This window comes from Mycobacterium sp. BK086 (genome assembly GCA_004362315.1).
Lineage (GTDB): Bacteria > Actinomycetota > Actinomycetes > Mycobacteriales > Mycobacteriaceae > Mycobacterium.
This window is the reverse complement of the sequence record SNWL01000009.1, coordinates 285,796-399,953: the sequence shown is the minus strand read 5'-3', so window position 1 is coordinate 399,953 and position 114,158 is coordinate 285,796. Positions and strand designations below refer to the sequence as shown.

106 protein-coding genes, 4 tRNA genes and 4 pseudogenes (2 of these 114 only partly in view) are annotated in these 114,158 nt (G+C 65.9%); 43 read left to right on the top strand and 71 right to left on the bottom strand.

Features of this window, described 5'->3' with window-relative positions; genetic code table 11:
* The 4 genes in view from EV580_RS31150 to EV580_RS31135 are tightly spaced (at most 45 nt apart) and all read left to right on the top strand, a layout consistent with a single transcriptional unit that may run on beyond the window.
* A protein-coding gene (locus tag EV580_RS31150) for a Gfo/Idh/MocA family protein (RefSeq protein WP_133696578.1) crosses the window boundary here: on the top strand, positions 1–730 show its 3' portion. The gene continues 290 nt to the left of window position 1, outside the view; the window shows 730 of its 1,020 coding nt (coding positions 291–1,020); the start codon falls outside the window, past its left edge; the stop codon is at positions 728–730.
* Between the two features lies 1 nt (position 731).
* Positions 732–1,607, top strand: a complete 876-nt coding sequence (locus tag EV580_RS31145; protein WP_133696576.1) for a sugar phosphate isomerase/epimerase family protein — start codon at positions 732–734, stop codon at positions 1,605–1,607.
* 8 nt (positions 1,608–1,615) lie between these two features.
* Positions 1,616–3,106 carry a CoA-acylating methylmalonate-semialdehyde dehydrogenase gene (locus EV580_RS31140; RefSeq protein WP_133696574.1) on the top strand — a complete coding sequence of 497 codons (1,491 nt, stop codon included), beginning with the start codon at positions 1,616–1,618 and terminating at the stop codon, positions 3,104–3,106.
* A gap of 45 nt (positions 3,107–3,151) precedes the next feature.
* The gene (locus EV580_RS31135; RefSeq protein WP_133696572.1) at positions 3,152–3,871 is read left to right on the top strand and encodes a dienelactone hydrolase family protein; all 720 of its coding nucleotides are present in this window, start codon (positions 3,152–3,154) and stop codon (positions 3,869–3,871) included.
* Here EV580_RS31135 and EV580_RS31130 read toward each other — a convergent pair.
* From EV580_RS31130 to EV580_RS31100, 7 genes are all read right to left on the bottom strand, one after another.
* Positions 3,843–4,421 carry a dihydrofolate reductase family protein gene (locus EV580_RS31130; RefSeq protein WP_133696571.1) on the bottom strand — a complete coding sequence of 193 codons (579 nt, stop codon included), beginning with the start codon at positions 4,419–4,421 and terminating at the stop codon, positions 3,843–3,845. The two genes, EV580_RS31135 and EV580_RS31130, sit on opposite strands and share 29 nt — an antisense overlap.
* 30 nt (positions 4,422–4,451) lie before the next feature.
* Entirely contained in the window at positions 4,452–5,231 is a 780-nt protein-coding gene (locus tag EV580_RS31125; RefSeq protein WP_133696569.1) for a sulfite exporter TauE/SafE family protein, read from the bottom strand.
* A 48-nt stretch (positions 5,232–5,279) separates the two neighbouring features.
* The gene (gene trxA, locus EV580_RS31120) at positions 5,280–5,639 is read right to left on the bottom strand and encodes a thioredoxin (protein WP_133696568.1); all 360 of its coding nucleotides are present in this window, start codon (positions 5,637–5,639) and stop codon (positions 5,280–5,282) included.
* A 35-nt stretch (positions 5,640–5,674) separates the two neighbouring features.
* Positions 5,675–6,877, bottom strand: coding sequence for an NAD(P)/FAD-dependent oxidoreductase (locus EV580_RS31115; RefSeq protein WP_133696566.1), 1,203 nt, complete (start codon positions 6,875–6,877; stop codon positions 5,675–5,677).
* A 22-nt stretch (positions 6,878–6,899) separates the two neighbouring features.
* The gene (locus EV580_RS31110) at positions 6,900–8,279 is read right to left on the bottom strand and encodes an MBL fold metallo-hydrolase (RefSeq protein WP_133696564.1); all 1,380 of its coding nucleotides are present in this window, start codon (positions 8,277–8,279) and stop codon (positions 6,900–6,902) included.
* Positions 8,280–8,466: 187 nt separating this feature from the next.
* The gene (locus EV580_RS34400; RefSeq protein WP_133696562.1) at positions 8,467–8,655 is read right to left on the bottom strand and encodes a DUF8730 family Cys-rich protein; all 189 of its coding nucleotides are present in this window, start codon (positions 8,653–8,655) and stop codon (positions 8,467–8,469) included.
* Between the two features lie 29 nt (positions 8,656–8,684).
* A complete protein-coding gene (locus tag EV580_RS31100) occupies positions 8,685–8,996 on the bottom strand; it encodes a metal-sensitive transcriptional regulator (protein WP_133696561.1) in 312 nt (103 codons plus the stop codon).
* Between the two features lie 115 nt (positions 8,997–9,111).
* Here EV580_RS31100 and EV580_RS31095 point away from each other — a divergent pair, with 115 nt between their 5' ends.
* From EV580_RS31095 to EV580_RS31085, 3 genes are read left to right on the top strand one after another with little or no spacing between them, the layout of a single operon-like run.
* Positions 9,112–9,561: an MmpS family transport accessory protein gene (locus tag EV580_RS31095; RefSeq protein WP_286171939.1), complete on the top strand. Its 450-nt coding sequence runs from the start codon at positions 9,112–9,114 to the stop codon at positions 9,559–9,561.
* On the top strand, positions 9,558–12,479 hold the full coding sequence (locus tag EV580_RS31090; RefSeq protein ID WP_133696559.1) for an MMPL/RND family transporter: 2,922 nt from the start codon (positions 9,558–9,560) through the stop codon (positions 12,477–12,479). Before EV580_RS31095 ends, EV580_RS31090 begins: the two co-directional genes overlap by 4 nt.
* Entirely contained in the window at positions 12,479–12,811 is a 333-nt protein-coding gene (locus EV580_RS31085) for a rhodanese-like domain-containing protein (protein ID WP_133696557.1), read from the top strand. The genes EV580_RS31090 and EV580_RS31085 overlap by 1 nt, the downstream gene beginning before the upstream one ends.
* Positions 12,812–12,815: 4 nt before the next feature.
* Here EV580_RS31085 and EV580_RS31080 read toward each other — a convergent pair whose 3' ends face one another.
* From EV580_RS31080 to EV580_RS31070, 3 genes are all read right to left on the bottom strand, one after another.
* A complete protein-coding gene (locus EV580_RS31080; RefSeq protein ID WP_286171938.1) occupies positions 12,816–13,454 on the bottom strand; it encodes a DsbA family oxidoreductase in 639 nt (212 codons plus the stop codon).
* Positions 13,451–13,819 (bottom strand): carboxymuconolactone decarboxylase family protein, encoded by a 369-nt coding sequence (locus EV580_RS31075; protein WP_133696556.1) that lies wholly within the window; start codon positions 13,817–13,819, stop codon positions 13,451–13,453. Before EV580_RS31075 ends, EV580_RS31080 begins: the two co-directional genes overlap by 4 nt.
* A gap of 147 nt (positions 13,820–13,966) precedes the next feature.
* Positions 13,967–16,141 carry a glutamine synthetase III family protein gene (locus EV580_RS31070; RefSeq protein WP_133696554.1) on the bottom strand — a complete coding sequence of 725 codons (2,175 nt, stop codon included), beginning with the start codon at positions 16,139–16,141 and terminating at the stop codon, positions 13,967–13,969.
* A gap of 302 nt (positions 16,142–16,443) precedes the next feature.
* Here EV580_RS31070 and EV580_RS31065 point away from each other — a divergent pair, with 302 nt between their 5' ends.
* A complete protein-coding gene (locus EV580_RS31065) occupies positions 16,444–17,400 on the top strand; it encodes a hypothetical protein (protein ID WP_133696552.1) in 957 nt (318 codons plus the stop codon).
* 19 nt (positions 17,401–17,419) lie between these two features.
* On the opposite strand, the gene EV580_RS31060 is transcribed toward EV580_RS31065, so the two are convergent.
* On the bottom strand, positions 17,420–18,358 hold the full coding sequence (locus tag EV580_RS31060; protein WP_133696551.1) for a LysR family transcriptional regulator: 939 nt from the start codon (positions 18,356–18,358) through the stop codon (positions 17,420–17,422).
* 97 nt (positions 18,359–18,455) lie between these two features.
* Here EV580_RS31060 and EV580_RS31055 point away from each other — a divergent pair, with 97 nt between their 5' ends.
* On the top strand, positions 18,456–20,774 hold the full coding sequence (locus tag EV580_RS31055; protein ID WP_133696549.1) for an FdhF/YdeP family oxidoreductase: 2,319 nt from the start codon (positions 18,456–18,458) through the stop codon (positions 20,772–20,774).
* A 2-nt stretch (positions 20,775–20,776) separates the two neighbouring features.
* Complete coding sequence (gene fdhD, locus EV580_RS31050; RefSeq protein WP_133696548.1) at positions 20,777–21,604, top strand: formate dehydrogenase accessory sulfurtransferase FdhD; 828 nt, start codon at positions 20,777–20,779, stop codon at positions 21,602–21,604.
* Position 21,605: 1 nt separating this feature from the next.
* On the opposite strand, the gene EV580_RS31045 is transcribed toward fdhD, so the two are convergent.
* Positions 21,606–21,869: a hypothetical protein gene (locus EV580_RS31045; RefSeq protein WP_133696546.1), complete on the bottom strand. Its 264-nt coding sequence runs from the start codon at positions 21,867–21,869 to the stop codon at positions 21,606–21,608.
* Positions 21,870–22,015: 146 nt separating this feature from the next.
* On the opposite strand from EV580_RS31045, the gene EV580_RS31040 reads away from it, so the two are divergent.
* Positions 22,016–23,320, top strand: coding sequence for a glycosyltransferase (locus EV580_RS31040; protein ID WP_133696545.1), 1,305 nt, complete (start codon positions 22,016–22,018; stop codon positions 23,318–23,320).
* On the opposite strand, the gene clpX is transcribed toward EV580_RS31040, so the two are convergent.
* Positions 23,317–24,597 carry an ATP-dependent Clp protease ATP-binding subunit ClpX gene (clpX, locus tag EV580_RS31035; RefSeq protein ID WP_133696543.1) on the bottom strand — a complete coding sequence of 427 codons (1,281 nt, stop codon included), beginning with the start codon at positions 24,595–24,597 and terminating at the stop codon, positions 23,317–23,319. The two genes, EV580_RS31040 and clpX, sit on opposite strands and share 4 nt — an antisense overlap.
* A gap of 288 nt (positions 24,598–24,885) precedes the next feature.
* Here clpX and mmuM point away from each other — a divergent pair, with 288 nt between their 5' ends.
* Entirely contained in the window at positions 24,886–25,770 is an 885-nt protein-coding gene (mmuM, locus tag EV580_RS31030; protein WP_133696849.1) for a homocysteine S-methyltransferase, read from the top strand.
* Here mmuM and EV580_RS31025 read toward each other — a convergent pair.
* From EV580_RS31025 to EV580_RS31010, 4 genes are all read right to left on the bottom strand, one after another.
* Positions 25,721–26,368, bottom strand: a complete 648-nt coding sequence (locus EV580_RS31025; protein ID WP_133696541.1) for an ATP-dependent Clp protease proteolytic subunit — start codon at positions 26,366–26,368, stop codon at positions 25,721–25,723. The two genes, mmuM and EV580_RS31025, sit on opposite strands and share 50 nt — an antisense overlap.
* Positions 26,361–26,948, bottom strand: a complete 588-nt coding sequence (locus tag EV580_RS31020; protein WP_133696847.1) for an ATP-dependent Clp protease proteolytic subunit — start codon at positions 26,946–26,948, stop codon at positions 26,361–26,363. The genes EV580_RS31025 and EV580_RS31020 overlap by 8 nt, the downstream gene beginning before the upstream one ends.
* A gap of 105 nt (positions 26,949–27,053) precedes the next feature.
* A complete protein-coding gene (gene tig, locus EV580_RS31015; RefSeq protein ID WP_133696540.1) occupies positions 27,054–28,472 on the bottom strand; it encodes a trigger factor in 1,419 nt (472 codons plus the stop codon).
* Positions 28,473–28,525: 53 nt separating this feature from the next.
* Positions 28,526–28,599: transfer RNA gene (locus tag EV580_RS31010), tRNA-Pro, on the bottom strand.
* A 134-nt stretch (positions 28,600–28,733) separates the two neighbouring features.
* Here EV580_RS31010 and EV580_RS31005 point away from each other — a divergent pair.
* Positions 28,734–28,807, top strand: a tRNA-Gly gene (locus EV580_RS31005).
* A gap of 133 nt (positions 28,808–28,940) precedes the next feature.
* Positions 28,941–29,627, top strand: coding sequence for a hypothetical protein (locus EV580_RS31000; RefSeq protein ID WP_133696538.1), 687 nt, complete (start codon positions 28,941–28,943; stop codon positions 29,625–29,627).
* Between the two features lie 3 nt (positions 29,628–29,630).
* Here EV580_RS31000 and EV580_RS30995 read toward each other — a convergent pair whose 3' ends face one another.
* On the bottom strand, positions 29,631–30,347 hold the full coding sequence (locus tag EV580_RS30995) for a hypothetical protein (RefSeq protein ID WP_133696537.1): 717 nt from the start codon (positions 30,345–30,347) through the stop codon (positions 29,631–29,633).
* A gap of 150 nt (positions 30,348–30,497) precedes the next feature.
* Between EV580_RS30995 and EV580_RS33970 the strand changes: the two genes are divergently transcribed.
* Positions 30,498–30,639, top strand: a tRNA-OTHER gene (locus EV580_RS33970).
* Between the two features lie 60 nt (positions 30,640–30,699).
* Complete coding sequence (locus tag EV580_RS30990; RefSeq protein ID WP_133696535.1) at positions 30,700–32,346, top strand: TROVE domain-containing protein; 1,647 nt, start codon at positions 30,700–30,702, stop codon at positions 32,344–32,346.
* Positions 32,347–32,392: 46 nt separating this feature from the next.
* Here EV580_RS30990 and EV580_RS30985 read toward each other — a convergent pair whose 3' ends face one another.
* From EV580_RS30985 to EV580_RS30970, 4 genes are all read right to left on the bottom strand, one after another.
* Positions 32,393–32,914 (bottom strand): MBOE_33420 family protein, encoded by a 522-nt coding sequence (locus EV580_RS30985; RefSeq protein ID WP_133696533.1) that lies wholly within the window; start codon positions 32,912–32,914, stop codon positions 32,393–32,395.
* A 39-nt stretch (positions 32,915–32,953) separates the two neighbouring features.
* Entirely contained in the window at positions 32,954–34,264 is a 1,311-nt protein-coding gene (locus EV580_RS33965; protein WP_166654963.1) for a PGRS repeat-containing protein, read from the bottom strand.
* A 110-nt stretch (positions 34,265–34,374) separates the two neighbouring features.
* Entirely contained in the window at positions 34,375–34,722 is a 348-nt protein-coding gene (locus EV580_RS30975) for a hypothetical protein (protein WP_133696532.1), read from the bottom strand.
* The gene (locus EV580_RS30970; protein WP_133696530.1) at positions 34,722–36,185 is read right to left on the bottom strand and encodes a hypothetical protein; all 1,464 of its coding nucleotides are present in this window, start codon (positions 36,183–36,185) and stop codon (positions 34,722–34,724) included. The genes EV580_RS30975 and EV580_RS30970 overlap by 1 nt, the downstream gene beginning before the upstream one ends.
* 86 nt (positions 36,186–36,271) lie before the next feature.
* Between EV580_RS30970 and EV580_RS30965 the strand changes: the two genes are divergently transcribed.
* The gene (locus tag EV580_RS30965; protein WP_133696528.1) at positions 36,272–37,636 is read left to right on the top strand and encodes a flavin monoamine oxidase family protein; all 1,365 of its coding nucleotides are present in this window, start codon (positions 36,272–36,274) and stop codon (positions 37,634–37,636) included.
* Positions 37,637–37,639: 3 nt separating this feature from the next.
* Here EV580_RS30965 and EV580_RS30960 read toward each other — a convergent pair whose 3' ends face one another.
* From EV580_RS30960 to EV580_RS30945, 4 genes are read right to left on the bottom strand one after another with little or no spacing between them, the layout of a single operon-like run.
* Entirely contained in the window at positions 37,640–38,377 is a 738-nt protein-coding gene (locus tag EV580_RS30960) for a hypothetical protein (protein WP_286171936.1), read from the bottom strand.
* Positions 38,374–39,558 (bottom strand): zinc ribbon domain-containing protein, encoded by a 1,185-nt coding sequence (locus EV580_RS30955; protein ID WP_133696526.1) that lies wholly within the window; start codon positions 39,556–39,558, stop codon positions 38,374–38,376. Before EV580_RS30955 ends, EV580_RS30960 begins: the two co-directional genes overlap by 4 nt.
* Positions 39,555–41,138, bottom strand: a complete 1,584-nt coding sequence (locus EV580_RS30950) for a S53 family peptidase (RefSeq protein WP_133696525.1) — start codon at positions 41,136–41,138, stop codon at positions 39,555–39,557. The genes EV580_RS30955 and EV580_RS30950 overlap by 4 nt, the downstream gene beginning before the upstream one ends.
* A 56-nt stretch (positions 41,139–41,194) precedes the next feature.
* The gene (locus EV580_RS30945; protein WP_208114683.1) at positions 41,195–42,823 is read right to left on the bottom strand and encodes a metallophosphoesterase; all 1,629 of its coding nucleotides are present in this window, start codon (positions 42,821–42,823) and stop codon (positions 41,195–41,197) included.
* Positions 42,824–43,072: 249 nt separating this feature from the next.
* Between EV580_RS30945 and EV580_RS30940 the strand changes: the two genes are divergently transcribed.
* Positions 43,073–44,236 carry a serine hydrolase domain-containing protein gene (locus EV580_RS30940; protein WP_133696844.1) on the top strand — a complete coding sequence of 388 codons (1,164 nt, stop codon included), beginning with the start codon at positions 43,073–43,075 and terminating at the stop codon, positions 44,234–44,236.
* Between the two features lie 54 nt (positions 44,237–44,290).
* On the top strand, positions 44,291–45,133 hold the full coding sequence (locus EV580_RS30935) for a DUF1542 domain-containing protein (RefSeq protein WP_133696522.1): 843 nt from the start codon (positions 44,291–44,293) through the stop codon (positions 45,131–45,133).
* Between the two features lie 64 nt (positions 45,134–45,197).
* Here the strand turns inward: EV580_RS30935 and EV580_RS30930 are convergent, their stop codons facing one another.
* From EV580_RS30930 to EV580_RS30900, 7 genes are read right to left on the bottom strand one after another with little or no spacing between them, the layout of a single operon-like run.
* Positions 45,198–46,889 (bottom strand): cation:proton antiporter, encoded by a 1,692-nt coding sequence (locus EV580_RS30930; RefSeq protein WP_133696520.1) that lies wholly within the window; start codon positions 46,887–46,889, stop codon positions 45,198–45,200.
* 39 nt (positions 46,890–46,928) lie between these two features.
* The gene (locus EV580_RS30925; protein WP_133696519.1) at positions 46,929–47,720 is read right to left on the bottom strand and encodes an Fpg/Nei family DNA glycosylase; all 792 of its coding nucleotides are present in this window, start codon (positions 47,718–47,720) and stop codon (positions 46,929–46,931) included.
* A gap of 3 nt (positions 47,721–47,723) precedes the next feature.
* Positions 47,724–48,203: a ribose-5-phosphate isomerase gene (locus EV580_RS30920; RefSeq protein ID WP_133696517.1), complete on the bottom strand. Its 480-nt coding sequence runs from the start codon at positions 48,201–48,203 to the stop codon at positions 47,724–47,726.
* A 26-nt stretch (positions 48,204–48,229) separates the two neighbouring features.
* Complete coding sequence (locus tag EV580_RS30915; protein WP_133696515.1) at positions 48,230–49,183, bottom strand: isopenicillin N synthase family dioxygenase; 954 nt, start codon at positions 49,181–49,183, stop codon at positions 48,230–48,232.
* Positions 49,180–49,626, bottom strand: a complete 447-nt coding sequence (locus EV580_RS30910) for a nucleoside deaminase (RefSeq protein WP_133696513.1) — start codon at positions 49,624–49,626, stop codon at positions 49,180–49,182. The genes EV580_RS30915 and EV580_RS30910 overlap by 4 nt, the downstream gene beginning before the upstream one ends.
* Complete coding sequence (locus tag EV580_RS30905; protein WP_133696512.1) at positions 49,623–51,032, bottom strand: purine-cytosine permease family protein; 1,410 nt, start codon at positions 51,030–51,032, stop codon at positions 49,623–49,625. Before EV580_RS30905 ends, EV580_RS30910 begins: the two co-directional genes overlap by 4 nt.
* Before the next feature lie 49 nt (positions 51,033–51,081).
* On the bottom strand, positions 51,082–51,690 hold the full coding sequence (locus EV580_RS30900) for a mycothiol-dependent nitroreductase Rv2466c family protein (RefSeq protein WP_133696510.1): 609 nt from the start codon (positions 51,688–51,690) through the stop codon (positions 51,082–51,084).
* A 199-nt stretch (positions 51,691–51,889) separates the two neighbouring features.
* Between EV580_RS30900 and EV580_RS30895 the strand changes: the two genes are divergently transcribed.
* The 3 genes and pseudogenes from EV580_RS30895 to EV580_RS30885 all read left to right on the top strand — a co-directional run.
* Positions 51,890–52,225 carry a DUF732 domain-containing protein gene (locus EV580_RS30895; RefSeq protein ID WP_286171935.1) on the top strand — a complete coding sequence of 112 codons (336 nt, stop codon included), beginning with the start codon at positions 51,890–51,892 and terminating at the stop codon, positions 52,223–52,225.
* Positions 52,226–52,250: 25 nt separating this feature from the next.
* Entirely contained in the window at positions 52,251–54,809 is a 2,559-nt protein-coding gene (gene pepN, locus EV580_RS30890) for an aminopeptidase N (RefSeq protein WP_133696507.1), read from the top strand.
* Positions 54,810–54,832: 23 nt separating this feature from the next.
* A pseudogene (locus EV580_RS30885) lies at positions 54,833–55,162 on the top strand (HNH endonuclease); the annotation flags it as partial.
* Between the two features lie 2 nt (positions 55,163–55,164).
* On the opposite strand, the gene EV580_RS30880 reads toward EV580_RS30885, so the two are convergent.
* Genes EV580_RS30880 through EV580_RS30870 form a run of 3 tightly spaced genes read right to left on the bottom strand, consistent with a single transcriptional unit; the run spans position 55,165 to position 56,519 of the window.
* Positions 55,165–55,641, bottom strand: a complete 477-nt coding sequence (locus EV580_RS30880; RefSeq protein ID WP_133696505.1) for a DUF5130 domain-containing protein — start codon at positions 55,639–55,641, stop codon at positions 55,165–55,167.
* Entirely contained in the window at positions 55,628–55,867 is a 240-nt protein-coding gene (ctaJ, locus tag EV580_RS30875) for an aa3-type cytochrome oxidase subunit CtaJ (RefSeq protein WP_133696503.1), read from the bottom strand. The genes EV580_RS30880 and ctaJ overlap by 14 nt, the downstream gene beginning before the upstream one ends.
* 19 nt (positions 55,868–55,886) lie before the next feature.
* Positions 55,887–56,519, bottom strand: coding sequence for an HNH endonuclease (locus tag EV580_RS30870; protein ID WP_133696502.1), 633 nt, complete (start codon positions 56,517–56,519; stop codon positions 55,887–55,889).
* Between the two features lie 130 nt (positions 56,520–56,649).
* Between EV580_RS30870 and EV580_RS30865 the strand changes: the two genes are divergently transcribed.
* Both EV580_RS30865 and EV580_RS30860 read left to right on the top strand, forming a co-directional pair.
* Positions 56,650–57,060, top strand: a complete 411-nt coding sequence (locus EV580_RS30865) for a globin (protein ID WP_133696500.1) — start codon at positions 56,650–56,652, stop codon at positions 57,058–57,060.
* Positions 57,061–57,068: 8 nt separating this feature from the next.
* Positions 57,069–58,631, top strand: a complete 1,563-nt coding sequence (locus EV580_RS30860) for a glycoside hydrolase family 13 protein (RefSeq protein ID WP_133696499.1) — start codon at positions 57,069–57,071, stop codon at positions 58,629–58,631.
* On the opposite strand, the gene EV580_RS30855 is transcribed toward EV580_RS30860, so the two are convergent.
* From EV580_RS30855 to EV580_RS30795, 14 genes and pseudogenes are all read right to left on the bottom strand, one after another.
* A complete protein-coding gene (locus tag EV580_RS30855; RefSeq protein WP_133696497.1) occupies positions 58,628–59,272 on the bottom strand; it encodes a DUF1345 domain-containing protein in 645 nt (214 codons plus the stop codon). The genes EV580_RS30860 and EV580_RS30855 overlap by 4 nt on opposite strands.
* A complete protein-coding gene (locus EV580_RS30850) occupies positions 59,265–59,918 on the bottom strand; it encodes a DUF8185 domain-containing protein (protein WP_133696842.1) in 654 nt (217 codons plus the stop codon). Before EV580_RS30850 ends, EV580_RS30855 begins: the two co-directional genes overlap by 8 nt.
* The gene (locus tag EV580_RS30845) at positions 59,915–60,328 is read right to left on the bottom strand and encodes an acyl-CoA thioesterase (protein ID WP_133696840.1); all 414 of its coding nucleotides are present in this window, start codon (positions 60,326–60,328) and stop codon (positions 59,915–59,917) included. The genes EV580_RS30850 and EV580_RS30845 overlap by 4 nt, the downstream gene beginning before the upstream one ends.
* The gene (locus EV580_RS30840) at positions 60,321–65,129 is read right to left on the bottom strand and encodes an NAD-glutamate dehydrogenase (RefSeq protein WP_133696495.1); all 4,809 of its coding nucleotides are present in this window, start codon (positions 65,127–65,129) and stop codon (positions 60,321–60,323) included. The genes EV580_RS30845 and EV580_RS30840 overlap by 8 nt, the downstream gene beginning before the upstream one ends.
* A gap of 51 nt (positions 65,130–65,180) precedes the next feature.
* A complete protein-coding gene (ettA, locus tag EV580_RS30835; protein ID WP_133696493.1) occupies positions 65,181–66,854 on the bottom strand; it encodes an energy-dependent translational throttle protein EttA in 1,674 nt (557 codons plus the stop codon).
* Between the two features lie 113 nt (positions 66,855–66,967).
* Positions 66,968–67,420 (bottom strand): single-stranded DNA-binding protein, encoded by a 453-nt coding sequence (locus EV580_RS30830; RefSeq protein ID WP_133696492.1) that lies wholly within the window; start codon positions 67,418–67,420, stop codon positions 66,968–66,970.
* 125 nt (positions 67,421–67,545) lie between these two features.
* Positions 67,546–70,029: a cadherin-like domain-containing protein gene (locus EV580_RS30825; RefSeq protein WP_255496962.1), complete on the bottom strand. Its 2,484-nt coding sequence runs from the start codon at positions 70,027–70,029 to the stop codon at positions 67,546–67,548.
* A 381-nt stretch (positions 70,030–70,410) separates the two neighbouring features.
* On the bottom strand, positions 70,411–71,052 hold the full coding sequence (locus EV580_RS30820) for a TetR/AcrR family transcriptional regulator (RefSeq protein ID WP_133696490.1): 642 nt from the start codon (positions 71,050–71,052) through the stop codon (positions 70,411–70,413).
* 46 nt (positions 71,053–71,098) lie between these two features.
* Positions 71,099–73,102 (bottom strand): bifunctional copper resistance protein CopD/cytochrome c oxidase assembly protein, encoded by a 2,004-nt coding sequence (locus EV580_RS30815; RefSeq protein ID WP_133696488.1) that lies wholly within the window; start codon positions 73,100–73,102, stop codon positions 71,099–71,101.
* A complete protein-coding gene (locus tag EV580_RS30810) occupies positions 73,099–74,382 on the bottom strand; it encodes a sensor domain-containing phosphodiesterase (RefSeq protein ID WP_133696487.1) in 1,284 nt (427 codons plus the stop codon). The genes EV580_RS30815 and EV580_RS30810 overlap by 4 nt, the downstream gene beginning before the upstream one ends.
* A gap of 72 nt (positions 74,383–74,454) precedes the next feature.
* Complete coding sequence (locus EV580_RS30805; RefSeq protein WP_133696485.1) at positions 74,455–76,794, bottom strand: glycerol-3-phosphate 1-O-acyltransferase; 2,340 nt, start codon at positions 76,792–76,794, stop codon at positions 74,455–74,457.
* Positions 76,795–76,817: 23 nt separating this feature from the next.
* Positions 76,818–76,964 (bottom strand): annotated as a pseudogene (locus EV580_RS34690) (hypothetical protein); the annotation flags it as partial.
* A 204-nt stretch (positions 76,965–77,168) separates the two neighbouring features.
* Positions 77,169–78,335 (bottom strand): annotated as a pseudogene (locus EV580_RS30800) (HAD-IB family hydrolase/lysophospholipid acyltransferase family protein); the annotation flags it as partial.
* A gap of 44 nt (positions 78,336–78,379) precedes the next feature.
* Entirely contained in the window at positions 78,380–79,864 is a 1,485-nt protein-coding gene (locus EV580_RS30795) for a wax ester/triacylglycerol synthase family O-acyltransferase (protein ID WP_133696481.1), read from the bottom strand.
* Between the two features lie 224 nt (positions 79,865–80,088).
* Between EV580_RS30795 and EV580_RS30790 the strand changes: the two genes are divergently transcribed.
* Positions 80,089–82,872 (top strand): aminotransferase class I/II-fold pyridoxal phosphate-dependent enzyme, encoded by a 2,784-nt coding sequence (locus EV580_RS30790; RefSeq protein WP_133696480.1) that lies wholly within the window; start codon positions 80,089–80,091, stop codon positions 82,870–82,872.
* Between the two features lie 7 nt (positions 82,873–82,879).
* Here EV580_RS30790 and EV580_RS30785 read toward each other — a convergent pair whose 3' ends face one another.
* The gene (locus EV580_RS30785; protein WP_133696478.1) at positions 82,880–83,140 is read right to left on the bottom strand and encodes a hypothetical protein; all 261 of its coding nucleotides are present in this window, start codon (positions 83,138–83,140) and stop codon (positions 82,880–82,882) included.
* 102 nt (positions 83,141–83,242) lie between these two features.
* Between EV580_RS30785 and EV580_RS30780 the strand changes: the two genes are divergently transcribed.
* Both EV580_RS30780 and EV580_RS30775 read left to right on the top strand, forming a co-directional pair.
* Positions 83,243–83,473, top strand: coding sequence for a hypothetical protein (locus EV580_RS30780; protein WP_370581593.1), 231 nt, complete (start codon positions 83,243–83,245; stop codon positions 83,471–83,473).
* On the top strand, positions 83,470–83,772 hold the full coding sequence (locus EV580_RS30775; protein ID WP_133696476.1) for a hypothetical protein: 303 nt from the start codon (positions 83,470–83,472) through the stop codon (positions 83,770–83,772). Before EV580_RS30780 ends, EV580_RS30775 begins: the two co-directional genes overlap by 4 nt.
* Positions 83,773–83,778: 6 nt before the next feature.
* Here the strand turns inward: EV580_RS30775 and EV580_RS30770 are convergent, their stop codons facing one another.
* Positions 83,779–84,384, bottom strand: a complete 606-nt coding sequence (locus tag EV580_RS30770; RefSeq protein WP_133696475.1) for a TetR/AcrR family transcriptional regulator — start codon at positions 84,382–84,384, stop codon at positions 83,779–83,781.
* A 154-nt stretch (positions 84,385–84,538) separates the two neighbouring features.
* On the opposite strand from EV580_RS30770, the gene EV580_RS30765 reads away from it, so the two are divergent.
* Positions 84,539–85,756: a cytochrome P450 gene (locus EV580_RS30765; protein WP_133696473.1), complete on the top strand. Its 1,218-nt coding sequence runs from the start codon at positions 84,539–84,541 to the stop codon at positions 85,754–85,756.
* 132 nt (positions 85,757–85,888) lie between these two features.
* Positions 85,889–86,533, top strand: a complete 645-nt coding sequence (locus tag EV580_RS30760) for an SDR family oxidoreductase (RefSeq protein ID WP_133696472.1) — start codon at positions 85,889–85,891, stop codon at positions 86,531–86,533.
* A gap of 3 nt (positions 86,534–86,536) precedes the next feature.
* Here the strand turns inward: EV580_RS30760 and EV580_RS30755 are convergent, their stop codons facing one another.
* On the bottom strand, positions 86,537–87,745 hold the full coding sequence (locus EV580_RS30755; protein WP_133696470.1) for an alpha/beta hydrolase: 1,209 nt from the start codon (positions 87,743–87,745) through the stop codon (positions 86,537–86,539).
* A 232-nt stretch (positions 87,746–87,977) separates the two neighbouring features.
* On the opposite strand from EV580_RS30755, the gene EV580_RS30750 reads away from it, so the two are divergent.
* The 4 genes from EV580_RS30750 to EV580_RS30735 all read left to right on the top strand — a co-directional run bounded on the left by EV580_RS30750 (position 87,978) and on the right by EV580_RS30735 (position 89,242).
* Entirely contained in the window at positions 87,978–88,388 is a 411-nt protein-coding gene (locus EV580_RS30750; RefSeq protein WP_133696468.1) for a hypothetical protein, read from the top strand.
* Positions 88,389–88,483: 95 nt separating this feature from the next.
* Positions 88,484–88,557 (top strand) — tRNA-Arg (locus tag EV580_RS30745).
* A 125-nt stretch (positions 88,558–88,682) separates the two neighbouring features.
* Positions 88,683–88,967 carry a type II toxin-antitoxin system Phd/YefM family antitoxin gene (locus tag EV580_RS30740; protein ID WP_166654961.1) on the top strand — a complete coding sequence of 95 codons (285 nt, stop codon included), beginning with the start codon at positions 88,683–88,685 and terminating at the stop codon, positions 88,965–88,967.
* Positions 88,964–89,242 carry a type II toxin-antitoxin system RelE family toxin gene (locus EV580_RS30735; protein ID WP_133696464.1) on the top strand — a complete coding sequence of 93 codons (279 nt, stop codon included), beginning with the start codon at positions 88,964–88,966 and terminating at the stop codon, positions 89,240–89,242. The genes EV580_RS30740 and EV580_RS30735 overlap by 4 nt, the downstream gene beginning before the upstream one ends.
* Before the next feature lie 165 nt (positions 89,243–89,407).
* Here EV580_RS30735 and EV580_RS30730 read toward each other — a convergent pair whose 3' ends face one another.
* The 3 genes from EV580_RS30730 to EV580_RS34545 all read right to left on the bottom strand — a co-directional run bounded on the left by EV580_RS30730 (position 89,408) and on the right by EV580_RS34545 (position 91,442).
* Complete coding sequence (locus EV580_RS30730) at positions 89,408–90,586, bottom strand: FAD-binding domain (protein ID WP_133696462.1); 1,179 nt, start codon at positions 90,584–90,586, stop codon at positions 89,408–89,410.
* 77 nt (positions 90,587–90,663) lie between these two features.
* On the bottom strand, positions 90,664–91,140 hold the full coding sequence (locus EV580_RS30725; protein WP_133696461.1) for a hypothetical protein: 477 nt from the start codon (positions 91,138–91,140) through the stop codon (positions 90,664–90,666).
* Positions 91,131–91,442 carry a DUF3040 domain-containing protein gene (locus EV580_RS34545; protein ID WP_166654960.1) on the bottom strand — a complete coding sequence of 104 codons (312 nt, stop codon included), beginning with the start codon at positions 91,440–91,442 and terminating at the stop codon, positions 91,131–91,133. Before EV580_RS34545 ends, EV580_RS30725 begins: the two co-directional genes overlap by 10 nt.
* Before the next feature lie 125 nt (positions 91,443–91,567).
* Here EV580_RS34545 and EV580_RS30715 point away from each other — a divergent pair, with 125 nt between their 5' ends.
* Positions 91,568–92,650 (top strand): hypothetical protein, encoded by a 1,083-nt coding sequence (locus EV580_RS30715; RefSeq protein ID WP_133696458.1) that lies wholly within the window; start codon positions 91,568–91,570, stop codon positions 92,648–92,650.
* 14 nt (positions 92,651–92,664) lie between these two features.
* On the opposite strand, the gene EV580_RS30710 is transcribed toward EV580_RS30715, so the two are convergent.
* The gene (locus tag EV580_RS30710) at positions 92,665–93,144 is read right to left on the bottom strand and encodes a nitroreductase family deazaflavin-dependent oxidoreductase (RefSeq protein ID WP_133696456.1); all 480 of its coding nucleotides are present in this window, start codon (positions 93,142–93,144) and stop codon (positions 92,665–92,667) included.
* A gap of 90 nt (positions 93,145–93,234) precedes the next feature.
* Between EV580_RS30710 and EV580_RS30705 the strand changes: the two genes are divergently transcribed.
* The 4 genes and pseudogenes from EV580_RS30705 to EV580_RS30695 all read left to right on the top strand — a co-directional run bounded on the left by EV580_RS30705 (position 93,235) and on the right by EV580_RS30695 (position 95,678).
* Positions 93,235–93,711, top strand: coding sequence for a MarR family winged helix-turn-helix transcriptional regulator (locus tag EV580_RS30705; RefSeq protein WP_133696454.1), 477 nt, complete (start codon positions 93,235–93,237; stop codon positions 93,709–93,711).
* A 560-nt stretch (positions 93,712–94,271) separates the two neighbouring features.
* Positions 94,272–95,162 (top strand): SigB/SigF/SigG family RNA polymerase sigma factor, encoded by an 891-nt coding sequence (locus tag EV580_RS30700; protein WP_286171934.1) that lies wholly within the window; start codon positions 94,272–94,274, stop codon positions 95,160–95,162.
* A gap of 46 nt (positions 95,163–95,208) precedes the next feature.
* A pseudogene (locus tag EV580_RS34540) lies at positions 95,209–95,410 on the top strand (glutathione-dependent formaldehyde dehydrogenase); the annotation flags it as partial.
* 109 nt (positions 95,411–95,519) lie between these two features.
* Positions 95,520–95,678, top strand: a complete 159-nt coding sequence (locus EV580_RS30695) for a hypothetical protein (RefSeq protein WP_166654946.1) — start codon at positions 95,520–95,522, stop codon at positions 95,676–95,678.
* Between the two features lie 129 nt (positions 95,679–95,807).
* Here EV580_RS30695 and EV580_RS34395 read toward each other — a convergent pair whose 3' ends face one another.
* Positions 95,808–95,933, bottom strand: coding sequence for a hypothetical protein (locus tag EV580_RS34395; protein WP_255496961.1), 126 nt, complete (start codon positions 95,931–95,933; stop codon positions 95,808–95,810).
* 140 nt (positions 95,934–96,073) lie between these two features.
* Between EV580_RS34395 and EV580_RS30690 the strand changes: the two genes are divergently transcribed.
* Positions 96,074–97,210, top strand: coding sequence for an NAD(P)/FAD-dependent oxidoreductase (locus EV580_RS30690; RefSeq protein WP_286171933.1), 1,137 nt, complete (start codon positions 96,074–96,076; stop codon positions 97,208–97,210).
* Between the two features lie 3 nt (positions 97,211–97,213).
* On the opposite strand, the gene EV580_RS30685 is transcribed toward EV580_RS30690, so the two are convergent.
* Complete coding sequence (locus EV580_RS30685; RefSeq protein ID WP_221220357.1) at positions 97,214–97,441, bottom strand: hypothetical protein; 228 nt, start codon at positions 97,439–97,441, stop codon at positions 97,214–97,216.
* Between the two features lie 94 nt (positions 97,442–97,535).
* Here EV580_RS30685 and EV580_RS30680 point away from each other — a divergent pair, with 94 nt between their 5' ends.
* The gene (locus EV580_RS30680; RefSeq protein ID WP_133696831.1) at positions 97,536–98,384 is read left to right on the top strand and encodes a sigma-70 family RNA polymerase sigma factor; all 849 of its coding nucleotides are present in this window, start codon (positions 97,536–97,538) and stop codon (positions 98,382–98,384) included.
* Positions 98,385–98,388: 4 nt separating this feature from the next.
* On the opposite strand, the gene EV580_RS30675 is transcribed toward EV580_RS30680, so the two are convergent.
* The 5 genes from EV580_RS30675 to EV580_RS30655 form a co-directional block, all read right to left on the bottom strand.
* Entirely contained in the window at positions 98,389–99,486 is a 1,098-nt protein-coding gene (locus tag EV580_RS30675; protein WP_133696449.1) for a GGDEF domain-containing protein, read from the bottom strand.
* Positions 99,487–99,564: 78 nt separating this feature from the next.
* The gene (locus tag EV580_RS30670) at positions 99,565–100,929 is read right to left on the bottom strand and encodes a carbamate kinase (protein WP_133696447.1); all 1,365 of its coding nucleotides are present in this window, start codon (positions 100,927–100,929) and stop codon (positions 99,565–99,567) included.
* Positions 100,926–102,338: a YlbE family protein gene (locus tag EV580_RS30665; protein WP_133696446.1), complete on the bottom strand. Its 1,413-nt coding sequence runs from the start codon at positions 102,336–102,338 to the stop codon at positions 100,926–100,928. The genes EV580_RS30670 and EV580_RS30665 overlap by 4 nt, the downstream gene beginning before the upstream one ends.
* A complete protein-coding gene (gene fdrA / locus EV580_RS30660) occupies positions 102,335–103,879 on the bottom strand; it encodes an acyl-CoA synthetase FdrA (protein ID WP_133696444.1) in 1,545 nt (514 codons plus the stop codon). Before fdrA ends, EV580_RS30665 begins: the two co-directional genes overlap by 4 nt.
* A 3-nt stretch (positions 103,880–103,882) precedes the next feature.
* A complete protein-coding gene (locus tag EV580_RS30655) occupies positions 103,883–104,542 on the bottom strand; it encodes a cysteine hydrolase family protein (protein WP_133696442.1) in 660 nt (219 codons plus the stop codon).
* A 108-nt stretch (positions 104,543–104,650) separates the two neighbouring features.
* Here EV580_RS30655 and EV580_RS30650 point away from each other — a divergent pair, with 108 nt between their 5' ends.
* The 3 genes from EV580_RS30650 to EV580_RS30640 are packed head-to-tail and all read left to right on the top strand — an operon-like array spanning position 104,651 to position 108,379.
* Positions 104,651–105,403 carry an enoyl-CoA hydratase gene (locus EV580_RS30650; protein WP_208114680.1) on the top strand — a complete coding sequence of 251 codons (753 nt, stop codon included), beginning with the start codon at positions 104,651–104,653 and terminating at the stop codon, positions 105,401–105,403.
* Between the two features lie 38 nt (positions 105,404–105,441).
* Positions 105,442–106,257, top strand: a complete 816-nt coding sequence (locus EV580_RS30645; protein ID WP_166654959.1) for an ArsR/SmtB family transcription factor — start codon at positions 105,442–105,444, stop codon at positions 106,255–106,257.
* Between the two features lie 43 nt (positions 106,258–106,300).
* On the top strand, positions 106,301–108,379 hold the full coding sequence (locus EV580_RS30640) for an Ig-like domain-containing protein (protein WP_286171931.1): 2,079 nt from the start codon (positions 106,301–106,303) through the stop codon (positions 108,377–108,379).
* Here EV580_RS30640 and EV580_RS30635 read toward each other — a convergent pair.
* The 7 genes in view from EV580_RS30635 to EV580_RS30605 are tightly spaced (at most 59 nt apart) and all read right to left on the bottom strand, a layout consistent with a single transcriptional unit that may run on beyond the window.
* A complete protein-coding gene (locus EV580_RS30635; protein WP_133696436.1) occupies positions 108,376–109,476 on the bottom strand; it encodes a dihydrolipoamide acetyltransferase family protein in 1,101 nt (366 codons plus the stop codon). The genes EV580_RS30640 and EV580_RS30635 overlap by 4 nt on opposite strands.
* Entirely contained in the window at positions 109,473–110,525 is a 1,053-nt protein-coding gene (locus EV580_RS30630; RefSeq protein ID WP_133696434.1) for an alpha-ketoacid dehydrogenase subunit beta, read from the bottom strand. The genes EV580_RS30635 and EV580_RS30630 overlap by 4 nt, the downstream gene beginning before the upstream one ends.
* A gap of 10 nt (positions 110,526–110,535) precedes the next feature.
* Positions 110,536–111,585 (bottom strand): pyruvate dehydrogenase (acetyl-transferring) E1 component subunit alpha, encoded by a 1,050-nt coding sequence (gene pdhA / locus EV580_RS30625; protein WP_133696432.1) that lies wholly within the window; start codon positions 111,583–111,585, stop codon positions 110,536–110,538.
* A 59-nt stretch (positions 111,586–111,644) separates the two neighbouring features.
* Entirely contained in the window at positions 111,645–112,463 is an 819-nt protein-coding gene (locus tag EV580_RS30620) for an HpcH/HpaI aldolase/citrate lyase family protein (protein WP_133696431.1), read from the bottom strand.
* Positions 112,463–112,951, bottom strand: a complete 489-nt coding sequence (locus EV580_RS30615) for a MaoC family dehydratase (RefSeq protein WP_133696429.1) — start codon at positions 112,949–112,951, stop codon at positions 112,463–112,465. The genes EV580_RS30620 and EV580_RS30615 overlap by 1 nt, the downstream gene beginning before the upstream one ends.
* Positions 112,952–114,112: an acyl-CoA dehydrogenase family protein gene (locus tag EV580_RS30610; protein WP_133696428.1), complete on the bottom strand. Its 1,161-nt coding sequence runs from the start codon at positions 114,110–114,112 to the stop codon at positions 112,952–112,954.
* 13 nt (positions 114,113–114,125) lie between these two features.
* Positions 114,126–114,158: the end of an acetyl/propionyl/methylcrotonyl-CoA carboxylase subunit alpha gene (locus tag EV580_RS30605; RefSeq protein ID WP_133696426.1), read on the bottom strand. It continues 1,944 nt past the right edge of the window; the window shows 33 of its 1,977 coding nt (coding positions 1,945–1,977); the start codon falls outside the window, past its right edge; it ends in the stop codon at positions 114,126–114,128.

Sequence of the window (114,158 nt, the reverse complement as noted above, 5' to 3'; positions counted from 1 at the left end):
GCCGCTGACCACCGATGTGGAGACCTCGCTCGAAGTCGTGAAGCGCGAAGCCGAGCTGGGCCGCAAGCTGATTCAGGTCGGCTTCATGCGCCGTTTCGACGACGAGTACGCCGCGCTGAAGGCGATGGTCGCCGGCGGCGAACTCGGCGCCCCGCTGGTAATGCACTGCGCACACCGCAACCCCGCCGTGCCCAACGGCTTCGACAGCGCGATGGTGGTGCGCGACAGCCTCGTTCACGAGGTCGATGTCACCCGGTTCATGTTCGACGAGGAGATCACCTCGATTCAGATCGTGAAGCCGTCGGCGAATCCGGCCGCCCCCGAGGGTCTGGCCGATCCGCAGATCGCGATCCTGCGCACAGCATCAGGCAAACACGTCGACGTCGAGCTGTTCGTCACGACCGGCGTCGCCTACGAAGTGCGCACCGAGGTCGTCGGCGAAAAGGGCAGCGCCATGATCGGATTGGACGTCAACGTCGTGCGCAAGTCCGCGCCGGGCACCTGGGGCGGGCAGATCACACCCGGCTTCCGCGAGCGGTTCGGGCAGGCCTATGACACCGAGTTCCAGCGCTGGGTCGATGCGGTCCGTAGCGGTGTGAATGTCGACGGGCCTGGCGCGTGGGACGGCTACGCAGCCGCAGCGGTGTGTGAAGCCGGTGTGGAATCCCTCACCAGCGGCCTGCCGGTCGCGGTCACGATGGTCGACCGCGCATCCATTGCGGGGGCGTGACGTGAAGATCGCCCTGGACCCCACCCCGTTCCACCACGACTACGACCTACTCGAATTCCCCCGCCTGGTAGCCGATCTGGGCTACGAGTATCTGCAGCTGACCCCGCACCGCGATTTCATCCCGTTCTTCAACCACCCGCGGGCCGACGACGACCTGGTGGCCACGTTCCGTAAGGCCTGCGCCGACGCGGGGGTCGGGATCGCCTCCGTGCTGCCGGTGCTGCGCTGGTCGGCCCCGGACGAGGATGCCCGCGAGGCGGCGGTGCGCAACTGGAAGCGCGTCATCCAGATCACCGTCGATCTAGGCGTGAACGTGATCAACACCGAGTTCTCAGGCCGCCCCGAGAAAGCGGAAGAATCCGAGCGATCGTTCTTCCGGTCCATGGAGGAGCTGCTGCCGATCATCGAGCGCGAGGGCCTGGACGTCCGGATCGACCCGCACCCCGACGATTTCGTCGAGGACGGGATGGAGGCGCTGCGCATCATCCGTGGCGTCAACTCACCCAACATCGGCATGGTGTTCGTGGCCTGCCACAGCTTTCATATGGGCGGCAACATGATTGACATCATACGCGCGGCCGGCAACAAGCTGCGGCTGGTGCACGTCGCCGACACCATGGACCACCACCGCAGCCACGGCCTGCGCTACATCACCAACCCGCCAGGCAATCCGGTCCGCGTGCACCAGCACCTCAAGATCGGCGACGGCGACATCAACTGGGACGAGTTCTTCTCCGGCCTCGCCGAGATCGGCTTCTACGACCGGCCCGACACCGTCATGGTGTCGTCGGTGTTCGCCGAAGACGAGAACGCCCATGAGGTTTCGCGCTACCAGCTGTCGACGATGACGGACTACGTCAAGAAATACACGAAGTGAGAGAACGCATGACCAACACCATCACCCATTGGCTCAACAACGAAGCTTTCGCGGGCAGCAGCGGTGCCACCGCACCTGTCACCAACCCGGCCACCGGCACGGTGACCGGTGAGGTCGCCCTGGCCAACATCGCCGACGCGCAGAAGGTGATCGACGCCGCCGCCGCGGCGTTCCCGGAGTGGCGCGACACCTCGCTGGCCAAACGGACTCAAATCCTGTTCAAATTCCGGGAGCTGCTCAACGAGCGCAAGGGCGAACTGGCCGAGATCATCACCAGCGAGCACGGCAAGGTCGTCTCCGACGCGCTCGGCGAGGTAAGCCGCGGCCAGGAGGTCGTCGAATTCGCCTGCGGTATACCGCATCTGCTCAAGGGCGGGTTCACCGAGAATGCCTCGACCAAAGTCGACGTCTATTCGATTCGCCAGCCGCTGGGCGTTGTCGGCATCATCAGCCCGTTCAACTTCCCGGCCATGGTGCCGATGTGGTTCTTCCCCATCGCCATCGCCACGGGCAACACCGTCGTGCTCAAGCCGTCGGAGAAAGACCCGACCGCCTCACTGTGGCTGGCCGAACTGTGGAAGGAAGCCGGCCTGCCCGCGGGTGTCTTCAATGTGCTGCAGGGCGACAAGACCGCCGTCGACGAACTGCTGACCAACCCGAAGGTCGCCTCGGTCAGCTTCGTCGGGTCCACCCCGATCGCCAAGTACGTCTACGCCACCGGCACCGCACACGACAAGCGGGTGCAGGCATTGGGAGGTGCCAAGAACCACGCGGTGATCCTGCCCGACGCCGACCTGGACCTGGCCGCCGACGCCATGGTCAACGCCGGCTTCGGCTCGGCGGGCGAACGCTGCATGGCGATCAGTGCCGCGGTGGCGGTCGGCCCGATCGCCGACGACCTCGTCGCCAAGATCGCCGAGCGGGCGGCCGACATCAAAACCGGTGACGGGACCAAGGATTCGGATATGGGCCCGCTGGTCACCAAGGCGCACCGCGACAAGGTGGCGTCCTACATCGACGCCGGCGAGGCCGACGGTGCCAAGGTCGTGGTGGACGGCCGCCAGGTCTCACCGAACGGCGAAGCAGACGGCTTCTGGCTCGGCCCGACCCTGCTGGACAACGTCACCCCGGAGATGAGCGTCTACACCGACGAGATCTTCGGCCCGGTATTGGCGGTCGTCCGCGTGGAGACGTACGACGACGCACTCGCGCTGATCAACAGCAACCCGTACGGCAACGGAACGGCGATCTTCACCAACGACGGCGGCGCGGCCCGGCGGTTCCAGAACGAGGTGCAGGTCGGCATGGTCGGCATCAACGTGCCGATCCCGGTCCCGATGGCCTACTACAGCTTCGGTGGCTGGAAGGCCTCGCTGTTCGGTGACAGCCACGCCCACGGGATGGACGGCGTGCAGTTCTTCACCCGGCAGAAAGCCATCACCAGCCGCTGGCTCGATCCCAGCCACGGTGGCATCAACCTCGGCTTCCCCACCAACTAGTTGCGTCTATAGGAGATGTGGCCGGCGGGATGCCAAGATGCCTGAATGGAGACCAGCTTCCCCGCCCCCGCAGGTCCGCTCCCGGCCTATCAGGCCAGGCCGACCGGTGCAGGACCGTGGCCCGGCGTCGTCGTCGTGCACGACGCGATGGGTATGACGAAGGACGCCAAACGCATCACCGAGCGATTCGCCGACAACGGCTATCTCGCGATCACCCCGGCGCTCTATCACCGCGGCAACCGGCTGCTCTGCGTCGTACGGACATTGCAGGCATTCCGCAACGGTGCGGGGACGGCCGTCGACGACCTGCTCGCCGCGCGCGACCACCTGGCCGCCGATCCGGATTGCACGGGAAAGATCGGCATCATCGGCTTTTGCATGGGCGGCGGATTCTGCCTGGTGCTCGGACCCAGCGGAGCGTTCGACGCCTCGGCACCCAACTACGGCGAATGGCCCAAGGACATATCGCAGATCGCGAACTCGTGTCCGACCGTGGCCAGCTACGGCGCCAAGGACCCGATGCTCAAAGGTGCGGCCGCCAAGCTCGAGGACATCCTCGCCGGGGGCGGCGTCGTGCGCGACGTCAAGGAATACCCGAACGTCGGGCATTCCTTCATGAACCAATTCCCCACACCGGGACCGCTGAAGGTCATCGAGCGTGTGGCCGGATTGGCGTATTCAGAGCCCGAGGCCGAAGACGCCTGGCAGCGCATCCTGACGTTTTTCGGCCAGCACCTCATGAATGCAGACTCGGCCGGTAGCTGAGCTCCTGGATGTTGCCGTCGAGCGTTCGGGCTTCGATCAGTTCGAGGTCGAAGTCGGCGGCACCCGCGAAGAGCGGATCGTCGCCGGTCTGCCCGGTGATCACCGGAAAGACCGTCACCTGCAGCACATCCACCAGGCCGGCGGCCATCAGCGCCCGGTTCATCGACAGGCTGCCGTGCGACCGCAGCGGCACGTCGGATTCCTCCTTGAGTCGGGTGACGACGTCGACGGCGTCACCGCCGACGACGGTGGCATCCGGCCAGTCCAAGGGCGCGACCAGCGTCGTCGACACGACCGTCGCCGGCAGGTGGCGCATCCGAGTCACCCACAAGTCGTTCACCGACGCCTCCTCGCTCAGGTCGAGTAGCTGGGTGAACGCCCGATAGGTGTTGGCACCGAACACCATTCGCTGCTCGTTGTCATACAGCGCGAGGCGGCGGTCGAGGAGCTCGGGGCCTTGCTTACCCCAGTAGCCGCCCCAGTCACCGCCGTTGACGCCGCCGAAGCCGTCGAGGCTGGAAAAGACGTCAAAGGTGTAGGTGGTTGTCATAGAGGTACAGACTGGCACCCTCGGAAAAACTCATCGCGATATTCCGAGGGCGGTGTCGACGAGGATGTATACCGCGACCGCGAAGACCAGATAGGCGAACCACCGCTGCAATCGGCGGGTATCCATTTTGGTCCCGAGTTGGCCGGCCACCAGCGAGCCCACGATCGCGGTGCCAACGAACGCCGCAGTGATCGACCAATCGACTCCACCCACGCTGACATGCGAGGCAACCCCGGCTGCCGAGTTGACGACGATGATCAACAGCGACGTTCCGATCGCTATCGGCATCTCGACTCCGAGCAACAGCACCAGCGCCGGAATGATGAGAAATCCGCCGCCGACGCCGAACAGTCCGGTCAGCAGACCGACGAGAAATCCCGCAGGGATGGATCGTGGAGCGCAGCGACGCCAGTTGATGCCGCCGTCGCCGACGCGGCAGGCAGTGCCGGTGTCGCCATTGTCTTGCAGCAGTCGGATCCCCGCGACCACCATGACCACGGCGAAGCCGATCAGCAGAACCGATTGAGGTAGGTGTCGTCCGATGGCGGTGCCAAGGAAGGTTGCCGGGATGCCGGCCGCCGCGAAGATCGCGGCGAGCCGCCACTGCACGTGGCGGGCCCGAATCTTGGGCAATGCACCCACCGCCGACGCGGTGCCGACCACGATCAGCGACATCGGAATCGCCTGTTCAATTCCCAGCCCGAGCACGTAGACCAGCCCGGGAACCGCGAGGATGGACCCGCCACCGCCGAGCAGTCCCAACAGGACGCCGATGACGGCGCCAAGGGCCAAGGCAATTCCGATGCTCATCGAATGTCGCTCTCCGTGTGTTGCCCTCTGAGCCGGTTACGACCCAGATCAGGAACTGGCGGCGATCTTGGCGCGCACGTCAGCCATGTCGAGAGCCTTGACCCTGGTGACGAGGTCCTCGAGACCCGCGGCCGGCAGGGCACCGGGCTGGCGGTAGACCAGGATTCCGTCGCGAAATGCCATGATCGTCGGGATAGCCCGAATCTCCAGTGCCGCAGCGAGTTCCTGCTCGGCCTCGGTGTCGACCTTGGCGTGCAGGACGTCTGGGTGCAACTCGGACGAGCGGTCGAAGACCGGGGCGAAGGCACGGCACGGACCGCACCACGACGCCCAGAAGTCGATGAGCACGATGGAGTTTTCGGTGATCGTCGTCTTGAAGTCAGCGGCGGTCATCTTGGTGATGGTCATTGCGATGTCCTTGGGTTGTAAAGATATTCGGATTGCTACGCCAGGCCCTTGAGCATGAGGTTCCAGTACATGGCGGGGAGCCCGTATTTCTTCAGGTACCAGTACGCCCGGTGCGGGACCGTCGGGTTCAGGAAGGGGAAGGTGGGCTCCAACTTCAGGTCGTAATCGAACTCGGCAAGCAGCATCGCGTGCGACGAGGTGATGATCGGGCATGACGAGTAACCGTCGTACGACGCGCGCAGTGGCTGCTTCTTCAGGAACGCGTCGATGTTGTCGACGACCACCGGGGCCTGTTTGCGAATCGCGGCGCCGGTCTTGGAGTTCGGCGACGAGCCCGCGTCACCCAGGCTGAACACGTTCGGGTATCGCACATGCTGCATGGTGTGCTTGTCGATGTCGACGTAACCGGCCGCGTCTCCGGTCGACAACGGGCTGGACTTGATCCAGTCCGGAGCAGACTGGCGCGGTACCGCATGCAACACGTCGTAGGGGAGCATCGTGTCAGTCCCCCCTTCGATGATGCTCGAGACGGCGACCTTGCGCGACTCGGCGTCCACTGCAGAGACTTCCGCGTTGTAATGCACGGTGATGCCGTAGTCGGCGATGACCTTGTCCAAGCTGTCTGCGATCGCCGGAATGCCGAACGGCCGCGCCCCCGGCATGACCAGATGCACATCGATGTCTTTCAGGACGCCCTGCCTGCGCCAATAGTCCGATGCCAGATAGGCGATCTTCTGCGGGGCGCCCGCACACTTGATCGCGCCGGAGGGGACTGTGAAAACCGCGGTGCCCGAACGCAAGTCACGAATGAAATCCCACGTTCGCGGCGCGAGGTCGAACCGGTAGTTCGACGAGACCCCGTCCCGACCCAAGGCATCTTCCAGGCCCTCGGTGCGGTTCCAGTCGAGCTGGATGCCAGGGCTCACGACGAGCACATCGTAGGCGTAGGTCGAGCCGTCGAGACAGGTCACCGTGTTCCCGTCCGGATCAAAGGCACTGGCAGCCTTCTTGATCCAGGTAGCGCCCTTGGGCATGACCGAAGATTCGTCGCGCTCGGTTGCCGAAGCCTGCGCCTGTCCCCCGCCGACGAGTGTCCACAGCGGTTGGTAGTAGTGCTTGCTCGACGGCTCGATGACCGCGACGTCCGTGTAGCCCCTACGGAGCATCCGCGCCGCGACCGTGATGCCGGCGGTTCCGCCGCCGACGATCAGGATCTGGTGTTTGGCATTGATGGTCATGATGTCAGTCCTCCTCGGACGATCAGGCGTTCTGGTGTGCGTCGTCCCAGGCGCCGAATCCGCCCAGGATGTCGCTCACGTCGGCGAAACCGTTCTGACGCAACAGACTTGCAGCGACCGAGGACCGGTAGCCGCCTGCGCAGTACACGACGGTCGGCTTGGTGGAATCCAGTTCGCCGAGCCGGGCGGGCAACTGGCCGACCGGGATCGGAATCGCATTCGGGACGGTGCCTGCCGCGACCTCACCGGGGTTGCGCACGTCGACGATCTGCAGGTTCGCCATCCTCGACACCCGCTCATCGAAGGCCGTGGCCGTCAACCGAGACGCCACCTGGACATCGTCCTGGTGGGCGAACATCACCTCGTACGGCTCGGCCAGGTAGCCGATCACTCGGTCGAAGCCGATCCGTGCCAATCGATTCTTGCCCTCGAGCTCCTGACCGGGCTCGGTCAACAGCACGATGTCGCGGTCGGACGAAAGCACCGAACCGGCGAACTCGGCATAACGCCCCTCGAGTCCGATGTTGATCGCGCGGCGCAGATGGCCCTGGGCGAACTCCTCGGGAGTGCGCCCGTCCACCAGGACAGCCCCGGCGTCGAGCGCGGCATTGACTTGTTCGTAGGTCATGGCGGACGGCATCTTGGTCTCGTCCAGCAGTCCGCGGTCCTTGCGGTTCAGGATGGCGTCGTAGACGAAGTATCCGGGCGCCGGGGGCTGCCCCTCGGTGACCAGGTTCATGAACGTCGCTTTGTCGGGTGCCCGCAGGGCATAGTTCGTCGCCTTCTGGTCACCCATGGTCGACCACAGATCCGTCGACAAGTTCTTGCCGCACGCTGAACCCGCACCGTGCGCGGGGTACACCCGGGTCGCGTCGGGCAGCGTCATCAGCTTGTCGTGCAGCGAGTCGTACAGCTTGTCGGCGAGCTCCTCGCGGGTGAATCCGATCGAGGCGAGCAGATCGGGTCGGCCAACGTCACCGATGAACAGGGTGTCCCCGGTCATCACGCCGTAGGGAATGGTATCGCCGGCATGCTCGTAGATCACCACGCTCATCGACTCGGGCGTGTGCCCGGGAGTGTGACGAAATTCCAGCGTCACGTCACCGAGCGAATAACGTTCGCCGTCGGCGACGCCCATCGACTCGAACTCGGTCTCGGCGACCGAGGAGTAGACGATCTTGGCGCCGGTGGCCTTGGCCAGCTCGAGGTGCCCGGACAGAAAGTCCGCGTGGAAGTGGGTCTCGATCACCAACTCGATGGTCAACCCCTGCTCCTCTGCGTCGGCCACGTACTCGGCGACGTCGCGCTGGGGGTCGACAACGACTGCACGGCCAGTGGTTTCGTCACCGACTAGGTACGAGGCATGGGACAGACAGTCCAGGTAGTACTGCTGCAGGATCATCGCGGTCTTCTTTCTCCCGACTCTGTGGTATCGCTGGTTCCGATACCCCTATGGGTATATCTACCCGCCTAGACGGGATTGTATTCCCGGGCGGCCTATACCCGTGGGGGTATTGATTCACGATGTCGAATATACCCCTAGTGGTATGTCTGGCCAAGAGACTTTGGTCACGGCCGACCACACCCGGCTAGGAGTCGCGACGTGCGCCTTTGAGCTTCCCGAACCATGTCCGCCGTGCCCGAGAAGCGGTCTCGCCGCTCGAATGGCCGGCACACCACTGGTCTGCGGGCACGCCGCGCCGGACGGCGTCGATGTGCATTCCGCAACCCGACCAGGTGGTCTTACCGCAAACGCGGCATCGAACGGCACGACACATGGGAACTCCCCTTCGGTACGAACCCAGCTTCAGGCCAGGCTCAGGAACAGCTTTTCCAGCTCTTGGATGGTCAATGCCTCACCTCGACCACCTTCGCCATCGAGGCAGTTACGCAGCCCGGAAGCGATGATCGTGAAGCCGGCACGGTCCAGCGCCTTTGACACTGCAGCAAGTTGGATGACGACTTCCTTGCAGCCGCGACCCTGCTCGATCATTGCGATCACTCCACCGAGTTGACCCTGCACACGGCGGAGTCGGTTGAGGGTGGCCGCCAGGTCGGCGTCGCACCGTGATTGGGGGTCGCTCGCGTTCACAGCGCCCTGCTCGACCGAAGTGCTCATGGCATCACATTACCATACCCCCTATGGTATTTTCTGATACCCCTTGGGGTATAGTCCGTCGACGGGCCCCTGAGCACGCCAACGGCTCGGCCGACATTTCTGAGAATGGGAACGCATGATGACGAAGCCGCCGATATTCGGTTGGTTGAAACGGTTCTGGGTGATCGTGGTGGTTCTGGTCGCGCTCGTCGTCGCCGGAGCCGTGGTAGGCCGACTACGAACCTTCTTCGACACCGATCAGCCCCTTGCGCCCGCAGCCGGACACGCTGACGCCATCGTCCCGTTCAACACCAAGCGGGTGACCTACCAAATCGTCGGACCCCCGATGGCGACCGGCCGGATCAGCTATCTGGATGTCAACGGCAGAACACTAGAGGCAGGCTTCACCAGCCTGCCCTGGTCGATCACCGTTACCACCACTGATCCTGGGATGTTGGCCAACGTGGTGGCACAGGGCGATACCGACGGACTCGGTTGCCGAATCCTGGTCAACGACAACGTTGTCGACGAGAATCACGCTGCGGGCCGTGACGCCCAGGCCTTTTGTCTGGAGAAAGCGGCATGAGCGATCACGCCACGCGTCCATTCATCCCCCGCACGATCCGGCTGGCCGCAGTCCCGATCATCCTGATCTGGGTGGCGATCACCGCCGCGCTCAATCTCCTTCTGCCGCAGGTCGAAACGGTCGGTAAACACAACGCCGTATCGATGTCGCCCCAGGACGCACCCTCGGTGATCGCGGCCAAGAGGATGGGCGCCCAGTTCCAGGAATCCACCTCGGACAGCATTGCGATGGTCGTGCTGGTGGGCAACGAGAAATTGGGCGAACCGGCACACCAGTACTACGACAACCTGATCGCAAAGTTCGAACGGGACACCCAACACGTCCAGCACGTCCACGATTTCTGGGGTGACCTGATCACCGCTGCCGGTGTCCAGAGCAGCGACGGCAAGGCCGCCTACGTCCAACTCAATCTCGCCGGCGATCAGGGCAGCACCCAGGGCAACGAATCGGTGGAGGCAGTCCGCGACATCGTCCATGACACGCCACCACCGCCCGGCCTGCAGGTTTACGTCACCGGGCCCGCACCGCTGACGACGGACACACTCGAAAGCGGCGACAAGAGCATGATCAAGATGACGGTGGTCACCATGATCGTCATCACGATCATGCTGCTGCTGGTCTACCGCTCGATCAGCACCGTGCTGCTGATCCTGGCCGTTGTCGGCATCGAGATGGGATCCGCGCGCGGCGCGGTGGCACTGCTCGGGCACTTCCGACTGATCGACTTCTCGACATTCTCAGTGCCGTTGCTGACGGCACTGGCGATCGCGGCAGGCACGGATTACGCGATCTTCCTCATCGGCCGCTACCAAGAGGCGCGCCAGAACGGCGAAGACCAGGAATCGGCGTACTACACCGCATTCCACGGCGTCGGTCACGTGATCCTCGGTTCGGGATTGACCATTGCCGGCGCCGTGCTGTGCCTGCGGTTGACGCGGCTGGCGTACTTCAAATCGTTGGCATATCCGTCGGCGATCGGGTTGATCGTCGTCGTCGCCGCGGCGCTCACCGTGGTACCGGCGATCATGGTGGTGGCAACTCGATTCGGCCTCTGGGAGCCGAAGCGAGCGATGAAGACCAAGGGCTGGCGGCGGATCGGCACCGCCGCGGTCCGCTGGCCCAAGCCGATCCTGGCGGCGTCGACTGCCGTCATCATGCTCGGCATCCTCGCGATGATCGGCTACAAGACGAGCTATAACGATCGCTTCTACGTGCCCGCCGACGTTCCGGCGAACGTCGGCTACGCAGCGGCCGAAAAGCACTTCAGCCCAGCACGATTGAATCCCGACATCATGATGATCGAATCCGATCACGACATGCGGAACCCCACCGACATGATCGTGCTGGATCGGATTGCCAAGGCACTGTTCCGAATCCGCGGGCTTGCCATGGTGCAGAGCATCACCCGCCCCTTGGGGTCGCCGATCGCGCACAGTTCCATCCCCTATCAGGTCAGTATGCAGTCGGTACCGATCACCCAGAACCTGCAGTTCCTGAAAGAGCGGGTGGGCGACATCAGCACGATGTCGGACGATCTCGGCGCCATGATCGCGTCCATGACCGAGATGCAGAACCTGATGAGCCGGTTCTCCGATGCGATGAACCGCACGGTCGACGATGCTCACGGCACCGTCGACACCGCCCACCGAACGGTCGATGACCTGAACACCATGAAGGCCTCGGTCGACCAGATGCGCGATCACCTGGCCGATTTCGACGACGCGGTGCGGCCGTTCCGCAACTACTTCTATTGGGAACAGCACTGTTTCAACATCACGGCGTGCTGGGGGATCCGGTCGGCATTCGACGCTGTCGACGGCGTCGACGCCCTCAGCGGCAACATGGCCACGGTGGTCGGTGATATGGACGCCATGGTGCGGGGCATGGACGGTGTAGTCAACGGCATGGACGAGATGAATGCGCTGGCCCCGCAGCTGGTCGCTCAGTTCGGGCCCATCATCGCGACGGCCACCACGATGCAGCAGACGCTGCAGACCATCCACAGCAGCTTCGGTGGCCTCATCAACCAGATGCAGCAGATGACCGACACCGCGACCGCGATGGGCGAGGCCTTCGACGCCTCCAAGAGCGACGACTACTTCTACCTGCCGCCCGAAGTGTTCGCCAACCCCGACTTCCAAAAAGGTTTGGAGCTGTTCCTGTCACCCGATGGCAAGGCGGCGCGCCTGATCATCACCCACGACGTCGATCCAGCGACCGAGGAAGGCATCTCGACCGTCGACGAAGAGGTCATCGCGGCACACGAGGCGGTCAAGGGGACCTCCCTGGCCACCGCGAAGGTGTACCTCACCGGCACCGCGGCAACCTACCGGGACATCCAGTCAGGCGCGAGATACGACACCATGATCGCGGCGTTCGCCGCCCTCACCCTGATCTTCCTGGTCATGCTCGTGATCACCCGGGCCTTCATTGCGTCCCTGGTGATCGTCGGCACCATCGTGTTGTCGCTGGGTGCCGCGTTCGGTATCTCGGTGCTCGTCTTCGAACGGATCGCAGGCATCGAACTCAACTGGATCGTGCTCGCCTTCGCGGTGATCATCCTGATGGCCGTCGGCAGCGATTACAACCTGCTCCTCGTCTCCCGCTTCAAGGAGGAGATCGGTGCCGGCATCAACACCGGGATCATCCGCTCGATGGGAAGCACCGGCAGCGTCGTGACCGCGGCCGGCCTCGTGTTCGCCTTCACCATGGGATCCATGATCTCCGGCGACCTGCTCAACGTCGGCCAGGGTGGCGCCACCATCGGTATCGGGTTGCTCGTCGACACGCTGATCGTGCGGTCGTTGATGACCCCGTCCATCGCGGCCCTTCTCGGTCCATGGTTCTGGTGGCCATTGAGGGTGCGGTCCCGGCCCGTGTATCAGGATTCCGCAATTCGAGTGAAAGGTGATGTGTGATGGATGTATTGGAGGTCGACCCAATGGGTGCGACGACACTTGTCGAGAAGTCGGGCGCCGTCCTGCTCGACGTCCGGGAGGATGACGAATGGACCGCCGGACATGCTCCGGGCGCCCTTCACGTGCGACTCGGCGATCTGGACGAGCGAGCCTTCGAGACGACCGTGCCGATCGTGGCGGTGTGCCGGTCGGGAGGACGATCCGGCTCGGCGGCAACAAGACTCGCGGCAGCCGGGCTGACCGTCTACAACCTGGCCGGTGGTATGGGAGCGTGGCAACGGAGCGGGCAACCGGTGATTCGTAACGACGGCACGGCCGGTACCGTCATCTGATCGATCAGGCGAAGATGCGTTCGACGAACGCCTCCGTACCCTGTTTCCAGGCAACGACGAAGTTGCCGACATCGTCGCGGCTGATGGCGAGATTGGGACAAAACCAGTCCCCGCCGTCATCGCTGAAGAAATGCGGTGAGCCGATTACGCCGCGACCGCGGCCTTCCTCCCAATCAGACTGGACTGCACCGGATGTGGTCTCCGCGTCCAAGGGCGCGAGGCCGAAGCGAGCGGCTATCGACTCGATGACGTCGGGCCGGCCGATATCAAGCCCCTCTTCGAAAAGTGCGGTGCGCAGCGCTAAGCCGACCTCTTCGACCAGCACGGGATCGCCGGCGCGGTCCGCGGCGGCGGTCAGCGCGTACGCGGTCATCGACGTGTTCGGGAAAGTATCGACAGAGAAGCCCTCGAAAAGGTCGGGCCGAACCGACGCGCGAAGTGCCGAAATCTCGGCGCCGACGTGATGGCGGTCAAGGGGGCTGCCGTTGATCAGCTCGAGCGGCCAGGCCCGGATGCGCAGGCGTGGTTCGGACAGCCCGCGCTCAGCGCGCCGGTCGATCAGTGTCCGCAGCCCGACGTGGGTGAATGGACACAGGATGTCAGCGAAGACCTCGACAGTGCGCACCTCGCCATTTCCGGTCACGACGGTTGGCCCCCGGCGGCATCGGCGAACTCGCAGAACGCTGTGTAGGCACGCGCACCGTAGATCGTCGCGGGGCCGCCGTGCATCATGATGCTGACACCGATGACCTCGGCCGCCTCCTGCCTGGTGGCACCCGCGCGGACCGCGGCGCGCGCATGCGAGGCAATGCAGCCATCGCAACCCTGGACGACTCCGATGACCATCGCGATCAGTTCCTTGATCTTGGCCGCGACCGCGCCTTCGCCCATCGCCGCCCGGCTCAGCGCACCAAAGCCGTCATATACCTCGGGAATCATCTGCCGCAAGGCCCGATGCTGCGGGTTCAGCTCGGCGAGCACGTCGGAATGGCGATCATGTTCTGTCATGGCCGAAACATATGCCGCGAGAAGACCATGCAGCAGAGACTTTCGGCCTCTGGTGTGGTCGATATGGACGTCTCTATTCGGGGACCACAAGACGATGCCGGCGCCCCAGATGTCTGAGGCGCCGGCACCGGCAAGACAACAGCGGAATCAGAGGATGTAGAGCATCTCCTGGTAGGTCGGCAGCGGCCACAGATCATCGGCGACAACGCTCTCCAGCGCATCCGCCGCCGCACGCACCGCATCCATCAGGGGCAGCAGGCTCGCCGCGTGCTCGGCCTCTTCCTTGCCGGAATCGCCGCCGTGCACACCCAGCGCCGACTTGAGCGCCGCCAGCGCCCCGGTCAGCTCCGAGATCGGCGTCGACACGGTCGTGAGCAGCGTGGTGTCCGCATCCACCCCAGCCGCCTTCAGCGCCGCGACATTCTGCGCCAGCTCGGTCTGGTACCGAACGGCCGCCGGCAGGATGACCGTCGACCCGATCTCCAGGGTCAGCTTCGCCTCGACACCGATGGTCAGGGCATAGGTTTCGTAACGCACCTCTTCGCGGCTGTGCAGCTCGCGCGAGTTGAAGACGCCGTACTTCTCGAAGACCTCGATCGCCTCCGGCGTCACCAGCTGCGGGATCGCATCCAGCGTCGTCTTGAGGTTCGGCAGCCCGCGCTCGGCCGCCTCGGTCTGCCAGTTATCCGAGTAGCCGTCGCCGTTGAACACCACGGCGCCGTGCTCGGTGATGATCTCGGTGAGCAGCGTCTGGACGGCACCGTCGAAGTCCTCACCGTCCCCGACAGCCTTCTCCAGCGCGGTCGCCATGTAGTCGAGCGAGTCGGCCATGATCGTGTTCAGGATGATCATCGGCACGTTGATCGTCTGGCCCGAACCCGGCGCGCGGAACTCGAACCGGTTGCCGGTGAACGCGAATGGGCTGGTGCGATTGCGGTCGCCCGGATCTGTCGGCAGTTCAGGCAGCGTGTCGACACCGATGATCATGGTGCCCTTTCCCTTTGACGACGTCGCCGCACCCTTGGCGATCTGGTCGAACACGTCGGCCAGCTGCTCACCGAGGAAGATCGAGATGATGGCCGGCGGTGCCTCGTTGGCGCCGAGGCGGTGGTCGTTGGTGGCCGACGCCACCGAAACCCGAAGCAGGCCACCGTACTTGTGCACGGCCCGGATCACGGCCGCGCAGAACACCAGGAACTGGGCGTTCTCGTGCGGGGTGTCGCCCGGCACCAGGAGGCTGCCGAACTGCGCGTTACCCATGGAGAAGTTCACGTGCTTGCCGGAACCGTTGACGCCGGCGAACGGCTTCTCGTGGAACAGGCACTCCATCCCGTGCTTCTTGGCGATGTTGCGGAAGGTGGTCATCAGCAGCTGCTGATGGTCGGCGGCGATATTGGCCCGCTCGAACATCGGCGCGATCTCGAACTGGCCCGGCGCGACCTCGTTGTGGCGGGTCTTAGCCGGGATGCCGAGCTTGAACAGCTCCCGCTCGGTGTCCATCATGAAGGCCAGCACCCGGTCCGGGATGGCACCGAAGTAGTGGTCGTCGAATTCCTGGCCCTTGGGCGGCTTGGCACCGAACAGCGTGCGGCCGGAGTTGATCAGGTCGGGGCGAGCCAGGAAGAAGTGCCGGTCGACCAGGAAGTACTCCTGCTCCGGCCCGCAGAACGACACGATGTGGTCGAAATCTTTGTGGCCGAACAACTTCAGGATGCGCTCAGCCTGGGCACCCATCGCCTGTTGGCTGCGCAGCAGCGGGGTCTTGTAGTCCAGCGCCTCACCGGTCATCGACACGAACACCGTTGGGATGCACAGCGTGTTGCCGTTCGGGTTCTCCAGGATGTAGGCCGGGCTGGTGACATCCCAGCCGGTGTAGCCGCGGGCCTCAAAGGTGCTGCGCAGACCACCGGAGGGGAAGCTGGAGGCGTCGGGCTCACCCTGGATCAGCGTCTTGCCCGCGAACTCGGCGAGCGTGGTTCCGTCGCCAACCGGATCCAGGAAGCTGTCGTGCTTTTCGGCGGTCAGCCCGGTCATCGGGTAGAAGACGTGGGCGTAGTGAGTCGCGCCCTTCGACAACGCCCAGTCCTTCATCACCGAGGCGACGGCGTCGGCGACGGCCGGGTCGAGTTTGGCGCCCTTCTCGATCGTCGCGACGACGGACTTGTAGACCGACTTCGGCAACCGCAACCGCATCTCTGCCAGCGTGAACACGTTCGATCCGAAGATCTCGCCCGGGGCCTCGCCTGGATCGAAGCTGATGGGGGGAGGCTCGTAGGCCTCGACATTGATGATGGCCTGGAGACGGGCTGCGTTACCGCTCAACTGACTTCCTCTTCCAACCGAGATGCCCACGGCTGATGTGCGGGCATGTGACCGGCCCACGTTAGGTCGCGTTCATGCCGAACTCGTTACGCCTGCGTCAACGTCAGAATGCGGCACTGATCGGGAACAAGTTCCCGCGAATTCAAATCGGGCAAACAAATACGAATTACTAACAGCATCTCTGCATGTAAATACATCAAAATGAAAAAATAATTTAATGCGTCGTTTCTACCCAGCACGGGCCCGGGAGTCGTATAACCGAAGTTACGGAGGGTTTTGGATTCAACTTTTTGGGGGCATTCATGTTCGGTTCATCTGTTTTTGCACCCGTTGCCATTTGTACCGTCATCGCGGCGGCGGCTCCGGCTCTCAATCCTGCTCATTCGCCGGTTTTCTCGCCGGCGGCAACACGGACGAGCGCGTTCCAACTCACAAGCACGGACAGTGCCTACTGGGATAAATCCCCACTGAGCTCGGCAAATGCCGCGGCCAGTGCTTCGCTGCCATTCGGCCTGCCACAGGTTCTGGCGATCATGACCGCGCTGGCCGCGTTCAACCCAGACGCCGCGGCGACGATGCAATATATAAACACGGAATTACTCGACCAACTCGCTCAAGGCACTCCACTGGGCGTGGCTATGGTCAACATCAGCCTGCAGCTGTCCCCGCCGTTCAGCGGCAGCGATCCCAATACCCCGATCGACGCAATACTAAACCAAATCGGGCCGATGATCGCATTCGCGCCCACCGTGATCAGCGGCGCAATGACGGTTCTCGCAGCCATTCCCGAGGCGGTGATACCGGTGGTGGCAGCCGTGGTGGTAGCCGTGTTCAACTCCGCCGCCGCGGCGGGGTCGGATGGCTTCGGCGCGGCCGTTGAAGCCGGCCTCTACAGCGTGATGAACGCCGCCGCGAAGGGAATCGCCACGATGGTCGAGGTGGTCCAGAACGTGCTGCACGACATTGCCGGCGTGGTGACCAGCGGATACGCCTCGAGAGTCGCGGCCCCAGCGGCGGCCCTACCAGTCGGCGCCGTGGGCGGCACCCAGGCTTCCGGCACCCCAACCAAAACCACCGCCGAGACCAAGCGCGCCACCGCCGCCGCGCCCACGAGAGGCGTCGCGGGCCCGCGGCCAAGGCAGGCAGCCTCCGCATCGGCCACGACCGGCAGCGACCGGTCCACCGTTTCAGCTCGAAATTCCGCCAAGCGCGACAGCAGCCCGTCGGGCACCAAGGGCACTGCCAAGTCGGCCCGTTGATCAGCGCCGAGGAGGCAAATCAGTTGTAAGCAGACTCGTTCCAGAAGCGTTCGACCCGGTCGGCGATATCAATATCGGTGGCCACGGCGACGAGTGCCGCCGCGACGATCGAGGCCGGCGCGCGGTCGAGGACGACTAGTCCGATGGCCGGACTCGGTCCGTGCTTGACCATCGGCCGCGCGGTAAAGCCTTGCGGCACACCAAGTTGCGGCAGCCATGCAGTGGAGGCGATCGTGGCCCGGCGGGAGTGCGTGAGGTGAGCATAGAGCGCGTCCACCGAATCCGCTTCTACCGCAGGGCGGTAATGAATGCCCTCGGCCGCCATGTTGGCGTCCAGAATGCGGCGGTTGCGCATCGTGGTCGTCAGCACACAGAGCTCCAGGCCTGCGGCGTCAGCCCAGGCCACCTCCGGGCGAGCCATCACCGGAGCATCGGCCGCGGCCACCAGGACGTAGCGCTCGCGGTACAACTCGACCGATCTGGTGCCGGGCAGCGCTTCGTCATCCAGATAGGTCAGCCCGGCGTCGATCTCGAAATCGGCCAGCCGCCTGGCGATCTCCCGTGACGACAGCGCCTCGATACGCACCGACGCCGCAGGATTGCGGGCCAGGAACTCCGCGGTGACGAACGGGCTGGCCGGTACCGCCGTCGGAATCGCGCCCAGCCGGGCGGTGACCGTCAGCCGCCCCTGCATCCGTTCGAGATCGGCGAGCATCTCGTCACGTTCGGCGATGATGCGCTGAGCCCACGCCACGACCCGCTGCCCCTCCTCGGTGAAACCCTCGAAGCGGCGGCCGCGCTGCACGATGACGATGCCCAGATCGCGTTCCAGCCTACGGATCGCCACCGACAGGGTCGGCTGGCTGATGTGGCAGCGCGCGGCCGCCCGCCCGAAGTGACGCTCGGCGGCCAACGCCAGCAGGTAGTCCAGATGCTGCAGCAGCACATCACTCGCCATCGATTGACGATAGCTGTGAGCTATCACCGCATGTCAAATACCGATTACGAACCCCTTGTATCCGGTGTGGACGGCCGATCACGGGGGTTAGATTGGAATGATGGCGAGCGCCAAGGACATCCCGGCCGACTACGACGAACATGCGATCCACGTCGGCGCGCCCAAGGACCATGCGGCCGGGGTCAAGGCCGTCATGGTCAGCATGCAGCGCGGCCTGGCCGAGATGGGTCCGGTCCGTACGCTCGCCACCTGGTCACGGCTCAATCAGCGGCACGGATTCGACTGCCCGGGCTGCGCCTGGCCCGAAGAGCACGGTGGCCGCAAGCTGGCCGAGTTCTGTGAAAACGGCGCCAAGGCGGTGGCCGAAGAGGCGACCAAGCGTCGTGTCACCCCGGAGTTCTTCGCCCGCCACACGGTCGCCGAACTGGCCGACAAACCCGAGTACTGGTTGTCCCAGCAGGGCCGGCTCACTCACCCGATGGTGCTACGGCCCGGTGAACAGCACTACGAGCCGATCGGCTGGGATGCCGCCTACCGCGTGATCGCCGAGCACCTGCGCGGTCTCGGTTCCCCGCACGAGGCGGTGTTCTACACCTCGGGGCGCACCAGCAACGAGGCCGCATTCCTCTACCAACTGCTGGTCCGCAGCTTCGGCACCAACAACCTGCCGGACTGTTCCAACATGTGCCACGAGTCGTCGGGCACCGCGCTGATCGATTCCATCGGCATCGGCAAGGGCTCGGTGACCGTCGAGGACATCGAGCACGCGGACGTCATCGTCATCGCCGGACAGAATCCGGGCACCAACCATCCGCGAATGCTGTCGGTATTGGAGAAGGCGAAAGCCAACGGCGCCAAGATCATTGCCGTCAACCCGCTACCAGAGGCCGGCCTCATCCGATTCAAGGATCCGCAGAAGGTGAACGGCGTGGTCGGTCACGGGGTGCCGATCGCCGACGAGTTCGTGCAGATCCGCATCGGCGGCGACCTGGCGTTGTTCAAGGGGCTTGGCCGGCTGCTGGTGGAGGCCGAGGACCGTGCCCCCGGAACGGTGATCGACCGCGACTTCATCGCCAACCACTGCCACGGATTCGACGAGTACCTCGTCGACGCCCGCACCGTCGACCTGGACACCGTCATCGAAGCCACCGGCATCGACCGGCAGCAATTGGATCGGGTCGCCGCCATGCTGGCGGGCTCCAAGCGCACGATTGTCTGCTGGGCGATGGGCATCACCCAGCACACCCACGCGGTCGCCACGATCGCGGAGATGACCAACCTGCTGCTGATGCGCGGCATGATCGGAAAGCCCGGCGCCGGAGTGTGTCCGGTGCGTGGACATTCCAACGTGCAGGGCGACCGGACGATGGGCATCTGGGAAAAGGTCCCGGAGAAATTCCTGACCGCCCTGGACAACCGTTTCGGCATCATCAGCCCCCGCAAACACGGGTTCGACACGGTCGACGCGATCAGGGCCATGCGCGACGGGCGGGCGTCGGTCTTCCTGGCCATGGGCGGCAACTTCGCCTCGGCCACTCCCGACACCGCGGTAACCGAAGCGGCGCTGAGCAATTGCGCGCTGACCGTCCAGATCTCCACCAAGCTCAACCGCAGCCACCTGGTACACGGCCGCACCGCGTTGATCCTGCCGACACTGGGCCGTACCGACCGCGATCTGGTGAACGGCCGCAAACAGGTTGTCTCCGTCGAAGATTCGATGTCGATGGTGCACCTGTCGCGGGGCAGCCTGACCCCTCCGAGCGACGAGGTCCGCAGCGAAGTCGGCATCGTCTGCCAGCTGGCCCGCACCGTGCTCGGACCCGAGCACCCCGTGCCGTGGGAGACCTTCGCGGGCGACTACGACTCCATCCGCGACGCCATTGCCGCCGTCGTGCCAGGGTGTACCGACTACAACGCCCGGGTGCGCCAACCCGACGGCTTCCAATTACCGCATCCACCACGGGATTCCCGCGAGTTCCCCACCGTCACCGGTAGGGCGAACTTCGCGGTCAACGAGCTGAGCTGGGTGCCCGTGCCTCCCGGGCGGCTGGTGCTGCAGACGTTACGCAGCCACGACCAGTACAACACCACCATCTATGGTCTCGACGACCGTTATCGCGGGGTCAAGGGCGGCCGTCGGGTGGTCTTCGTCAACCCGGCCGACATAGAGTCGCTCGGGCTCGCCGAGGGCGATCGCGTCGACTTGGTTTCCGAATTCACCGACAGCCGAGGCGAATTGCAGGAGCGCCGGGCCAAGGACTTCCTGGTCGTGCCGTACTCCACCCCGGTCGGCAACGCCGCCTCCTACTATCCGGAGACCAATCCCCTGGTCCCACTGGATCATGTTGCCGCCAGATCGAATACACCGGTGTCGAAGGCGGTCGTGATCCGGCTGGAACGCGGCGGGCAGGAATAGTCATGGGACGAGTGACCTCACGCCGCCGGGCCAGCCACGTCATCGACGGCACCGCCACCGACCGGCCCGAGACCCTGGTCGTCGAGGAACCGCTGGAGATCCGCGTCAACGGGACTCCACTGAGTGTCACCATGCGCACGCCAGGCTCCGATATCGAACTGGCCCAGGGATTCCTGCTCACCGAAGGCGTCATCGGCCACCGCGACGACGTCCTCACCGTCCGCTACTGCCGCGGCTCTGAAAACGAAAACGGCACCAACACCTACAACGTCCTCGACGTCACGCTGCACCCCGACGTCCCGATGCCCGAGGTCGACGTCACCCGCAACTTCTACACCACCTCGTCGTGCGGGGTCTGCGGCAAAGCATCGATCGACGCGATCCGGCTGATCAGCAGGCACTCCCCCGGCGACGACCCGTCGACCGTCACGGCCGCGACGCTCACCGCGATGCCCGACCAATTGCGGTCGGCACAGAAGGTTTTCGCCAGCACCGGTGGACTGCACGGCGCCGCGCTGTTCGGCGTCGACGGCAGGATGCTGGCGGTGCGTGAGGACGTCGGCCGGCACAATGCCGTCGACAAGGTGATCGGCTGGGCGCTGGAGTCCAACCGCGTACCACTCGGCGGCACCGTCCTGCTCGTCAGCGGCCGGGTGTCCTTCGAACTGACCCAGAAGGCGGTCATGGCGGGCATTCCGGTGCTCGCCGCGGTGTCCGCCCCCTCCTCGCTGGCCGTCGACCTGGCCACCCAGTCGGGCCTGACGCTGGTGGCCTTCCTGCGCGGGGAATCGATGAACGTCTACAGCAGGGCAGACCGCATCACGCGTTGAGTCAGTTGTTGCCGGGGATCGCGGTCGGCGGCGGCGGCGCCTTCACCGTCGGCGAGAAGCTGTTGGGGCCACCGCCGTCCGAACCCTTCTCGGTCGGCGACGGCGGCGCCGGCACACTGCTGCTGGCCGGCGTTGTTGTCGACGTCGTGGTCGTGGTCGTCGTCGGCGCTTCTTTTTCCTTATTGCTACACGCGGTCGTCATCCCGAGCACGCCGACCGTCACAGCCACGGCGGCCACGATGGACCGCTGGCGAAGATTCTTCATCAATCGATGATACGGACCATGAGCATGGGTCGCGCTCTTAGCGAGATGCCGCCAATCTCCACGTAATCTCCACACAACCTCCAAGCCGCTCCGACCACCGGCAACGAATATCGATCCCGATCATCCACCGAACGATTGGGAGCACGATGGCGGAAATTCTGATAGCGGGACTGTCGGCGGCCGGGCACATCACCCCGCTGCTGGCCATCGCCGGTGGACTCGCCCATCGCGGTGACCGGGTCACCGTGCTGACCTCGCCGCGGCACGCGGCCAAGGTCGAAGCCTGCGGCGCCCGGCTCCACCCGCTTCCGCCCGAGGCTGACCTCGCGGACGGTCAGGTCGACGAAACCCCCGGACGCGAGGAACTGAACGGGGTGCGCAGACTCAACTTCGACATCGCCGAATTCTTCGTCGGGCCGATGCCCCGTCAGGCCGAGATCCTCACCGAATTGTTCGCCCACAATCGATTCGACGCGGTGATCGTCGACTCGGTGTTCCTCGGGATCGTGCCCTTCCTACTCGGTTCGCGGGCCGCGCTGCCGCCGGTGCTGGCCTTCACCCCGATGCCGTTGATGATCGCCAGCCGCGACACCGGGCCCGCCGGTCTCGGCATGTTGCCCTCGGCGAGACCGCTTGGCCGGCTGCGCAATCGGACGCTGACCGCCCTGTCACACAACGTCCTGCTGGCCCCGGCGCACCGTGCGGCCAACCGCGCGCTCGATGCGATGAACGCACCCCGGCTGCCGGTGTTCATCCTGGACGCCGGACTGCTGGCCGATCGCTACATCGTGCCTACCGTTCCGGCGTTCGACTATCCGCGTAGCGACCTGCCCGCCCACGTGCGCTATGTCGGTGCGGTACATCCGCTTCCGACACGAAGCTTTCGCCGGCCATCGTGGTGGCGGGAGCTCAACGGCGACCGACCGGTCGTCCACGTCACCCAGGGCACCGTCGACAACGCCGACCTGGGCCGGCTCCTGGAGCCGACCATCGAGGCGCTGGGCGGTGAGGACGTCATCGTCGTCGCCACCACCGGAGGCCACGACGTCTCGGATCTCAAGGTCGCGTTGCCGTCGAATACCTATGTCGCCGAATTCATTCCGCACGATGTCCTGTTGCCGAAGGTGGACGTCATGGTGAGCAACGGCGGGTATGGGGCCGTGCAGCGCGCATTGTGTGCCGGCGTGCCACTGGTGATCGCCGGTGACACCGAGGACAAGCCGGAAGTGGCCACCCGGGTGGAGTGGTCAGGCGCCGGGATCAATCTGCGAACCGGGACGCCGACACCGCGCGCGTTACGCAACGCGATCCGGGCGGTGCTGCACCATCCCCACTACCGCAGCTGTGCGCGCAACCTGCAGACGGCGTTCGCCCAGCGGGACGGGGTGGCCGAAATCGCCCTGCTGCTCGACGAGGTGATCGCCGAGCGCCGGACGCGCGTAAAGCTCTAGGCGGACTTGTCGCGACGCTCGGGGCGGGCCGGCTTGCGCGGAACGATCGTCGGCAGGACGTTGTCCTGGACGGTCTCCTTGGTCACCACGACCTTGGCGACGTCGTCGCGGCTGGGGATGTCGTACATCACCGGCAGCAGGACTTCTTCCATGATCGCGCGCAGGCCGCGGGCACCGGTGCCGCGGTGGATGGCCTGATCGGCGATGGCGTCCAGCGCGTCGTCGGCGAACTCCAACTCGACGCCGTCCATCTCGAACAGGCGGGTGTACTGCTTGACCAACGCGTTCTTCGGCTTGGACAGGATGGAGACCAGCGAATCCTTGTCCAGGTTGGTCACCGAGGCGACCACCGGCAGACGGCCGATGAACTCCGGGATCAGACCGAACTTGATCAGGTCTTCCGGCATGACCTCGGCGAAGTGGTCCTGGGTGTCGATCTCGGCCTTCGACTTCACCTCGGCGCCGAAGCCCAGGCCGCGCTTGCCGACACGGTCGGAGACGATCTTCTCCAGCCCGGCGAACGCACCCGCAACGATGAACAGCACGTTGGTGGTGTCGATCTGGATGAATTCCTGATGCGGGTGCTTGCGGCCACCCTGCGGCGGGACCGACGCCTGCGTGCCCTCGAGGATCTTCAGCAGGGCCTGTTGCACGCCCTCGCCGGACACGTCGCGGGTGATCGACGGGTTCTCGCTCTTGCGGGCGATCTTGTCGACCTCGTCGATGTAGATGATGCCGGTCTCGGCGCGCTTCACGTCGTAGTCGGCGGCCTGAATCAGCTTGAGGAGAATGTTCTCGACATCCTCACCGACATAGCCGGCCTCGGTCAGGGCGGTGGCGTCGGCGATCGCGAACGGCACGTTGAGCATCTTGGCCAGCGTCTGCGCCAGATAGGTCTTACCGCACCCGGTCGGGCCGAGCATCAAGATGTTGGACTTGGCGAGCTCCACCGGCTCGGAGCGGGAGTCCCGGTGCTTCTCCTGCGCCTGGATCCGCTTGTAGTGGTTGTAGACCGCGACGGCCAGCGTGCGCTTGGCGGTGTCCTGCCCGATGACGTAGCTCTCCAGGAACTCCCGGATCTCCGCCGGCTTGGGCAGCTCATCGAGTTTGACGTCGTCGGCGTCGGCCAACTCCTCTTCGATGATCTCGTTGCACAGATCGATGCACTCGTCGCAGATGTAGACGCCAGGGCCCGCTATGAGCTTTTTGACCTGTTTCTGACTCTTACCGCAGAACGAGCACTTCAGCAGGTCACCGCCGTCTCCGATACGCGCCATGGTGGTGGGGTCCTACTTTCCTTCGCCGGGTCTTCGATCTTGCCAATTACTCAGTGTCGGTGTCTGTCCCGACGCTACCCGCTTGCTCTGCCACGGTGCGACAGATAAAGCCGAATCGCGTCAGTGGTATTCGTGCGTGATGGTGAACATATCCCCTGACGCGGCTCTCGTCCCCTTGGAACGCTTAGCTGTGTTTTTGGCGTGTCGCCGCCGTGACCATATCGAGCCGTTGAGCTGCGCCGACCGTAGAGTTGCGTCGTGGTGTTCGCCGCTGTCCACAATACCGTCCTGATTTCCGATGGCGGTCTTGCCACTGAGCTGGAAGCCCGTGGCCACGACCTGTCCGACGACCTGTGGTCGGCCCGGTTGCTGGTCGACTCGCCGCAGGAGATCGTGGCCGTTCACGAGGCGTTTTACCGGGCCGGCGCCGATATCGCGACGACCGCTAGCTACCAGGCGTCGTTCGACGGTTTCGCCGAGCGCGGATTCGCCCCGCGCGAAGCCGAACAACTCCTGATTCGCAGCGTCGATTTGGCCAGGACCGCCCGGGACAACGTCGGCGGCGAGGGCTGGGTGGCGGCGTCCGTCGGGCCCTACGGGGCGGCCCTCGCCAACGGCGAGGAGTACGTGGGTCGCTACGGCCTGACCGTCGCGCAGCTGGCCGACTGGCATCGTCGGCGGTTGGAGGTCCTGGTGTCCGCCGAGCCCGACATCCTGGCCCTGGAAACGGTGCCTGACGTCGACGAGGCCGAAGCGCTGGCCGGCCTGGTGCGCGAGTACGGCATCCCGGCGTGGCTGAGCTACACGATCGCCGACGGGCGCACCCGGGCCGGCCAGAGCCTGGAAGAGGCGTTCGCAGTGGCCGCCGACGTCCCCGAGATCGTCGCCGTCGGGATCAACTGCAGCGCTCCCGCCGAGGTATTCGGCGCCATCGAGGTGGCCCGCAGGGTTACCGACAAAGCGGTGATCGTCTATCCGAACAGCGGCGAGGAGTGGGATGGCCGGCGCCGCACCTGGGTCGGGACCGGCGGATTCGACGCGAACGCCGCGACCCAGTGGGCCGCGGCGGGCGCGAACATCATCGGCGGATGCTGCCGGGTGAGCCCGGCAGACATCGCCGCTATCAGGCGTTCTGGGCCGACAGCTTCCGGTACTCCAGAACCGTGTCGATGATCCCGTACTCCTTGGCCGCTTCGGCGGTCAGGATCTTGTCGCGGTCGGTGTCCTTGCGGACCACAGCCGGATCCTTGCCCGTGTGACGGGCCAGCGTCTCCTCCATCAGGGTCCGCATCCGCTCGATCTCGGCGGCCTGGATCTCCAGGTCCGAGAACTGACCCTGGATGACACCACCCAGCGACGGCTGGTGGATGAGGATGCGCGCGTTCGGCAGGGCCAGGCGCTTGCCCGGCGTACCTGCGGCCAGCAGCACCGCGGCGGCCGAGGCGGCCTGCCCGAGGCACACCGTCTGGATGTCGGCACGCACGTACTGCATGGTGTCGTAGATCGCCATCAGCGAGGTGAACGAGCCACCCGGTGAGTTGATGTACATGGTGATGTCGCGGTCGGGATCCAGCGACTCCAGCACCAGCAGCTGGGCCATGATGTCGTTGGCCGAGGCGTCGTCCACCTGCACGCCGAGGAAGATGATGCGCTCCTCGAAGAGCTTGTTGTACGGGTTGGACTCCTTCACACCCCAGCTGGAGTGCTCGACGAACGAGGGAAGGATGTAGCGCGCCTGCGGAGCAAGCCGCGAATCTGTGTAATCAGGCATTGGACACTCCGTTGAAGTGGGCGCGGGTGATGATGTGGTCGACGAAGCCGTACTCGAGCGCTTCCTGTGCGGTGAACCAGCGGTCGCGATCGGAGTCGGCTTCGATGCGCTCGATCGACTGGCCGGTGAACTCGGCGTTGAGCCGGAACATTTCCTTCTTGATGAGCGCGAACTGCTCGGCCTGGATCGCGATGTCGGCCGCGCCACCGGTGATACCACCGAGCGGCTGGTGCATCAGGATGCGGGCGTGCGGCAGGGCGTAGCGCTTGCCCTTGGCGCCCGCGGCGAGCAGGAATTCACCCATCGAGGCCGCCATGCCCATGGCATAAGTGGCGACATCGCACGGCACCAGCTCCATGGTGTCGAAGATCGCCATGCCGGCACTGATCGAGCCGCCGGGCGAGTTGATGTACAGCGAGATGTCTTTGGCCGGGTCCTCGGCGGCGAGCAGCAGGATCTGCGCGCACAGCCGGTTGGCGATGTCGTCATCGACCTGCGAACCGAGGAAGATGATGCGCTCGGCGAGCAACCGCTCATACACCGAGTCAGAAAGATTCAGCCCTGGCATGCTCGACCGCATTTCAGTCACGACTTAGTACCTGCTTTCTACGGACTTCGTTCTACCCGACCCTAACCAAAGCAGCGCGCAGCGCACTCCCAGGAGAGTGCGCTTTCGCTGTCGGCGTTACTCAGCCTTGTCGGCCTGCTGCTCAGCGGCCTCTTCGGCCTCGTCGCTCGTGTCGTCCGTGTCGCCTTCAACCGCCTCGGCATCCTCATGCTCGGCCGGCGGGCCGAAGAACTCGGCGGTGTCGACGACGTTGCCGTCGGTGTCGGTGACGGTGGCCGCCTCGACCACCGCGGCTACGGTCAGGCCGCGGCGCACGTCGGCGAACATCGCCGGCAGCTGGTTGTTCTGCTGCAGGATCTGCAGCAGCTGCGCCGGCTCGATGCCGTACTGCCGCGACATCAGCACGAGCCGCTCGGTGAGGTCGTTCTGGCCGACCTGGATGTCGAGGTCGTCGGCGATCGCGTCCATCAAGAGCTGGGTCTTGACGGCCTTCTCGGCGGCCTCGCGGGTCTCGGTGTCGAACTTCTCGCGCGAGCTGCCCTCGGCCTCGAGCTGCTCGGCGAACTTGTCCTCGTCGTGGTCGAGGCCGTGGATGGCGTTGTGCACGGTCTGGTCGACCTGGGCCTGCACGATCGCCTCGGGCAGCGGCACCTCGGTGGTCTCCAGCAGGAGCTCGAGGGCGTTGTCGCGGATCTTCTCGGCCTGGTGGATGCGCTTGACCCGCTTCACCTGGTCGACGAGGTTCTCGCGCAGCTCCTCGATGGTGTCGAATTCGCTTGCCAGCTGGGCGAATTCGTCATCGGCCTCGGGAAGCTCGCGCTCCTTGATCGACTTGACGGTGACGGTGACCTCGGCCTCTTCACCGGCGTGCTCGCCGGCGGCCAGCTTGGTGGTGAACACCTTGGACTCGCCCTCGGCCAGGCCGACGATGGCGTCGTCCAGGCCGTCGATGAGCTGGCCGGAACCGACCTCGTGGGACAGGCCCTCGGTGGCGGCGTCGGGCAGCTCTTCGCCGCCGACGGTGGCCGACAGGTCGATCGAGACGAAGTCACCGGTCTGGGCCGGACGCTCGACACCCTTGAGGGTGCCGAAGCGGGCGCGCAGCGACTCCAGCTCGGCCTCGACCTCGTCGTCGTTGATCTCGATGGGATCGACGGAGATCTTCAGCGCGCTCAAGTCGGGCAGCGTGATCTCGGGGCGGACGTCGACCTCGGCGGTGAAGACCAGCTCCTCGCCGTCCTCGATCTTGGTGACCTCGATCTCGGGCTGGCCCAGCGGGCTCAGCTCGGTGGCGACCAGGGCCTCGCTGTAGCGGCCGGGCAGCGCGTCGTTGACGACCTGCTCCAGCACCGCGCCGCGGCCGATGCGGGCCTCGAGCAGCTTCGCCGGGGCCTTGCCGGGCCGGAATCCGGGGAGCCGGACCTGCTTGGCGAGCTCCTTGTAGGCCTTGTCGAAGTCGGGCTGCAATTCCGTGAAGGGCACCTCCACGTTGATGCGAACCCGGGTCGGGCTCAACTTCTCGACGGTGCTCTTCACTGCTGTGCTCCTCGGGTCGATCTTCTACTCGTGTGGGACGTTCGTTGGGCGTGTCGGGGTGACAGGATTTGAACCTGCGGCCTTCCGCTCCCAAAGCGGATGCGCTACCAAGCTGCGCTACACCCCGGTGCTGTATTTCTCGCGCCCGAATCCTACGGCCCAATGCCTGTTCAGCGGCAATCGACCTCGACGATGCGCTCTCAGGTGGGCCGATTGGATTTGATCAGGTCGGCGCCGGTACATTTGGGTCCGCGCAAGCACGCGGGCGTAGCTCAATGGTAGAGCCCTAGTCTTCCAAACTAGCTACGCGGGTTCGATTCCCGTCGCCCGCTCCACCAGGACCAGCGCAGAGCCCGTCGAACACGCATTCGACGGGCTCTCTCTGTTTCATGGTCGGGCGCGATCGTCCTTGTTTGAAAAATCAACTCGCCCGTATTGACGGATGCGATGATCGATGCGCTTGTTCACGTGGCTGACGACCCAAAGGCAATGATGCACCGAGGATTCCAGAGCAAGGCTGCTCGTCCGCACACCGCTGCTGTGGCCCTCGCGGGCGCCGGCATTGTCACGCTGGGTCTGGTGACGGCTCCACCGCCCGTGTCGGGCGTGGCGCTCCCCCGCGTCGACGTCCAGACGGTGCAGCTCACGGCCGTCACGGCGGCCGACATCAGCCTGACTCCCGTTCGACCAGCAGCTAATAAGACCAGCGCCGACGTCACCGCGGCAGACACCCCGGACTTCCTCGCGTTCGCGGCGTCGATCCTGGAGTACCTGAACAGCCTGGGGCTGGGCGCCGGACCCGGTCTTGCGGCCATCGGCCTCAGCGGCGTCGTTGTGGCTTTCGCCGCGACCGCCTACGCCTGGAACACCGTCGCCGACAACGTCAATCCCGGGCTGAGGGCCCTGCACATCCCGCGGCTGCCGAAATTCCCGGTCTGTTTCGCCGGCCAGACCTGCGCCGGCAGCTCGGCCGCGGCGCAGGTGCGGGCGGTCAAACCCGCCAGCAGCGTGAGCGCGCCGGCCGGTCGTGGGGTGGCGACGTCCAAGCGCGCTGCCGACACCAAGAACGGCACGACGGCGGCGAAAGTCCGTCCCACCAAGAAGTCGTCCGCCGCGGCTACCTCGAGCACGGGCGGCAGCAAGCGCGGCCGCTAAGCCTCACCGCTGCTCGATCCACCGCCGGCCTGCTTTGGCCGCGCGAGACAGCGCACCGCACTCCCCGAGGTACGACGCCACCGCTCCCACGGCGGGCAGCATGGCCACGTAGCGGAACGGCGCGCGCGGGTGCGGCCGCTTCGCGAGCTCGTCGCCGATGGCGTCGAAGACACCGACCAATTTCCACAACGCCGAGACGATCCCCTTCGGCGTGAACTCGATCGACACCGGCGGGTGCTCGTCGGCGTCGAGGACCCCGGCCGACAGATCCCGTCCGCACAGCACCGAGGCGAGCAACTGGACCTGCGGCCGACGATCGGTGACGCCGAGTTCTCGGGCCACCGCGACCAGCACGATGGCCTGACTGGCGAACCCGAGCAAATCCTGGATCGGCAGTCGTCGCCCGATGACACCCAGCACGCCGGGGAACGCCACCACGACCGTGTTGAGCGCGCCGACGCGCCACACCCACCAGCTGATCCGCTCGTCGGTAGTCAGCTCGTCCCAGGCCAGGGTGCCCGGGATATCGGCGGCGTTGAGCGCCCACGACACGGCGTTCGGCGGGGATTGCCGCTTGAGCCCGAAAGGGTCTGTCCCCCACAGCACATCGAGCAGCGGGTTGATGACCGCGACGGCCCGCCCGAGTGCGTCTTCGACCTCGGAATCGGACAGTGTGACGTCAGGTGTGGGTAACAGTTTCACCGTTCCATGATGTCCCATTCGCGGCGCCCTCAAACAGGCGAAATAATCAGTCGCCCAGCGGCAGACGCTGCCGTACAGTTCGTTCAGCCCGGTGATGTGAGCCGGACGTTGATCGGTTACCACTTTGAATGGTTAGGTCGCGGGTTCGAATCCCGTCTGTCTCGCTTCGGCGGGACAGTAGCTCAGTTTGGCAGAGCGCTAACGCCGGTCGGCACTAGACGCTCACATCGCCTGGCCCACAACTTGATTGCTGCGAGCCGGACGTCGGTCGGTTACCTGGCTCCTATGGTTCGAATCCATACTCCGGTCGGTTCACACCCACGCTCGCAGCTTTCAACAACGTCACACCCACAACGAAAGGAGTAGCCCCATGGACATTCTCAAGACGATCGGCCTGCGACGGACACCGCAGCGTCATGCCGCGAAGCCGGAACAAGTGCTCAATGCCGCTGGCGGCTACACCTTTTCGGTCGATGACTGGGCGCGGGTGCGCCGCTTCCTGACGCTGGGCACCGACGGCGGGACGTTCTACGTCTCCGCCCGCGAGCTGACGCGCGACAACGCCGACGTGGTACTGCGGGTTGCCGCCAATGACCCTGTGCGACTGGTGAACCTGATCGTCGAGATCTCCGAGGCGGGCCGGGCTCCCAAGCCGAACCCGGCCCTGTTCGCCCTGGCGATCGCGGCATCGGTCGACAGTGTCGACGGTCGTCGCGCGGCGCTGGCGGCACTGCCGCGCGTCGCGCGCACCGGCACCCACCTGTTCCTGTTCGTTACTTACGTCGAGCAGTTCCGTGGGTGGGGTCGCACGCTGCGTCGGGCCGTGGGCCGGTGGTACACCGAGCAGCCGGTCGACCGGCTGGCCTACCAGCTGGTCAAGTACCGGCAGCGCGAGGGCTGGCGCCACCGCGATGTGCTGCGGCTGGCCAGCCCGGGCGGGGTCGTCGACCCGGCTCGTCGTATCGCCCTGAACTGGGCGGTGGGCAGGGGCCTTGGCGACACGGTCGTGCACGGCACGTCCGCTCAGGTGACCGCGTGCGACGTCGTGCCCGACGAGATCGCGATCATCGCCGACTTCGAGGACGCCAAGGCGGCCTCGACGGCGGCGCGGTGGGTCGAGATCGTCGACCGTGGGCACGGTATGTCCTGGGAGATGCTGCCCGACGCAGCGCTGGCCGAGCCGGCGGTGTGGGAGGCGCTGATCGTCCGCGGCTTGCCGCAGACGGCGCTGATGCGCCAGCTTCCGCGTCTGACCCGCCTCGGCCTGCTCGACGGCGAGGTCGGTGAGACGGTGGCCGCCCAGCTGGCCGACGCCGATCGGCTGGCACGCGCCCGCGTGCACCCGGTCAATGTGCTTGTGGCACAGCGTACTTACGCTTCCGGGTGGGGTGAGGGCGGCCGCTGGACCCCGGTCCCGCGGATCGCCGATGCGCTGGACGCTGCGTTCTACGCGGCATACGGTGCGGTGCGTCCGGCGAACAAGCGCACGCTGCTGGCGCTGGACGTCTCGGGTTCGATGGGTTCTCGAGTGTCGGGTCTGCCGGTGACCTGCCGGGAGGCCTCGGCTGCACTCGCTCTGGTCACCGCGGCCACCGAGCCGAGGTGCCGGATCGTCGGGTTCACCGCCGGCACCGGCGGCTACCCGAACACCGCGATCCGGGGTCTGGACATCAGCGCGCGTCGTCGCCTCGACGACGTGTGCAAGTACATGTCCAGGCTCGCGTTCGGAGCCACGGATTGCGCGCTGCCGATGGTCTGGGCACACAAGCACCGGATCAAGGTCGACACGTTCCAGATCTACACCGACAACGAGACGTGGTACGGCGACATCCACCCGCATCAGGCACTCGAGCAGTACCGCCAGCGGATGGGTATCGACGCGCGACTGGTGGTCGTCGCAATGACCGCCAGCCTCAACTCGATCGCCGATCCGGCCGATCCGAGGCAGCTCGACATCACCGGGTTCGACTCGGCGGTGCCGACAGTGCTGGCCGATTTCTCCCGCGGCGACATCTAGTGGGTCGGGGGTGACAATTCTGCAAAGGACGTCACCCCCGATTCCGCTAGCGCGGCGGTGGTGGATCGATGGGCGACAACGAGATCGGCACCACGTGTGTGCCCGGTCCCTCACCGGGGCAGCCGGCACCACCGATGACGAGTGTGCGCTCGCCGTAGAAACTGCCATCGGGATTGGGGATCCAATAGTCCGAACGGGTCGCCTGCACAACGCTGTTCGGGTCGTTGCGATCGCAGAAGTACGGATATTGACCGCTGGTCTCCCACCGGTCGCCATTCCATCGATAGTCATAGGACATGGGCGCGGCCGGATTGCGGGCATGGTCGTCGGAGTTGTCCATGGTCGCAACGCAACCGGCCACGTCGCACCGCGTGCTGAAGGGAACCGGAAAGCTGATCGGGTTCATCGGGGTCGGTGCACCGTCGAAGCTCTGCTTCGAGAAGTCGATGGCCAGGGTGTAGTACCCGTACAGCGGCGGCGGTTCGGCGCGATCCGCGTGAGCGACCGGCGAGACGATCGGCAGAGCGGTGGCGACGACGACGCCGACGCCGACGAACCTGAGTTTCATCCCTACATCATTGGCGCCTGATCGGCGCGTGACCGGGTTTTAGACAGCCCCGCTGCCGGCCTTGCCGTTATGGCTGCCCGGCGTGCTGCCGACGCCGACGCCGCCGATACCGCCCATCCCCGGATTTCCACCAGGCCCGCCGCGGCCGCCATTGCCGCCGTCGCCGCCGATACCGGTGCCCGGTTGGGACTGGGCATTGCCGCCGTTGCCGGCCGCGCCGCCCGGCCGCAAGATCCCATGACTGTTCCCGCCGTTGCCACCCTTGCCTCCGGTGGCAGTGCTGGTCACGACGTTGCTGCCGGCCGCCCCTCCGGTGCCGCCCTTACCGCCGGTGCCGACGACTCGCCCACCTTCACCGCCCTTGCCACCGTCACCGCCGAAGGCGTTGCCCTTACTCGACCCGCCTCCGCCGGTGCCACCGGCGCCGCCATTGCCTACGAGTCCGCCCTGGCCGCCGTCACCGCCGGCGCCTGCCCGGGCGGTTCCGGTGCCGGCGTTCGCGGTTCCGCCCTGACCACCGTCGCCGCCGCGGCCGAACACTCCGGCCTTACCGCCCTGTCCGCCGATGCCACCGACGGCGCCGCCGGTGTCGAGGTTTTGGCCGGTGCCGCCGGTACCGCCCTTGCCACCATTGCCGATCAGTAGGCCGCCACGGCCGCCATCGCCGCCTTGACGTCCGAATGCGGCGACGTTTGTCGTGGCGATCAGGTCGCCGCCCCGGCCGCCGGCACCACCGTTACCGATCAGTCCGGCGTCACCACCATCGCCGGCCGAGCCGCCGTTGATGTTCAACACCCCGTCACCACCCCGACCACCGTTGCCGAAGAGCATGCCGCCGCGGCCACCGTCCTGGCCGGGCGCGCCGTCGAATCCGTTGCCGATCAACAGACCTGCGTCGGGATGTGCCGCGGTGCCATTGCTGATGTAGACGGCGACGGCCGCGCGAATCTGGTCTGCGACCGCATCCGGGGTCGGCAGTGCCGGCACTGCGGCGGCCTGTCGATGACGGGACGTCGACGCCGCGATCGAGCGATGCACGGTCGGCGACAGAAACGATACGGAGCTGATGATCCGGGGCGTACCCGCCGGCCGCAACGGCATCACGCTGCTGTGAGGTATGACGACCTCGGGCGCCAACACCGCAATGGCGGTGGGCATTTCGATCTCGGCGGCGATGAGCCTGGTCGGTGCAACCGGCGGGACGGCGTGGTCGGGTAACCCGATCAGGGCGTACGGCCGGACTTGCACAGGTGGAGCTGCCGACGGCGGGTCGCTCGGGAAATGCATTGCTGCCGTGGCGAGTACATTCATCGCCGTCACGGTGATGACCTTCGTCGTGGCAAGCTTCATCGCCCGCCCCTTTCGTGGGAGCCGCCTACGTTGGCGGACTTCCCTGGGTTCACGACGAACCCACCCCGAACGGTTCACAGCCATAAAGTGATCTACGTCACATAGCGGACCTAGCCGCCGATTCCGTTGTCCAGACCGAGGTGGGTGATGAAATACCAAGGGATGCCGACCCACTGGACGATCGTGACGATGACGAGTGCGATCGTCGCAACTGCCAGCCCGATTCCGCGAGTCCGGAGCTTGAGCGGCCAGACCGCGAGGAACAGGAACAGCAAAGCGAAACCCCAGTCCGTCCGCATCAGCACCCGCTTGGGCAGCTCGGCCGCTTTGTCGTAGTCGGTCAGATGCGAATCCGGGAACCCGGTGAAGTACAGGTCGTTCCACCCGATGAGGGCCAGCAGGACCGCGGCGACCGCGCACAGCACGCAGGCCACCCGCACGGCGATTGCTCGCGTCATCACATGCTGCGCTGCCAAGACCGGTACACGACGCGCTCCACGGTCGCGGGATCGGGCTCGGGTGCGTTCACCGAGACGTCGAGTCCCGAAAGATCCTCTAGTGCAAGCACTTCACGGAGATGGAACGCCACATCACCTTCGGCGTCACGGTCGGGGTACTTGAAGTATTTGATCTGCGGGACTCCCGGCCGCAGCCGCTCGGGCAGGTTGCCGCTGACCGCGATCTCCCGAACGCCCGGCCCGAACAACGGGCGAAGGAGCCCGCCGAACCAATCACCACGCATGCTGCCCCGGCGCACCGGAAACCAGATGTTGGTCCACCGAGTCACCGCGAACGGCGACTGCGCTCCCAACACACCATCGAAGCCGAAGCTCGCCGGCCCGACTCCGGCGGCATCGACGGGCAACGCCTCCGATCGCGGTGGGCACCGGACCACCACGCCCTCACGAGTCAGCTTGTCGAACAGATCATGCCGGCGCCCGTCGCCGCGGCTGAGGCCGCCCAGGATCGGCGGGCGGCCGACGAAGAAATCAGCCAGCGCCATCGGCGTTCCGACCGTGACGAAATCGGTGATGCGCCAGGGATTCCCCTGCCCACGCACGTCCTGCCACAAGTCGAACTGTGCGGCCTGGAACTCGTCGAGCGCGCCTGCGGAGTCCGGCTCGGCCGTCAGCCGATCCGCGGCCGCCTCCAGCCCGTGCAACGATCCCAGGCCCTCAGGCCGCTCGGCCGGTACGGCGCGCAACTCATGCGTCTCGGCCCACAATGCCGTCAGCGCATCGTAGGCGATGCAGCCGCCAAGTCCGTGTCCCACCAAGACAATTCGCGCGTAGCGTCCCTGCTGCAGGGTATACAGAAGATCGACGAGGCCGCCGCGGATCGCCCGTCGCACCACGTGCGACTCGGGCGCGAGCAGGTCGAAATACCGGGCGGCGTTGACAAACCCGGTCGTCAGGAAGCTACGCAGCAACGCCCGTGGCGCCATGCGCAGCACGGCCAGCGCGATACTGAGGACAACCACGCTGGTGACCAGTCCGATGATCCAACCGGCCACCCCGGATTGCAGATACCAACCGCCGACAACCAGCACACCGACCAGGGCGGTCAGCGGGACGATCAGCACCAGCCACGCGGCACGCCAGATACCGAACAGCTGATCGGGCACATTGCTGGGCCGACGCAGGAACAACCGCGCCAGCGCCGCAATGAATCCGGCGTAGCGGGGACCCGTCATCAAGAACGACCAGTCGTACTCATAGATGTCGGTTCTCGCCGACGGGACGGTGTAGCGGCGCGCTTCGTAGGAATCGGTGATCTCGACGGGCTGGGGGTAGTACTCCCAGTGACCGTCGCGGCGAGGCAACACCGTCTTCGCGAAGTCGTCGAAGATATCCATCGGCCGCCGTTCGAGCAGGCCGTGCACGAAAACCACGGCGGTGCGTACGGCGGTGTCGGTGCTCAATCGTCCTCCTGGGGACCGTGCGGCAAGCCGGTTAACACTTTGCCAAAACGCACCCAGTATGCACACAGCTGAGCGCACCATAAGCCATGGCTGATGTAGAGATCTGTGTGGTCGGCGCAGGCTTTGCCGGACTGACTGCTGCACTGCGACTCAAACAAGCGGGCCGATCGGTGGCCCTGCTGGAAGCCCGCGACCGTGTCGGTGGGCGCACATTCACCGTCGAAGGCCCGGAGGGCATTTGGATCGACCGCGGCGGCGCCTGGATCGGACCTGGTCAGGACGCCATCTACGGGCTCATGACAGAGTTCGGTGTCGGCAGCTACAAGCAGTACATCGACGGCGAAGCGATGATGGTCGTCGACGGGAAACACTTTCGCTACGAGGGCACCATCCCGCTGACGATGAGCCCGTGGGCGGCACTCAACATGGGGGCGGTCTTCCTCGATCTGACGCGGTTGTGCAAGACGATCCCGCTCGAGAAACCGTGGGAAGCCAAGAACGCCGCAAAGCTGGATCGAATCTCCTACGCGGAGTGGCTCGAGAACCACACGCTGTCCAAGCCGGCGCATACGTTGCTCGACGCGGCGATCGCGGGCCTGTACACGTCGGCAGCGTCGGAGACCTCGATGTTGTTCGTGCTCCGGCAGCTGGCCTCCGGTGGCGGGCCGTCCTTCGTGCTCGGTATCAAGGACGGATCGCAGGATTCGCGCATCGTCGGCGGGATGGGTGCGGTGTCCAGCAAGATGGCCGCCGAACTCGGTGACTCGCTGCACCTGAACCAGCCCGTGCGGCGCATCGTCCAGGACGAGGGGGGCGTCACGGTCGAGGCCGACGGCATGACCGTGCGCGCACAGCGGGTGATCGTGGCCGTCCCGGTCGCGATCGCAAGCCACATCCTGTACGAGCCGATGCTCCCGGTCGATCGGTCGTTCCTGCATCAGCGCATGCCCAGTGGTGCCGTCGTGAAGATCAACATCGTGTACGACGAGCCGTTCTGGCGTAAGGACGGATTGACCGGCCAGACGTTCGCGCCCGACACATTGGCGACGCTGACGATCGACGCCTCCACCGACGAGCCGCGCCCCGGGGTGATGTGCGTGATCACCGAGGGCCCCCAGGGCCGTCGGTATTCGAAGATGGATCACGAGGCCCGAAGGAAGGAAGTTCTGGCCAACCTCGTCGACCGATTCGGTGAGCAGGCCGCGACACCGGTGGCTTACCTCGATCAGGACTGGAGCGTCGAAAGATACTCCGGCGGAGGCATGTTGAGCCATTGCCCGCCCGGTGTGCTCACCGAGTTCGGGCCCGCCATCACCGAACCGTGCGGCCGCATCCATTGGGCAGGCACCGAAACGTCGGGTGTCATGCACGGCTGGGTCGACGGTGCGGTCCGTTCGGGCGAACGCGCGGCCAAGGAAGTCATGGCGCTCGAGCCGGCGTCGGTGGGCTGATCCCTACCGGGGTGGATCGCCCTTCCACTGAAAGCTGTTGATGTACTTGCCCAAATCCTGGGCGAGTTGCAAATTGGCTCCCGACGGCAAGCTGGGGCCATCACCGGGCCGGAATGGGCGGTAGGGCCCGATCGCGGCGCCGATGAGCGTCAGGTCGTTCTTGACCGCCGCCATCACGACAATGCGGGTGCGCCGGGCGACTCCGCTGGTGCCCTGCGGATAGACATCCAGCACGGCGCCATAGCCGAGTTGGTAGCCGACGGTCGCGTTCGGCAGCACGTAGGCGACGGTGGCGTCAGGCTGCTTCTCGTGCAGCAGGTCGTCGACGACCTGTTCGGCCGTGCGCCCCTTGGCCGGAACGCTGAACAGTTCCATTGCGCCGCCGTCACCACCGGTGAACACGGCGTTGACCCCGTCACTCTCCTTGGTGATCGTGTAGGCCGACCCCTCCCCCGGATACGCCACCGAGAACGACCCGTCGGGCGGCGAGAAACGCGGATTGGCTTGTACCGGAATCCCGGTCGGCGGCTTGCCACAGTCCGGTGGGCAGGCGTAGCGAACCGGCGGGGCGGCGGTGAGCAACGAGGCGGCGGTCATCGCGCCGACGACGACCACGAGCCCGGCGGTCAACAGCATCAACAGTCGTCGCAGCGACGTATAGCGAAGCGGCGTCGCCGAATACGACCCGGACAGCACCGAGTAGCCGGGCGCGAGTTCGCGCGTCACCGCCGGCGCGCTCACTGCTCCACCAACTCGGTGTCGGGCTGCGGGCGATCCTGCCGGCGAGCCTCACGTGAGCTGCGCGACGCGGCATGCGCGGCGACACCGCACGCCGGACAGAACGCCACGTCGGGCACGACGTGCCCGCATCCCGGACAGAGGATGGGCAGCTCGGGATGCAGCGGGTCCTGTGGTTCGTGAAGCACTGCCACCTGCATCCCGACCCGCAGCGCCACCACCGCCGCGAACGCCAGTGCGACGTGCACCAAAAACTGGAGTTCCGAGGCGATCTGGAGCACCTCGACCAGTCCCACATTGGCATACGCCGCAGCGGCGACCACCAGTATCAGTCCCCCGGCCGCCAGTTGGCGGATACGCGAGGCGTCCGGCCGGCGGTGGTACCACAGCCCGATACCAACCAGGCCGCTCACCGTCGCCGCCGTCAGCGGCATCGTCAGCCCGCGGACACCGGCCTCGATCAACAGATCGGTCACCGACTGGTCGCTCAACGTGATGCCGGCGTCGATCTCCTGAACCAGCCGGACCATTGTCGCCGTCACCGCGAACACCGTCGCGCCGAGCACACCGATCGCGAAGCCGTCCAACGACTCTCGCACCCGGGGCCGGGTCAGCCGAACCAACACGGTCGGCAGCTGCATCGCCAACAGCCCCCCGAACGGGATGATCAGGGCGTCTTTCACCAATGTCGCCGTCGGCACTTCGGTGCCCAGGCCGAGACTGTAGGACTCGGCGACGATCGAGGCGGTCAGCAGCGTCCAGCCCACCCCCACCGCGATGCCGAACACCACGGTCAAAGCCCAAACACGCCAAGATAAGTCGGCGATGACACCGGTCTCGGTCAGGTAGATCACGAACAGCAGCAGCGGCGCGAACGTCGCCACCGCCACCATCGGGACGTACCAGTGCAGCACGCTGAACGCGATCAGCAGCGCCGCCACCAAAGCCAATCCGACCCGGAATGTGCCAAGCGAGCGACGCGGCAGGTGCGGGAACAGTGAGCTGACGAGCGAGGGTTGCAAAACGTTCTCACCGGGTGCCGCGACAAAGGCGTTGACCCGCAACCAGTCCGGGCCACCACCCTGTTCACGCACCAGACGTGCTCCGCACCGTCCGCAGAACCTGCCCGCCGGAACGTCGTGCCCGCAGACTCGGCACGGCATGGTCTCGGCCGGCGTCGTCATGCCATGCCCCGCTGGATGTCGAGGATGTCGCGAGCCAGGTTGTCGACGTTGGGGGTGCCCAGCCCGGTCACCATGTCATAGCCGGGGCCCGCAACAGCCACCGCGTTGGTGCCCAGCACGATGTCATGGAATGCCGGCCTGGTCGCCCCGGCGGCCACCCGGTACAGCGTCGGATTGAGATCGCCGAGCGCCCTGCCTCCGTTGTCGCGCAGGAACTGGTTCATCACCGCAGCGATGCCCGCCCACAGCGGCGCGGCCTGCGATGTGCCGCCGCCGACGACCAGTTGCTGGCGCAATACGATCACAGCGCCGGTGGTCGTGTCGGCTACGGCCGAGACGTCCGGGGTCAGCCGTCGCAACGCGGTGGTCGGTGCCGCCGTCTGCCACTCCGGCCGGTCGAACAGGGCGGAGATCCCACCCCCACTGCCCTGCGTCAGCGGCCCGTCGCTCCAGCCGTTTTCGGCGAGCCACTGATAATGCTGGTCGGTCGACAGCGTCGTGCCTCCGACGGTTGTCACCTCCGGCAGCGAGGCCACCGCGTCCAGGCCCACATCAGCCGGACCCGGTGGAGCCGACCAGTCATGCCCGCGTTTGCATTCCAGGCCGGCGAGGTCCCCGCTGGCGTTGAACACGGTGGTGCCCCGCGACACGGCGTCGGTCACGGCTTCGCGGATCGGGGTCATGTCGGCGGCGGTCGCCATCCGATCGCAGCCCCACCCGATCGACAGGCTCCACACCGCACCGGGGAATCGCTTCGCGACCTGCTGCATCATGTCGGCGATCTTGACGTAGGTGCCGCCGCCCTCGACCGTGGGACGCGCGTTGACCAGGACCTTGCGCGCATCGGGGGCCAGTGCATGCGCCACTTGCAGATCCATCGATGCCTCGTTGTTGCGCTGCTCGGGCATGCCGCCGACGACCTCGGGGGTGAACGTGGGCAGACCGTAGGTCTGGGCATACATGTCGAGGTCAGCCTGGTCGAAGCCGTCGAACGCGAACACCACGATCGTGGTGCCTTTACCGGTGTAGCCGGCACTGGCCAGCGGCCGCACGTTGTAGATGGTGCGCAACGCATCCGGCGGCAGGCTGTGGTCGGGCACATCGGTGGGGAGCGGCCGGATCGACGGGCTGCTGGAGTGATACGGCGTGTAGCTGAGAATGCGACCCAGGGCCGACACCGAATCACGCAGCGCCGCAGGCACCGCCGGTTGCTCGGGTGAGGCGTAGAACCGCTCGCCCAGCGGGCTGCGGTAGTCGTGCACCGCGACGCCCAACGCGGACGCGACGCTGGCCGGCGGCCCCTGCAGCACCGCCCACCGGGCACCCTGTTCCCAACGCACCGACAGTCCGTTGGCCGCCGCCCACCGCTGCAGCCGGTCCGGGGTTTGGGTGCCCTGCAGTTCGGCGGTCAGCTGCACCGCCTGCACCTGCGAGTCACCGAGGTTGTCCGAGGCTGCCAGCAACAGTTGATAGGGGCCGGTAATCGCTTGCGGTGCAATCGAATCAGCGTGGGGCCGCGCACCACATCCGGCGAGCGCGAGCACGCCCACCGATAGCAGGGCTAGCACCGTACGAGTCATGGGTGAACCGAACCATAGTGCACTGACGTGCGATTTGCACCGAACCCGAGCCGAAGCTAAGCGCGGACCTCGCGGCGGTAGGTCAGCTTGTCGAACTCACGCCCGTATTCGTCGACGGCAGTGACGTCCATTTCGCTCAGCAGATTTCCCGGCCGCACGTCGACCCGGATGAACGCATAGTTGCGGAACCGTACCCGCGACCACGCGATCCCCTCGGTCTGCTTGTGGCCGTCGGCCGTCCAGACGTAGCTGTTGGGCACGGCGGTGTCAGGTAACTCGTGGCCGCGGTAGCTCTCCTGCTCACCAGGCTGGAAGTTGTAGCGGCGCCGCCCGCCCGAACCCACTGTGTAGTACACGGTGCCGTCGGTCTCGGGGTAGACGATCGCGTTGTCCTCGGCGACCCGGGTGGGCGCCCCGGCACGCATCGGATCGGTCCGCTCGAAGGCGTGGTTGTGGCCCTGCAACACCAGATCGACCTGGTAGCGGTCGAACAGCGATTCCCAGGCCGCCCGCACACCCCCGTCGCTGGCATGGTCGGAGACAGTGGAGTAGGCGCAGTGATGGAAGAACGCGACGATGAAGTCGATATCGGGGTTCGCCCGGTGTTCCGCCAATGTTCTTTCCACCCAGAGATTTTGAGCGCCGTGCGAGTACCCGGTGTTAGCTTTGATCTCGTAGCTGACGTCGTTGGCGTCCAGCGAGAGCACCGCGACATTACCGTAGGTGAACGAGTAGACCGACGGGCATCCCGCGGGGCCATTGCCCGGAAAGCCCAGCCGCGCAAGGTGGCCGCCGTAGCCGTGCACCGGGTAGGCAGCCTCCATATCGTGGTTGCCGGTGGCGAACATCCACGGTGTCGTCGACGCGCTGGCCTCGATGGAGCCCAGGTACACGTCCCAGACGTAGGGGTTGAACTTGTCGAATCCCTTGGGCGGATCGCCTTTTCGGACGAATTGTGGCGGTTTACCTTCCCCACTCGGGTCGGCGTAGGCGATGTCGCCGGCCAGCACGTGAAAATCAGGGCGCGAGGCGACGATCTGATTCAGCACGTTCGCGGCATGCGGGGCCGTCGGGTCGTTGTCGGGCCTGTAAGAGTTGTCGTCGTAGTAACCGGGGGCCAGACCCGGTGGGAACAAAGGTGTTTCGTTGGTTCCCTGATCCCCCATCATCGTGAACCGGAACCAGCCCACGGCATCACGCGCACTGGGCATGCCGGTGGTCGCGGAGAGCACATCGGTGACGACGCCGTCGTCGGTGCGCCAGCGGTAGAAGTGCGGCGTACGCCCGGGCAGCCCGTCCAGCGGTGCGTGGACGTAGAACTGCTCGGCCGAAAGCACGCCGCCGCTGCTGTCCGGGAGCTGGGTGACCAGGTTGCGGACTTCCGCCTCCAGCGTCGCCCCGAGTCCCGGCGTCGGGCCGTGGTCGACGAAGACCTTGGTCGCGCCGGGATTGCGGGAAAGCTGGGCGGCCAGCCTTAGCTGGCTCGACGCGTCCGGGCCGTATCCGACCCGCCGGCCCGCCACTCCCAAGGGCGCGTCCTGCGCGTAGGCCCGGTGCCCGAACGGCGCGGTGCCCAGGGCCGCGACAGCCGCGGCGGCCGCCGACCCGCGCAGGAAGTTACGGCGCGACACCGCGTGGCGGCGCAGGTACGTCTGATGCCATTCGTGCTGCTCGGCCATCGTCATCCGGCTCGCCAGCGCCGGCGGAATGCCCGTATCGGGAATCTCCACATCACGATCGTGACCTACCGACCTGGGAGAACGGGGAAGTGTCTGGAAACTCGGCGTGAACAGATTTGTGGGCGCCAACGCTAATTACGACCTGGTTGCGATTGCGCTCCAATCGTCCTCACATCTTTGCTGGCTAGCGTGATCTCCGTAGATTCGGACGTTGATACCCGGCGGCCAGGAGGCGCGTTGAGCGACCACACACCCATGGGCGGTACCTGTGCCGCGGGTTTTGGCGCGGTTCGCGACGCCTTCGCCGAGAACTTCTCTGACGGCAACGAAGTGGGCGCCGCCGTGGCGGTGTGGGTCGACGGCGATCTGGTGGTCAATCTGTGGGGTGGCTACGCCGACGCCCGCCGGCGGCGGCCGTGGCGGGAAAACACCCTGGCCAGCGTCTTCTCCGGCACCAAGGGCCTGACCAGCACCTGCGTGCATCTGCTGGCCGACCGCGGCGAGATCGACCTGCACGCGCCCGTCGCGCAGTACTGGCCGGAGTTCGCCCAGAACGGCAAGCAGGACATCACCATCGCATCGGTGCTGGGGCACCGGTCCGGGGTGATCGGCCCACGCACCCGCATGCACTGGAGTGACACCACCGACTGGGACCGAGTGTGTGCTGACCTGGCCGCCGCCGAACCGTGGTGGCCGCCGGGAACGGCGCAGGGCTACCACATGGTGACGTTCGGCTTCATCCTCGGTGAGGTGATCCGCCGGGTCACCGGGCGCACCGTCGGCCACTATCTGCGCACCGAGATCGCCGAGCCGATGGGTATCGACGTGCACATCGGACTGCCCGCCGCCGAGCACCATCGCTGCGCCGAGATGATCAACAAGCCCCACATCCGCGACGTGCTGGCCAACGGCGAGGCGCCGGGATATCCGACCTCGCTCGCGGAGCACCCGATGGCCGGGCTGTCGGTCGCCATGGGTTTCGTGCCCGACGACGAACTCGGCTCCAACGAACTCACGCGCTGGCGCTCCAGCGAGTTCCCCGGCACCAACGGTCACGTGTCGGCGCTAGGACTGGCCACGTTCTACAACGGGCTGGCGCAGGAGAAGCTGCTCAGCCGCGACCATCTGGAATTGGTGCGGGTCTCCCAGGGCGGCTTCGACGCCGACGTCGTACTCGGTGCCCGAGTGGCCGATCACGGATGGGGCCTGGGCTACATGCTCAATCAGCGCGGGGTCGCCGGGCCGAACCTGCGCAGCTTCGGCCACGGCGGATCGGGCGGCTCCTACGGGTTCGTCGACCTCGAACACCGCATCGGCTACGCCTACGTGATGAACTATTTCGACGCCACCAAATGCAACGCGGACCCCCGCAGCACGGTGTTGAGCGATGCGGTCTACCGCGCCCTCGGCGTGCTCTGACAAGCAAATTCTCGTTCTCCGAGCCACATTCACAGCATCGGTAGTGTGGACGCCATGAACGGTGTGCTGGTGGTGCTCATCCTGGTGGTCGTGGTGGCGATCGTGCTGGCGGTGTGGAGCTCGTCGCGGGCCTCGGGCAATCGCAACGCGGCCTCGCTGGCCGACGCCAAAGCTGACGCGCGCCGGGTGATCGAACGCCTCGGCGGCCAGGTGCTGAACCTCAACGGCACCAACGATGCCGCCACCCAGGCACTCGCCGACGCCTCGGAGCGGTTCACCGCCGCCTCGTCGCAGATCGACCAGGCGGCCACCGCCAAGCAGGCCATGCTGGCCAAGGAAAGTGCGATCGAGGGGCTGTACTACGTGCGCGCGGCGCGCACCGCGATGGGCATGGATCCCGGCCCGGAGCTCGAGACGATGGCAGGCCAGAAGTCGGCGGGTGCGGTCACCGAGGATCGCAAAGTTCAGTTCGAGGGCCGCGAGATCGAGGCCTCCCCCGTGCCCAGTGCGCGCACCCCGAACTACTACCCCGGCGGTCGGGTCGCCGGCCGTCCGGTGCCGGCCGGTTGGTACTCCGAGCCGTGGTGGAAGACGGCGTTGGTCGCCGGCGCCTGGGGTGTGGGTTCGGTCCTGCTGTTCGATGCGTTGTTCTCCGGTATGGGTGGCGTCGACTACGGCGCCTCGGGCTTCGAGAACGGCTACGGCTCAGGCTTCGATCAAGGCTTCGACCAGGGTTATGACCAGGGTCTGGACGCCGGCCAAGACGGCGGTTGGGGCGCCGACGGCGGCGGCTGGGGTGGTGACGGCGGCGGTGACAGCGGCGGCTGGGGCGGCGATGGCGGCGGTCTCGGCGATTTCGGTGGCGGCGATTTCGGCGGCGGGTTCGGCGACTTCTAGGGATCCGGCGGGCTGGGGGTACCGCCCCGCCGCAGGCTAGGGGGAGAGCGTAGCGACCCGGGAATTAGAGTCTGCTCTCCATCCGCGCGGTCACACTCGCTTCCTGCAGATCGAGGCGGCCGAGCATCGCGCGCACGGCCTCGTCATCGATCTGGCCGGAGTCACGCTGGCTGATCAGCGCGGCGCGCTGCGCGGCCAGCACCTCGCGGTACAGGGTTGAGAACACTTCCGCGCGCAGGTCATGCTCCTCGGGATCGGGCATCTCGTCGGCATCCTTCGAGTGCCGGGCGATCCAGTTGCGGATGTCGGTCAGCACGTGGGGATCGAGCCCGTCGGGCGGGTGGGCCTCGAACCACGCCAGCACATGATCGGCCGCTTCGTGGACCGTCGTCTCGGCCTTGGCCGTCTCCTCCCGGTCGTAGGCGCGGTCGTCTTCGGGCGACGACAAGTTCAGCCGGCGGATCAACGGCGGCAGAGTCCACCCCTGCAGCAGCAGCGTGCCGACCGCGACCACGAAGGCGATCGCCTGGATCGTGGCGCGCTCGGGGAAGGGCTCACCGCTGGCGATCGTCGGCGGGATACCGGCCGCGGCGGCCAGCGTCACCACACCGCGCATCCCGGTCCAGGACACCACCACGTTCTCCTGCCAGGTCAACGAGGTGTGGTCGATCATGGCCCGCCACTTGCCCTTTGGCTTCTTTCGCTGACGAACACCCAGCGCACCGCGACCACCGCTCTCCGGGATCGGCACACTCAGCCTTCGATCCACGTGGCGGAACAGAGCGCCGCGACCGAACATCACAAACACCGACAGCGGACGGATCACCAACACGATCGCCAGCACCACCGCTGCGGCGACGGCCACCTCCGTCAGGGACTCGTGGGCGTCGCGCAGGTCTTCCAGGACGAACCGCAGATGCAGGCCGATGTAGGCGAAGACGAACGCCTCCAGCAGCACGTCGACCGAATGCCAGACGTAGCGCTCCTGTAGCCGCGTCTGGTAGCCCGCACTCAACGTGCCGCTGCCGACGACGAATCCGGCGGCCACCACGGCCAGCACGCCCGAGGCGTGGAACCGCTCGGCGGTGATGTAGGCGGCGAACGGCACCACCAGGCCCTGGATCGTCTCCAGGCTCGCGCTGTTCAGGCGGTTGCGGATCCACAGCGTCACGTAGCCCAGGACAACGCCCACCACCGGACCGAGCACCGCGCTGTAGCCGAACAGCAAGAACGGGTTGTCGATGAAGATGTGGGTGCCGGCGACCTGCGCGACGGCGATCGAGAACAACGCCAGCGCGGCGGCATCGTTGATCAGGCTTTCGCCGGTCAGGATCGTCATGACCCGCTTGGGCAGGCCCAGCTTGCGGCCCACGGCGACGGCGGTCACGGCATCCGGTGGCGCGACGATGGCGCCCAGCACCAGCGCGGTGGCGAACGTCAACGGCACCACACCCACCCACGCCGAGACCGCGGCGACGGTGACCGCGGTGACGACCACCAAGCCCACCCCGAGGCCGAGGATCGGTTTGATGTTGCGGATGAACGCCGGGAACGAGAAGTCCAGCGCCGCGGAATACAGCAGCGGCGGCAACACCACGGTCAGCAGGACATGCGAGTCCAGTTCAGGCGCTACGAATCCCGGCAGGAACGATGCCGCAATGCCGACGATGACGATCATCAGGGCGGGTTCCAGGCCACGCTGATTGGCGATCGCCGCGACAACGATGGCGCCGACGACGACGAGAATCAGTTCCATGCAAGCATTCTCGCGGGTGGCGCAATTCGGTGCAGCGCGTTACACCTGACAGGTGGGACACCAGAACACGTTGCGGGCCTCCAGCACGGCGGTCCGCACCGGCGTCCCGCACACCCGGCACGGGTCGCCGGCCCGTCGGTACACGTAGGTCCGAGGCCGGTTCGGCGCATACGACGGCGCACCGTGGTCGTGTTCGGGGCGCACCACCACGATCTTGCCGCGCCGCACGCCGACCTTCATCAGCGCGACCAGGTCGGTCCAGGCGTCGAGGAATTCGGCCTCGCTGACGTCGCGGCCCAGCCGGAACGGGTCGATGTGATGGCGGAACAACAATTCGCTGCGATACACGTTGCCCACTCCGGCGATCACGCTCTGATCCATCAAGAGTGCACCGATGGTTTTGCGCGACTTGGAGATTCGCTCCCACGGCTGTGCGGGGTCGGCGTCTCGGCGCAACGGGTCGGGCCCCAGCCGAGCCACGATCGCCGAGACCTGCGCCTCGTCGACCACGTCACAGGCGGTCGGGCCGCGCAGGTCAGTGCCGTATTCCGCACCGACGACCCGCATCCGCACCTGGCCGACGGGCAGCGGCATCGGCACCGGCGCCTCGGTGAAGGTGCCGTACAGCCCGAGGTGGATGTGCACGATCGAGCCGCCGTCGTAGTGATGGAACAGGTGCTTGCCCCACACGGACGCCCGGGTGAACACCCGGCCGTTGAGGATCGCGGCGTCGGCGAACCTGCCCTGCGGGCTGGACACGGCCGCGGGAGCGCCGGCGAAGCGGCGCTGATGCAGCCGGGCGAGCCGGTGCAGGGTATGGCCTTCCGGCACGGGTCAGGCCGGGGCGCCGGGCACCGGCGGCGGCACGTGGGTGCGCTCGTACTCGTCGAGGATGTCGATACGCCGTTGGTGGCGTTCAGCTTTCGACCACGGGGTGGACAGGAACGCGTCGACGATCGCCAGCGCTTCGTCCTCGGTGTGCATGCGGCCGCCGATGCCGATTAGCTGGGCGTTGTTGTGCTCGCGGGCCAGCGACGCGGTCTCGGTGCTCCACGCCAGCGCGCAGCGGGCGCCGGGCACCTTGTTCGCGGCGATCTGCTCGCCGTTACCCGAGCCGCCCAGCACGATGCCGAGGCTGTCGGGGTCGGCGACCGTCGCCACCGCGGCGGCGATGCAGAACGCCGGGTAGTCGTCCTCGGCGTCATAGGTGAACGCGCCGCAGTCGATCGGCTCGTGACCACCCTTTTTCAGGTGCTCGATGATGGCCTGCTTGAGTTCGTATCCGGCATGGTCTGAGCCGAGGTAGACACGCATGGCCGTTACCTTACTTCGGCGCCCGCTCAGCCCACAGTGATGGCGTCCAGCCGCTCCTTGATGAACGCCGACGATGTCACCGCCGTCAGGCCTGACACCTTGCCGATCGGCGGCGCCAGCGGGGTGACCAGTGCGTCGTGGTTGGCCTCGTAGAAGTAGACCAGCGAGATCAGGTCCTCCTCAGGAGCGTGCGGCTGCGGCGGCAGCACCCGATGTCGTCCCGACGGCCAGCGCCGTCCGCTCCAGTATTCGAGAAGGTCCCCGATGTTGATCGTCAGCGCCGACGGGTCGTAGGGCGCATCCTCCCAGCCGTCAGCCTCGGAAAAGACTTGCAGCCCACCGGCTCCGGGCTCGCGATCCAGGATCGTCACCGTGCCGAAGTCGGTGTGCGGGCCGATCCGGAACTGGCCGGGCTCGGGCTCTCCGACGACGCTGACGGGCGGGTAGTGGTTGATGTTCAACGTCCAGGTCGGCCGGTCGGCAAGGGCGACGAACGGGTTGTCGGGCAGCCCGAGCGCGTGGGCCATCAGCGCCAGCAGGTCGTCGGCCAACCGGTGCACGGCCTCGGTGTATTCGTTCACCAGCGCCTGCAGTTCGGCGACCTCTTCGGGCCAGACGTTGGGCGCGAACCAGATCCGGTCGACCTCGGGATCGCCGACGGCGGTCTCGGCGCCCAGGCTGTAGCTCTCCTTGAGGTCGGGTGGCGTCTCGGTGCCCTCGGCGTAGGCATTGGCCTCGGCGCCGGGCGCGATCCAGCCGTGCCCGCCGACCGGCACCGAGTACTGCCGTTTGACGGCGTCGGGCAGGCTGAAGAACTGGCGCGACGCGGCTCGCACCGCGGCGGCCAACGCCGGGTCAATGCCGTGGCCGGTCACCAGGATGAATCCGGCCCGCTGCAATCCCTCGTCGAGTTCGGCGGCGACGATGTCGGCCTCGGCTCCCCCGGCCCGCCAGCGGGAGATGTCGATGGTGGCGATCACTCGGCCACTCCGATGTCCTCGTTCCACAGTTCGGGGTTCGCGGCGATGAAGTCGGTCATCATGGTCACGCAGCGCTCGTCGTCCAGCAGCGTCACGTCGACGCCGTAGTCGGCCAGCCAGTCGTGCCCGCCGACGAAGGTGCGACTCTCCCCGATCAGCACCGCGCCGATGTTGAACTGGCGCACCAGCCCACTGCAGTACCAGCACGGCGAGAGCGTGGTGACCATGATCGTCGAGCGGTAGTCACGTTGACGGCCGGCAGCGCGGAAGGCGTCGGTTTCGGCGTGCAATGACGGGTCACCCTGCTGAACGCGTCGGTTGTGCCCGCTGCCCAAGAGCACGCCGTCGGCACTGAACAGCGCGGCACCGATCGGAATTCCGCCTTCCGCCAAGCCTTTTCGCGCCTCGTCGATAGCGACCTCGAGCATCTCGGGAGGCGTCATACCGCTTTGCGTTCGGCGGCGATCTTCGATCGGCATAGCCCAAGATAACTCGCGCCGGCGATCAGGAAGCCCACGAAGAACGTGATGTCGCCGAGCTGGGGCAGCTCTCGGGCGACGTAGCCGACGAACTTCACCTGGTTGGAGAACAGCAGCACCGACACCACCAGGCCGATCGCGAACGACGCGAACCCGGGCCAGTTGGTGTAGCTGCGGTCGTAGAGGAACCCGGCGATCGACTGCCCCTGCCGCAAATACTGGTCGGCGAACACCACACCCAGCCACGGCCCGATCCAGTAGGCGATGATCAGCAGGAAGGCCTCGTAGCTGGCGGCGGCATCGGGCAATGCCCACCAGGCGATCGCGAAGCCCGCGACACCGAAGAACACCGTGACCAGAGCTCGCGCGATGTGGGCGGGCAACTTGACGCCGATCGTCACGAAAGCCATTGCCCCGGAATAGATGTTGATCGCGTTCGCGGCGATGGCGCCGACGGCGATGGCCAGCAACGTGGCTTTCGCCAGCGGGGAGGCCAGCTCACTGGTGAACGCCTCGGTGGGGTTGTCGGACAGCGCCGGGCCGATGGTCACCGAGGCCGCACCGACGGTCTCCAGGATCACGCAGGACCAGAACAGTCCCATCGAGGCGAACAGCCCGGTGCGCGCGGTCGACACGGTGGCCGGCAGATACCGGGTGTAGTCGGCGGCATACGGCGTCCATCCGGCGGCGTAGCCGAAGGCGGTGCCGACGGTGAGCAGGAACCCGCCGAGGCCGCCGACGCCACCGTCGACCGCGGGCGCGTCGAAGTGCGATTTGGACAGGATCACCACCGACGCGACGGCGAAGATCACCGCGAGTACCGGGAACGACCACCGCTCGAATGCCTGCACCAGGTTGTGGCCGAAGAACGCGAACGCGGTCTGGATCAGCACGATGATGACCAGGCCGACCAGCGGCGCGATGTGGAACAACGTGGCCAGCGCGTAGGCGCCACTGACGCTGTTGGTAGCGAACCAGCCGACGCCGGCGGTCACCGACATGAGCACCGACGGCACCGCATTGCCCTTGAACCCGAACGCCATTCGGCCCAGCACCATCTGCGGCACGCCGTGCAGTGGCCCGCGCGCGGACAGGAAGTAGTGCGCGATCGCGCCGAGGCCGGTGCCGATCACGATGCCCGCGACGGCCTGCCAGAACGTCATTCCGTAGACGGCCACCGCGAGCACGCCGACGAAGATCGTGGCGAACTCGAGGTTGGGTGACGTCCACGTCCAGAACAGCTGGCGCGGCTGTCCGTGCCGGTCTTCGTGGGAAATGAACTCGTTGCCACCGGGTTCGACGGCCACCAACTTGTCGCGGTAGGTGCCGTCGGTCTGCACGCTCGGCTCTGCCGGGTCAGCCACTGTCATGGACTAAAGGTTGTACCTGGCGAGCCGGCGCGCAACCGGAGGACGAAATCTAGTCGAACTGCGGCGCTTCGGTCCTGGTCCGCTTGAGCTCCCAGAAGTGCGGGTACGACGCGAAAATCACCGAGGCATCCCACAATTTGCCGGCTTCTTCGCCGCGCGGAATGCGCGAGAGAACCGGGCCGAAGAAGGCCACGCCGTTGATGTGGATGGTCGGCGTCCCGACATCCTCGCCGACGGCGTCCATGCCCTCGTGGTGACTCTTACGCAAGGCATCGTCGTACTTGTCGGTGGCGGCCGCCTCGGCGAGCTCGGCGGGCAGGCCCACCTCTTCGAGCGCTTCGGAGATGACGACGGCGAAGTCCTTGTTGTTCTGGTCATGGATGCGGGTGCCCATCGCGGTGTACAGCGGCGCGAGTACCTCGCGGCCGTGCGCCTGCTCGGCGGCAATGGCGACCCGGACCGGACCCCATGCCTGCTTCAGCCCTTCGCGGTATTCCTCGGGGAGATCACGGCCCTCGTTGAGTACCGCCAGGCTCATCACCCGGAAGTCGACGTCGATATCGCGCACCTTCTCGACCTCGAGAATCCAGCGCGAGGTGATCCAACACCACGGGCACAGCGGGTCGAACCAGAAACCGGCGACGGACTTCTCGGACATGGGGCTCCTCCCAGCGATGGACGCAGACCTTCAACTCAACTCATGTGGTGAGATCACTGTTCCCGTTCTCGCACGCGAACACCACCAAGCTGGAGATGACGGCACAGGAAACGCATAGGTGGCAAGTCTTGACCCAACCGTGTTGTTCCTGTGACCAATGTGCACCAGTGTTCCACAAGTGATTGCAGTGATTCGAGTAGTGACCGCCGCCGCGTTCGTCGCAGGCGCAACCGCACTGGCAGCGCCGGCCCAGGCCGACACCGTCGACGACGCCTTCATCGCCGCCCTGAATCAGGCCGGCATCCACTACGACAACGCCGCAGCCGCCACCCAGCTGGCCAAGTCGGTCTGCCCGCAGCTCGTCGGCCCGGGCGCATCCTTCGGCGAGGCGGTGTCGAAGGTGCAGGGCGGCGGCATCCCGCCGCAGATGGCGGGATTCTTCGCGGGGATGGCCGTGAAGCTGTACTGCCCGGCGATGATGAAGTCGGTCACCAACGGCACCTTCTTCAACTGGATCCAGGCCCCGCACATGTAGGTCGGGCTGCCACTAAGTTGGACACGTGGCACTTCCCAACCTCACTCGTGACGAGGCCATCGAGCGCGCTGCTCTGGTCACCGTCGGCAATTACTCCATCGTTCTCGACCTGACTTCCTCTGAGACGACGTTCCGCTCCACGACGACCGTCGAATTCCAGGCGACACCGGGCGCCGACACCGTCATCGACTTGGCCGCCGCCACCGTGCGCAGCGCGGTGCTCAACGGCATCGACATCGACGTGTCCGGATACGACGAGTCGACCGGCATCGCACTGCAGGGTTTGGCCGAGACCAACGTTCTGGTGGTCGACGCCGACTGCAGTTACTCCAACACCGGTGAGGGCCTGCACCGCTTCGTCGACCCCGTCGACGGCGAGGTCTACCTGTACTCGCAATTCGAAACCGCCGACGCCAAGCGGATGTTCGCGTGCTTCGACCAGCCCGACCTCAAGGCCACGTTCGACGTCACCGTCACCGCTCCGGCGCATTGGCAGGTGATCTCCAACGGCGCAACGGTTTCCGTCGACAATGGGGTGCACGTCTTCGCCACCACCCCGAAGATGAGCACCTACCTGGTGGCCCTGATCGCCGGCCCGTACGCCCGCTGGGACGACGTCTACGCCGACGAGCACGGCGAGATCCCGCTCGGCCTGTTCTGCCGGGCCTCGCTGGCCGAGTACATGGACGCCGAGCGGCTGTTCACCGAGACCAAACAGGGCTTCGGGTTCTATCACCAGAACTTCGGTGTGCCCTACGCGTTCGGCAAGTACGACCAATTGTTCGTGCCCGAATTCAATGCCGGCGCAATGGAAAACGCCGGCGCGGTGACGTTCCTGGAGGACTACGTCTTCCGGTCCAAGGTCACCCGGTACAGCTACGAGCGCCGGGCCGAGACCGTGCTGCACGAGATGGCGCACATGTGGTTCGGCGACCTGGTCACGATGACGTGGTGGGATGACCTGTGGCTCAACGAGTCGTTCGCGACGTTCGCCTCGGTGCTGTGCCAGGCCGAGGCCACCGAATACGACAAGGCGTGGACCACATTCGCCAACGTGGAGAAGTCCTGGGCCTACCGGCAGGACCAGCTGCCGTCGACCCACCCGGTCGCCGCCGACATCCCCGACCTGCATGCCGTCGAGGTCAACTTCGACGGCATCACCTACGCCAAGGGCGCCAGCGTGCTCAAGCAGCTCGTCGCCTACGTCGGGCTCGAGCACTTCCTGGCCGGCCTGCGTGACTATTTCGCCGCTCACGCCTTCGACAACGCGACGTTCGACGACCTGTTGAGCGCGTTGGAGAAGGCCTCGGGCCGTGACCTGTCCGACTGGGGACGCCAGTGGCTCAAGACCACCGGTCTGAACACGTTGCGCGCCGACTTCGACGTCGACGCCGACGGCGCTTTCACCCGGTTCGCGATCGCCCAGGGCGGTGCGGCCCCCGGCGCCGGCGAGACCCGCGTGCACCGGCTCGCGGTCGGCATCTACGACGACGACCCGATGACCGGCAAGCTGGTGCGGGTGCACCGCGAGGAACTCGACGTGGCCGGGCCTGTGACGGAAGTACCTGCGCTGCAGGGAGTTTCGCGCGGGAAGCTGATCCTGGTCAACGACGATGACCTGACATACTGCTCGCTGCGCCTCGACGACGCGTCGCTGAAGACCGCGCTGAGCCGCATCGCCGACATCGAGGAGCCGCTCCCCCGCACGCTGGTGTGGTCGGCCGCGTGGGAGATGACCCGCGACGCAGAGTTGAAGGCCCGCGATTTCGTGGCGCTGGTGATGAGCGGCGTCCACGCCGAGACCGAAGTCGGTGTGGCCCAGCGGCTGCTGCTGCAGGCGCAGACCGCGCTGAACTCCTACGCCGATCCGGCATGGGCGTGCGCCAACGGCTGGCCCGCGTTCGCCGACCGGCTGCTGGACCTGGCACGCGAGTCGGCCCCCGGTTCGGATCATCAGCTGGCGTTCGTCAACGCGCTGTGCACGTCGGTGCTGCAGCTGCACCACGTCGCGGTGCTGGCGACGCTGCTGGACAACGAGCCGGCCGAGGTGAATCTGCCGGGGCTGGTGATCGACACCGATCTGCGGTGGCGCATCGTCACCGCGCTGGCTGCGTCCGGTGACATCGACGGCGACGGTCCCGAGAGCCCGTTCATCGACGCCGAGGCGCAGCGCGACCCGACCGCCGCCGGGCGCCGTCATGCGGCCGCCGCCGCCGCGGCCCGCCCACAACTCGCGGTCAAGGAAGCCGCCTGGCAGCAAGTGATCGAGGACGACACCCTGGCCAACATCACCGCGCGGTCGATCATCGGCGGCTTCGCGCCGGCCGGCCAGAGCGCGCTGCTCCAGCCGTTCACCGAGCGCTATTTCGCGGCGATCCCCGGAGTCTGGGAGCGCCGGTCCAGCGAGGTGGCGCAGACGGTGGTGATCGGTCTGTACCCGTCGTGGGATATCAGCGCCGAGGCCCTGGCGGCTGCCGATCAGTTCCTCGAGGGCGAGCTGCCGTCGGCGCTGCGCAGGCTGGTGCTCGAGGGCCGGGCCGGTACCGAACGCTCGCTGAAAGCGCGCGCCTTCGACGCTGACTGACCTCGCACTGCCATCATCAGGCGATGGCGGCCAAGAACACCCGGCGAGCACGCGCGGCACGCAGGCGCGTCCGCCGGGTCAAGGCCGTCGTCAACGATCTGACCGAAGAGCAGTGGTCAGCGCTCAAGGACGCCTGGAACGGCTGCGCGTACTGCGGAGCCAAGGGCAAGCCGCTGCAGCGGGACTGCGTCATGGCGATCTCCCGCGGCGGCAGGTACACGATCGACAACGTCGTGCCCGCCTGCGCGGCCTGCAATGCGAGTAAGTGCAATGACGAGGTCACCGGCTGGATGCGGCGTAAACGCCTCGACGAGCGCGCCTTCCTGGAGCGCTACGTCGCGATCAAGAGCCAGAACTACGGCCTGGAAATGCCTGCCGACATCACCCGCACGGCGCTGACCAGCCCGTCGATGAGGTTGCCCTCTTTGAAGGCCGACGCGGCTGCCGACACCCCGAGCGGGGCCGCCGACTCAGCGCCGCGGCTGCGCACGTCCGCGCCGTAGACGACCTCGATGGCCTTCTGATCGGGCGACACGGCCAGCAGCACCGCATTGTTCGGCGTCGGCACGTCGGCGAGGATCTCGCGAGCCCGCGCCGCGGTGTCGCTGCCCAGGTCGCCGATGTAGACCGCGAAGCGGGCTTTCGACTGCCGGGTGCCGTACTTCAGCGCATCGTCGAGCTCGACGAGCTGGCTGATCGGGAACGGGTAGTGCACCGACAGCTCGCCCGGCTCGGTGACGCCCGAGACGCGTCCGCTGGTGGTCAGCGCATAGCCGTACGGCAGGTTGGCCGGATCGACCGTCGCTACGGTGCCGTGGTCACCACTTGCCACTTGCGCCACCTCCCACATTCACCTCGGCCGAGCCGTGACCGTGATGGCCACCGCCGGGAACCACCTCGTCGACGGCAGCCCACAGGATCGGGGCGTGCGTCCACTTCTCGGACAGGTTGTACGTCTTGGGGTGGTTGCTCTTGCCGGGGATGTACAGCAGACACAGCAAGGCCGCGAGCCCGAACGGGATGCCCACGAACAACCCATGGATGACAGCGGTATTCACGAGGCAAACCGTAGCAGTCTCAGGCCGCGCCCTCACCCAGGTAGCGCACCCAGGCCGGGTCGAGTTCCTTGATGGTGCACAGCAGCCGCCAATGCTGACCCTTCGGCGGCGTCGGCACCAGCCGCAGCGTCCAGCCCAACTCGGTCAACAACTTGTCGGCCTTGCGGTGGTTGCAGCCCGCGCAGGCGGCCACGCAGTTCTCCCACGAATGCTCACCGCCCCGGCTGCGCGGCACCACGTGGTCGACGGTGTCGGCCTTGGAGCCGCAGTAGGCGCAGCGGAACCGATCGCGGTGCATCAGGGCGGCCCGCGTCATCGGGATCCGCGCCCGGTACGGCACCCGCACAAAGCTGCGCAGCCGGATCACCGACGGGACCACGATCGCCCGGGTGGCCGAGTGAATCACCGGGCCGTTCGGGTCGTCGTGCACCACGTCCGCCTTGCCGCACAGCAGCATGATCACCGCTCGGCGCATGGGGAGCGCCGTCAGCGGTTCGTAGGTCGAATTCAGTAACAGCACCCGGCGACGTCCCCACACTGATCCGTCGGCCGGGCTGGGTATGTGAGGGTCGGCGTGCAGGCTTGAACTCGGCAAAGACCCGATCGGGCCCGCCGCGGCACGGTGGCCGCGGTTCCGTTTGCGCTGCGACATGCGTCCTCCGGCAACCAGTCCACCATGGATCCGCCGCAATCGCACGACATTTTGGGCCGTGTTCGCAGGTCAAATCCGTGAACATCGGGTGACGTGGGTAGCGGGTGACGCGGATGTACACAATGGTGGGGTGACGGAGACTCAGGCCGACGGAGATGGGCAGACGTTTTACGACGCAGTGGGCGGCGCTGAGACGTTCCACAAGATCGTGTCCCGCTTCTACGAGCTGGTTCGAGAGGACGAGGTGCTACTTCCGCTCTACCCGCCGGACGAGCTCGACGCCGCCGAGGACCGGCTGCGGATGTTCCTCGAGCAGTACTGGGGCGGCCCGCGAACCTACTCCGATCAGCGCGGCCATCCCCGGCTGCGGATGCGTCATGCCCCGTTCGTCATCGGTTTCCTGGAACGTGACGCCTGGCTGCGCTGCATGCACACCGCGGTCGCCTCGATCGACTCGGCGACGCTCGACGACGAGCATCGCCGTGAACTCCTGGCCTATCTCGAGATGGCCGCCCAATCGATGGTCAACTCCGCCTTCTAAGGACGCCGATGGCCCGCGCCGGCACCGCCCCGTGGTGGGCGAACGCGATTTTCTACCAGGTCTACCCCCGCTCGTTCGCCGACAGCAACGGTGACGGAGTCGGCGATCTCGACGGTGTGACCGCCCACCTCGACCACCTGAGCTGGCTCGGTGTCGACGCGATCTGGCTCAACCCGGTGATGGTGTCGCCGATGGCCGATCACGGCTACGACGTGGCCGACCCGCGTGATGTCGATGCCCTCTTCGGCGGGCTGGGTGCACTGGAGCGGCTGATCGCCGAGGCACATGCGCGCGGTATCAAGGTCACGATGGATCTGGTGCCCAACCACACCAGCTCTGCGCATGCCTGGTTCCAGGCGGCGCTGGCTGCGGGGCCGGGAAGTGTTGAGCGAGAACGGTATATCTTCCGCGACGGCCTCGGTGTCGACGGTTCCATGCCACCCAACAACTGGGTGTCGGTGTTCGGCGGTCCGGCCTGGACCCGGGTTCCGGACGGTCAGTGGTACATGCACCTGTTCGACGCCGAACAGCCAGACCTCAACTGGGACAACCCCGAAACGTTCGAGGATCTGGAAAAGACCTTGCGGTTCTGGCTCGACCGCGGCGTGGACGGCTTCCGCATCGATGTCGCGCACGGGATGGCCAAGCCCCCCGGCCTGCCGGATATGGCCAATCCCGATGTCGGCATGCTGACCCTCGACGACGACGATCCGCGGTTCAACCACGACGGCGTGCACGAGATCCATCGCGGAATCCGCACCGTGCTCGACGACTACCCCGAAGCGGTGACGATCGGCGAGATCTGGGTGTTCGAGAACGAGGACTTCGCGAAGTACCTGCGCCCCGACGAATTGCACATGGGCTTCAATTTCCGTTTGGTACGAGCCGAATTCGACGTCGCCAGCATTCACGGCGCGATCGAGAACGCGTTGGCGGCGGCCGCGCTGGCCGACGCCAGCCCGACGTGGACGTTGTCCAACCACGATGTCGAGCGGGAAGTCTCCCGCTACGGCGGCGGCGCGAAGGGGCTGGCCCAGGCCCGCGCCATCGCGATGGTGATGCTGGCACTGCCGGGCGCGATGTTCCTCTACAACGGTGAGGAACTCGGCCTGCCGAACGTCGATCTACCCGACCAGGTACTGCAGGATCCGGTCTGGGAGCGGTCCGGGCACACCGAACGCGGCCGCGACGGCTGCCGGGTTCCGATGCCGTGGTCGGGTGACGCTCCCCCGTTCGGCTTTTCGTCCAACCCCGACACCTGGCTGCCGATGCCTGTCGAATGGGCGGCGCTGACCGTCGAGCGTCAGCTCACGGATCCGGACTCGACGCTGGTGTTCTTCCGCACGATTCTGGGGTTGCGGCGAGAGCGTTTTCACTTCACCGAATACGACGTCGAATGGCTGCAGCTGCGCGACGACGCGCTGGCCTTCCTGTCCGGCGGCGTGCTGTGTGTGGTCAACACGGGGTCGGTTGCGTTGCCGTTGCCCGACGGCGACGTACTTGCGGTCAGCGCGCCGCTGGTGGGCGACGAGCTGGCGCCCGATGCGGCGGCCTGGATCGCGACGGTCTAGCCCGACGAGATCACGTTCACCACTGACGCGACGATGGTCGTGCCGAACACGAACGACAAGAGCCCGTGGACCAACGCGGTCTTGCGCATGCGCGTTGAGGTGAGGTTGGTGTCCGAGATCGCGAAGCTCATCCCGACAGCGAAGGCGACATAGAAGAAGTCGGTATAGGACGGTTGATCGTTGTTGTGCGGGTCGTTGAAGTCGATCCCGCCGCCGCGGGCCGGATTGAAGTAATGCTTGGCGTAGATCAGCGCGTACAGCGTGTGGATCGTGAACCACGACAACACGATGCTGCCGACCGCCAGCCATCGACCCCCGTCGTCGTGAGCCTTGTTCAGCAGCACCCACACACCCGACAGGCTCACCAGCGCGCCTCCGAGCACCAGCGATACCACTGCCCAATGCCAGGGTGACTCCCGCTCGGCATGGTCTTTGGTCTTGCCGGAGTCGAACCGCCACAGCACGATCCACGTCCAGGCGGAGAACGTCAGCGTCAGCGCCGTCCATCCGCCGAGCAGCGACAGCATGCCGTTTCGGTCCCACAACACCGCCGTGACGATCGCGCCGACCAGGACGCCGACCGTGACCCGCGCCGCCGGGCTTTCCCAGAAGCCGAGCTTGCCGTGGTCGGTATCAGCCATGCAGTACCAACGCCGAATCCGCGCGTCGGCGATACACCGATCCGAACCGGGCGTCGATCCGCAGCCACGTCGGCGAGAGCCGCACCCGCACGATCTCCTCGTCACCCGGCGATTCGGGCACGAATCCCATCGCGGTCAGAGCGAACACGCACCGCATCGGAACACCGACGGCGGTGTCGCCCGAACTCACCTGCAGCACATCCTGATCCAGCAGCGAGGCCGGGGGCCCGTGCGCGCTGCTGTGCTCCTTGGCCAAACCGGCCCCGCGCTCAGCCAGGGTGGTGAGCACTGCGGCCGGCACGTCGTCGAGATGACTGAAACCGGTGTCCGGCGGCAGCCCACCGCGCCACGCGGAGTCCATCGGATAGCCGGGGTCGACATAGCCCGACGCGTCGGCCTGACGCAGTCCACGAGCCAATTCGTCCGCCCCGCAGGACAAGTCGTCCGGCTTGAGCTGACCGGCGATGACGCGGACGGCGAGGACGTCCAACCCCGTGGCCACCCACGCTGTCACCAGACCGTCCGAACGCGCCCGTAACCGGATCACCGCGGCTTCGTCGAGGCGCAGCGCATGCTCGACGAATGCCGACAGGTCATTGCGCACGACGGCATCGGGAATGACAAGACCACGTTCACGGTCCACTATCGCTCCCAGCGCTGCAGGTACTCCCGGTGCTTGGGCGAAAGCCGAACCAGCCGTTGCTCTTCGATGTGCACGGCGGCCAACTGCGTTTCCGCGATTACCGAGGGCCTCGAGTCCGGATCGGCGAGCAGTGAGCGCACCTCGTAGCCGATGGTGAAGTCCACCGCACGCAGTCGCTTGGTCCACATCGTCACCTGCAGCGGTGAATCGGCAAGCCGCAGTTGGCCTTTGTAGAGCACCTGCACCTCGTGGATGAGCAGCCCGATGGTCGCGATGTCCTCGGCGAACGGCTCCTGCAAGAAGTCCACCCGCGCCTCTTCCAGGATCGTCACCATGGTCGCGTGGTTGATGTGCTGGTACATGTCGATATCCGACCAGCGCACCCGCACGCCGGTGGTGAATCCGTTAACCACTTGATCCTGTTCCACTTGTCCTCGTCATGCTACGAATCTGGCGCGCGGCCACCGAGAGCGTCGCCAGATCCCGTTCGTCGTCCTGGTAGATCTCAGCCAGCGTACGGCGGGCCCGCTCGACCCGGGATCCGTTGGTGTGCTCCCACTCGGCGATCTTCTCCTCGCCCGTCTCCTCCGGCTCGCCGACTGCCAGCACGTCGAAACACAGCGCGCGCAGCGAGCCGTAGATATCGTCGCGAATCGCCAAGCGGGCCAACGAATGCCACCGGTCATCGCGCGGCAGCCCGGACACCGCGGTCAGCAGCCCGTCGGTGCTCAGGTGATCCATCAGTGCGAAGTAGGTGTCGGCCACCTCGGCGGGATCACGGTCGACGATGTCGGCGATGTCGATCACATCGAGCAGGCTGTACTGGTAGAGGCCGCTGGCCACCTCATAGGCCAGGTCTTCGGCGGCGCCGTGGGCGGCGAACTCGCCGGCCTCCTTGGAGACGATGGCCTTGTCGTCGCCGCGCAGCCACGCCGGCATCCGCGGTGTCAGTTCGGCCAGTTTGGCCGCGAACCGATTGATTTCGGCGCCGACCGCCAGCGGCTGCGGCCGGTAGTTCAGCAGCCACCGCGCGGCGCGGTCGAGCAAGCGGCGCAGATCCAGCGTCATCCGGTCGGACACGCTCACCGGCAGTTCGTTGTTGCGCCCGCCGTCGAGGATCCGCTGCCACACCCTGCCGATGCCAAAGATCGCGTCGGCCGCCACGAAGGTGCGTACCGCATCGACGTAGCCCACGCCGGTGTCCTCGGTGACGCGGTAGGCGAACGTGATCCCGCCGATGTCGACGACATCGTTGACCAGCATCGTGGTGATGATCTCGCGGCGCAGCTGGTGCGTGCGGATCTCGGCGGTGAAGTTGTCGCTCAGCTGGCTCGGGAAGTAGCGCGGCAACCTCGAAGCGAACACCTCCTGATCGGGCAGGTCGCTGGCCAGCACCTCGTCCTTGAGAGCCAGCTTGACGTGCGCCATCAGGGTCGCCAATTCCGGTGAGGTCAGGCCGATCCCGACCTCCTGACGCCGGCGGATCTCCTTGTTCGACGGCAACGCTTCCAGCTCGCGATTGAGCCCGCGGCGCTCCTCGAGCTCGACGATCTGGCGGGCGTGCACGTTGAGCAACGACGCGGCGTTGGCCCGGCTGGTGCCCATCAGGTCGTTCTGGTCGATGTTGTCGTTCAGCACCAGCCGCGAGACCTCGTCGGTCATCGAGGCGAGCAGATCGGTGCGCTTGTCCGCGCTGACCTTGCCCGCGGTGACCAGCGAGTCGATCAGGATCTTGATGTTGACCTCATGGTCGGAGCAATCCACACCGGCGGAGTTGTCCATCGCGTCGGTGTTGATCCGCCCGCCGCACAGGTCGAACTCAACCCGGCCCAGCGACGTGACACCGAGGTTGCCACCCTCGCCGATCACCTTGGCCCGCACCTGGTTTCCGTTCACCCGGATGGTGTCGTTGGCACGGTCGCCGACCTCGGCGTCCGATTCCGACTCGGCCTTGATGTAGGTCCCGATTCCGCCGTTGAACCACAGGTCCACCGGCGCCTGCATGATCGCCTTCATCAGGGCGGGCGGCGTCATCTCGTCGGCGTCGCTTTGCAGACCGAGCGCCGAGCGCATCTGCGGGGTGATCCGAATCGCTTTCTGCTGGCGGCTGAACACCCCGCCGCCCTCGCTGATCAAGCCGGCGTCGTAGTCTTCCCAGCTCGAGCGCGGCAGGTCGAACAGCCGCTGCCGCTCCGTCCAGGACCGCTCGGCGTCCGGGGTGGGGTCGATGAAGATGTGCCGGTGGTCGAAGGCCGCGATCAGCCGGATGTGGTGCGAGAGCAGCATTCCGTTGCCGAACACGTCACCGCTCATGTCGCCGACGCCGGCCACGGTGAAGTCCTCACTCTGGGTGTCCACCCCCATTTCCCGGAAGTGCCGTTTGACGGACTCCCAGGCGCCCTTGGCGGTGATGCCCATGGCCTTATGGTCGTAGCCCACCGAGCCGCCGGAGGCGAACGCGTCACCCAGCCAGAAGCCGTAGGAGTTGGCGACGTCGTTGGCGATGTCGGAGAAGGTGGCGGTGCCCTTGTCCGCCGCGACGACGAGGTAGGCGTCGTCACCGTCGCGTCGAATCACACCAGGCGGGGTGATGACGTCGCCGGTGGCCCGGTCGACGTTGTCGGTGACATCGAGCAGGCCCGCGATGAACAGCCGGTAGCACGCAATTCCCTCGTGGCGGAACGCATCCCGGTCGGCGGCGTCGTCTCCGAGCGGGGCCGGCGGCTTCTTGACGACGAAGCCGCCCTTGGCGCCGACGGGCACGATGACGGCGTTCTTGACGGCCTGCGCCTTGACCAGGCCGAGGATCTCGGTACGGAAGTCCTCCCGGCGGTCCGACCAGCGCAGCCCGCCGCGGGCGACGTGACCGAATCGCAGATGCACACCCTCGACGCGTGGTGAGTAGACGAAAATCTCGAATTTCGGCCTCGGTAGTGGCAACTCGTCGATGAGTTGCGGATTCAGCTTGAGCGACAACACGTTCTGGGCGTGCGCCGAGTCCGGGCTGGTGACGAAGTAGTTGGTGCGTAGCGTGGCCTGGATCATCGACGCGAACGCGCGCAGCACCCGGTCGGTGTCCAGGCTGACCAGCGCATCGATGTCGGTGGCGACGGCATCCGCAGCTGCCAGCGCGTCCAGGCCCTTGGCCGCCGAGTCCGGATCGAACATCGCCTCGAACAGCGCCACCAGAGAACGCGCGGTCCTCGGGTTTCCGTTGAGCACCGATTCGATATGCGACTGGCTGTACGGGAAAGCGGCCTGCCGCAAGTACTTTGCATACGCCCGCAGCACCGCGACCTGCTGCCAGGTCAAGCCGGCCCGCAGGACCAGCTCGTTGAATCGGTCGATCTCGGCGCGCCCCTGCCAGATGGCGGTCACCGCGTCGGCGAACCGCTGCCCGTTGGCGTCCAACTCTTCGGGGGTGGTGGACTCGGGCATCGACGTGTCCGGCCGGATCTTGAATTGGTAGATCCAGACCGTGAGCCCGTCGGGGCGCACAACGGTGAACGGGCGCTCCTCGAGCACCAGCACGCCCATGCACTGCAGCATCGGCAGCAGGTGACTCAGCGACGCCGTCGACCCACCCAGGTACCAGGTGAGGAAGGCTTCGTTGGGTTCGTCGCCCTCTTCGAACTGCAGCTTGACCGAATCCGGTTGCAGCGCTTCGATGATGCCGATGTCGGTGATCGCCTCGGTGGAGGTGACGACCTTCTTGAACTCCTCGGGCAATGCGTCGGCGTAATGCTCGGCGACCGCCAGGTCGATCTTGCCCTCTCGCGCGGACCCCAGCAGCCGGTCGCCCCAGGTGCGTAGCGCCTCGGTCAGAAGTCCTTGGACGCGGGTGCGGTTGGCCTCGCTGTCGTCGATCGACTGGCGCGTCGACCCGTCCGGCAGCCGGACAGTGAAATGCACGACCGCCCAGGGTGATTCACTGACGCGCGCGGTGTAGTCGATACTTGCGCCACCGAACTCGCGCACCAGGATGTCTTGCATATGCAGCCGCACCTCGGTGGTGTACCGGTCGCGGGGCAGGTAGACCAGGCAGGACACGAAGTGGCCGAGCTGGGCGGCGCGCAGGAACAGTAGCGCGCGGCGGCGCGAACCGAGATCGACGACGGTGCCGGCCATCTCGAGCAGCTGGGCACCGGTCAGCGCGAACAGCTCGGAGCGCGGAATGGTCTGGACGATGTCGAGCATCAGCTGACCGGGGTGACTGGGGTCGTTCTGCGACAGCTCCAGGACATCGCGCACCCGCCGCGAGATCAGCGGGATGTCAAGCACATTGGCGCTCATCGCGGTGGCCGTGAACAGCCCCACGAACCGGTGCTCCACATCCCCAGAAGGCGTGTGCTCGCGGATCACCACAATGTACGGGTACGCCCCATACCGCAGGAAGCTGGGCATGGTGGCCTGGGCGAGCACCAGCAGATCGCCCGGTTTGGTGAGCTCCGGCAGCACCTCGGTGCGCAGCCGGGCCACCCCGAGCCGGCTGGGCTCCACGACGGTGGCCACCCCGTTGCCAACGGTGCAGTCCTGGCAGCCCAGCAGCACGAAGTTGCCCACCGACAGCCAGCGCAGCAGGTCGGCGACCTGCTCGCGGTCGGGACCCGCGAACCGGGTTCCCGTGTCGTGGTCGATCTCGCGGGCCAGGTCGTGCAGGGCGGCACTGAGCGCCACCGAATCCAGGGCCACCTGCCGCGCGTCGGCCACCACCATCGGCAGCATCCGCTCCGCCTCGGCCAGTGCCTTGCGGTTGACCGACGGCGAGAGCTGCACGTGAATCCAGGACTCCTCGAAGCCCTCGGAATCCGCGTCGGCCAGCGGCCGCACCTCGAGCAGCTCGCCGCCCGCGCTTCGGCGAACCCGGAACACCGGGTTCATCAACGCGACGTAGGCGACCCCGAGCCGGTGCAACAGGACCGTGACCGAGTCCAGCAGCATGGTGGCCTGGTCGGTGACGATCTGCAGCGCAGGCCCGAACCCGCCGGGGTCGTCGCCGGGGTAGATCGCGACGAGGGTCTCGCCGACCACCCGGCTGTGCGCCAGCTGTTCCTGTGCGGCGATCAGGCCCGGCGGAATCACCCGGTCGGCAGCCGCCGTGACCAATGGCCCGGTGTCGGTGGCGTCCGCGTCGGGCGCCCCTCCGTGTGGACCGCGATAGGTGGCGAGGTAGGCCTCGCCCATCGACTCGGTAGTTCTGGGGTCAACCGTCATACCTGCCGCTCCTGATCAGCATGCGAACCGACGCTGGTCCGCAGCGCCACATTAGTCGCGTGTGAGCCTGCGGTGGGTGACCCTGTGCGGACGGGCCGCGTCGGCTCCCAATCGCTCGAGCTTGTTCTCCTCGTAGGCCCCGAAGTTTCCTTCAAACCAGAACCATTTGGCCTCGTTGTCGTCGTCACCCTCCCACGCCAGGATGTGCGTGCAGGTGCGGTCCAGGAACCAGCGGTCGTGGCTGATGACGACCGCGCAGCCGGGGAAATTCTCCAGCGCGTTCTCCAACGACGACAGCGTTTCGACGTCGAGGTCGTTGGTGGGCTCGTCGAGCAGGATCAGGTTGCCGCCCTCTTTGAGGGTGAGCGCGAGGTTGAGCCGGTTGCGTTCACCACCGGAGAGCACCCCGGCCGGCTTCTGCTGGTCGGGTCCCTTGAATCCGAACGCCGACACGTAGGCCCGCGACGGGATCTCGTTCTGACCGACCTCGATGTAGTCGAGGCCGTCTGAAACCACCTGCCACACATTCTTTTTCGGGTCGATGCCGGCGCGGCTCTGATCGACGTAGCTGAGCTTGACGGTGTCGCCGACCCGGACGTTGCCGCTGTCAGGCTGCTCGAGCCCGACGATCGTCTTGAACAGCGTCGTCTTACCGACACCGTTGGGGCCGATGACGCCGACGATGCCGTTGCGGGGCAACGTGAACGAGAGGTCCTTGATCAGGGTGCGACCCTCGAAGCCCTTGTCGAGATGTTCGACCTCGACGACGACGTTGCCCAGTCGCGGCGGAGCCGGAATCTGGATCTCCTCGAAGTCGAGCTTGCGGGTCTTCTCCGCCTCGGCGACCATCTCCTCGTAGCGGCCCAGGCGTGCCTTGTTCTTGGCCTGCCGGGCCTTGGCGCCGGAGCGGACCCAGGCGAGTTCTTCCTTGAGGCGCCGCTGCAGCTTCTGGTCCTTCTTGCCCTGCACCTCGAGGCGCTCGGCCTTCTTCTCCAGATAGGTAGAGTAGTTGCCCTCGTAGGGGTAGGCGCGGCCGCGGTCGAGCTCCAGAATCCACTCGGCGACGTTGTCCAGGAAGTACCGGTCGTGGGTGACCGCGAGGATCGCGCCCTTGTACTCGGCGAGGTGCTGTTCGAGCCACTGCACGCTCTCGGCGTCGAGGTGGTTGGTCGGCTCGTCGAGCAGCAGCAGGTCCGGCTTGGACAGCAGCAGCTTGCACAGCGCGACCCGACGCTTCTCACCACCGGACAGGTGAGTGACGGGCTCGTCGGGCGGCGGGCAGCGCAGCGCGTCCATCGCCTGCTCCAGCTGGGAGTCGATATCCCAGGCGTCGGCGGCATCCAGCTCTTCCTGGAGCTTGCCCATCTCGTCCATCAGCTCGTCGGTGTAATCGGTGGCCATCAGTTCGGCGACCTCGTTGTACCGGTTGAGCTTGGCCTTGATCGCGACGCCGTCCTCGACGTTCTCGCGGACCGTTTTGGTCTCATCGAGCTGCGGCTCCTGCATGAGGATGCCGACGGTGGCGCCGGGCGCCAGCAGCGCGTCGCCGTTGTTGGCCTGGTCGATACCGGCCATGATCTTCAGCACGCTCGACTTACCGGCGCCGTTGGGGCCGACGACGCCGATCTTGGCTCCGGGCAGAAAGGCCAGCGTGACGTCGTCGAGGATGACCTTGTCGCCGTGCGCCTTGCGGACCTTCCGCATGGTGTAGATGTATTCCGCCATTGCCGCGGTATTGCCTTCCGTCTGGTTCGGGAATTGCTCGCCGACCATCCTAGGCGCGCACGGCGGAGGCCTTGCGGCCGCGCTGGCCAGGCCAACGCGGCCGCGGGGCCGCCTCACGCCGAGAGTGGCAGACCCGTCGTCTCGTCGGCGTCCTCGGGGTCCAGGGGTTCCCCGGCCGCCGGCTCCTCAGCTGCGGGTTCGGCGGCCCTGGGCTGGGGCTGCTCGTAGCGGATGATCGCGCGGGACAGGTCCGGGCCCACGGCCGTGGCCCGCATCTCCAACGACGAGCGCCGCACCCCTTCTTTGTCGTCGTACTCGCTGGTGAAGACATCGCCGACGACGATGACCGGCGCGCCTTTGTAGAGGCCGGCGCCGACGCCGGTGACGAGCTTGCCCCAGCAGTTGACGGTGATGTACAGCGAATTGCCGGGCTCCCAGGTGCCCTCGCCGGTGCGGCGGCGGGAATTGCTGGCCACCCGGAAGCTGATCAGCTCCTGGTCGCCGACGACGCGACGGCGCGGGTCGGTGACGACGCGGCCGACGACGGTCAGATGGGTCTCGAACATGGCAGGGGTCCTTTCGACTGGATGCGATGTGCGCCTCCAGTGAGCGCTCAGACCCCGACGGCTCACGTCGCCGTTGCGCCAACGGCGACGTGAGCTGTGGATGGACGCCGGACTGGGGACGGAAGCTAGGCGTTCTGCTGAGCCTCTGTCGCCTTGGTCGGATCCGGCAGGCTTTCGATGTCACCGTCGACGTTGGACGTGATGTAGCCGGTCAGCGTCTGTTGGAAGGCGTTGATCGTGGCGTCGGCGTGCAGGTAGCCGGTGTGAGTGCCGGTCACCGTGACGTCGGCCAGATAGTGGACGTTCGACTGGTTCGGCAGATAGTCGGCTGACTCGGTGCCGTTCAGGATCATCCCGTCCTCATTGACGTAGTCGGTATACGTGACCGTCCGGATCGTCAGCGCCGCGTTGTTGGGGTCGGGCGCTTCGGTGACCACCGCGGTTCCCCCCTTCGCTCCGCTGTAGGTCCCAACCGGCGGCAGCGGTGTGGTGGTCGGATGGTAGGTGGTCAGATCTGGAGCCCACGCCGACGAATCCGGGGTGGTCCGGTCCGCCGCCACCGGTCCAACGCTGGTGGTGTACTTCAGGTTCGCGATGACCAACCTCGACTGGGTCGGGTCAGACACGCTCGACTCCCAGAAGGTGACCGCGTCGCCGGTGGGGTTCCAACTCGGCATGCTTCGCGCGGCCCAGCCATCACCGGTCTCGAACAGCGGAATCCCGTTCTCGCGGTTGAGTTCATCGCCGACTGCGACCGCCCACTCCTGGTTCGACACATTGACCGGCGTCGCGTAATACCCGTACACCGGCGCGGCCACATAGACGGGCAACAGACTTTCGCGCACGATCCTCGTCATCGGAGTCAGTGCGCCGTATCCGCGCGTGCTTCCGATCGCGATCCACTGCTCGTTGGGCGAGTAATCCATGTCCTCGTCATAGTCGAGACTCGCCGTCACCCGGGTGACAGTGCCTGTGGCCAAGTCGATTTCGATGTCATCGGCGTTGCCCTGCTCGTAAGACCCGCCGAGAATGACCACGCCCTTGCCGTCCGGTGTCCACTGCTTGCCCTCCCCGGTGGGATACACGACACGCGCATTGGTGACGTCGTATTCATTGGTGGAGTCGTTGTAGGTCAGGTCGCCCACGACCGGAACGATCTGCAAGACGCCGGTCGCACCGTTGAGCATGATCCGGCTGAACAAAACGTGCTGTCCGTCCGGGGAGATTCGCATCTCACGCTGCGCATTGATCGAGATGACGCCCGGCGCTCCCGCCGGTGTGGTGATGGGAACCAGCTGCGTTCCGTTGACATCCTGTTGCAGAACGGAATACGTCGGCCCCGACTGGGCGCCGCTGTCGACGAGCACGATCACCCGTCCGGACCCGTCGGTGAACGGAACCGGTTTGCCCAGGTTCGCGGTCACACTTGGCGCCAGTCCGCAGGTGAGGCACTTGGCGTTCGAGCCGTCGATGTTGATCTGATAGATCTCCTGGCGGCCTCCCGCGGCCGGGGTGCCCGCGAAGTAGATGGACTGCCCATCCTCCGAGTACCGCGGATTGACGGGCTTTGTCACACCCGCAGGCAAGTTCAGGATCGCCCGCTGCACAGTGGGATTGAGGACGGTCAGGCCCTCAGTGGCCTGCGCGCTGTGCGAGCTCAGCGGTGTCAGAAGATTGAACTTCCCGTCGGACACCGAGACCGTGAACGAATCAGTCTGGGCAGCATCGTAATTGATGTCGTCAGGCGTATACGTATAGTTGCCGGTCGCCTGGTCGATCGTCAGGGTTCCGTACTTCGGCCCCTGGGTGACCGTGTATTTCAGCGCGTCGCCTTCGATGTCGGTGGCGCCGATGTTGCCGGTGACGGTTTGCCCGGTCTGCACCGTGGTGGTGGGGTCACCGATCGTCGGGGCCTGGTTGAACACATCGCGGCGCACCCACCCCAGCAGGCTCCACACCATCGGAACGACAGGCCCCGGGGTGTTGGGCGGCGGGTTCAGGAACGGGTTGAGCAGGGTCGTGACGACGTGGTTGAGGAAGCCGATCGGGGTCGATGCCGGTGTTTGAGCGGTGGTCGTCACCGCTGACGTGACCGTGGCCGCCGGCGATCTGACCAGAGCCGAGTGAGCACTACCCACGACCGTCGACGAAGCGACGGGCGGGCTCACCTCCGTCACCGTTGCGCCGGATGTGACGACCGCTGTCGGCGACGGGAGGTCCGCGAGGAGTGTGGAGGGCACCTTTGCGGCGGCAGCGCGGCTTGCACCCGAGGTGCGACCAGTCGAGACGGCATGCGAGTTCGTCGTAGGCTGCGCCGCACGAGGTTTAGCCGAACCAGTCGACCGCCGCTTGGCGCTCGCCGATCCCGACTCCGCCCCGGAGGCCGAGCCGGCGGATGAGGCAGGCGACGACGATCCAGCGCCCGACGACGCGTTGCCGACGTCAGCCGATGCCACCCCATGCCCCGCCGCCAGAGCCGTGAACAGCCAGACGGCGACCGCCATACCGCCATACCCGCCGAACTTGACGGCGGTGCGCGCGGTCTCCCGAGATCGTGCGGGCTCCGCCGAGACGAACAGCGGGTTGGCGGGCTTACGGACATCCGACATGGCGTGCCTCCGGCAATGAGAATGTGTTGATCGATCGATCAAATTTGAGATGTGATGAACTTCATAACAGGGCGAATCAGGAGCTGTCAAGCAATCGGCGAGAATTCCCGCATCGGCCGAGTGGGTCGATGCGGGGAGGCGCGACTGCGCTGATTTCACAGCGACTTCACAGGTACTTACGCCACAGGAATTGTTGTGACAGAAGCAGATTAGGACACCCCGCGTTGGACCCTCCGGCCGCGACGCCGGCGCGCTGGTTGACAACCGGAGTGGACGGTCTCGGCATTCACACCGCGCCGACGGCCTCACGAACTGGTCGAACCCAGGCCCGAAGACGGAAGAGTCGCGGGTCGGTCACCCGATCAAATCAGGGCGAAGGCGCTAGGTTGGCTTACCCCCGCCGCGGGACAGTATCGCGAACTGAGTCTCGACAAAGTGCCGCAGTTCGTCATGCCCCTGGGTCAACCCGACCACGCTCTCGTTGCTGACGCTCCTGGCGATTTGCGCCACCAGCATCGAGATCACGACGGGTGGATAGGCGTCGAGATCGACCCCGTACGACCGCAAGGACATCGTGACCGCCGCGGTCTCAATGTCACGTACTCGCTCGGCGTAGTTCCGCAGCTCGGCGCCAATTGCTTTGCGGTGGTTGGCAAGCGCCATGAGCTCAGTGCTCATGACCGTCTGCCGGGTGTCACCGTTGATTCGCCAGAGTGCGCGCAACGGATCTTCCTCGGTCAGCACGTGGCGCAGCTGTTCCAGCGCGGCCTCGGCGCCGGAACGCATCACGGCAAGAAAGAGGTCGTCCATCGTCGGGAAGTAGTAATAGACCAGCGCCTGTTTCACTCCAGCCTTCGCTGCTACCCGTCGTGACGTCGCTGCGGCGTACCCGTCGTCGTGCATGATCTGCGCCGTCGCCTCGACGAGTCGCTGTCGGGTCCCGCCGTCGTCGGCGTTGGTGTTCGCGGGCGCCCGCCGCGGAACTTCGCCGCGTGACCGCCGTTTTCGCGCCTCGATGGGCATAGGGCACAGTAGCATTTTGATCGATTGATCAAGGCTGCCCCCGCCGTCAGTGATTGGCGTCGCGTTCGCGGCGGGCCAGGTGGGCCAGCATCCTGTTGTAGGCGGCCAGGTCGGCGTCGTCGTCGCGATCGGCGGCGCGGTCGATCCGTTTGGCGGTGCGCCGGTCGCTGCGGCTCCACTGGACCAGCAGCGCGATCATCACCACCACCAGCGGGATTTCGCCTGCCGCCCAGGCGATTCCGCCGCCCAGATGCTGATCGCCGATCAGGTCGGTGTGCCAGCTCAGGTGCAGCGATCGGTAGAAGCCCTCCCCCAGCACGTCGTCCATCCCCATCATCACGACACCGAAGAACGCGTGCAGCGGCAGCGAGGCGAACACCATGCCGATCTTGGCTACCGGCGGCAACGGCCGCGGTGTGGGGTCGACGCCGATGACCACCCAATAGAACAGGTAGCCGCTCATCAGGAAATGCAGGTTCATCAGCACATGCGCGCCGTGATTGCTGACCGCGGCGTCGAAGATGCCGCCGAAGTACAGGCCATAGAACCCGGCGACGAACACGACCGTCGCCACGACCGGGTGGGTGAAGAACCGCGACCACTTACTGTGCAGGGCGTCGAGCAGCCACTCCCGAGGTCCGGGCGGATTGCCCTTGCCCGCCGCCGGCAACGCTCGCAGCGCCAGAGTGACCGGTGCCCCCAGCACCAGCAGGACCGGCACCAGCATCGAGAGCAGCATGTGCGCTGCCATGTGCATGCTGAACATCGCGGGCATGTATCGGCCCAGACCTGACGATGTGGTGAACAGCAGCACCGCGCAGCCCAGCAGCCAGGCGAGCGTGCGACCCATCGGCCACGCGTCGCCGCGACGACGCAACCGGATCACGCCGGCCAGATAGGTTCCGGCGAACACGAGGGCCGCCGTGCCGAACGCCAGGTCGAACCGCCAGTCCAGCAGGATCCGCGCGACCGTCGGCGGGCCGGCGAAGTCGTAGCCGATCGCCACTTCGGCCGGACTCGGGTTGGCCGACAGCGGCGGGGGCGGCGGGGTGCGACCCAAGCCGACGGCGATACCGAAGGTCAGGCCGAACACCAATGCTTCGATGAAGGCCAGCCGGATCAGCAGGCCGCGCGCCTGCGGGGCAGCCTGCAACTCGGCCACCGGGCCGCGCCGTTGACGCCATCCGATGAAGCCCAGTGTGCACAGCGCCACGATCTTGGCCACCACCAGCCAGCCGTACTCGCTGGCGAACAGGTCAGACACCCGCATCCGGACGAAGGCGTTGACGACCCCGGACAGTGCCATGGCGGTGAAGCACCAGAACGCGACCGCCGAGAAGCGTCGCGCCGCCAGGCCGGCATGCTCACCACCGCGCAGAGCATGGGCCAGCAGCGCGAGCAGACCGCCCGCCCACAGCGCACCGGCCAGCAGGTGAATCAGCAGGCTGTTGGTGGCGATGTCGTGTGCCCCGCCCGCCGACGAATGGCCGGTCAGGCCCAGCGGCACCAGCGCGATCAGCGAGCCGGCCAGCAGGAACGGCGTCCACGACCAGCGCAGCACTGCCCGGCCCGCGGCCGCGACGACCAACGCCAGGAACGCCGTCCACCGCCACGCACCGGCGGTGTCGACCAGGCTGGCCACCGACCACAGCTCGACGGGGTTGAGATGGTCGCGCAGCGGTTGGCCGGAGACATCGGAGACGGTCAGCGGGATCAGCAGCACGGCGCACACCGCCCACACCCCGGACGCGGCGACACCCATGCGCAGCGCCCGATAACCGTCGGCGTCGAGCACCCCGTTGTCCTGCGGCGGGGTGAAGAACGTCGCGAACAGGAACGAGCCGACCGCCACGACCGCAGCGATCTCGCCTGCCGCCCGTACGGACGGCAGGCCCAGGGTGGTGACGGGGCCGGGGTCGGGCAACCCGGTCGCGGTGAGCGCGTCGGCCAGCGACAGCGCGCCGATGCCGGCGGCGGTGATCCCGGCGAGCAGCGCCACCAGCCAGAGCACCGGCCATGCGGCGGTGCGGCGGTCGGTGGGCGCGGTCATGGCCTCAGCGTAGGTGCTGGCTGAGGTCGTCCCAGATGAAAGCCCTGGCCGTATTCGATTCCGAGTTGGACCAGCGTGTTGAGCTGGCTGGCTGTCTCCACCGATTCGGCCACCAGTTTCGCGGGAAGCTCCGACGCCAGTGACGTGAGCGCGGTTGCCAGCGCGCGTTTCACCGGATCGTGGTCGATGCCGGCGATCAACTCGCCATCGATCTTGATGAGGTCTGGACGCAGCCGCAGCAGTTGGGCGAAGCTGGCATATCCAGCGCCCGCATCGTCAACTGCCACCTGTATTCCTCGCTCGCGCAATGACTTCAGACCCACAGCCAGCTCGTCGGGAAACGGTTCGTGCTCGGTAACTTCGATGATGAGCGCTCGGTCCTGCACCGCCAAGACATCCTGGATCGTCGGCTCCAGAACGGCGCTCGGGCTCAGGTTCACCGCGACCGGACAATCGCTGGGAATGCTACGAGCGGCGGCCAGGACGGTGCGGAGTGCGGCGTGTTCCAGGACAACTCCCTGGCCAACTCGGCGAGCGGCGCTGAACCACTGCGCTGGAGTCAACTCGAAAGATGCGGGAAAGCGCGTCAACCCTTCGTAGGCAATTGCGGTCCCGCTCGCCAGATGGACGATGGGCTGGAACACCGCGACGAGTGCTTCTCGCTCCGCGAGCAAGGCGTCCAACCCGGCTTGCAGTCGCTCGACCTCCGCGGCTCCCGGCACCATCACCGAGGCGACGAATCGCGCCGTGAGTGCGCGTCGTCCACGCTCGTCGCCATCGGTCATCACGTTGGTCAGCAGCGTCGAGAGTTGCGACTGAGAGCTGATCAAGGCCGACACGAATTCACTGATCGCCACCATCGCGTCACTATCCGCGTCGTCGAAGACACCTGGGGCGGTGGCGGCCAACAACAGCGAGCCGATCACGATGTCGTTGTGCATCAGGGGAATTACCGCCCACGACCGAGTGCCCCACTCCCTGTTGATCGCGCGAACCCGAGGCGAGAGTCGCCCGTCTACCCGCCCGTCGTGCAACAGCTTCGGGCGTCTCTCCCGGGCCGCAAGGCCTTGGAAGCTGCTCTGATTGGGTACGACGAAGCCCGTCGTGTCGGCAATCACACCGTGGGCGGACACGGTGACGTACGAGTCATCGGAAGCCCGTAGGAGCGTGATGGCTGCTCCCTCAGCCTTGGGCATGAACGCACACGCCTGCTCAGCTATGCGACCCATCAATGACACGGGGTCCATCGACGCGGCCAGCGCCTGAACAAGCCTCTCCACAACACCCCACTCCCACAAAACTTCCCACGCACAGATTAACGAGCGAGGACAGGGCAGTGGCTCATCGCATCGCTACGGTGCGTCGAGCTCACGGAGTTTCAGCTCGCGGGCATAGAACTGCTCCGACGACAGCGCGCCGATGCGATCCATATCGGCCAGGATGCTGCGCAGTTCGTGCAGGAAATCCTTGCGGCGCTGCTTCAGGTCGGGAGCGGCCTCCAGCAGATGCTGGTCGACGGCCACCTGCCGCGCGGTTGCGAACAACAACGCCGACACCGACTCGTTGCTGCGGATCCGGCCCTGCGCCGCGTACTGGGCGCCCACGCCCAGCGCCAGCTTGGTCAGTTCCTTTTCCTCGATGTCGGTCGGCGCGTCGCACAGCACGTCAGCGACGATCTCGTAGGCCTCAATGAACGGGCGCAGCATGGCGTGCGACATCAGCGGCTGCTTGCGACGCAACAGGTCGTCGACCGCGTCACCGCCGGCGGCGACGTGGATCTCCCAATCCTCTTGCCACGACATCTCTTCGGCGAGATGCTCGCGGAAGGCCGCGGAATCGGCGAAATAGAAGTCGAACTTCAGCAGGTCGCGCAACCGCATCGCTTGGTCCCAGAACACCGCCACCCGGTCACCGTCGGGCGCCCGGCCGGCATGGGCCAGCGCCAATTCGGCGATCGCCGTTTCCAGGAATGCGTGGATGAGCGTGTTGCGGTAGAAGGCTGCCTCGTGCTCCTGCTCGGGAGCGATGCGCCACACCGGTTCGTGGCCGCCGTCCACCCGGGTCACCGGATGACCGTTCGACAGCCCGTCGACCGCTGCCCGAACCCCTTCGGGGGTCCTGAGCCGTAAGGCGCTGTTGGTCACCGGATTCTGTTTACGCTCAAGGTAATCCAGCGAATCCTGCAACGTGTGGTGCAGCTGGCTCAGCGTCAGCGCACGGCCGCGGGTGGTGAGAAGCAGCGCCGACAACAACGCGGTCGCATTGATCGGCGTCACCCGCAGGATCCGCCAGGCCACCTCAAACGCCATCTTCTGCATGGCCAGCCGTTTGGCGGCCTCGTCCGAGGCGACCTCGCCGCCCGGCTCGCCCAGGTACTGGCGCATCGAGACCGCCTCGGGGAAGCGGACGTAGATCTTGCCGTAGTTGCGCTCCCCCTGCGCCTTGATGAAGTTGAACAGCCACTCCGCGCTTTCCGGCGTCTTCTCCCCGCCGCGGGCGTAGTTGGCGTACTCGGTGGTCTCGTGCAGTTGATCGAAGCTGATCGAGACCGGCTGCAGCAGGATGTCCTCGCTGCGGCCGTCCAGGTAGGCGTCGGCGACATAGGCCAGCAGACCGAGCTTGGGCGGCAACATCTTTCCGGTTCGCGACCGGGTGCCCTCGATCGACCAGCTGAGGTTGAAGCGCTTTTGCACGATGAACCCGACGAACTGGCGCAGCACGTACTTGTACAGCGGATCGTCGAGCTTGCGGCGTAAGAAGATGACGCCCGAGCGGCGCATCAGCGGGCCCATGAACCCGAAGGACAGGTTGATCCCGGCGAAGGTGTGCGCCGGGGGCAGCTTGTTCTCCTGCATCGCCACCGGGACGATGACACCGTCGAGGTAGGACCGGTGCGACCACAGCAGAACCGCGGGGTGGTCTTCCAGGCCGCGACGCATGGCTTCGATTTCCATGGTGTCGTAGTCGATTCGGGAATCGAAGCCACGGCTGAAAATGGCGCGCCCGAGGTTGGGGATCAGGTCGACCGAGAACCTGCTCCACCCGGTGGCCAGCTCGTTGAGCATCTCTTCGGCCTTGGCCGGATCGGCTCCGGGGATCTGCTCGAGGCCCTCCATGAACCGGGTGGACGCCATCAGCTCGTCGGTGATCAGTCGCGGTGACTTGTATTCCGGGCCGAGCAGCCGCAGTTCCATCCGCTCGACCGCCAACGCCGCGCGGCGCAGAACGAAGCGCGCGAAGTCGCGCGGGCTGTCGCCGACGGTGTTCTCCTGCCACTGCTGGCGCAGTTCGGACACCTTCGCCGGTTCACCGGCTACGATGCGGGCGCGGGATGGATCCTTGCGAAGGATGCTGCGCTGCAACAGTTCCGGCGGACGGTAGGTGTCGCGCCCGGACAGCAGGCCGACGATTTTGACCCGGGTGGGCAGGCCGCCGGGGACCCAGAAGACGCGCACGGGGACGACAAGACGATCCTCGCCGCCGGCGAGTTCTTCGACGAGCTGAGCCACCACCCCGGGCGGCGGGTCGCCGGCGGGCAGGCGCAGTACTTCGACCCTGGTGTCAGGGTGGGCGCGACGCTGGGCGTGCAGCCAGTCGTTGAGCAGCTCGAACTCGGCCTTGGAGGACACCGACGCCAGCACCAGGGCGTCGTCGGTGGTGCTGAAGTCGGCCAGGTGGTCGGATCGGGTCATTTGCGGCCCTTGGCATTCGGCGCTTTTGCGGCGGCTTTCTTCGCGGGTGCTTTCTTCGCTGCGGTCTTCTTCGCGGGTGCCTTCTTGACGGCGGCCTTCTTCGCGGGCGCCTTCTTGTAGATCTCGTGCGTCGGCACTTCGCCGTTTGGCCAGTCCTTCAACGTGTCCAGATAGAGCTGACGGACCTCCTCGATGCGTTGCGGCAGGTCGTCGAGCGTCCAGTCCTCGACCGAAAGCGGTGGATAGACAACGACATCCACCTCCCCCGGATTCATCGTCGACGAATCACGGGAGGCGATCACCTCCGCATTGCGAACGACGATGGGCACCAACGGCACACCGGCCGCCATCGCCAACCGGAACGGCCCCTTCTTGAACGGTCCGACGGTGCGGGTGTCCAGCCGAGTGCCTTCGGGCGCGATCATGATCGACAGGCCCTTGGTCACCAATTCCTCGACCTCGTGCATGGTTTCGAGAGCGGCCTTGGGGTCGTCGCGGTCGATGAACACTGTGTCGGTCAGCTTGCCCAGCGTGCCGACAACAGGGTCGTCCTTCAGTTCTTTCTTGCCGACACCGGTCCAGTTGTCGCGGAGCAGCGATGCCACGATGAGGGGGTCGACGTTGTTGCGGTGGTTGAAGATGAACACCGCCGGGCGTTGCTTCTTGAGGTTCTCCTGGCCAAGGACGTTGAGCCGCACACCGTTTACGGCCAGCAGCATGTTGGGGAACGCGGTGGTGAAGAAGTTCAGGCCGCGGCGCCGACTGCGGGTGAGTGCGCCCCACCAGATCGCGCCGGTCGCGGCCGGTACCAGAGTGCCGACACCGAGCAGGGTACGAATCTGACCCATCACCCCGCCGCCGCCGCGGCTGTGGAATTGCAGGATCGGCCAGCCGCGGCGCCGAGCCACCGCGGCCATCTTGCCCTCGGGATTGGTCGGGCGCGGATTGCCGACCAGATACATCAGCGCGACGTCCTCGTCACCGTCGGCGTAGAAATACGACTGCTTGAGGTCAATGTCGTTGTCGGCGGCGAACTTCTGCACGGCGTTGGCCTTACCCGGCCCCCACAGGATGGGCCGAACCACCTCACCGGTCAGCACGTCGTTCTCATCGACCTCGAAGCGGTTGGTCAGGGTGTTCTCGATGCCGAGGAAGTTGGCCACCGGTTCGACCTGAAGGGTCAGCGCCGAGGAACTGAGCACCACCGTGTGGCCGCGTTCCATATGCGCGTGCACCAGCTCGCGCATCTCGGGATAGATCCGCTTCTCGATCTTCTGCACGAACATCCGATCGCCGATCTCGTGCAAATCGCTCAGTGCCCGCCCGCGCAGTGCTTGGGACGCCTTGGTGATCAGCTCTTCGAACTCCAGCCGGCCGAGCTGATGGTTGAGCCCGGCGGCGATCATCGTGATCAGCTCGCCGATGCCCATATCGCGGCTGCGGAAGCGTTCCTGGGTGAGGATGACGGCGGTGAATCCGGCCACCAGAGTGCCGTCGAGATCGAAGAACGCTCCGATCTTCGGCCCCTCCGGGCTGGCCATCACCTCGGCAACCGAACCGGGCAGCCGCATCTCCTTGTCGCTCATCAGAAGGACACCGATCCGTTCGTGGAGGGTTGGGCGGAGCTGTCGGCCTTGTCGGGGAACGACGAGGGCACCACGCGCGGCGGCGGATCGCCGGCCAGTGCCAGCACCTCGTCGAAGCCCTCACGCAAGGACTTCGCCCACAGGTCTTCGTCGGTGATCGATGCACGGTCGTAGCGCGTGGTCACCGTCGCGAAGCCGCCACGGGAGACCAGCACCACCATCATCGCCACCCCGGGAAGCGGTCCAATGCCATACTGCCGCAAGACTTTCGCCCCGGCGATGTAGGTGTCGCCGGCGTAGACGGGCACGTTGCTGGCCTGCACGTCGGAGGCGATGACCGACCCGGTCATCGCCTCGAGCACCGCGTCGGGCAACAGTCCGACCACCGGCGCGACGGCGCCCATCAGGTCGATGGCCGCCTCCTCGCGCCGGGACGTCATCTGCTTGCGAATCTTCTGGATCCGCACCGCCGGGTCGGCGACCGCGATCGGCGCGGCAAGGTTGACCCCGGCGAATCGGTTGCCGCCGGCCGGGTCGGCTTCGGCGCGCAGGCTCACCGGGACTGCCATCGGCAAGCTGTTGATCGGCACACCGAGCGCCTCGTGATAGCGCCGCAGGGCCCCGCACAAGCCGGCGAGGTAGGCATCGTTGATCGAGCCGCCCGCGGCGTGCGCGGCCGACCGCAGGTCGGTGAGCCGCATCTCGATGGCTTCACTTCGTGACGACAGGCTTCGGCGACGCAGCAGCGGTGACGGCTCGGCCGCGCGGCCGATGACCCGACGCCCGGAGCGGGCATAGTCGACGGCGTCCCACACCGCGGTCCCCGGGTTGCGTACCACCCGTCCGATCACCGACAGTCCACCCGAAACGGCGCCGAACAGTCCGCTGACGATGGCGCCGGGCAGCTGGTTGAACCCTTCGCGCATCAGGTCGTTGGGTGTCAGATCCTGCGGGACCGGCATCGGCGGGGCCGGCCTCGGCGCGGGTTCGCGCTCCAGGTCGTAGATCTCGGCGAACATCGCGGTCGCACCGACACCGTCGGTGACCGCGTGACTCAGGTGCAGCAGGGTCGCGGCCTTGCCGCCTTCCAGGCCTTCGACAAGGGTGGCCGTCCACAGCGGTCGCGAGATGTCGAGCGGGGACTGCAGGCTCACCTCGGCCAGGTCGAGGACCTCGCGCAGGGTGCCGGGCTCCGGGACCCGCACACGGCGGACATGGAAGTCGAGGTTGAAGTCGGGGTCTACGACCCAGCGGGGAGCCGCCGTCGGGAGAGTCGGCACGACGACGCGCTGGCGCAACCGAAGCACCTTGCGGGAGGCGTTCTCGAACGCCGACCGGAACCGGTTCCAGTCCGGCGTGCTGTCGAGGATCTCCAGCGCCATGATCCCCGAGCGGGTTCGCGGATTGGCCTCGCCACGATGCAACAGCATGTCGAGGGGGCCGAGTTCGTCCGGCAGACCATTCGCATCGACGGCTCCGCTCATCGACCGCACCTCCTCGACACCGCATCCCCTCCTGTTCGCACCCCGGCAAGCCCGGAAACCACGCTAGTCGGCGCGCGCCAGTGGCGGGTCTCGATTGTGAGACGGCTTGGCGGCCGTCGAAACCCCGACGTCGGCCGATCGACGGCCACGGTTGGCTTCCGGTTGGCCCGCGCGTCACGCCGGCTCTGCAACCCTTGTCATCGAGAATCGTGAAAGGGCCTTCCATGGCGGACATCTCGCGTGCGTACAACAGTGTCGGACAACTGCGGGCGGACGCCTGGTGTCGCCTCGAAGAGGCCGCCGACCGGCTCACCAGGACGACCACGACCGGTGCGCTGAAAGAGAAATACGTCGGCATCTGCCGGGATCTGCTGAGCGATCTGACTCCGCTGGAGCCGTACTGGGCGTTTCCTGGCTCCCCGCAATTCGCCAGGGTGCAGCGGCTGTTCGCCGGCGGAAGCTACGACAAGTTCGCGGCCGTCGTCACGCGCATCAACCGCGCGCTGACCACCGAGTCCTACCGGGCCGGGCACGCCGAGAACGCCGGCGTCGAGGACCAGGACATGTTCCCGACCGACCCGCGTCAACTGGAGAGCCAGCCGACGACGCACCGCGATCAGCCGTATTTCGAGGTGCTGGTCGTGGAGAAGATGACCGACGCCCAAGAGCGTGCGCTGCGCAAAGAGGTCCGCAGCTGGCGGCGCCCCGACGACGAGTTCGTCTACGAGCTGGTGGTGGTGGGCAGCGGCGATGAGGCGCTGATCGCCGCCCGGCTCAACGTCAACCTCCAGGCCGTCGTGATCCGGCGGCGGTTCTCTCATCAGTCGACGCGTGACCTGTCGATGCTGACCGAGTTCGTCGACACCGAGCTGACCGACGAGCTCGCCGATCACCAGTCCCCCGACGACCGGGCCGAGATCCTGGCGACCTCATTGGCCGAGCTTCGCCCCGAGTTGGACCTGTATCTGATGACCGAGATCGAGGTCGAGGACATCGCCGGGCGGCTGGGCCAGCACTTCCGACGGGTGTTCCACGCCCGCGAAGGCATGCTCGAGCTACACCTGTCGATCCTGCACGGAGTGGCTGCGCGCTACCGCACCCCGTTCTTCAGCGCTCTCAAGCAATACAGTCACCGGCCGACCGGAGTGTTCCACGCGCTGCCGATCTCGCAGGGCAAGTCGATCGTCACGTCGCACTGGATCAAGGACATGGTCGGGTTCTACGGCCTGGACGTGTTCATGGCCGAGACGTCGGCGACGTGCGGAGGGCTGGACTCGCTGCTCGACCCGACCGGCCCGCTGCGGGATGCGCAGACGCTGGCATCGGAAACCTACGGTTCGCGCCACAGCTACTTCGTCACCAACGGCACCTCGACAGCCAACAAGGTCGTCACCCAAGCGCTCGTCGCCCCGGGCGACATCGTGCTGCTCGACAGGAACTGCCACCAGTCCCACCACTACGGGATGATGCTGGCCGGCGCGCACGTCGTCTATCTCGAGGCGTATCCGCTGGAGCAGTATTCGATGTACGGCGCGGTGCCGCTGCACGAGATCAAGTCGAAGCTGCTGGCGCTCAAGGCCGCCGGCAAGCTCGATCGCGTCAAGATGATCTCACTGACCAACTGCACGTTCGACGGGATCGTCTACGACGTCACACGGGTCATGGAGGAATGCCTGGCCATCAAGCCTGACCTCGTATTCCTCTGGGACGAGGCATGGTTCGCATTCGCGCGCTTTCACCCGGTGTACCGCACCCGCACTGCGATGGCGTCGGCAAAGGCACTGCGCGAAAAGCTGGCGGACCCGTCCTACATCGCACACTACGAGTCAACGCTGGACGACCGCGCGGCCATGTCCGACGAGGAACTGCTGAACACCCGGCTGATCCCGGATCCGGCCCGGGCGCGGGTCCGGGTGTACGCCACCCAGTCGACCCACAAGACGCTGACGGCACTGCGCCAGGGCTCGATGATTCACGTTTTCGACCAGGACTTCGAGCAGAAGGTCGCCGAGGCGTTCCACGAGGCGTACATGGCGCACACGTCGACGTCGCCGAATTATCAGATCCTGGCATCGCTGGATCTGGGCCGGCGCCAGGTGGCCCTCGAAGGGGTCGAGCTCGTTCAGCGTCAGCTCGAGAACGCGATGCAACTGCGCGACGCGATCGACAATCATCCGTTGTTGCGCAAGTACGTTTCGTGCCTACGTACCTCGGATCTGATCCCCGAGGCGTACCGGCCCTCGCGCATCGCCCAGCCATTGCGATCGGGTCTGCGCAACATGATGGCCGCGTGGGAGGCCGACGAGTTCGTGCTCGACCCGTCGCGAATCACGTTGTCAATCGGCAACACTGGCTACGACGGCGACCAGTTCAAGCGCCAACAGCTGATGGACCGGCACGGAGTTCAGATCAACAAGACCTCACGCAACACCGTGTTGTTCATGACCAACATCGGTACCACGCGCAGTTCGGTGGCGTTCCTTGTCGAGGTGTTGGTGAAGATCGCCCGCGAGCTCGAGGAGCACGTCTCCGAGATGAGTCTCGGCGAGCGCGGCCGATTCGAGCGGCGGGTGCATCGCCTCACGCGACAATCGATTCCGCTGCCGGACTTCAGTGGATTCCATACCGCGTTCCGCGACGGTGACACCCCCGAAGGTGACGTGCGGCCGGCGTTCTACCTGTCCTACAACGACACCAACTGTGAATACCTCAGCGACGCCGAGATCGATGAGCGGCTGGCGGCGGGACGACAGGTGGTGTCGGCGACATTCGTCACGCCCTACCCACCGGGCTTCCCGGTGCTGGTGCCCGGGCAGTTGTTCAGTCCGCAGATCTTGGCCTTCATCCGCGACCTGGACACTCCTGAGGTGCACGGCTACCGGCCGGACTACGGCTATCGCGTGTATACGGAAAAGGCGATGGAAATCGCCGGAGGCACCACGGCGCCCGAGTCGAACGGGCATCGCACGCTGGTGGCAGCGGGCAGCGAGGACCCGGGCGCCGACTAGCCGGGGTCTAGCCAATGCACAGCGGCGGCAGGAGCAACAGCACCGGCCACAGCAGGGCAGCCAAGACGTAGGCGCCCACCTCGGCACCGGCCGGCAGGATGCGGTCGAGCTGCACCTCGAGCTGCTGCACCGCCTCGACGTGGAAAAACGCCCACGTGAGTCCGATGAGCAGATGCGGGATCGCCAGCCACATCGCGATCTCGATCAAGGTTTCGAGACTCACCTTGTAGCTCAGCACGCGGCGCATTCTGGTCATCAGATCGTCCATCAGCCCTCCTCCCCAAGTCTGAGAACCTAGGTTCTCACAAATTGCTGTAGCAGGGAGCCGTACTGACTACGATTGGCCTGACTCGGGGCGGGAGGAAATCACATGGAGTTGCTGACGAAGGTTCGTCAGATCCTGAACTACAAGCTGACGATCGCCGAATTGATCGGTATCGGACTGCTGCTCGGCATCCCCTATCTCGCGGTCGGCCTGGTGTGGTCGTCCACGCACACCGAGCATCTGAGTCAGTTGCACGGCGCCGATCTCGTCGTGTCCTTCCTCGGGTCGATTGCGTCGTGGCCCGTGCTGCTGTTCGCCAATGTCTGCATGACGTGACTGCCCGCCAGATCGTCCTGGGCGTGGTCGCGGTGGCGTTGCTGACGGTTGGACTGCTTGCGCTGCGCTGGCCGGTGTACCTGTCCGAATTCGATTCCTGGGGCGTACAAGTCAAGTGCGGCAGCGGTTTTAGTGCCGAGCTGGTTCAGGCGACGTTCGCCGGCGCGACCGACCGCTGCCAGCACGCGCTCGCGATCCGGCGGATGTGGGCGATCCCCATGGCCGCACTGGGCTGGCTGATCGTCATCGTTTTGGTGGTGCCGTTGCTGCGACCGCGAGAGGGCAGCGCAACAACCTGACAAGCATCAATTGCCGGGCAGCACGAGATTCGCCATCACGAACTGCAGATAGGGCTCGTGGAGATCCTGGCCGTCGAGATGGCTTCCCATCAACACGCCCTCGGTGCTGGCTACGAGCAGCCGAGCCAGCGTCTCGGCTGGCATCCGGAGCTCGCCGCCAAGGCGAGCAACGTGATTGACGATATACGTTGCGACCCACTGAATCATTCGCTCGCGCTGCGGCGCGAGACGCTCATGCGCGTCCGGGTTGCGAAGCAGGTACAGCGAAAATTCGTAGTTGAGTGCCGCGTCGGCCCGGCTCGCGGTGGTGACACTGCGCCATCGCTTTACGAGTTCGTCGACCAGTTGATCGTCGAGCGCCTCGAACGTCCCGATGACGTCGTCGAAATTGGCCGCCAGGCGTTGCAGCCGTCGCTCCACGACGGCCAGGAACAGGTCGTCCTTGGCCCCGAAGTGCGACGCGATGGCACCGCGCGTGTATCCGGCAGCCTCGGCGATGTCATCGAGCGCGGCTCCCGCGAAGCCATGATCGGCGAACGCCCGCTCTGCCGAATCGAGCAGCAGATTGCGGGTGTGTTCCAGCCGACGCTCACGCGTCCATCTCTCCGCCATGGGTCGATCGTCTCAGATCGCTGTCGCGCCTTGTACGGCTCGACCCCACTCGATATATTCGTGTCGGTATAAATTATCCGACTCCGAATATAAGTCGTTGAACTGCTACTACACGTCGGCTGGCAGTACTGCCGACCAACCCCAGGAGGTCGTGTTGCCCAAGTCTCGCGAGGAACATGCAGAGCATTGGGATTTGCGCCACGAGGACTTCAACGACAACGACTTCCTCTACGACGTGTACGACGTCATGCGCGCGAAGTCCGCATTCGCCTACACCGAGACACCGTTCCTGACCCCCGACGCCGGCGGATCGTGGGTCGCCGTGAGCTACAGCGCATGCGCGGCGATCCTCAAGGACTGGGAGCACTTTTCAAGCAACCCGACGCCGCAGGGTGCCGAGCAACTCCCCGGCGACATCGTGATCACCCTTGATCCTCCACGCCAGCAGAAGTTCCGCAAAGTGCTCAATCCATACTTCTCCCCAGGCCGGATGCAACAGCTGCAGCCCGAAATCCGTTCTGAAACAGATCAATTGATCGATGAGTTCATCGAATCGGGAGCCGGCGACCTCGCCGAGGTGGCCTGGCGGCAGCCCGGCGTCGTCTTCTTCAAGTACCTGCTGGGGATGCCGGTAGACGACGTACCGCTGTGCATCGAATTGACCGATACCGCCCTCAACGGCGCCACCGACGACGCGCGGAGCGCGGCGTGGGGTGGGCTGTACCAGCACCTGACGGACGCGGTCGTCGCGCACTCCGAGGCTCCGTCGGCCGACGACATGATCGATGTGCTGCTCAACGCTGAGATCGACGGCCAGAAGTTGGCATTCCAAGACGTGGTCGGCAACGCCATGTTGCTGGTGCAGGCGGGGCTGGAAACGACCGCCAACGCGATGTCTTTCGCCTTCCACTACCTCGCCACGCATCCCGGCGAACGCGACAGGCTGATCAACGAACCCGACGTCATGCCCTACGCGATCGAGGAGTTCATTCGCTTCGCCGGGTCGATCCACGGCATACCACGAACCGTCACACGCGATGTCGAGCTGGCAGGGCAGACCTTCCGCGCCGGCGAATCCGTGCAGGTGAACTACGCTTCGGCGAACCGGGACGCCGACGAGTTTCCACAGCCCGACCGCTGCATCCTCGACCGACGACAGAACAGGCACCTTGGATTCGGCGCCGGAGTGCACCGTTGCCTCGGGTCCAATCTCGCGCGCCTCGAATTCCGCATCGGCGTCGAACAGGTGCTGGCCCGAATGCCCGATTTCGCGCTGGCCACCGACTCCGAAGCCAAGTTCCACGGGAATTCCGTCACACGCGGATACCGCGCCGTTCCAGTGACATTCACACCGGGCGAGCGCTCAGTCTGAGCCGCAGAAGTTACCTCCCGACTCCTCGTCAATTGACGCCTCCGCAAGACCTTAGCGTGATCTTATCTTTACCTTATTTTTCTTAGAGTTCGTGTACGGTGAGGCTTGCCGCAGCAACGGAAGGAACCCGATATGCAGCCACCCGCACGCGTTGTGTTGATCACCGGCGCATCCAGGGGCATCGGAGCCGAAGTCGCCCGCCAGCTCGCCGAGCCCGGTACCCACGTCATCGTGAACTACCGGGAGAAGACGAAACAGGCGCAGTCGGTCGTCGATTCGATCCGTAAAGCGGGTGGCAGCGCCACAGCTTTGGCCGCCGATATCTCCGACGACGTCGAGGTCGCGGCGATGATGCAATGCATCGCTGCGCAATTCGGCAAGCTGGACGCCCTGATCCTCAACGCGTCGGGCGGACTCGAGATACGGCGCAACAGCGACGCCCAGCGCCGCGTCGCGACGTTGGCCATGCCGCTCATGCCTGTCGGCTCCCGGATCGTATTCGTCACCAGCCACCAAGCTCACTTCTTCCCGAACAAGGCGGTACCGAAGGGGTATGCGGGCGTCGCCGCGAGCAAGCGTGCGGGCGAAACCGCGCTCTACGCAATGCGTTCCGCGTTCGACCATGCGGGGATCCACCTGACGGTGGCCTCGGGCGACGAAACCAGCATCGTCCCGGCAGAAGAATTCGCGACCGCGATCGTGAACGCCGCGGTGACCGCGAGCCCGTCGACGATTGTCTACGCCGGCGGCGCCGATTATCTGATGACGGTCGCCTGATCGTCAGCTCGCCGAACTGACGGCGACCCTCCCGCTGCGCTTGCCCGCGGCGATATGCCGGCCGTAGACGATGCCGAGGAAGCTCGCGACGGCCTCGGCCGCCAGCTGACAGCGCAGGGTGGCGATGTGGTCGAAGGCGTGGTGGGCGTTCGGCAATTCGGCGTAGGACACGGTGCGCGGACCGGACTTTCGCAATGCGGCGGTAAACGCCCGGGCCTGCGAACTCGGGATGACGGCGTCGTTCTCACCGTGCAGGACGAAGAACGGCGGGGCGTTGCGGTGGATCCGGTGCAGCGGCGATGCGTCCCGGTACAGCGTGGGATCGTCGGCCACGCTGCGCTGCATGACGATGCGCTCGAGCAGCGGCATCATCAGCGGGTGCATGTTGTCGGTGTTGGTCAGGTCGTAGACGCCGTAATACGGCACCGCCGCTTGAACACTGGTGTCGGCGTCCTCGAAGCCGGGCTGCAACGTGGCGTCCCCCGCGGTGAGCGCGGCCAGTGAGGCGAGGTGCCCGCCGGCCGAGCCGCCGGTGATGGCGATGAAGTCGGGATCGCCCCCGTACTCGGCGATGTTCTCCCGCACCCAGGCGATGGCGCGTTTGACGTCGACCGCGTGCGTCGGGAAGGCGGCGCGGGGGCTACGGCTGTAGTTGACGGAGACGCAGATCCAGCCGAGCTCGGACATCCGGGTCATCAGCGGATAGCCTTGGCCCAGTTTGTCATTGACCGACCAGGCGCCGCCGGGCACATGGATCAGGACCGGCGCGCGATATCCCTCGGGCAAGTTGGGCCGGCGCCAGATGTCGAGCAGGTTGCTGCGGCCGCCTGGGCCGTAGGGGATGTTCCTGGTCTTGGCGGCGTAGTGACGCCGGTGCCGCATGGCGTCGACGACGCCAGCCAGATTGGGCCGACGAGCCTTGTACTCGTCGAGGGGGTGGCGGACGGAGTCGACGTAGTTCTTGCCGAACGTCTCCTGCAGGGCGCCGTCGAGGACGGCGTCGGCCTTTTGGACCGCCAGTCCGCAGGCGAGGTTTTCCAGCGGTGAGGGCAAGGCTGAGAGCGCGTGACCCGTGAGAACCTGAGGGGCGAATTCAGCGGAGAGCCAGCCGAGAATCCAGCCGGCGGCCGCTGGCGAGCCCCGCAGCAGTAGCGAGCCAGTGTGAAAGGCGCGCGTGCATTGCGCGGTGACCTGCTCAATCGGGCTACTCATAGCTGAAGACTCCCTTGTCCTTAGCTTGCCTAACGCCTTTGCCACTCCCCCGTGGTGTGCCAGTCGTCACACCATAACCCAACTTCGGACGAAGCTGAGAAATTCTCAGAATCTTTTTTTGGCGCGGACGATTCCCGCAGGCCAGCGATCAAGGTAACCGGAAACTGAGGACCTTTGGCCCCACCGAAGGCCGCGTGTCGGGCCGGCAAAGTTAACACCGGGTGGCGTTGGGTTGTCTGCCAACCCGCTCCTAAGGAAACGCCAAGCGTTTCCCATAGATGATTTGACGATGCTTCTCGAGGATCCCTACACAGTCGCTGCCGGTGGACTGACAGCCCGCACCGAGCCGACGTATTTCGCGCACACGTCCGCACCTTTGAGCCGACGTTTTCCGCGACATCCGCAGAAGCAGTCGTTTCATCCCAACGATGCAGCTCAGGCGCGACTGTTCAGTGAGCTGATGCAGGCCGAGATTGACGATCTCGAGGATCTGATCATGGTTGCTGAGCGCCGGTGGTCAAGCCGGCTCGACGCTGGCTGGGGTGCCGAGCGGACACCCGAACCCGTGTTGCGGCTGCGGGAAAAACTGAAGGAAGTGCGACGACTGCAGGATTCGTTGCAGGCGCGATTCGGCACCGATTGACGCCACTGCGGATTCCGGCTCAGGGAGATTCCAATTCACAGGAAGCTACACGCGCCCCTTCTGGCAAATCCGCCCCGCTAGACTGTCGACGCGCTGCCTCCGTAGCTCAGTCGGATAGAGCAAGGGCCTTCTAATCCCTAGGTCGCAGGTTCGATTCCTGCCGGGGGCGCTGGTCAGAGGTGGTATTTAGCCGTACTGAATAACGTCGGTCGGCGTTTATTCGCCCCGCGGTGGCCGCTTCAGAGGCTTCGGCGCATGTGGACGCGCCATCGATTCATGGTCATACTTGTGACCATGACCGAAACCAGCTCGTTGGCTGAGACGAAAGCCCACCTGTCCGAGTTGGTGGCCCGGGTCGGAGAGCAACACGAACGGATCACCGTCACGGTCCACGGGCGGCCGGCTGCGGTCATTCTCGCTGTCGATGATCTGGAGTCACTCGAGGAGACCATCGCCGTCCTGTCCGACTCAGCTGCGGTACGGGCGCTGAGCGAGGCCGATGCTCAACTGGCCCGCGGCGAAGGTGAGACTCAAGACCAACTTGCCGCAGCGATGCAAGCGCGTCGAGCCGGGAAGTGACCGAACAGCGATACGAACTAACCGTCGCTCCGATCGTCCGGCGACAGTTGACCGAAACCCTTCCGGAGTCTGTCGCGTTCGCAGCCTACGAGTTCATCACCGGACCGCTTTTGGACAATCCCCATCGGGTCGGCAAGCGTTTGCGGCCACCACTAGAGGATCGCCACAGTGCCCGTCGAGGTACTTATCGCGTGATCTACCGCATCGACGATGGGCATCGCCGCGTCACGGTCGTGGGCGTCTTCAGCCGAGCAGACGCCTACCGGACGCAGTAATCACGTTGCCGTTCAAGCCCCCGACAGTGGCCCGGCATCAGGTAACCACGCTACTGCCTGACATGCGGCATGAGCGCGACATCAGCGTCTCAACCACCGCCTTACGACTATTGCTATATGCAATGGTTCCCGGGCGGATGTTCTGCAAACCTCAACCCGGGCAGTTCACATCGAATAGTCGGGTAGCTCGAAGTCGTCACGCAGATCTCGGCCGATGATCAGGTCGGCTCTCGGAAGGGCGTCGAGAACGGTCATGACGACGTCGCGTATCCAAAGGCCCAGCGCAGTCTGCGTGGCGAAGATGGGGAGGAACTTCTCGGCGCTTCCCTGCTTACCTCGGACGAACGCGCGTAGACGGGACTCGTAGGTGTCAAAGGCTGTGCGGTGGTCGCCTCGGGCTCGCTGCAGTTCACCGGCCAGCACGTAGGCCTCGGTCATGGCCAGGCCGGTGCCTTCGCCTGCCATCAATGACACACAGGCCGCCGCATCGCCGATCAGGGCCGTGCGTCCACGCGACCAGCGATCGAGGCGGATCTGGCTGACGACGTCGAAGTAGAAATCGTCGGCATCGTCGAGCGCGGCGAGGATATCCGCGCATTCGCCGGTCGCGTCGGCAAAGTGGCTGCGTACCAACGCCTTTTGCCGAGCTGTCTCGCTCGAGGCGTACGGTTCTGGACATCGGATCAGGAAGAGGAACATGGTCCGGTCATCCCGCAGGGTGAAACGGCCGATGCTTCGGCCCGGTTGAGGATATGTGACGTAGACAAGGTCATCCCGGGGGCGGTAGCCGTCGACGACACACGCCGCGACCACGCATCCTAGATAGTGTTCGGCGGCCTCATCGTTCCCGAACGTGAGCCGGCGCAGATTGGAATGCAGACCGTCCGCGCCGATCACCAGGTCGAACTCACGAGACTTGGCTCGCTCGAAGCTGATACCGACTCCGTCGGAGTGTTCTTCGACTGCGGTGATGCTGTCGCCGAAGATCGCTTCGACATCGTCTTCGATAGTGGCGTAGATGGTTTCGGCAAGATCGCCGCGAGGAATGCTCGTGAATCGGTCTCCGACCGCACGCCGGAATGGGTCAACTCCCAGGGATGCCCGGGTGCGACCGTCGGCACGGGCGGCGCGGATCGATTGCACCTGGTAACCGCGTGCACGGACGGCCGCCTCGATGCCCATCCGTTGGGCTACGGTGAAGCCCACGCCCCAGAAGTCGATAACGTATCCGCCCGTGCGAAATTCTGGTGCTCGCTCGATCAGCGTTGGTTGATGACCGGTGCGATGCAACCAATATGCGAGCGTAGGCCCAGCCACGCCCGCGCCACTGATGGCAATCTTCATCGACCGGCCGCCTGCGCCTTCGCAATTGGCGACGACGTAATAGAGGTTGACGATGGCTGCCGCATGGTGAATCCCAGCTAGTCGACGAGCTTTTGAATTTCGACCTGGTACCTGAGCTGATCCGAATGGGTCAGCGGCGGCGCGAACTCGACGACGATTGTCGTGACCTGATACAGGTTTCGGTTGGCCGCGTAGATCTGCGCCTGCCCGGTGGTCGCGAACGACATGACCCTGACGGTGTCAGTGACCACCGATTGCACACAGCCCGCCACACGGCAATCCTGCGCAGTCGTGTCCAGCGGGTTCGGCGCGGCAAACCCCGCCTCGTTCAGCTTGTCAACCAGAGCACGCGCCGTCGGAGCACCCACTTCGCCGTGCCTGTTGGCCAGCGCACCAGCCGACGACGTGGATTTCGCCGCCGATGACTGGGGCCCTGCGACCGGGGTCGAAGCACCGGTCGAACAACCCGCCAACGGCAACGAAACTGCCACCAGCGCAGTCATGAAGCGCCGGACCCCGTCACGGTGCGTCCGGTTCGTGGCACCTACTGACATGACGTCACCTCTCGATCTCGGTGTGACGGCCTACCACACCACAGGAGGGCGGCACCGAACATCACGCAGTATCCGAGCAACGCCAACGCAAACAGACCCCCTGGGATTGTCTTTGGAACGAGAACTGCGCCCATCATCATGCTCGCGCCGACGACCATGACGAGTCCGGCAAGTATCCGTTGCCGACGAGTCGGTGCCGTTGCGCGATCGCGGACACGAGTCGGGTCCAGCCGCGGGGCCTTGGCATAAAGCTCCTCGGCAATCTGCTCGAATGCCTGCTGTTCCCGATTGGAAAGTGTCATATGGAAGCCCTTGGCCGGTCTGACCCGAGCCGAACTCGGCGACTCCTGCATAGTGCCACACAATGGTGGCACTATGCAATAGTTGCCGTATGCGAGTGAGGGGGAAGGCCATTTCCAGTTGCATCGTGACGCTGGGCCATGCCATTCAGTCCCTGTGCGGATTGACCTGGTTCAAAAGGGCTTTCGGCGCTGCGCGCGCGACCGCCCTCACTGGGGTAGTTCTGGCGACTGCGGTGTTGAGCGCCTGCGACGCCGAGGTTCCGGATCGCAGCCCAGCCGTCGATCGATTAGTGCAACAGATTGCGGCCATGCCGGGCGTGCAGACCGTCAGTCATACCTTCAACGACCGACCGGCCCAGGACATGGTCAACTTCAACGTTGGCGTCGAAGTGTCAGACGGCATTACCGGTGATCAGCTCGCGGCAATCACCTCCCACTACCTGTCGGCTCTCGCGAGCGGCGCATTCAACGGTTACCGTGCGGAGCTGGATGTGCGGCGTGGCTGGAACGTGTTCGCTGTCGACAGTGGCAATCGGGCGATCGCCAACACCGATCAAATCATCGGGCAAGCACGGGATTGGGTGGACCTTCGGCACGAGTTCAATTCGGCGACAGTGGAATTACGGGCAACGATCACTCACCCCGATGGCCCGTTGGAAGTGCGAGAAGCCGGCCATTCGAACGTGCTACGCCTCTCGCTGCCTGACCCGTCTGATTTCGCCACGCTCGCCGACGCCGTCAGGATGTTGTCGAGAAACTTCCTGCGACTGGCCGGGATGGAATGGACGATCCACTCCGGCAAACTTCACCCCGCGGAGATCTCGTTTTCGCGGCGGTTTCCCAGCACCGCCGAACTCGACGTGTGGACGCGCCTCAATGCCGACCAATCGATCCCACACATTGACGTATTGCGGATCAATTGGTCGACCACCCCTCCGGTGTGGTTCTCGGAAAAAACGATCCGGTCACACGACGTTTCGGCCGCGTTAGAACTGGCTGCCCGGCATCTGCCCATCGTCGCCGAACTTGCCGCGCCGATTCTCTACAGCGCCAGTGATCAGTTGTCCGGCCATATCGGCGGCAACGGCTTCGCGCGCGGACCCGTGGCGGTCACCGTCGGCGGCTGTACACCACGAGATCCCCTGGTCTACAAGCCAATTCCCGAAGAGCAGGCGCTCATCAACCGGTACGCCAAGTGTCCGAGCTGACGAGCACTGCAAGGTCAACGCGGGACCAGGCGCACGAACGGCAGACGACGTCCAACCTCGCGGAAGTCGGCCGTCGATCCGTCGACGGAGTAGCCCATCAGTCGGGGCAGAACCCGTCTGGCGGCCTTGGGATGGCGCGAGGCGTACTGGACGAAGACCTCGGCCCCTTCCTCTTTCGTGAGCGGCAATGCGGTTGCGAGCATCCGTCGCCGCCCGACTTGAATGTGGACGTCCGGCGTGTCCAGGATGTTGCGATACCACGCGGCGGTCGGACCCCATCCTGACGCGACGAGATAACTATCTGTGGCACGGTCGTATTCGGCGACCTCGAGGACCACCTGCCGCTCCTTCCCGGAGCGCCTGCCGCGATGGGTCAAGAGCAACAGCCGGCTGCCGAGTAGGGCGCCCAGCCCGCACCGGTAGAGGTAGATCGGCAGGCGGAACACAACCCGCCGGAAGCCCGCGGGTGGTCCGATCTTTTTGACAACTCTCATCGCCTGCCTTGCCGCGCTCGCGCCATAGTTGCAGTATGCAACAGTTTCCGTGACTGGCACAATGAGTCCAATACGCCGGAGGGGAACACCATGGCAGATGCAGCGGACTCGATCGATGCCGTCACTGATGCGCTGCTGACCGCGTCTCGACTACTCGTAGCCATGTCAGCGCGTTCCATCGCCGAAGTCGACGAGACCATCACAATTCCTCAGTTCCGCACGCTGGTGATCCTGTCGACACGTCCACCGGTGAATCTGGCCACGCTCGCGGGCCTGCTGGATGTCGCCCCGTCCACCACCGGCCGAATGGTCGACAGGTTGGTTGCCGCCGGTTTGATCGATCGCCGACCCCATCCGGAATCGCGCCGCGAACTCGTCGTTGAGCTGACCACCCGTGGTCGCGACGTCGTACGAGCAGTCACAGCGCATCGTCGCGACGAGATCGCACAAGTGGTACGAAAAATGCCGCAGCGCGACCGGCACGGACTGGTCCGTGCGTTGACCGCATTCACTGATGCCGGCGGCGAAGCCGCCGCACGCGCCAACATCGATAACCAGGCGTTCTGAACCTCCGTCTTGCCAACGCAGTGAGCTGCCCGCAGAATGCGCCGCCCCGATCAGGTATGCCACCAACGCTGCGCCGTCTCACGCCGCTTTCAATGTATTACGCAGGCACCCAAGCCCTTCCAGGCCCGAATCGCCACCTGCGTTTAGTTGTTGTTTCCCTCTCAGCAGCGGGTCTTCCACCTGGCGATACGCGCCGGACGCATCCATCTCGATCCGCGAACGCCACGGCCTCCGAACGAACCCAGTTCGGAACAGCTCGGAGCCCCGGATTCCATATCCCGAGAACGACGGTGGGGATACCAGGCGGGTCCCATGCGTCAGTGACCTCCAAGAGCGCCGCACGGTTTATGTCAAGGAGGTTCTCACAGTCCTCAACCTCTATGGTGGCGAGCCAGATGTCTTCGGCGTTATTGGCACCAGAAACACGCAGTGAATGCCGAGCCGTCGACCCAGTCCAGCGCCTTGGCAACGTTTGCGCGGCGCAGCAACGGGTAAGCTCGACGGCAGGTTCAGATTCGAGCCGCATTGTGACTCGAACAAGCGGAACGGACTACGTGCGGATGTCCACGACTGAACCCTCCAATGACTATGCCGATGTAGGCGACATGTTCCGTCGTCTCGAAACCTTCGAAAATGGCACCGCGGCATTCGACCGACAGCGCGAAGCCATCGTCGAGCGGACACTGCCGCTTGCCGACCACGTCGCACGCCGCTTCAAAGGCCGCGGCGAAGACTACGACGATCTCTATCAGGTGGCGTGCGTCGGCCTGATAAACGCCGTCAACCGTTTTGATATCACCGCCGGGACCGAGTTCTTGCACTTCGCCGTGCCGACGATCATGGGCGAGGTGCGCCGCCACTTCCGCGACCGTGGATGGGCCCTGAAAGTCCCACGCGGACTTAAGGATATGCAATCACAGCTCGCCAGGGCCCGCGAGGAACTGTCCCAGCGCAGCGGCCGCGCGCCGACTCCTTCCGAGCTTGCTGATCACCTGCACACAGATCGCGAGACGGTGGTCGAAGCCATCATCGCCGGCCGCAATTACGGGACCGTGTCAACGGATGCACACATCGAAGGACATGACGGCCGGCCCACGATGCCCGGAGACACGTTGGGATTTCTTGATTCTGGGCTGAACAAGGTGGTCGACGTCGAGACCGTGCGCCCGCTGATCGAGGCGCTACCCGAACGCGAGCGCGCCGTTCTGACGCTCCGCTTCTTCAACGAGATGAGCCAGACCCAAATCGGTCAGCAGCTGGGGATCTCGCAAATGCATGTCTCACGTATCCTCTCTCGAACCCTCGAACTGCTCCGCAGTCAAGCGTTGCCGCCCGAGGTTGCCCCGCACTCTGTCAAGCCATCAACGGCGCCGGCGGCGAGAGAACGCGTACGGAAAGTCGTTGTGCACGAGGTAATTTCGTCACCCACGCCAGCGCCCCTCTGTTTGTGAACAATGCCGCCTACGGTGCCGCCACAACGTCGGCGCCAAACCCCCGTACGACAAGCAGATCCCGCTGCGGATGGGCCAAGCCAACGTCGAGAAGTGGGGTGACGATTTCGTGCCTCCCTTAGCGAACGACAACCCGTTAAGAGTAGACAGCATCGCCACACACGGTGCCGCTGAGCGAGGCCCGCACGCATACGACGCCTTTCGGAAGAAGCAGGATGGCGCCGTTCAAAGTAGTCCTCAAGCCGTGACTGACGGTGTCGCGGCCAGCTCCGCTTTCTTTTGCGCAGCAACTGGTTTGAATATTGGCCAATACGGCAATTTGTCACCTACCAGCTCAACAATCTAGAGATCGGATCGATGATGATCGTGCTCGGCGTTATCCTCCTGTTGATCGGCTACTTCACCAGCCTGTCGATCCTCTACACGATTGGTGGCATCCTGGTCGTGGTCGGCGTTATCTTGTGGATCCTGGGCGCCGCCGGACGGCCGGTGGGAGGTCGAAAAGTCTGGTTCTAGCGGGCTACTGGAGTGCACGATCACGAAACCGGCTAGCCCGGTTTCGTGATCGTCGCTCGCCGCACGATGGACGTATTGGGACTGAGCCGAGTCAACGTTGAGCGCCGGCCGCCCCGTGACGTCCGCGTCTCAGGCGGCTACGGTGCTGTCGCCGAAATTCGTGCTGGAGAACTGGCCGCCAGTTTCCCCGCAGGAATTGCAGGTGATGGTCTCGAAGGTGAAATCGCCACACCAGAGGCAGAAGAAGTCGAGCATCAGAAGAGCACCTTCCTCGGGTCGGACTCCGACGGCTCGCTAGTACCCAGCTGGGGCCGCGCGAAACCAGATTGGCGCCTGACCGCGGGCGCTTAAGTCAGTTTTCAACGGGTATCCCGGCGCCCATGCAGTCTCCAGGAATGGTCGTGATCGGAAGCGGGCCCGCGGCAGTGTCTGCCGCCGAACGATTCCGGCAGATCGATTCACACTCCCCGGTGACCGTGGTGACCGCTGACGTCCATCCGCCCTACCAGCGTCCCCCGCTGAGTAAGGACTTTCTCCGCGGCGATACCGACAGCGTCCGGCTTCACGATCCCGACTGGTTCACGAAGCGATCCATCCGCGTGCTGACCGACAGCCCGGTACACGACATCGATCTGGCGCACAGTGTGGTGCACTGTGCGGCAGAGGATTTCGACTATCGGACATTGGTTATCGCCAGCGGCGCCGCGCCCGCGCCGCTTCCCGTGCCGGGAAGCGACAACGCCATGCTGCTGCGCTCGCTGGAGGACGCGACGCGCCTACGCGATCAAGCCCGCGGCGCGACAACCGCTGTCGTCATCGGTGCCGGATTCATCGGCTGCGAGGCCGCGGCATCCCTGGCAAGTCGCGGCCTCAGCGTCACTGTCGTGGCACCTGAGGAATCGCCTCAGCGCGGTCGACTCGGCGAGCAGGCTGGCAAGCGAATATTGCAACTGCTCACCGATGCCGGCGTGCACTACATCGGCGGAGCCGAGGCGCACGCGCTCGAGTCAGGCGTCGTGCATCTCGACAACGGCGACACCCTCCGCGCGGACATGATCGTCGCCGCCACCGGCATCTCACCCAACAACGCCCTGGCCGAGGCCGCCGGACTCGCGGTGCACGAGGGTCGCATCACCGTCGGCGCCGACATGGCAACCACCGCTGCGGGCGTCTACGCCGCCGGCGACGTCGCGCTCGCCGACAACGCAACCGCGCAACGCCCGGTACCCACCGAACACTGGCAGGACGCCATCGACCAGGGAGCGCTCGCCGGCGCGGCCGCCGCCGGCCAACCAGGCACCTGGGGCGCCGTCCCCGGCTTCTGGACCACAATCGGAGAAGCGACCGTCAAGTACAGCGGGTGGGGCGGCGACTTCGACAACAGCTACCTGATCGATCACGGCGATGGCTTCACCGTTTGGTATGAGGCCGACGGCGCGGCGGTGGGCATCCTGACCCACAACGCCGACACCGAATACGCACTGGGCCAGCTGCTGGTGGCCCACCGATCGCGCCTGCCCGCTCGCCTCTGAGGCCTATAGCTCCGGCAACTCAGCGAATCGCTTCTTGACGTCGTTGTACCAACCCATCGACTTGATCGGGTGGCGCCAACGGCCCTTCATGTCTTCGCGTGCGGGTACGTGAGCGTCGTCGCCGCCTTTGACCAGGTCCTTGAGGTGCTTGTCCTGCGCATTGATGATGTCGTCGGCGCTCTCACCGCGATGCACGAATTCGCATGGGCCACCGAGGTCTTGGCAGGTCATGGTCTTCACGGGGGTCGTCCTCCCTCTCTGGTCACACCCACCGGTCGGGGTGCGTCAAGATGTTGACGCACCCAACGACGAAAGTGTGACCGCCATGGTGAGTGACGATCAACTCCGCGAGGGTTTCGAGGCCGAGCGCCCTCGCCTGCAACGTATCGCCGGCCGGATTCTCGGCGACTCCGACGCAGCACAGGACGTCGTGCAGCACGCGTGGTTGCGCCTGCACGCCACCGACGAGACCATCGACAACCTCGCGGGCTGGCTCACCACTGTGACCTCACGGCTGTGCCTCGACCGGCTGCGTGCGCGCACCCCGGTGCCGACCGAGTCGATCGAGCTCGAGGACACGGCACCCGATCCCGCCGACGACGTGGTGCTGGCCGACACCGTCGGCATCGCCCTACAGGTGGTGCTCGACCGGCTCACGCCGGCCGAACGCGTGGCCTTCGTGCTGCACGACAGCTTCGGCGTGGACTTCGACTTGATCGCCTCGATGCTCGACACATCCACGGTCGCGGCCCGCAAGCTGGCCTCTCGGGCTCGGGCCAAGGTCCGTCCACCATCACCAGAGGATGCCCTCGCCGATTGGGAAGTCGTGGACGCCTTCATGGCAGCGGCGCGCGAGGGCGACTTCACCCGGTTGCTGCAGCTGCTCGCCCCCGATGTCGCGGTCTCCGCCGACGCAGCCGCCAGCGCACTCGGCACGCCGGCCCACATGCAGGGCCGCGACGAGGTGGCCAACTTCTTCAATGGCGCTGCCGCTGCGGCGTTTCCGGTGTTCGTCGGAGACCGTCCAGGCTCCGCATGGATCCACCGCGGCGAGGTCAAGGTTGCCTTCGATTTCACCATCGAGGACGGCCAAGTGCGGCACCTTCAATTCCGGGCCGCCGCCGACGTTCTCGCCGGAGTACGCCGCCGCGACGGCGCCAGCGAGCGAAACTGACGGTTTATCCCACGGCCTGCGGCTCCTCGGCAGTCGGCGGCTCGATCACCACGGCCGACCCTCCCCCGACCCGCTTGGCGCGGTACATCGCTTCGTCGGCGCGGTGCAGCACCGTCTCGAGATCGAATTCGCGTGTGTCGGCGATGTCCCAGGTGACGCCCACGCTCGAGCGCAGCGCCAACCCCTCTGGATTGCGCAGCGTCAACGCCTGTACCCGCCGCACGAAGCTGTCGAGGTCGTTCTCGTCGGAAAGCCCAGCGACGAGAATGAATTCGTCGCCGCCAACGCGTGCGGCGATATCGCGGGTCCGGATCAACTTGGTCAGCTGGTCAGCGACCGTGCGCAACGTGGCATCACCGGCGCCGTGCCCATGGTCATCGTTGAGCTGCTTGAAGCCGTCGAGGTCGATGACGACCACGGCCAGGAACGTGCCCTGCGAACTGCGGGCCAGTGTCAGGCTCACCTCGGTATAGAGCCCGCGACGGTTCAGCAACCCGGTCAGCGGATCTCGATTGGCCGCGTCAGCGGTGGCACTCAGACCGCGCCGGGTGCCTTCGATGACCATCGCGGCAATCGCCGGCAGCACAACCACCGTTGTCATCGCCGGCATGAAGAACAGCGACAGCTCCGACAGCGACGCGCCGTCGAACTGCACACCTATCCAGGTGAACACCGCGATCGTCGCGGTGGCGAAACCGCAGTGCAGAAACAGCACCCGATACCCCAACAGCACTGCGACAAAAACGCCGATCAGGCACATGTAGACGGTCGCCGACAGCCGCACCTCAGGCACGGCGAATGTCAGAGCTATTGCAGCCACCGCGACATCACCCCACACCGCGAACGCGATCGCGGACCGGTGACTCGGCCACGGCCGCACCAGCCACCAGATTCCAATCGCAATGGCGGATACCAACACTGCCAAGTGGATCGTCCGAGCGAGCACCCCATGTGGGCCGGCTGGCTGCAGCGCGTGAAACTGTTCGAAGACACTGACCAGACCCTTGCCAATGCACAGCACGCCGATCAGGATGCGGACTCGGTTCAGATAGCCGGTAGCGCGCAGCACCGCAGTAGCGATGGCGAACTCGCGCTCACCCATGCGTCAGCCCTCGGAGTTTTTGGTGGTGTGTGTGACGCATGGTATCGGGCACCATTGACGGTGGCTAGACCGCCCTGATCACAGCCCCTCGGCGGCGGTGTACGCCCGCCAACCGCCGAATGCAGTGATCTCTTGCTGGCCCTCGACCAGCGCGGGCTCACCGATCACACCCAACACTGTCGACCCGTCGCTGAGTCGGACCTTCCCGATCGACAGCCCGGGCGGCTCGGCCAGCAGGATCCCCGCGAGGCCCGCCGCGGGCACGTCCCACACCTCGACGGCCACCCCGACCCCCGAATCGTCGGTGACCCGGATCATCGCGGGATGGTCGTCGTTGATGGTCCACAGCCGGTACGCCGGCTCGGTCGTGGCCTCCCGGATGAAGGTGGCGCCGGCGGCAGCCATGTTCGGCGAGAGTTTCAGCCCGCGCATCAACGTACCGTTGACCGCCAATAGCACTCCGCTGCCGTCACTTTCGTCGTCTCGTGGCACGGCGCCTACCCTACCGACAATTCGCGTTCCCGACGTACCTGCCAAGATTGCCGGGATCTCCTCGGCCGCCCCGATGACGCCGACGGCTCCGGGTGTCGCGGCGACGAAGTCGGCGACGGCCTCCACTTTCGGCTCCATCGACCCCTTGCCGAACTGGCCCGACGCGATGAAGTCGCGGGCCTGCTCGACGGTGATGGTGTCCAGCCACGCCTCGTCTGGCGTCCCGAATCCGATAGCCACCCGCGGCACCCCGGTGGGAATCATCAGTAGGTCCGCACCCAGTTCGTGGGCCAGCAAGCCCGAGGCGATGTCCTTATCGACGACGGCCTCCACCCCGACGACGGTGCCGTCCCGTTCCAGCGCGACGGGGATCCCGCCGCCTCCGACAGCGACGACGATCGCGCCGCTGTCGAGCAGCCCGCGGATCACCTCGGTCTCCAGGATGGTCGTCGGCCGCGGCGAGGCCACCGTGCGCCGCCAGCCACGTCCCGCGTCCTCGGCGATGGTCCAGCCCTGGCTCGCGGCCAGCTCCCTGGCCCGGCCCTCGTCGAGAAAGGAGCCGACCGGTTTGGTGGGGTTGCCGAAGGCCGAGTCGTCGAGGCTGACCACCGAGTGGGTCACCACCGCCACGACCGGCCGGGACAAGCCGCGTCGGGCGAGCTCGTTGCGCAGGGCCTTGACGAACATGTAGCCGATCGCGCCCTGCGTGTCGGCGACGGCGTAGTCCACCGGAACCGGGTCGACCTCACCCTCGGCAAGTTCCGAGCGGCGCAGGATGAAGCCGACCTGCGGTCCATTGCCATGGGAGACAACGAGTTTCCAGCCCTGCTCCACCATGTCGATCAGCGGCGAGACGGTGCGGGCGACCGTGTCGTACTGTTGCGGGATGGAGTCATGCTCGGCGTCGGTGACCAGTGCGTTGCCGCCGAACGCGACGATGGCGGTGCTCACTTCTGCAGTCCCACCGCAAGCGCCGCCAGCGCCTCGTTGAAACAGTCCATCGGCGCGGTGGTGATACCCGCGCCGATCTGCCCGACACCGGCCTGCCGGTGCGCGATGCCGGTGTTGATGATGGGCAGAACGCCGGAGTCGACGACCAGGCGCGCGTCGATGCCGGCGGGCGTGCCACCGAAGTTCAACGGCGGCAACGTGAATGCCGGGTTGGTGCCGAGCGTGATCGACAGCATGCGCCGACTGTTGGCCGTCGCATCGGCGGGCGTGCCACCGACGAATTGGACGATCGCGGGTGAGGCCGCCATTGCGAACCCGCCCAGACCGTTGGTCTCGGTAATGGCCGAGTCGCCGAGGTCGGCGGCCGCGTCGTCGACCGAATAGCCCGGGAAGTACAGGCCGTCAACGGGATTGGCGGGCGCCTGGAACCACTGGTCGCCCGTGCCGGAGAGTTTGATGCCGAAGTTCACCCCGTTGCGGGCCATCACCGTGACCATGCTGCTGCCGGCCACCCCCGCCGCGGCGTCCGACATCGACTTGGACGCGGCCATCGAGATGTTGAGGAAGAAGTGGTCGTTGCCCGCGACGAACTCGCATGCGCGCCGCACCGCATCGGCAGGAACGTCAGAACCCAACAGCGACAACGTCAGTCGCTTGAACAACAACCCTGACGCTGCGGCGTTGCGGTTGTGCAGCTCGTCGCCCATGTGCAACGCCTGGGCCATCAGCGGTTTGAGGTCCGGGTCGGCCAGTCCGCGCACCGCGACCTGCATGGTGGCGAAGAACTCGCTGCCCAGCCAGCGCAACCGCTCGATCACGTCTGGCGAGTTGGCGCCGAACCGCAGCACCTTGCCCAGCCCCTCGTTGAGATTGCAGAACGCCCGGTTACCCGCCGCGGTGTTCTCCACCACCCACACCGGCATCGACGGGCTGATGATGCCCGCCATCGGCCCGACCGCCCCGTGTTCGTGGCAGGGTTCCAGTGCCACTTCCCCACTGCCGGCGAGCTTTTCGGCGGCGTCGAGATCGTCGGCCCAGCCTTCGTAGAGGATGGCGCCGGCAATCGCGCCGCGCTGCGGGCCGCACATCTCGGGCCAGGCGATCGGCGGGCCGGAATGCAGGATACGACGTTCGCCCGCGCCGAGCCCGGGGATCGCCTCGCCCGCGCGAACCAGGTCGACCAGGCGAGGTTGCGCGGCCAGATACCGGTCGAACGCGATCTGGTTGGCCGCCTCGATGCGCGGATCCCCGACGAGGGTGGCCAGCGCCCAGCCCAGCGCGGGATCGGCTCCCGCGGGCGGCGCCCAGGTGACGTTGGTGACCTGGCCGCCGGCGGCAATGATGTTGGTGGCGAACCCCTGAAGGCCGACATTGACGACCTTGAGGTCCTGTTCGAAAAGCTTCTTCACCGCTGTCCTCCCCGCGCGGCGATCAGGGTAGCCGACCACAGGGCGGCCTCGGCGTTGCTGGAGGCGACCAGTGCCCCGACGGACTTCAGGCCCGCGACGGCCGCGGCCCGGTCCTGGGGATCTAGGTCGGTGCCGCACACGTAGCCGATGAATGCGACCGTACTTCCGTCAGCCCGCGCCGCCTCGATGATCGAAATCAGCCCTGCCGTCGGATCTTCGGCCGACCCATAACCCAGCACCACGTCGAACAGCACGACGGCCGTGGTCGGGTCGGCGATCTCGTCGCGAATGCGGGCATCCTTGCCCGACGGGTCGATCATGGGATGTGGCTTACCCTGGGTGAATTCGTCGTCACCCATGTCGATGATCGTGTTGCCCAGGCTGTTTCGGATATCGGTCAGCGCGGTGTTGCCCGCCACCGGCGTGTTCGAGTGCGCGGTGATGCCGTGTGCGCGGTGGACCAGCTGAGCCTCGAAACAGAACGTGCCCCCGGAGAAGATGCCTCGCACGTAGCGCTGATCAGCAGACATCGATGCCGCGAGATCATCGAGGGTGCTTCGTATTTCGGGCGTGATGACGATATCGCCGAAGTCCGGCCGCTCACCGCGAGCCAACTGCACGGCCATGTCGGCGGCTTGAGCGAGGTAGGCCGCGCCGTACACCCCGTCGCCGGTGATGGTCGCCGGGTCGGCGCCGAGGAAGATGACGACGACGGGTTTGGCGCTAGATCTCGCTGCGGCAAGCACTCTCGCGGCTACCGTCTCTGACGGCGGTTTGGATACCAGCACGATCACCTCGGTGTCGGGATCCCCGTCGAGGGCCGCCAGGCCGTGCAGCATCGAGATGCCGCCGATGACATCGGCCAGGTCGTGGCCGCCGGTGCCCAGCGCCTGCGAGACCCCGGACCCGTTCTGGTGGATCCGGACCGTCACCTCCTGGGTGCCGGTGCCCGACGCGCCGACCACCCCAATCGGCCCGCGCCGCACGACGTTTGCGAAACCCAACGGGATGCCGTTGACGATCGACGTTCCGCAGTCGGGGCCCATCACCATCAGGTCGGCGTCGCGCGCATACTGCTTCAGCGCCAGTTCGTCTGCCACGCTGACGTTGTCGCTGAACACCATGACGTCCAACCCCAGCCGCAGCGCCTTCATCGCTTCGGCGGCGGCATAGTCGCCGGGCACCGAGATCAGCGCGAGGTCCAATGCCGGATCCTTGGCGACGGCCATCTGGATGCTGGTGGTGGGTGCCGCGACGCTGGACTCCCCGCCGTCGCCCGGCGCTGCCGACAACAATTTGTCGGCGACCGCGAGCGCCTCGTCGCACGCCTCCTCGGTGCCCGCCACCGCGACGATCAGATCGTTGGGCCGCACCTCGAAGGTGCCGAGACCGGCCAGCGCCAAGTTGTCGACGTTGGTGGCCGAGGCCATCACCACCGACGCGGCCTCGATGCCCGGGATCGACGTCACCCGCGCCGACACCGTCATCAAGGACACCGAGTCCTTGTACAGGTTGGGGTAGAAACGCGAACTGGATCCCATGCGTCAGGACGTCGCGGCGACGAACTCGTCGGCGTCGGCCACCCAGCCGAAGATCGCGCCTTGTGCCTTGACCATCTCCAGCGCCACCCGATGGAACTCCGGAAAGTAGGACGCGCAACAGTCGCTGAGGACCAGGCATTCGTATCCGCGGTCGTTGGCTTCGCGGACGGTGGTGTGCACGCAGACTTCGGTGGTCACCCCACAGACCACCAGGGTCTTGATGCCGCGGTCGGACAGGATCTGGCCCAGATCGGTGGCATGGAAGCTGCCTTTGCCCGGCTTGTCGATCACCGGCTCACCGTCGATCGGATACAGCTGGTCGATGATGTCGTGGCCCTTCTCGCCGCGAACCAGGATGCGCCCCATCGGCCCGGCCTCGCCGATGAACGTCTTACCGCCGCGATTCAGCTTGGCCGGCGGACAGTCGGTCAGGTCCGGACGGTGTCCCTCGCGAGTGTGGATGACGAGCATCCCGATCTCGCGGGCCTTGGCCAGGACCCGGTTGATCGGTTCGACCGCGGCCAGCAGCAGCGAGGTGTCGTTGCCCAGCGCCTCGCCGAACCCGCCGGGCAGCACGAAGTCGCGCTGCATATCGATGATCACCAGCGCGGTGCTGGCGACGTCGAAGTCCAGCGGGAAGGGTTCCGCATTGATCGTGGCCATCTGTGGTCCCTTCTGACACGCCGAATGACTGATCCATTGAAGCGCAAGACGCCAACGGGCGCGCGCGCCAACATTTCGTCGGCGTAAATGATCTGAGGTGGCACGATCATGCCCGTGGCAGATTTGGTCCTCTACGAAGTCATTGATCGCGTCGCGCTGATCACCGTCAACGATCCCGATCGGCGCAACGCCGTCACCGACGCGATGTCCCAACAGCTCGTCTCGGCGGTGCGGGCCGCCGAAGGCGAGGCCAACGCCGTGGTGATCACCGGCGCGGGCAAGGCGTTCTGCGCGGGTGCGGATCTGTCCGCCCTGGGTGCTGCGGCCAAGGAGGGGCTTGAGCGGATCTATGCCGGATTCATGGCTGTCGGCCGCTGCACCCTGCCGACCGTCGCGGCGGTCAACGGCGCCGCCGTGGGCGCGGGACTCAACCTGGCTCTGGCCGCCGATGTCCGCATCGCCGGGCCGCACGCCCTCTTCGATCCGAGGTTCCAGAAGCTCGGCATCCATCCCGGTGGCGGTGCGACCTGGATGCTGCAGCGTGCGGTCGGCCCGCAGGTGGCCCGTGCCGCCCTGCTGTTCGGGATGCGCTTCGACGCCGAGGCTGCCGTCGAACACGGACTTGCCCTGACCGTCGCCGACGATCCGGTCGCCGCCGCGCTCGAGTTGGCAGCCGGCCCCGCTGCCGCACCACGCGAGGTGGTTCTGGCCACGAAAGCGTCGATGCGCGCCACTGCCATCCCCGGGTTCCTGGATACCGACCACCATGAAGCGGCCAAGGACATCGAGCTCGGACCGCAGGCCACCTCGATCGAATCGCCGGAATTCAAGGCCCGGCTCGCTGCCGCGCAAAAGCGCTGACCTGGGGACCTTGCAATAGGCAGGCAAATACCTGCATTATGGGACGCGTGGAAGCAGACGCGGTCTTCAAGGCGTTGGCCGACCCTGGCCGGCGACGCCTGCTCGACATGCTCCATGAGCGGGCCGGGCTGACGTTGGGCGAGCTGTGCGACGGGCTCGACATGCGCCGGCAATCGGTGAGCCAGCACCTCGAGATTCTCGAGGCCGCCAATCTGGTGACCTCGGTGCGTGACGGCCGCCGCAAGCTCCACTACCTGAATGCAGTTCCGATTCACCAACTCCAGACCCGCTGGATTTGGAAATTCGAGGAGCCGCGCCTGGCGGCTCTCGCGGCGATCAAGCAGCACGCGGAGGAAAGCGCCATGTCCGAGACCGTTCCCGACTACGTCTACACGACCTACATCCACGCCAGCGCTGAGCAGGTGTGGCATGCCCTGACCGACGCCGATCTCACCGCGAAGTTCTGGGGCCATGCGCAGGTCTCGGACTGGAGCGTCGGCAGCCGCGTCGATCACGTTCGATCCGACGGATCCGAGATCGTGGACGTCACCGGCACCGTGATGGAGGTCGATCCACCCCGACGGCTGGTCTTCGGCTTCGGCGAGCCCAGCGACGATCCGACCGCCGAAGAGAGTGTCGTCGCGTTCGACATCGAGCCCTTCCGCGACATCGTCAAACTGACCGTCACGCACACAAACCTGGCGTCGCCGGCCGATCGCGAGTCGATCGGGCAGGGCTGGCCGACCGTGTTTGCCAACCTCAAGACGCTGCTGGAAACCGGTGACGTGTTGCCGACCGCGCCGTGGGAGTTTCACGCCGAGGACCGTGCCGCCCAGATGGCCAAGCGCGGGTAGCCATTCCGCGATGGAACGGCCTGCGTCAATTTACAGTCGACGTGTGACGCAGACCACATCAAGCCGGTATGCCCGCTACGTCGGACGGGTGGGAGCGTTGGCGTTCGCGCTCGGCGTCGGCGTGGCAGTGGCCAACAACCCCGGGGTCGCGCTGGCCGACACGGGCAGCGCGTCGAATGTGACCGCACACTCGGCGCGACAATCCGTCAAGGCCGGGCCCGCGAAAGCCCGGACCGCGCCGAAGCGCGTCGCGTCCACAGCCCGCACCAGCCCCGCGCTCCCCCGCACGGCCGTCACCCTCACCGATGTTCTCGGCTACGCCCGCCGTGAAGCCGAGCAGACGACGCAGCAGCCACCCGCCACGATCGGCAATATCTTCTTCGCCCGCACACCGACGCTGGCCTACAACGCCGCGCAGAACATGCAGGCCGACGACGGCGTCATCACCGGGACGCTGAATGCCAAGCAGGCCAACGGGTACGCGCTCACCTACACGTTGACGCAGGCGCCGCAACACGGCAGCGTGGACATCCACGAGGACGGCACCTTCACCTACACCCCCGACGACGAGTTCGTCACACTCGGCGGCACCGACACGTTCTCGGTGAAGGCCGACGACCAGCCCGGCAATCAGATGCACTGGCATGGTCTGGCAACACTTTTCGCGCCCAACGGCGGCTCGACGGCCACCGCGAAGGTCACCGTCCTGGAGAATCCGGGCGATGCCGAGCCGACGTCGGTGCTATCCACCACCGATCAGCTCAACGCCGAGCAGATCGCCACCCAGATCGCCAATTCGCCGTTCATGCGAGTCGCCAAAGAGATCCTCAAGATCGGGTGGTGGCTGGCCGCGCAGAAGAACTTCAGCATGATCGGCGGACCCGACGCAGAGAACATGGCCCAGCTCGATCAGGCGGTCACCGAGTACGCCAACCAGGCCGCGATGGAAGTACTCCTGCTGAACTCCAACGCCCCCAAGTTCTTTCAGCAGGTGGCACCCACCCACGATTGGTACCTGCAGAGCTTTGCCGGGTCCCGGATCTGGTACGACAACCCCGACACGATCTACCGGTTCGTCGGGGTGAACAACGCGTCGTCGTACGTGATCACCGGCAAGTTCGACGGCTCGCTGCCCGCCGACACCAACTTCAGCGTGCTCACCGGACTGAATGGGGAGACCGCCGACAACATCAACGGCAAGGACCTCGAACTCAACCCCGACGGCAGCTTCACCATCACGGTGGATGGCACACCCACCCTGCTCGGGCAGAAGAATCACCTGTACCTTCCGCCCGGTACAAGCCTGATCACGACGCGAAACACCCTGGCGGACTGGACAACCGAAGAGCCGATGAGCCTGCAGATCCTGCGAGTCAGCGGTCCACCGAACAGCTTGTTCAGCCAGGTCGGCGGATTCGCCATCCCGGTCATCGGCCCGCTGGTGTCGGGCAATCCGCTGCTGACGTCGCTGGTGTCGCTGATCCCGCCGCTGCCCGCACCACGGCTGCTGCAGTCCGTCGAGGCCGCGGTGATCATGCTGCTGCTGGGCATCAGCGGCGAGGACAAGTACATGGGCGTCGCGACCAAAGACGCCACCACAGGACAGACGAAGGCGCCGAATGTGTTGTCGGATCCCGACCACAACGCGGCGTTCCTGGCGACCCAACTGCAGAGCGCCGGCTACTTCGACCTGGCCGACGACGACGCATTGGTCATCACGATAAACCCCGGCAAGGCACGGTATTTCAGCGTTCCGGTAACCAACGTCTGGACGATCACCGACAACTACTGGGACCAGCAGACCAGCCTGAACGTCAGCCAATCGGAGATCAATGACGACGACGCGACCTACACGATCGTGGTTTCCCCCACCGATCCCGGCGTGGCCAACTGGGTGTCCACCGGCGGCCTGAATCAGGGCACGATCTCCATCCGGTTCCAGGACTTCGATCCGAATTCCACGGTCGACCCCACGGTGAGCTCGCAGGTGGTCAAGCTCAGCGACCTCGACAGCGTGCTGCCGGCCAATACCGTCTTCGTCACCCCCGAGGGCCGGGCCGCTCAGATCGCCGAACGCCAGTTGGGATACAACAAGCGCTACACCCCGTACCCGCAAGCCTAGAGATCGAGCAGCGCCGTCTCCGGCGCCTCGATCAGCCCGCGCAGATCGGTCAGGAACGCCGCGGCCTGCGCGCCGTCGGCGATGCGATGGTCGAACGCACACGTCAAGGTCATCGTCGGCCGCGCCACCACTGCGTCATCGACCACCACCGCACGCGGCTTCAGGGAGCCCATGCCCAGGATCGCGGCCTCCGGATAGTTGATCACCGGCACGCCTTCGTCGAGTCCCAGCGCACCGAAGTTCGACACCGTGAACGTCGACCCGCTCATCTGGGTGGGCGCCAGTGTGCCCGCCCTGGCGCGCGCCACCACGTCGTCGACGGCCTCGACCAGCCGCCGGGTGGAGCACTCGCGGGTGTCGATCACCGGAACCACCAGCCCGCGCTCGGTGGCGACGGCGATACCCAGCCGCACATCCGGATGCAGCCGAATCTCCGGTCCCGCTTCGGTTTCCACCCACGTGGCGTTGAGCATCGGATGACGGCCCAGCGCGATGACCAGCAGCCGCAACGTCAGGACGAACGGCGTCACATCGAGGGCGTCCCGAAGCCGCAGCAGCGCAGAACAATCCACCTGCACGCTGGCGTGTGCGTCGGGGATCTGGCTGCGCGACAGCACCATGTGGGTGGCCATCCGGGCCTGGACGCCGCGGACGGGTACGGTCTGCGACGGCGGCGCCGTGCCGGCAGCCTGCAGCACGTCGTCGCGGGTGATCACCCCGTCGGTGCCCGAACCAGGCTGCAGCCCTTGGAGATCCACCTCCAAGTCCGCTGCCAGCTTGCGCGTCTTCGGGGCCGCGCGGGCCCGCCTGCTGCGGTCCACACCGTCGTCGATCCCGTAGCCGACCAGCACGGGGGTGCGGCCTTCGGTCTCGATGCGGACCAACAGTGTTCCGACTGCCAGGGTTTCACCCTCGGCGCCGCCAAGGGCCTCGATGCGCCCCGCGTACGGGCTGGGGATCTCGACCTCGGCCTTGTTGGTCTCGACCGTGCACAGGGTCTGGTTGAGTTCGACGACGTCGCCGACCGCGACCGCCCAGCTGGTGATGGTGGCGTCCTCCAAACCTTCCCCGAGGTCGGGAACCAGGAAGTCGCTCATGGCCGTCGCATCGCTTTCTCGACGCAGTCGAGCAGCCGGTCCACGCCCGGTAGCCAGAGCTTCTCCAGCCGGGCCGGCGGATAGGGGGTGTCGAATCCGGTGGCGCGCAACACCGGTGACTCGAGGTCGTAGAACAGTTCCTCGGAGATCCGGGCCGCCAACTCGGCTCCGAAGCCCAGCGTTCGCGGCCCCTCATGCATGACCACCGCACGCCCTGTCTTGCGGACCGACTCGGCGACGGTGTCGAAGTCCAGCGGGCTCAGCGACCGCAGATCGATGACTTCCAGGCTGTGCTCGGTGATTTCGGCCGCGTTCAGTGCCGTCCCGACCAGCCCGCCATAGGTGAGCACCGTGACATCGTCACCACCGCGGCGGACGGCAGCCTTGCCGATCGGCGGTCTCGGCAGGGCGAGGTCGACCGCTTCGCGACCCCAGTACCGGCGCTTGGGCTCCAGGTAGATCACCGGATCACGGTCGGCGATCGCGTGCCGCAGCAACCAGTAGGCATCCGACGGTGTCGAGGGCACAACGACTTTCAATCCCGCGGTGTGTACCCAGTAGGTCTCGGTGGATTCCGAATGATGCTCCACCGCACCGATACCGCCGAACGACGGGATCCGGACGGTGACGGGCATGTCGACCTGGCCGCGGGTGCGCATCCGATACTTGGCGAGGTGGCTGACGATCTGGTCGAACGCCGGGTAGGAGAACCCGTCGAACTGGATCTCGGGAACCGGAACGAAGCCACGGATCGCGAGCCCGACCGCCGCGCCGATGATCGCTGATTCGGCCAGTGGGGTGTCGAAACACCGTTGCTCACCGAAGGTTTCGGCCAGCCCCTCGGTGATCCGGAACACCCCGCCCAGCGCGGCGACATCCTCGCCGAACACCAGCACCCGGTCGTCACCGGCCATCGCATCATGCAGGGCACGGTTGATCGCCTGCGCCATGGTCAGCGTGGTGACACTGGGCAACTCGGTCAGGATCGGGCCGTCGGGCTCCGGCGTGCCGTCGCCACGCAATGGCGGCCGGTCGATGATCTGCGTCATATCCTGCCTCCTAAGCCAGTTCGGCGCGCAATTGCGCACGCTGGGCCGACAATTCGGGGGTGATCTCGGCATAGACGTGCTCGAACAGCTCGCCCACATCGGGGTCGGGGGCGCCGACAACCGCGTCGCGTAGTTCGGCACGCAACCGCGTCGAACGCGCTTCCACCCGTTGCTCGACTCGGTCGGTCAGAACTCCCATCTGCTGCAGGTACGTGCGATAGCGGGCGATCGGATCGCGGGCCGACCATTCGGCGATCTCGGCGGCGGTCCGGTAACGAGTGGCATCGTCGGAGGTGGTGTGCGGCTCCATGCGGTAGGTGACCGCCTCGATGAACGTGGGCCCGTCACCGACGCGAGCCCGTTCGGCGGCTTCGGCCATCACCGCGTAGCACGCCAGGATGTCGTTGCCGTCCACTCTGATTCCGGGCATCCCGTAACCGATCGCACGATGCGCGAGGGTGGGGCCGGCGTATTGGCGGCTGGCCGGCACCGAGATCGCCCACTGGTTGTTCTGGATGTAGAAGACGCAGGGGGCCTTCTCGACGGCGGCGAGGTTCATCGCTTCGTGCGAATCGCCTTCGCTGGTGGCGCCGTCCCCGAGGAAGGCCACCGTCACTGAATCCTCGCCCAGCCGTTGGGCTGCCATCGCCGCACCCACGGCGTGCGGCGCGTGGGTGGCGATCGGGATGGCTATCGGAGCACAGCACTTGCTGGTGAAATCGAGACCGCCATGCCAGGCGCCGCGCCAGAGGGCCGCAACCTGCGCGGGCGCGATTCCGCGGACCAGAAAGACTCCGAGCTCGCGGAACTGCGGGAACAGCCAGTCGGTCTTCCGCAGGCACGCCGCGGCACCGATCTGAGCGGCCTCCTGGCCACGGCACGAGGCGTAGAGCGCCAGCTCACCCTGCCGTTGCAGATGGACGAATTCGACGTCCAGATCGCGAGTGACAACGAGGTTCTCGTAGAGCCAGATCAGGGTTTCCGGCGGCAGATCACGGCGATATCGGCTCTCGGCCGTCGCCGTTCCGTCGGGCCCGATGAGTTGAACCGGCTGATCCATAACCGCCTCCTCGTCCGGTACAGAGGCGGTCGGAGCAAACCTGTTGTGGCAGGCTCCAGCTAGCGGCCGGGGTCGGGCGCTAGCTGGACTATGCGCTCTGCTCGCCGAAGCACCGGGGCATCCACCATTATGCCCTCGAATTGGAAGACACCGCGTTCATTGCGGGCCGCCTCGAGCACGTGTCGCGCCCAACCTACCTGTTCAGCGCTAGGAAGGTAGCCCTCCCTAATCACTGCGATCTGGCTAGGGTGGATGGCCACTTTGGCATCGAAACCGACCGCCACGGCGTCGTCGACCTCGCCGCGCAGACCGTCCAGATCCTTGATGTCGAGGTACACCGAATCGAGTGCGAGCCGGCCGTAGGCCTTGGCCGCCAGCAAGCTCTGCGACCGGACGTGCCGTGCGACTTCACGGTAGGAGCCGTCGGGATAGCGGTTGGCGGTGCCGCCCAAGACGGCGAACAAGTCCTCGGCACCCCACATGACGGCGAACGCGTTGTCGACCCGGGACGACTCGACGACATTGAGCGCGCCCAGCGGGGTTTCGATGAGCACCACGACATCCAGTGGCGCCAGCGCGGCAACCTGCTCACCGGTCTCAGTCTTGGCCAGCATCACGGTGGTGTACGGCGTGCGGGCAAGTGCTTCGAGGTCGAGCGGATGATCCGGCGTTGTCGACGGGTTGATCCGCACGACGGTACGGCCGGGATCGAGCTGCGTACCCACGAGCGCTTCGCGGGCGGCTTCGCGATCCTTGGCCGCCACCCCGTCCTCGAGGTCGAGGATCACGACATCGGCTGTGGCAGCGGCCTTCTCGAATCGCTCCGGGCGGTCGGCGGGGCAGAACAGCCAGGCGGGCCCTGGATTGTCAAGTGCCATCAGGCAGGCTTCTTTCGCACCATCGTCTTGCGGCTGGCGGTCGCGACGATGTCACCGTGCTGGTTACGCGCGGTGTGCGCGAAAGTGACGATGCCTTCGCCGGGGCGACTCTTGGACTCCCGCTTGTCGGTGACGACGGTCTCGGCGTACATGGTGTCGCCGTGGAAAAGCGGCTTGGGGAAAGCGATCTCGGAGAAACCGAGGTTGCCGACGATGGTGCCCTGCGTCAGCTGCGTGACCGACAACCCCACCAGGGTGGACAACGTGAACATCGAATTCACCAGTCGCTGGTTGAACGGCGGCAGCGCATCGGAGAACGCCGCATCCAGATGCAGCGCCTGAGTGTTCATCGTCAGCGTGGTGAACAAGACGTTGTCGGCCTCGGTGATCGTGCGGCCGGGAGCGTGCACGTAGCGCACCCCGATCTCGAATTCCTCGAACCACAAGCCGCGCTGGACGACGACTTTCTCCTCGGCGGAATCGCTCACCTACAGCCCCATCTGCCGGGCTATGACCATCAGCTGCACTTCGGTTGTCCCTTCCCCGATCTCGAGGATCTTGCTGTCCCGGTAGTGCCGGGCAACGGTGTATTCGTTCATGAAACCGTAGCCGCCGTGGATCTGGGTCGCGTCACGGGCATTGTCCATGGCCGCTTCACTGGCGACCAGCTTGGCGATCGCCGCCTCTTTCTTGAACGGCTTGCCGGCCAACATCAGCGCTGCCGCGTCGTAGTAGGCGGTGCGCGCCGCATGCGCGCGGGCCTCCATCCGGGCGATCTTGTGTTCGATGGCCTGGAACTTCCCGATCGGCTGGCCGAAGGCGGCGCGTTCGGCCGAGTACTTCACGCTCTCGTCGACGCAGCCTTGGGCCGCACCCACCGACAGCGCGGCGATAGCGATCCGGCCCTCGTCGAGGATCCGCAGGAAATTGGCGTAGCCGCGGCCACGCTCGCCGAGCAGGTTCTCCTGCGGCACGCGGACGTCCTCGAACGTCAGCGGGTGGGTGTCCGACGCATTCCAGCCGACCTTGTCGTAGGCGGGCTCGGCGGTGAAACCAGGGCTCGGCACCGGCACCAGGATCGAGGAGATCTCCCGGTTGTCGCCGGAGCCACCGGTGACCGCGGTGACGGTGACCAGCCGGGTGATGTCGGTGCCCGAGTTGGTGATGAACTGCTTGGTACCGTTGATCACCCAATGCCCGTCGTCCAGGCGTGCGGTGGTCTTGGTGGCGCCCGCGTCGGTGCCGCCACCGGCCTCGGTCAAGCCGAACGCGCCGAGCGCCTGGCCGCTCGTGAGCAGCGGCAGCCACTGCTGCTTCTGTGCCTCGTTGCCGAAGCGGTAGACCGGCATCGCCCCCAGCGACACCCCGGCCTCCAGAGTGATGGCCACGCTCTGGTCGACCTTGCCCAGTTCCTCCAGCGCCAGGCACAGGGCGAAGTAGTCGCCGCCCATGCCGCCGTACTCCTCCGGGAACGGCAGACCGAACAGACCCATCTCGGCCATCCCCGCGACAACGTCGTAGGGGAACGTGTGCGCCGCGTCGTGTTCGGCCGACACAGGCGCGACGACGGTCCGCGCGAAGTCGCGCACCGTCTTGGCCAGCTGCGCGTACTCGTCGGGAAGTGTTCCCGTGGACAGGAAGTCAGTCATGATCGCACTTTCTCTACTTCTGCTTTTCTGAGACGGCTGTGACCTT

Excerpts from the sequence above, each read along its gene's own strand:
- EV580_RS30700 (WP_286171934.1), top strand. The coding sequence starts at position 94,272 with ATGTCCACGACTGAACCCTCCAATGACTATGCCGATGTAGGCGACATG.
- EV580_RS30940 (WP_133696844.1), top strand. The coding sequence starts at position 43,073 with ATGGGCGGTACCTGTGCCGCGGGTTTTGGCGCGGTTCGCGACGCCTTC.
- EV580_RS30730 (WP_133696462.1), bottom strand. The coding sequence starts at position 90,586 with ATGAAGATTGCCATCAGTGGCGCGGGCGTGGCTGGGCCTACGCTCGCA.
- fdrA (WP_133696444.1), bottom strand. The coding sequence starts at position 103,879 with ATGGGATCCAGTTCGCGTTTCTACCCCAACCTGTACAAGGACTCGGTG.
- EV580_RS30870 (WP_133696502.1), bottom strand. The coding sequence starts at position 56,519 with ATGTCGCAGCGCAAACGGAACCGCGGCCACCGTGCCGCGGCGGGCCCG.
- EV580_RS31055 (WP_133696549.1), top strand. The coding sequence starts at position 18,456 with ATGATGGCGAGCGCCAAGGACATCCCGGCCGACTACGACGAACATGCG.
- EV580_RS30975 (WP_133696532.1), bottom strand. The coding sequence starts at position 34,722 with ATGACGCGAGCAATCGCCGTGCGGGTGGCCTGCGTGCTGTGCGCGGTC.
- EV580_RS30770 (WP_133696475.1), bottom strand. The coding sequence starts at position 84,384 with ATGGCGGAGAGATGGACGCGTGAGCGTCGGCTGGAACACACCCGCAAT.
- EV580_RS30830 (WP_133696492.1), bottom strand. The coding sequence starts at position 67,420 with ATGTTCGAGACCCATCTGACCGTCGTCGGCCGCGTCGTCACCGACCCG.
- EV580_RS30910 (WP_133696513.1), bottom strand. The coding sequence starts at position 49,626 with ATGACGCCTCCCGAGATGCTCGAGGTCGCTATCGACGAGGCGCGAAAA.
- ettA (WP_133696493.1), bottom strand. The coding sequence starts at position 66,854 with ATGGCGGAATACATCTACACCATGCGGAAGGTCCGCAAGGCGCACGGC.
- EV580_RS30955 (WP_133696526.1), bottom strand. The coding sequence starts at position 39,558 with ATGACGACGCCGGCCGAGACCATGCCGTGCCGAGTCTGCGGGCACGAC.
- EV580_RS31140 (WP_133696574.1), top strand. The coding sequence starts at position 1,616 with ATGACCAACACCATCACCCATTGGCTCAACAACGAAGCTTTCGCGGGC.
- EV580_RS30655 (WP_133696442.1), bottom strand. The coding sequence starts at position 104,542 with ATGGCCACGATCAATGCGGAACCCTTCCCGCTGGACTTCGACGTCGCC.
- EV580_RS31100 (WP_133696561.1), bottom strand. The coding sequence starts at position 8,996 with ATGAGCACTTCGGTCGAGCAGGGCGCTGTGAACGCGAGCGACCCCCAA.
- EV580_RS30935 (WP_133696522.1), top strand. The coding sequence starts at position 44,291 with ATGAACGGTGTGCTGGTGGTGCTCATCCTGGTGGTCGTGGTGGCGATC.
- EV580_RS30790 (WP_133696480.1), top strand. The coding sequence starts at position 80,089 with ATGGCGGACATCTCGCGTGCGTACAACAGTGTCGGACAACTGCGGGCG.
- EV580_RS30785 (WP_133696478.1), bottom strand. The coding sequence starts at position 83,140 with ATGGACGATCTGATGACCAGAATGCGCCGCGTGCTGAGCTACAAGGTG.
- EV580_RS30710 (WP_133696456.1), bottom strand. The coding sequence starts at position 93,144 with ATGAGAGTTGTCAAAAAGATCGGACCACCCGCGGGCTTCCGGCGGGTT.
- EV580_RS34400 (WP_133696562.1), bottom strand. The coding sequence starts at position 8,655 with ATGTGTCGTGCCGTTCGATGCCGCGTTTGCGGTAAGACCACCTGGTCG.
- EV580_RS31095 (WP_286171939.1), top strand. The coding sequence starts at position 9,112 with ATGATGACGAAGCCGCCGATATTCGGTTGGTTGAAACGGTTCTGGGTG.
- EV580_RS30840 (WP_133696495.1), bottom strand. The coding sequence starts at position 65,129 with ATGACGGTTGACCCCAGAACTACCGAGTCGATGGGCGAGGCCTACCTC.
- EV580_RS30855 (WP_133696497.1), bottom strand. The coding sequence starts at position 59,272 with ATGGCTGATACCGACCACGGCAAGCTCGGCTTCTGGGAAAGCCCGGCG.
- EV580_RS30620 (WP_133696431.1), bottom strand. The coding sequence starts at position 112,463 with ATGGCACTTGACAATCCAGGGCCCGCCTGGCTGTTCTGCCCCGCCGAC.
- pdhA (WP_133696432.1), bottom strand. The coding sequence starts at position 111,585 with ATGGATCAGCCGGTTCAACTCATCGGGCCCGACGGAACGGCGACGGCC.
- EV580_RS30950 (WP_133696525.1), bottom strand. The coding sequence starts at position 41,138 with ATGACTCGTACGGTGCTAGCCCTGCTATCGGTGGGCGTGCTCGCGCTC.
- EV580_RS30675 (WP_133696449.1), bottom strand. The coding sequence starts at position 99,486 with ATGGGTGAGCGCGAGTTCGCCATCGCTACTGCGGTGCTGCGCGCTACC.
- EV580_RS30990 (WP_133696535.1), top strand. The coding sequence starts at position 30,700 with ATGGACATTCTCAAGACGATCGGCCTGCGACGGACACCGCAGCGTCAT.
- EV580_RS30695 (WP_166654946.1), top strand. The coding sequence starts at position 95,520 with ATGATGATCGTGCTCGGCGTTATCCTCCTGTTGATCGGCTACTTCACC.
- EV580_RS30995 (WP_133696537.1), bottom strand. The coding sequence starts at position 30,347 with ATGGGACATCATGGAACGGTGAAACTGTTACCCACACCTGACGTCACA.
- EV580_RS31060 (WP_133696551.1), bottom strand. The coding sequence starts at position 18,358 with ATGGCGAGTGATGTGCTGCTGCAGCATCTGGACTACCTGCTGGCGTTG.
- EV580_RS31110 (WP_133696564.1), bottom strand. The coding sequence starts at position 8,279 with ATGATCCTGCAGCAGTACTACCTGGACTGTCTGTCCCATGCCTCGTAC.
- EV580_RS31135 (WP_133696572.1), top strand. The coding sequence starts at position 3,152 with ATGGAGACCAGCTTCCCCGCCCCCGCAGGTCCGCTCCCGGCCTATCAG.
- EV580_RS30985 (WP_133696533.1), bottom strand. The coding sequence starts at position 32,914 with ATGAAACTCAGGTTCGTCGGCGTCGGCGTCGTCGTCGCCACCGCTCTG.
- EV580_RS30645 (WP_166654959.1), top strand. The coding sequence starts at position 105,442 with ATGGGACGCGTGGAAGCAGACGCGGTCTTCAAGGCGTTGGCCGACCCT.
- EV580_RS31020 (WP_133696847.1), bottom strand. The coding sequence starts at position 26,948 with ATGCGGTCGAGCATGCCAGGGCTGAATCTTTCTGACTCGGTGTATGAG.
- EV580_RS30820 (WP_133696490.1), bottom strand. The coding sequence starts at position 71,052 with ATGCCCATCGAGGCGCGAAAACGGCGGTCACGCGGCGAAGTTCCGCGG.
- EV580_RS34395 (WP_255496961.1), bottom strand. The coding sequence starts at position 95,933 with ATGCTCGACTTCTTCTGCCTCTGGTGTGGCGATTTCACCTTCGAGACC.
- EV580_RS30795 (WP_133696481.1), bottom strand. The coding sequence starts at position 79,864 with ATGAGCGGAGCCGTCGATGCGAATGGTCTGCCGGACGAACTCGGCCCC.
- EV580_RS30965 (WP_133696528.1), top strand. The coding sequence starts at position 36,272 with ATGGCTGATGTAGAGATCTGTGTGGTCGGCGCAGGCTTTGCCGGACTG.
- EV580_RS31090 (WP_133696559.1), top strand. The coding sequence starts at position 9,558 with ATGAGCGATCACGCCACGCGTCCATTCATCCCCCGCACGATCCGGCTG.
- EV580_RS31075 (WP_133696556.1), bottom strand. The coding sequence starts at position 13,819 with ATGACAGAACATGATCGCCATTCCGACGTGCTCGCCGAGCTGAACCCG.
- EV580_RS30725 (WP_133696461.1), bottom strand. The coding sequence starts at position 91,140 with ATGTCAGTAGGTGCCACGAACCGGACGCACCGTGACGGGGTCCGGCGC.
- EV580_RS30760 (WP_133696472.1), top strand. The coding sequence starts at position 85,889 with ATGCAGCCACCCGCACGCGTTGTGTTGATCACCGGCGCATCCAGGGGC.
- EV580_RS30860 (WP_133696499.1), top strand. The coding sequence starts at position 57,069 with ATGGCCCGCGCCGGCACCGCCCCGTGGTGGGCGAACGCGATTTTCTAC.
- EV580_RS30650 (WP_208114680.1), top strand. The coding sequence starts at position 104,651 with ATGCCCGTGGCAGATTTGGTCCTCTACGAAGTCATTGATCGCGTCGCG.
- EV580_RS31130 (WP_133696571.1), bottom strand. The coding sequence starts at position 4,421 with ATGACAACCACCTACACCTTTGACGTCTTTTCCAGCCTCGACGGCTTC.
- trxA (WP_133696568.1), bottom strand. The coding sequence starts at position 5,639 with ATGACCATCACCAAGATGACCGCCGCTGACTTCAAGACGACGATCACC.
- EV580_RS31040 (WP_133696545.1), top strand. The coding sequence starts at position 22,016 with ATGGCGGAAATTCTGATAGCGGGACTGTCGGCGGCCGGGCACATCACC.
- EV580_RS30635 (WP_133696436.1), bottom strand. The coding sequence starts at position 109,476 with ATGAGCGACTTCCTGGTTCCCGACCTCGGGGAAGGTTTGGAGGACGCC.
- fdhD (WP_133696548.1), top strand. The coding sequence starts at position 20,777 with ATGGGACGAGTGACCTCACGCCGCCGGGCCAGCCACGTCATCGACGGC.
- EV580_RS30780 (WP_370581593.1), top strand. The coding sequence starts at position 83,243 with ATGGAGTTGCTGACGAAGGTTCGTCAGATCCTGAACTACAAGCTGACG.
- EV580_RS33965 (WP_166654963.1), bottom strand. The coding sequence starts at position 34,264 with ATGAAGCTTGCCACGACGAAGGTCATCACCGTGACGGCGATGAATGTA.
- EV580_RS30900 (WP_133696510.1), bottom strand. The coding sequence starts at position 51,690 with ATGTCCGAGAAGTCCGTCGCCGGTTTCTGGTTCGACCCGCTGTGCCCG.
- EV580_RS30905 (WP_133696512.1), bottom strand. The coding sequence starts at position 51,032 with ATGACAGTGGCTGACCCGGCAGAGCCGAGCGTGCAGACCGACGGCACC.
- EV580_RS30680 (WP_133696831.1), top strand. The coding sequence starts at position 97,536 with ATGGTGAGTGACGATCAACTCCGCGAGGGTTTCGAGGCCGAGCGCCCT.
- EV580_RS31025 (WP_133696541.1), bottom strand. The coding sequence starts at position 26,368 with ATGCCTGATTACACAGATTCGCGGCTTGCTCCGCAGGCGCGCTACATC.
- EV580_RS30815 (WP_133696488.1), bottom strand. The coding sequence starts at position 73,102 with ATGACCGCGCCCACCGACCGCCGCACCGCCGCATGGCCGGTGCTCTGG.
- EV580_RS30740 (WP_166654961.1), top strand. The coding sequence starts at position 88,683 with ATGACCGAAACCAGCTCGTTGGCTGAGACGAAAGCCCACCTGTCCGAG.
- EV580_RS30805 (WP_133696485.1), bottom strand. The coding sequence starts at position 76,794 with ATGACCCGATCCGACCACCTGGCCGACTTCAGCACCACCGACGACGCC.
- EV580_RS31085 (WP_133696557.1), top strand. The coding sequence starts at position 12,479 with ATGGATGTATTGGAGGTCGACCCAATGGGTGCGACGACACTTGTCGAG.
- EV580_RS30825 (WP_255496962.1), bottom strand. The coding sequence starts at position 70,029 with ATGTCGGATGTCCGTAAGCCCGCCAACCCGCTGTTCGTCTCGGCGGAG.
- EV580_RS30690 (WP_286171933.1), top strand. The coding sequence starts at position 96,074 with ATGGTCGTGATCGGAAGCGGGCCCGCGGCAGTGTCTGCCGCCGAACGA.
- EV580_RS30705 (WP_133696454.1), top strand. The coding sequence starts at position 93,235 with ATGGCAGATGCAGCGGACTCGATCGATGCCGTCACTGATGCGCTGCTG.
- EV580_RS34545 (WP_166654960.1), bottom strand. The coding sequence starts at position 91,442 with ATGACACTTTCCAATCGGGAACAGCAGGCATTCGAGCAGATTGCCGAG.
- EV580_RS30945 (WP_208114683.1), bottom strand. The coding sequence starts at position 42,823 with ATGACGATGGCCGAGCAGCACGAATGGCATCAGACGTACCTGCGCCGC.
- EV580_RS30930 (WP_133696520.1), bottom strand. The coding sequence starts at position 46,889 with ATGGAACTGATTCTCGTCGTCGTCGGCGCCATCGTTGTCGCGGCGATC.
- EV580_RS30630 (WP_133696434.1), bottom strand. The coding sequence starts at position 110,525 with ATGACGCAGATCATCGACCGGCCGCCATTGCGTGGCGACGGCACGCCG.
- EV580_RS30755 (WP_133696470.1), bottom strand. The coding sequence starts at position 87,745 with ATGAGTAGCCCGATTGAGCAGGTCACCGCGCAATGCACGCGCGCCTTT.
- EV580_RS30610 (WP_133696428.1), bottom strand. The coding sequence starts at position 114,112 with ATGACTGACTTCCTGTCCACGGGAACACTTCCCGACGAGTACGCGCAG.
- EV580_RS31115 (WP_133696566.1), bottom strand. The coding sequence starts at position 6,877 with ATGACCATCAATGCCAAACACCAGATCCTGATCGTCGGCGGCGGAACC.
- EV580_RS30685 (WP_221220357.1), bottom strand. The coding sequence starts at position 97,441 with ATGACCTGCCAAGACCTCGGTGGCCCATGCGAATTCGTGCATCGCGGT.
- EV580_RS30920 (WP_133696517.1), bottom strand. The coding sequence starts at position 48,203 with ATGCGTGTCTACCTCGGCTCAGACCATGCCGGATACGAACTCAAGCAG.
- EV580_RS31125 (WP_133696569.1), bottom strand. The coding sequence starts at position 5,231 with ATGAGCATCGGAATTGCCTTGGCCCTTGGCGCCGTCATCGGCGTCCTG.
- EV580_RS31045 (WP_133696546.1), bottom strand. The coding sequence starts at position 21,869 with ATGAAGAATCTTCGCCAGCGGTCCATCGTGGCCGCCGTGGCTGTGACG.
- EV580_RS31065 (WP_133696552.1), top strand. The coding sequence starts at position 16,444 with ATGTTCGGTTCATCTGTTTTTGCACCCGTTGCCATTTGTACCGTCATC.
- clpX (WP_133696543.1), bottom strand. The coding sequence starts at position 24,597 with ATGGCGCGTATCGGAGACGGCGGTGACCTGCTGAAGTGCTCGTTCTGC.